This is a genomic window from Prescottella equi (assembly GCF_002094305.1).
Taxonomy (GTDB): Bacteria; Actinomycetota; Actinomycetes; order Mycobacteriales; family Mycobacteriaceae; genus Prescottella; species Prescottella equi.
The window spans coordinates 569,699-685,041 of record NZ_LWTX01000002.1; the positions used below are offsets into that span (position 1 = coordinate 569,699).

Annotated in this window: 90 protein-coding genes, 1 tRNA gene, 1 pseudogene and 2 riboswitches (2 of these 94 running past the window's edge); of the genes and pseudogenes, 43 read left to right on the plus strand and 49 right to left on the minus strand. The window is 69.7% G+C overall.

The genetic code is table 11. The features are described from left to right. Together purF and A6I89_RS08325 are read right to left on the minus strand one after the other, a co-directional pair. Positions 1-817, minus strand: partial view of an amidophosphoribosyltransferase gene (purF, locus tag A6I89_RS08320; protein ID WP_005515395.1) — the 5' portion only. 764 nt of this gene lie to the left of the window's left edge; 817 of the gene's 1,581 nt are visible here — the first part of the coding sequence; it begins with the start codon at positions 815-817; its stop codon lies off the left edge, out of view. A gap of 108 nt (positions 818-925) precedes the next feature. Further along, positions 926-1,312 (minus strand): sterol carrier family protein, encoded by a 387-nt coding sequence (locus A6I89_RS08325; RefSeq protein WP_022594222.1) that lies wholly within the window; start codon positions 1,310-1,312, stop codon positions 926-928. A gap of 55 nt (positions 1,313-1,367) precedes the next feature. On the opposite strand from A6I89_RS08325, the gene A6I89_RS08330 reads away from it, so the two are divergent. Further along, positions 1,368-1,814, plus strand: a complete 447-nt coding sequence (locus A6I89_RS08330) for a PPOX class F420-dependent oxidoreductase (protein ID WP_044990554.1) — start codon at positions 1,368-1,370, stop codon at positions 1,812-1,814. A 6-nt stretch (positions 1,815-1,820) separates the two neighbouring features. Here the strand turns inward: A6I89_RS08330 and A6I89_RS08335 are convergent, their stop codons facing one another. The 8 genes from A6I89_RS08335 to A6I89_RS08370 all read right to left on the minus strand — a co-directional run bounded on the left by A6I89_RS08335 (position 1,821) and on the right by A6I89_RS08370 (position 11,498). Further along, positions 1,821-2,486 carry a CPBP family intramembrane glutamic endopeptidase gene (locus tag A6I89_RS08335; protein WP_005515399.1) on the minus strand — a complete coding sequence of 222 codons (666 nt, stop codon included), beginning with the start codon at positions 2,484-2,486 and terminating at the stop codon, positions 1,821-1,823. Next, positions 2,483-4,264, minus strand: a complete 1,782-nt coding sequence (locus tag A6I89_RS08340) for an alpha/beta hydrolase (RefSeq protein ID WP_005515400.1) — start codon at positions 4,262-4,264, stop codon at positions 2,483-2,485. The genes A6I89_RS08335 and A6I89_RS08340 overlap by 4 nt, the downstream gene beginning before the upstream one ends. 3 nt (positions 4,265-4,267) lie before the next feature. Continuing rightward, a complete protein-coding gene (gene purL / locus A6I89_RS08345; protein WP_005515401.1) occupies positions 4,268-6,547 on the minus strand; it encodes a phosphoribosylformylglycinamidine synthase subunit PurL in 2,280 nt (759 codons plus the stop codon). Positions 6,548-6,688: 141 nt separating this feature from the next. After that, positions 6,689-7,978, minus strand: a complete 1,290-nt coding sequence (locus A6I89_RS08350) for a M18 family aminopeptidase (protein ID WP_164490697.1) — start codon at positions 7,976-7,978, stop codon at positions 6,689-6,691. A gap of 53 nt (positions 7,979-8,031) precedes the next feature. Continuing rightward, the gene (locus A6I89_RS08355) at positions 8,032-8,382 is read right to left on the minus strand and encodes a VOC family protein (protein WP_005515403.1); all 351 of its coding nucleotides are present in this window, start codon (positions 8,380-8,382) and stop codon (positions 8,032-8,034) included. 32 nt (positions 8,383-8,414) lie between these two features. Beyond that, positions 8,415-8,894 (minus strand): carboxymuconolactone decarboxylase family protein, encoded by a 480-nt coding sequence (locus A6I89_RS08360; RefSeq protein WP_005515404.1) that lies wholly within the window; start codon positions 8,892-8,894, stop codon positions 8,415-8,417. Beyond that, on the minus strand, positions 8,891-10,018 hold the full coding sequence (locus A6I89_RS08365) for an NAD(P)H-dependent amine dehydrogenase family protein (protein ID WP_044990507.1): 1,128 nt from the start codon (positions 10,016-10,018) through the stop codon (positions 8,891-8,893). The genes A6I89_RS08360 and A6I89_RS08365 overlap by 4 nt, the downstream gene beginning before the upstream one ends. 52 nt (positions 10,019-10,070) lie before the next feature. Continuing rightward, positions 10,071-11,498, minus strand: coding sequence for a cation:dicarboxylate symporter family transporter (locus A6I89_RS08370; protein ID WP_022594216.1), 1,428 nt, complete (start codon positions 11,496-11,498; stop codon positions 10,071-10,073). 175 nt (positions 11,499-11,673) lie between these two features. Between A6I89_RS08370 and A6I89_RS08375 the strand changes: the two genes are divergently transcribed. Both A6I89_RS08375 and A6I89_RS08380 read left to right on the plus strand, forming a co-directional pair. Further along, positions 11,674-13,284: a sensor histidine kinase gene (locus A6I89_RS08375; protein WP_060934520.1), complete on the plus strand. Its 1,611-nt coding sequence runs from the start codon at positions 11,674-11,676 to the stop codon at positions 13,282-13,284. Further along, positions 13,281-13,991: a response regulator gene (locus A6I89_RS08380; RefSeq protein WP_005515408.1), complete on the plus strand. Its 711-nt coding sequence runs from the start codon at positions 13,281-13,283 to the stop codon at positions 13,989-13,991. The genes A6I89_RS08375 and A6I89_RS08380 overlap by 4 nt, the downstream gene beginning before the upstream one ends. 118 nt (positions 13,992-14,109) lie before the next feature. On the opposite strand, the gene purQ is transcribed toward A6I89_RS08380, so the two are convergent. After that, the gene (gene purQ / locus A6I89_RS08385; protein WP_005515409.1) at positions 14,110-14,787 is read right to left on the minus strand and encodes a phosphoribosylformylglycinamidine synthase subunit PurQ; all 678 of its coding nucleotides are present in this window, start codon (positions 14,785-14,787) and stop codon (positions 14,110-14,112) included. Then, on the minus strand, positions 14,784-15,020 hold the full coding sequence (purS, locus tag A6I89_RS08390) for a phosphoribosylformylglycinamidine synthase subunit PurS (protein ID WP_013414946.1): 237 nt from the start codon (positions 15,018-15,020) through the stop codon (positions 14,784-14,786). Before purS ends, purQ begins: the two co-directional genes overlap by 4 nt. A 141-nt stretch (positions 15,021-15,161) precedes the next feature. Here purS and A6I89_RS08395 point away from each other — a divergent pair, with 141 nt between their 5' ends. Next, positions 15,162-15,809, plus strand: coding sequence for an MBL fold metallo-hydrolase (locus A6I89_RS08395; protein ID WP_013414945.1), 648 nt, complete (start codon positions 15,162-15,164; stop codon positions 15,807-15,809). Between the two features lie 13 nt (positions 15,810-15,822). Here A6I89_RS08395 and A6I89_RS08400 read toward each other — a convergent pair whose 3' ends face one another. Further along, positions 15,823-16,200, minus strand: a complete 378-nt coding sequence (locus A6I89_RS08400; RefSeq protein WP_022594211.1) for a VOC family protein — start codon at positions 16,198-16,200, stop codon at positions 15,823-15,825. Between the two features lie 84 nt (positions 16,201-16,284). Between A6I89_RS08400 and A6I89_RS08405 the strand changes: the two genes are divergently transcribed. Then, positions 16,285-17,031: a TetR/AcrR family transcriptional regulator gene (locus A6I89_RS08405; protein ID WP_022594209.1), complete on the plus strand. Its 747-nt coding sequence runs from the start codon at positions 16,285-16,287 to the stop codon at positions 17,029-17,031. Between the two features lie 10 nt (positions 17,032-17,041). Here A6I89_RS08405 and A6I89_RS08410 read toward each other — a convergent pair whose 3' ends face one another. Both A6I89_RS08410 and A6I89_RS08415 read right to left on the minus strand, forming a co-directional pair. Continuing rightward, positions 17,042-17,746: a DUF2334 domain-containing protein gene (locus A6I89_RS08410; RefSeq protein ID WP_022594208.1), complete on the minus strand. Its 705-nt coding sequence runs from the start codon at positions 17,744-17,746 to the stop codon at positions 17,042-17,044. Positions 17,747-17,846: 100 nt separating this feature from the next. Further along, positions 17,847-18,341, minus strand: coding sequence for a glutathione peroxidase (locus A6I89_RS08415; RefSeq protein WP_005515420.1), 495 nt, complete (start codon positions 18,339-18,341; stop codon positions 17,847-17,849). Positions 18,342-18,531: 190 nt separating this feature from the next. Here A6I89_RS08415 and A6I89_RS08420 point away from each other — a divergent pair, with 190 nt between their 5' ends. Further along, a complete protein-coding gene (locus A6I89_RS08420; RefSeq protein WP_022594205.1) occupies positions 18,532-19,884 on the plus strand; it encodes an MFS transporter in 1,353 nt (450 codons plus the stop codon). 50 nt (positions 19,885-19,934) lie between these two features. Here the strand turns inward: A6I89_RS08420 and A6I89_RS08425 are convergent, their stop codons facing one another. The 6 genes from A6I89_RS08425 to A6I89_RS08450 form a co-directional block, all read right to left on the minus strand. Beyond that, on the minus strand, positions 19,935-21,758 hold the full coding sequence (locus A6I89_RS08425) for a siderophore-interacting protein (RefSeq protein WP_022594203.1): 1,824 nt from the start codon (positions 21,756-21,758) through the stop codon (positions 19,935-19,937). A gap of 15 nt (positions 21,759-21,773) precedes the next feature. Continuing rightward, positions 21,774-23,048 (minus strand): enterobactin transporter EntS, encoded by a 1,275-nt coding sequence (gene entS / locus A6I89_RS08430; protein WP_005515423.1) that lies wholly within the window; start codon positions 23,046-23,048, stop codon positions 21,774-21,776. Between the two features lie 7 nt (positions 23,049-23,055). Then, positions 23,056-23,280, minus strand: coding sequence for a phosphopantetheine-binding protein (locus tag A6I89_RS08435; RefSeq protein ID WP_013414939.1), 225 nt, complete (start codon positions 23,278-23,280; stop codon positions 23,056-23,058). 36 nt (positions 23,281-23,316) lie between these two features. Then, positions 23,317-32,484 (minus strand): non-ribosomal peptide synthetase, encoded by a 9,168-nt coding sequence (locus tag A6I89_RS08440; protein ID WP_022594201.1) that lies wholly within the window; start codon positions 32,482-32,484, stop codon positions 23,317-23,319. Between the two features lie 91 nt (positions 32,485-32,575). Next, positions 32,576-33,595, minus strand: coding sequence for an ABC transporter substrate-binding protein (locus tag A6I89_RS08445; protein ID WP_060934519.1), 1,020 nt, complete (start codon positions 33,593-33,595; stop codon positions 32,576-32,578). Between the two features lie 109 nt (positions 33,596-33,704). After that, the gene (locus tag A6I89_RS08450) at positions 33,705-41,447 is read right to left on the minus strand and encodes a non-ribosomal peptide synthetase (protein WP_022594200.1); all 7,743 of its coding nucleotides are present in this window, start codon (positions 41,445-41,447) and stop codon (positions 33,705-33,707) included. Between the two features lie 177 nt (positions 41,448-41,624). Between A6I89_RS08450 and A6I89_RS08455 the strand changes: the two genes are divergently transcribed. From A6I89_RS08455 to A6I89_RS08470, 4 genes are read left to right on the plus strand one after another with little or no spacing between them, the layout of a single operon-like run. Continuing rightward, complete coding sequence (locus A6I89_RS08455; protein ID WP_005515429.1) at positions 41,625-42,770, plus strand: isochorismate synthase; 1,146 nt, start codon at positions 41,625-41,627, stop codon at positions 42,768-42,770. Continuing rightward, on the plus strand, positions 42,767-43,540 hold the full coding sequence (locus tag A6I89_RS08460) for a 2,3-dihydro-2,3-dihydroxybenzoate dehydrogenase (protein ID WP_022594197.1): 774 nt from the start codon (positions 42,767-42,769) through the stop codon (positions 43,538-43,540). The genes A6I89_RS08455 and A6I89_RS08460 overlap by 4 nt, the downstream gene beginning before the upstream one ends. Before the next feature lie 50 nt (positions 43,541-43,590). After that, a complete protein-coding gene (locus A6I89_RS08465) occupies positions 43,591-45,273 on the plus strand; it encodes a (2,3-dihydroxybenzoyl)adenylate synthase (RefSeq protein WP_022594195.1) in 1,683 nt (560 codons plus the stop codon). Between the two features lie 7 nt (positions 45,274-45,280). Then, positions 45,281-45,931: an isochorismatase family protein gene (locus tag A6I89_RS08470; protein WP_022594193.1), complete on the plus strand. Its 651-nt coding sequence runs from the start codon at positions 45,281-45,283 to the stop codon at positions 45,929-45,931. A 68-nt stretch (positions 45,932-45,999) separates the two neighbouring features. Here A6I89_RS08470 and A6I89_RS08475 read toward each other — a convergent pair whose 3' ends face one another. Together A6I89_RS08475 and A6I89_RS08480 are read right to left on the minus strand one after the other, a co-directional pair. Next, positions 46,000-48,129, minus strand: a complete 2,130-nt coding sequence (locus tag A6I89_RS08475) for a S9 family peptidase (protein WP_022594191.1) — start codon at positions 48,127-48,129, stop codon at positions 46,000-46,002. A gap of 1 nt (position 48,130) precedes the next feature. Further along, positions 48,131-49,015 carry a phosphoribosylaminoimidazolesuccinocarboxamide synthase gene (locus A6I89_RS08480; protein WP_013414932.1) on the minus strand — a complete coding sequence of 295 codons (885 nt, stop codon included), beginning with the start codon at positions 49,013-49,015 and terminating at the stop codon, positions 48,131-48,133. Between the two features lie 293 nt (positions 49,016-49,308). Between A6I89_RS08480 and A6I89_RS08485 the strand changes: the two genes are divergently transcribed. The 7 genes from A6I89_RS08485 to A6I89_RS08515 all read left to right on the plus strand — a co-directional run bounded on the left by A6I89_RS08485 (position 49,309) and on the right by A6I89_RS08515 (position 56,108). Further along, positions 49,309-50,727, plus strand: coding sequence for an MDR family MFS transporter (locus A6I89_RS08485; protein WP_005515436.1), 1,419 nt, complete (start codon positions 49,309-49,311; stop codon positions 50,725-50,727). Between the two features lie 123 nt (positions 50,728-50,850). Next, on the plus strand, positions 50,851-51,909 hold the full coding sequence (locus A6I89_RS08490; protein ID WP_022594189.1) for an ABC transporter substrate-binding protein: 1,059 nt from the start codon (positions 50,851-50,853) through the stop codon (positions 51,907-51,909). A gap of 96 nt (positions 51,910-52,005) precedes the next feature. After that, a riboswitch (cobalamin riboswitch) is annotated at positions 52,006-52,190 on the plus strand. Between the two features lie 73 nt (positions 52,191-52,263). Continuing rightward, complete coding sequence (locus A6I89_RS08495; RefSeq protein ID WP_005515438.1) at positions 52,264-53,208, plus strand: ABC transporter substrate-binding protein; 945 nt, start codon at positions 52,264-52,266, stop codon at positions 53,206-53,208. Beyond that, a complete protein-coding gene (locus tag A6I89_RS08500; protein WP_005515439.1) occupies positions 53,205-54,263 on the plus strand; it encodes a FecCD family ABC transporter permease in 1,059 nt (352 codons plus the stop codon). Before A6I89_RS08495 ends, A6I89_RS08500 begins: the two co-directional genes overlap by 4 nt. Further along, positions 54,260-55,072 (plus strand): ABC transporter ATP-binding protein, encoded by an 813-nt coding sequence (locus A6I89_RS08505; protein ID WP_005515440.1) that lies wholly within the window; start codon positions 54,260-54,262, stop codon positions 55,070-55,072. Before A6I89_RS08500 ends, A6I89_RS08505 begins: the two co-directional genes overlap by 4 nt. Continuing rightward, on the plus strand, positions 55,069-55,821 hold the full coding sequence (locus tag A6I89_RS08510; RefSeq protein ID WP_022594187.1) for a (2Fe-2S) ferredoxin domain-containing protein: 753 nt from the start codon (positions 55,069-55,071) through the stop codon (positions 55,819-55,821). Before A6I89_RS08505 ends, A6I89_RS08510 begins: the two co-directional genes overlap by 4 nt. Continuing rightward, positions 55,818-56,108 carry an Rdx family protein gene (locus A6I89_RS08515; RefSeq protein ID WP_013414925.1) on the plus strand — a complete coding sequence of 97 codons (291 nt, stop codon included), beginning with the start codon at positions 55,818-55,820 and terminating at the stop codon, positions 56,106-56,108. Before A6I89_RS08510 ends, A6I89_RS08515 begins: the two co-directional genes overlap by 4 nt. A 39-nt stretch (positions 56,109-56,147) precedes the next feature. On the opposite strand, the gene A6I89_RS08520 is transcribed toward A6I89_RS08515, so the two are convergent. The 3 genes from A6I89_RS08520 to A6I89_RS08530 form a co-directional block, all read right to left on the minus strand. Continuing rightward, entirely contained in the window at positions 56,148-56,939 is a 792-nt protein-coding gene (locus A6I89_RS08520; protein WP_005515443.1) for a phosphatidylethanolamine N-methyltransferase family domain-containing protein, read from the minus strand. Positions 56,940-57,108: 169 nt separating this feature from the next. Continuing rightward, positions 57,109-57,438 (minus strand): DMT family transporter, encoded by a 330-nt coding sequence (locus tag A6I89_RS08525; protein WP_005515444.1) that lies wholly within the window; start codon positions 57,436-57,438, stop codon positions 57,109-57,111. After that, positions 57,435-57,800, minus strand: a complete 366-nt coding sequence (locus A6I89_RS08530) for a DMT family transporter (protein ID WP_013414924.1) — start codon at positions 57,798-57,800, stop codon at positions 57,435-57,437. The genes A6I89_RS08525 and A6I89_RS08530 overlap by 4 nt, the downstream gene beginning before the upstream one ends. Before the next feature lie 196 nt (positions 57,801-57,996). On the opposite strand from A6I89_RS08530, the gene A6I89_RS08535 reads away from it, so the two are divergent. From A6I89_RS08535 to A6I89_RS08580, 10 genes are all read left to right on the plus strand, one after another. Continuing rightward, on the plus strand, positions 57,997-59,106 hold the full coding sequence (locus tag A6I89_RS08535) for an aromatic ring-hydroxylating oxygenase subunit alpha (RefSeq protein WP_022594185.1): 1,110 nt from the start codon (positions 57,997-57,999) through the stop codon (positions 59,104-59,106). A gap of 22 nt (positions 59,107-59,128) precedes the next feature. After that, positions 59,129-59,323 (plus strand): ferredoxin, encoded by a 195-nt coding sequence (locus tag A6I89_RS08540; protein WP_022594183.1) that lies wholly within the window; start codon positions 59,129-59,131, stop codon positions 59,321-59,323. A 5-nt stretch (positions 59,324-59,328) separates the two neighbouring features. Next, positions 59,329-60,513, plus strand: coding sequence for an NAD(P)/FAD-dependent oxidoreductase (locus A6I89_RS08545; RefSeq protein WP_022594181.1), 1,185 nt, complete (start codon positions 59,329-59,331; stop codon positions 60,511-60,513). A 146-nt stretch (positions 60,514-60,659) separates the two neighbouring features. Then, entirely contained in the window at positions 60,660-62,147 is a 1,488-nt protein-coding gene (locus A6I89_RS08550) for an APC family permease (protein ID WP_005515449.1), read from the plus strand. Position 62,148: 1 nt separating this feature from the next. Then, entirely contained in the window at positions 62,149-63,198 is a 1,050-nt protein-coding gene (locus tag A6I89_RS08555) for an NAD(P)-dependent alcohol dehydrogenase (RefSeq protein WP_022594179.1), read from the plus strand. A 74-nt stretch (positions 63,199-63,272) separates the two neighbouring features. Further along, positions 63,273-63,773, plus strand: coding sequence for an Lrp/AsnC family transcriptional regulator (locus A6I89_RS08560; protein ID WP_005515453.1), 501 nt, complete (start codon positions 63,273-63,275; stop codon positions 63,771-63,773). A gap of 151 nt (positions 63,774-63,924) precedes the next feature. Next, positions 63,925-64,251 carry a putative quinol monooxygenase gene (locus A6I89_RS08565; protein WP_005515454.1) on the plus strand — a complete coding sequence of 109 codons (327 nt, stop codon included), beginning with the start codon at positions 63,925-63,927 and terminating at the stop codon, positions 64,249-64,251. A gap of 29 nt (positions 64,252-64,280) precedes the next feature. Further along, positions 64,281-65,123, plus strand: a complete 843-nt coding sequence (locus tag A6I89_RS08570; protein ID WP_022594177.1) for a mycofactocin-coupled SDR family oxidoreductase — start codon at positions 64,281-64,283, stop codon at positions 65,121-65,123. 101 nt (positions 65,124-65,224) lie between these two features. Then, positions 65,225-65,554, plus strand: coding sequence for a WhiB family transcriptional regulator (locus A6I89_RS08575; protein ID WP_044990500.1), 330 nt, complete (start codon positions 65,225-65,227; stop codon positions 65,552-65,554). Between the two features lie 18 nt (positions 65,555-65,572). Beyond that, positions 65,573-65,764, plus strand: coding sequence for a hypothetical protein (locus A6I89_RS08580; RefSeq protein WP_022594175.1), 192 nt, complete (start codon positions 65,573-65,575; stop codon positions 65,762-65,764). A gap of 5 nt (positions 65,765-65,769) precedes the next feature. On the opposite strand, the gene A6I89_RS08585 is transcribed toward A6I89_RS08580, so the two are convergent. From A6I89_RS08585 to A6I89_RS08595, 3 genes are read right to left on the minus strand one after another with little or no spacing between them, the layout of a single operon-like run. Continuing rightward, complete coding sequence (locus A6I89_RS08585) at positions 65,770-66,786, minus strand: 1-aminocyclopropane-1-carboxylate deaminase/D-cysteine desulfhydrase (RefSeq protein WP_013414923.1); 1,017 nt, start codon at positions 66,784-66,786, stop codon at positions 65,770-65,772. Beyond that, entirely contained in the window at positions 66,779-67,207 is a 429-nt protein-coding gene (locus A6I89_RS08590; RefSeq protein ID WP_005515459.1) for an HIT family protein, read from the minus strand. The genes A6I89_RS08585 and A6I89_RS08590 overlap by 8 nt, the downstream gene beginning before the upstream one ends. Before the next feature lie 11 nt (positions 67,208-67,218). Then, positions 67,219-67,770, minus strand: a complete 552-nt coding sequence (locus tag A6I89_RS08595) for a TetR/AcrR family transcriptional regulator (protein WP_022594172.1) — start codon at positions 67,768-67,770, stop codon at positions 67,219-67,221. 256 nt (positions 67,771-68,026) lie between these two features. On the opposite strand from A6I89_RS08595, the gene A6I89_RS08600 reads away from it, so the two are divergent. Beyond that, entirely contained in the window at positions 68,027-69,238 is a 1,212-nt protein-coding gene (locus tag A6I89_RS08600) for a cytochrome P450 (protein ID WP_022594170.1), read from the plus strand. 124 nt (positions 69,239-69,362) lie between these two features. After that, positions 69,363-70,775: pseudogene (locus tag A6I89_RS08605) on the plus strand (FAD-dependent oxidoreductase); the annotation flags it as partial. Here the strand turns inward: A6I89_RS08605 and A6I89_RS08610 are convergent. Further along, on the minus strand, positions 70,692-72,641 hold the full coding sequence (locus A6I89_RS08610; protein ID WP_315851595.1) for an ABC transporter ATP-binding protein: 1,950 nt from the start codon (positions 72,639-72,641) through the stop codon (positions 70,692-70,694). The pseudogene A6I89_RS08605 and the gene A6I89_RS08610 overlap by 84 nt on opposite strands. An 88-nt stretch (positions 72,642-72,729) precedes the next feature. Here A6I89_RS08610 and A6I89_RS08615 point away from each other — a divergent pair, with 88 nt between their 5' ends. Then, complete coding sequence (locus A6I89_RS08615; RefSeq protein WP_005515463.1) at positions 72,730-73,164, plus strand: MarR family winged helix-turn-helix transcriptional regulator; 435 nt, start codon at positions 72,730-72,732, stop codon at positions 73,162-73,164. 76 nt (positions 73,165-73,240) lie between these two features. Here A6I89_RS08615 and A6I89_RS08620 read toward each other — a convergent pair whose 3' ends face one another. From A6I89_RS08620 to A6I89_RS08665, 10 genes are all read right to left on the minus strand, one after another. After that, positions 73,241-73,945: a dienelactone hydrolase family protein gene (locus A6I89_RS08620; RefSeq protein ID WP_022594166.1), complete on the minus strand. Its 705-nt coding sequence runs from the start codon at positions 73,943-73,945 to the stop codon at positions 73,241-73,243. Next, the gene (gene purB, locus A6I89_RS08625) at positions 73,942-75,363 is read right to left on the minus strand and encodes an adenylosuccinate lyase (RefSeq protein ID WP_013414916.1); all 1,422 of its coding nucleotides are present in this window, start codon (positions 75,361-75,363) and stop codon (positions 73,942-73,944) included. The genes A6I89_RS08620 and purB overlap by 4 nt, the downstream gene beginning before the upstream one ends. Positions 75,364-75,399: 36 nt before the next feature. Next, positions 75,400-76,011, minus strand: coding sequence for a TetR/AcrR family transcriptional regulator (locus A6I89_RS08630; protein WP_005515466.1), 612 nt, complete (start codon positions 76,009-76,011; stop codon positions 75,400-75,402). A 59-nt stretch (positions 76,012-76,070) separates the two neighbouring features. Next, positions 76,071-77,249 carry a pyridoxal phosphate-dependent aminotransferase gene (locus A6I89_RS08635; protein ID WP_005515467.1) on the minus strand — a complete coding sequence of 393 codons (1,179 nt, stop codon included), beginning with the start codon at positions 77,247-77,249 and terminating at the stop codon, positions 76,071-76,073. Between the two features lie 123 nt (positions 77,250-77,372). After that, complete coding sequence (gene purD / locus A6I89_RS08640; RefSeq protein ID WP_022594163.1) at positions 77,373-78,626, minus strand: phosphoribosylamine--glycine ligase; 1,254 nt, start codon at positions 78,624-78,626, stop codon at positions 77,373-77,375. A gap of 50 nt (positions 78,627-78,676) precedes the next feature. Further along, positions 78,677-79,543 carry an ectoine hydroxylase gene (thpD, locus tag A6I89_RS08645; protein WP_005515469.1) on the minus strand — a complete coding sequence of 289 codons (867 nt, stop codon included), beginning with the start codon at positions 79,541-79,543 and terminating at the stop codon, positions 78,677-78,679. Between the two features lie 115 nt (positions 79,544-79,658). Further along, the gene (locus A6I89_RS08650; RefSeq protein WP_005515470.1) at positions 79,659-79,901 is read right to left on the minus strand and encodes a DUF2630 family protein; all 243 of its coding nucleotides are present in this window, start codon (positions 79,899-79,901) and stop codon (positions 79,659-79,661) included. A gap of 47 nt (positions 79,902-79,948) precedes the next feature. Continuing rightward, positions 79,949-81,892, minus strand: coding sequence for a glycosyltransferase family 39 protein (locus tag A6I89_RS08655; protein WP_022594162.1), 1,944 nt, complete (start codon positions 81,890-81,892; stop codon positions 79,949-79,951). Further along, positions 81,889-83,127, minus strand: coding sequence for a bifunctional glycosyltransferase family 2/GtrA family protein (locus tag A6I89_RS08660; protein WP_005515472.1), 1,239 nt, complete (start codon positions 83,125-83,127; stop codon positions 81,889-81,891). The genes A6I89_RS08655 and A6I89_RS08660 overlap by 4 nt, the downstream gene beginning before the upstream one ends. A gap of 131 nt (positions 83,128-83,258) precedes the next feature. Continuing rightward, positions 83,259-83,921, minus strand: a complete 663-nt coding sequence (locus tag A6I89_RS08665) for a YdcF family protein (protein ID WP_005515473.1) — start codon at positions 83,919-83,921, stop codon at positions 83,259-83,261. A gap of 180 nt (positions 83,922-84,101) precedes the next feature. On the opposite strand from A6I89_RS08665, the gene A6I89_RS08670 reads away from it, so the two are divergent. After that, on the plus strand, positions 84,102-84,527 hold the full coding sequence (locus A6I89_RS08670) for an HIT family protein (protein ID WP_005515474.1): 426 nt from the start codon (positions 84,102-84,104) through the stop codon (positions 84,525-84,527). 4 nt (positions 84,528-84,531) lie between these two features. Here the strand turns inward: A6I89_RS08670 and A6I89_RS08675 are convergent, their stop codons facing one another. After that, positions 84,532-85,926, minus strand: a complete 1,395-nt coding sequence (locus tag A6I89_RS08675; RefSeq protein ID WP_005515476.1) for a sensor histidine kinase — start codon at positions 85,924-85,926, stop codon at positions 84,532-84,534. A gap of 8 nt (positions 85,927-85,934) precedes the next feature. Beyond that, positions 85,935-86,633, minus strand: a complete 699-nt coding sequence (locus A6I89_RS08680) for a response regulator transcription factor (protein ID WP_022594159.1) — start codon at positions 86,631-86,633, stop codon at positions 85,935-85,937. 127 nt (positions 86,634-86,760) lie between these two features. Beyond that, a riboswitch (guanidine-III (ykkC-III) riboswitch) is annotated at positions 86,761-86,822 on the plus strand. A gap of 15 nt (positions 86,823-86,837) precedes the next feature. On the opposite strand from A6I89_RS08680, the gene A6I89_RS08685 reads away from it, so the two are divergent. Both A6I89_RS08685 and A6I89_RS08690 read left to right on the plus strand, forming a co-directional pair. Beyond that, entirely contained in the window at positions 86,838-87,152 is a 315-nt protein-coding gene (locus tag A6I89_RS08685) for a DMT family transporter (RefSeq protein ID WP_005515478.1), read from the plus strand. A 103-nt stretch (positions 87,153-87,255) separates the two neighbouring features. Then, positions 87,256-88,101 carry a hypothetical protein gene (locus A6I89_RS08690; RefSeq protein ID WP_005515479.1) on the plus strand — a complete coding sequence of 282 codons (846 nt, stop codon included), beginning with the start codon at positions 87,256-87,258 and terminating at the stop codon, positions 88,099-88,101. Here A6I89_RS08690 and A6I89_RS08695 read toward each other — a convergent pair. Further along, complete coding sequence (locus tag A6I89_RS08695; protein WP_022594157.1) at positions 88,072-88,788, minus strand: dienelactone hydrolase family protein; 717 nt, start codon at positions 88,786-88,788, stop codon at positions 88,072-88,074. The two genes, A6I89_RS08690 and A6I89_RS08695, sit on opposite strands and share 30 nt — an antisense overlap. 236 nt (positions 88,789-89,024) lie before the next feature. Here A6I89_RS08695 and A6I89_RS24940 point away from each other — a divergent pair, with 236 nt between their 5' ends. Next, on the plus strand, positions 89,025-89,156 hold the full coding sequence (locus tag A6I89_RS24940) for a hypothetical protein (RefSeq protein ID WP_005515482.1): 132 nt from the start codon (positions 89,025-89,027) through the stop codon (positions 89,154-89,156). Between the two features lie 14 nt (positions 89,157-89,170). Here A6I89_RS24940 and A6I89_RS08700 read toward each other — a convergent pair whose 3' ends face one another. After that, positions 89,171-89,761: a helix-turn-helix domain-containing protein gene (locus A6I89_RS08700; protein ID WP_005515483.1), complete on the minus strand. Its 591-nt coding sequence runs from the start codon at positions 89,759-89,761 to the stop codon at positions 89,171-89,173. Positions 89,762-89,816: 55 nt separating this feature from the next. Here A6I89_RS08700 and A6I89_RS08705 point away from each other — a divergent pair, with 55 nt between their 5' ends. From A6I89_RS08705 to A6I89_RS08720, 4 genes are all read left to right on the plus strand, one after another. Continuing rightward, positions 89,817-90,830: an NAD(P)/FAD-dependent oxidoreductase gene (locus A6I89_RS08705; protein ID WP_044990499.1), complete on the plus strand. Its 1,014-nt coding sequence runs from the start codon at positions 89,817-89,819 to the stop codon at positions 90,828-90,830. Continuing rightward, positions 90,827-91,465 (plus strand): class I SAM-dependent methyltransferase, encoded by a 639-nt coding sequence (locus tag A6I89_RS08710; RefSeq protein WP_022594153.1) that lies wholly within the window; start codon positions 90,827-90,829, stop codon positions 91,463-91,465. The genes A6I89_RS08705 and A6I89_RS08710 overlap by 4 nt, the downstream gene beginning before the upstream one ends. Positions 91,466-91,590: 125 nt before the next feature. Beyond that, positions 91,591-91,776, plus strand: coding sequence for a hypothetical protein (locus A6I89_RS08715; protein WP_005515486.1), 186 nt, complete (start codon positions 91,591-91,593; stop codon positions 91,774-91,776). A gap of 232 nt (positions 91,777-92,008) precedes the next feature. Beyond that, positions 92,009-92,194: a hypothetical protein gene (locus A6I89_RS08720; RefSeq protein ID WP_013414902.1), complete on the plus strand. Its 186-nt coding sequence runs from the start codon at positions 92,009-92,011 to the stop codon at positions 92,192-92,194. A gap of 68 nt (positions 92,195-92,262) precedes the next feature. Here A6I89_RS08720 and A6I89_RS08725 read toward each other — a convergent pair. Continuing rightward, positions 92,263-92,334: transfer RNA gene (locus tag A6I89_RS08725), tRNA-Thr, on the minus strand. An 83-nt stretch (positions 92,335-92,417) separates the two neighbouring features. Here A6I89_RS08725 and A6I89_RS08730 point away from each other — a divergent pair. Further along, positions 92,418-92,798 carry a hypothetical protein gene (locus tag A6I89_RS08730; RefSeq protein ID WP_005515489.1) on the plus strand — a complete coding sequence of 127 codons (381 nt, stop codon included), beginning with the start codon at positions 92,418-92,420 and terminating at the stop codon, positions 92,796-92,798. A 1-nt stretch (position 92,799) separates the two neighbouring features. Further along, positions 92,800-94,254, plus strand: a complete 1,455-nt coding sequence (locus A6I89_RS08735) for a threonine/serine exporter family protein (RefSeq protein WP_022594150.1) — start codon at positions 92,800-92,802, stop codon at positions 94,252-94,254. Between the two features lie 14 nt (positions 94,255-94,268). On the opposite strand, the gene A6I89_RS08740 is transcribed toward A6I89_RS08735, so the two are convergent. The 4 genes from A6I89_RS08740 to A6I89_RS08755 form a co-directional block, all read right to left on the minus strand. Then, the gene (locus A6I89_RS08740) at positions 94,269-94,502 is read right to left on the minus strand and encodes an MbtH family protein (RefSeq protein ID WP_005515491.1); all 234 of its coding nucleotides are present in this window, start codon (positions 94,500-94,502) and stop codon (positions 94,269-94,271) included. Beyond that, a complete protein-coding gene (locus A6I89_RS08745) occupies positions 94,499-95,848 on the minus strand; it encodes a lysine N(6)-hydroxylase/L-ornithine N(5)-oxygenase family protein (RefSeq protein WP_060934518.1) in 1,350 nt (449 codons plus the stop codon). Before A6I89_RS08745 ends, A6I89_RS08740 begins: the two co-directional genes overlap by 4 nt. Before the next feature lie 120 nt (positions 95,849-95,968). After that, a complete protein-coding gene (locus A6I89_RS08750; protein WP_044990496.1) occupies positions 95,969-112,702 on the minus strand; it encodes a non-ribosomal peptide synthetase in 16,734 nt (5,577 codons plus the stop codon). A 99-nt stretch (positions 112,703-112,801) separates the two neighbouring features. Then, a complete protein-coding gene (locus tag A6I89_RS08755; protein WP_005515495.1) occupies positions 112,802-113,602 on the minus strand; it encodes an alpha/beta fold hydrolase in 801 nt (266 codons plus the stop codon). 112 nt (positions 113,603-113,714) lie between these two features. Here A6I89_RS08755 and A6I89_RS08760 point away from each other — a divergent pair, with 112 nt between their 5' ends. The 3 genes from A6I89_RS08760 to A6I89_RS08770 form a co-directional block, all read left to right on the plus strand. Continuing rightward, positions 113,715-114,653 (plus strand): methionyl-tRNA formyltransferase, encoded by a 939-nt coding sequence (locus A6I89_RS08760; RefSeq protein ID WP_022594146.1) that lies wholly within the window; start codon positions 113,715-113,717, stop codon positions 114,651-114,653. A gap of 56 nt (positions 114,654-114,709) precedes the next feature. Then, on the plus strand, positions 114,710-115,192 hold the full coding sequence (locus tag A6I89_RS08765) for a DinB family protein (RefSeq protein ID WP_044990494.1): 483 nt from the start codon (positions 114,710-114,712) through the stop codon (positions 115,190-115,192). A 136-nt stretch (positions 115,193-115,328) separates the two neighbouring features. Continuing rightward, positions 115,329-115,343, plus strand: partial view of a hypothetical protein gene (locus A6I89_RS08770; RefSeq protein WP_022594142.1) — the 5' portion only. Its footprint extends 426 nt past the window's final position; only the first 15 of its 441 coding nucleotides appear in the window; it begins with the start codon at positions 115,329-115,331; its stop codon lies off the right edge, out of view.

The following is a 115,343-nucleotide window of genomic DNA, read 5'->3' on the forward strand; positions in this document are numbered from 1 at the left end:
ACACGCAGCCCTTGGGCTCGGGGTTCGCGAAACGCGAGGACCGGACGCCGTCGGCGTCGATCGCGAGCAGCTCACCGGGCTCGATCTCGCGCACGAACGACGCGCCGACGATGTCGAGTGCGGCGGTCTCGCTCGCGACCACCCAGCCGCGGTCGAGGCGCCCGAGGCACAGCGGACGGATGCCGTGCGGATCGCGCGCCGCGTACAGCGTGTGCTCGTCCATGAACGTCAGGCAGAACGCACCGCGAAGCGTCGGCAGCAGCTTCATCGCGGCCTGCTCGATCGTGCTGTCGGCCGCGGCGTGCGCGAGCAGCGCACCCACGATGTCCGAGTCCGACGTCGCGGCACCCGGACGCTTCTCGTCGACCAGACCGGCCTCCCGCGCGCGCTGCGCGAGTTCGGCCGTGTTGACGAGGTTGCCGTTGTGGCCGAGCGCGACACCGGTGCCGGCGGCGGTGGTGCGGAAGATCGGCTGCGCGTTCTCCCACGTGGTCGAGCCGGTCGTCGAGTAACGGCAGTGGCCGACGGCGACGTGCCCCGGCATGGCGCCCAGGGTCTGCTCGTCGAACACTTGGCTGACCAGACCGAGGTCCTTGAACACCAGCACCTGCGAGCCGTCGGCGACGGCGATACCGGCGGCCTCCTGGCCGCGGTGCTGGAGGGCGTAGAGCCCGTAGTACGTCAGCTTGGCAACGTCCTCGCCCGGCGCCCAGACACCGAAGACGCCGCACTCTTCGCGAGGTTCGTTCTCGTCCTCGTCTGGTGCGGTCGTAGCGAGAAGATTCCGACTGTTGACCGACAGTTCGGCACGAGTCACGGCAAGCGCTCCCTAAGGGGATTCGGTGCGGGGGGCGTGCCCCATTCTAACTACCGCTCGGCGCGAGATCGACGATCGGTGCACAGGATCACGCCGATGAGACTCGAGTCACAGACGGAGCAGTGGCAACCAGTGCGCGATCTCCCCTGCCCGCCCGCCGGACGCACCGAGTGATCCGTTCGCGACCGCATCGTCGAATCCGAGCAGTCCGGTGGCGAGCGACAGCCAGGTCCGCGGGTCCGTCTCGACGACGTTCGGCGGTGTGCCGCGGGTGTGCCGCGGCCCCTCGACGCACTGCACCGCGACGAACGGCGGCACCCGCACCTCGACGCTCGATCCGGGTGCGATCTGTTCGAGGGTCCGGGCGCTGAGGCGGACCGCGGCGGCGAGCTCGGCGCGGGCGGGCTTGTCCGGGGACTCACCGCGCAGCCACGGGCCGACGGCGAGCAACGCGCTGCGGAGTTCGGCGGGATCGACGGCACGACGGGCTGGCATGGGCACCGAATCTACCGGCCGGAACAACCCCGCCGACACCGCGGTTGCACGAGCCATGAGCACCGACGTCGACACGCAACGCCCGCTTCTCGATCTCGTTGCGTCACAGAACAAGGCCGTCCTCGCGACCGTCAAGCACGACGGCCGTCCGCAGCTGTCCAACGTCCTGTACGCGTGGGATCCGGACACCCGCATCGCCCGGGTCTCGGTCACCGCCGATCGCGCGAAGACTCGCAACGCGGCGCGCGATCCCCGGGTGTCACTGCACGTGAGTGCACCCGACTTCTGGAGTTACGCCGTCGTCGAGGGCGATGCGGACCTGTCCACGGTGGCCGCCGATCCGCACGACGCCGCGACCGACGAACTCGTCGACGTCTACCGGACGGCCACGGGGCGCGAGCACGAGGACTGGGAGGAGTTCCGGCGCGCCATGGTCGACGAGCGCCGGCAGGTGCTGCGTGTCCGCACCGACCGCGTGTACGGCATGGCGCAGTTGCCCTGACACCCGTCACACCGGCGGCAGCGGCACCTCGCGGGCCCCGGTGGTCACCTGGATGCGGCGCAGCAGCAGCGCGCCGCCGGCATTGACTGCCAGGTGCAGCAGCGCGGGCGCGAGCAGGCTGCCGCTGCGGGCGCGCAGCCAGTCGAACACGAGGGACGCCGCCGCGGTGAACGCGACGGTGCCCGGCACCGAGTCGTCCGCGACGTGCGCAGGATGTACGTGCCACAGCCCGAACGCGACCGCGCGGATCGCGGTCGCCCCCGCCGGCGGGAACGCCCGTTCGGTGACCGCCGTGAGCAGTCCGCGGAACAGCAACTCCTCCGTCGCGACGGTGCCGAACGGGATGTGCGCCGACACCCATTCGGCGAAGTCGTCCCGCACGTCGTCGGGAACGGCGAAACGGTCGTGCAGCGACGGCACCGCCAGCGCGACCGCGTAGCCCACCACGGGGAGGGCGGCAGCCGCACTCCCCCAGCGCAATCCGGCCCGGATGTTGCCCAACCCCAGTTCGTCCCGGCGCAGACCGCAGGCGGACCCGGCCGCTGTCGCGCCCGCGGCCACCACCGTGCCCGCGATCGCCCGGTGCCGCGACGACAGCCGCAGCGCAGGCAACACACCGTTGTTCCAGGCGACGAGCGCCGTGCCGAACCCGAGCGCCGCCGCGCGTCTCACTTCTCGGGCCCGTCGTGGCCACGCAACGACTCGAGCACGCCACGCACCCGTTCGGTGTCGGCCGGCGTCCAGCCGTCCGGGGACGTGACAGCGACCCAGCCGTCGAGGATGACGGTGCCGTAGTTGTGCCCGTGCCCGTCCGGGACGCCGGCCGCGTTCGCGAGGTCCGCACTCACCTGCCAGAACGTGACGAACGGGAACCACTTCATCGACGGCAACCGGTCGAAACCGGGTGGCTCCGAAAGCCAGTCGGGTCGCGAGAAGGCCAGGTCCGGCGACCACCACACCACCGGATCCGACGGGTGCTGGATGTAGAGCACTCGCGGCTCGAGCCACGGTCCGGGGCTGCCGGGGATCGCGTCGGCGTCGTCGGCGAACCGTACGACGAGCCCGTCGGCGTACACCGGCTGCACCTCGGGTGTGCCGGGGTCGCGGCGCTCGGTGAGCGCGCTCCACAGCGGGTTCGCGTTGGGCGGGCCCACCCACAGCACACCGTCGACGGTCTCCCGGATGTCGGCGAGGCCGTCGAACGCGCCCTCGCCGGCCTGGGTGCCGAGGCTCTCGCCGTACACGTACAACTTGGGGCGGGTGGCCTCCGGTTTGGTGAGCCACCGGTCGTGCACCGCCCGGATCAGCGCGTTGCCGGCGACGGCGGCCCGGCCGCGGTCGGCGACGAACGAGATCCAGCTCGGCATGTACGAGTACTGGGCCGCGACGAGAGCGCTGTCGCCGTTCTCGACGAGTTCGATCGCCTGCGCGGCGGTGGGATTGACCCAGCCGGTTCCGGTGGTCGGGATGATGACGAGCGTCTTGCGTTCGAAGGCCTTGGTCCGCTCGAGCTCGTCCAGCACGACGTCCATGCGGGCGGCCGTGTCGTCGGCGGTCTCGAGACCCGCGTACACCCGGATCGGCTCCTTGGCGGGTGCGCCGTTGGCGGCGGTGAGTGCGTCGGCGTGGATACCGCCGGAGACGAAGTTGCGGCCCTCGAACCCGAGGGTGTCCCACGGCGCGGCCGACGCCGGACTTCCCGACTTCTCGGGCAGGATCGGCTGCACCGCGCCGGGCCGCGTCTCGTTGTTCTGCAGACTGAAGATCGAGTTGACGACGCCGTATCCGACCCGCAGCAGGATGCCGTCGACCAACATGAACACGAGCACCAGGACGACGGCGAACCCGGCCGCCGATGCGGCGGGCCGCGGGATCTTCAGCCACTTGTTGAGCTGGCGGGCGACCCAGCGGACGAGGTCGCGCAGCACGCGCCACAGTGAGATGAGTGCCGCCGCCACCAGCAGACTCAGTCCCCCGGTACGGATGTAGCCGGTGGTGGTGGTGCCCTCGGCGTTCATCAGCGCCGACAGTTCCCGTTGCCAGCCGGCCGAATAGATGAGCATCGTGATCGCGGCGAGCGCCGACACCACGGGTACCAGCACCTTGATGGCGCGCATGTACCGGTCCGGCAGCGGCCACCACGGCCGGCGCGCGAGCCCGAACTCGTACACGAGCCAGCCGATCGCGGTGCCGACCGCGTAGCCGAAGGCGGCATTGATGCCGCCGATCAGCCCCTGATAGAGCCAGTCGCGCGGCAGCAGCGACGGCGTCAACGACCAGCAGAAGAAGAGCGACGCGAAGGCGATGCCGGTGAAATCGAGCTTCAGCAGGCCCCACGCCCAGAGGACGAACGGGTGGCGCTGGTCGAACCCGGGGACGGCAGGGGTCGAGGGCTGCGGGTCCTCCCGCAGCTCAGCGACCGCCTCCCGTTCGATCCCCGAGTCCGTCACGCATCACCCGAACAGTGCCGGAAGCGTCGCCTCGTGTGCCTCGCGCAGCTCGGCCATGGTCACCGAGAACTGACCCTGGACCTCGACGGAATCGGAACCCTCGTCGACCACACCGATACGCACCCACGGGAGGTTACGGGCCGTGCACATACCGGTAAAGCGAGTTTCCTCGGTGCGCGGCACCGCGACCAGCACGCGACCGGCCGACTCGGAGAACAGCGTCACGAACGGGTCCTCGCCCTCGGGCAGCAGGATCCGGCAGCCGGTCTCGCCGGCCAGCGCGGCCTCGACGACGGCCTGTGCGAGACCACCCTCGGACAGGTCGTGTGCGGCCGAGATCAGGCCGTCCCGCGAACCCGCGAGCAGGATGTCCGCCAGCAGGCGCTCACGCTCGAGGTCGACCTTCGGCGGGACACCGCCGAGGTGACCGTGCTCGACCTGCGCCCAGATGGAGCCGTCGAACTCGTCACGGGTCTCCCCCAACAGGATCAACGTCTCACCGGGCTCGAGGCCCAGGCCGGTCGGGATACGACGGTGCACGTCGTCGATCACACCGAGGACGGCGACGACCGGCGTCGGCAGGATCGCGGTCGAACCCGTCTGGTTGTAGAAACTGACGTTGCCGCCCGTGACCGGGATACCGAGCTGCGCGCAACCGTCCGCCAGGCCGCGCACGGCCTGCTGGAACTGCCACATGACACCCGGATCCTCCGGCGAACCGAAGTTGAGGCAGTTGGAGACGGCCTTCGGGGTCGCGCCGGTGACGGCGACGTTGCGGTACGCCTCGGCCAGCGCGAGCTGCGCACCGGCGTAGGGGTCGAGCATCGTGTAGCGGCCCGACGCGTCGGTGGCGAGCGCGATGCCGCGTCCGGTCTCCTCGTCGATGCGGACGACGCCGCCGTCGGCGTTCTCCGCGAGCACGGTGTTGCCGCGCACGTAACGGTCGTACTGCTCGGTGATCCACTTGCGGCTGCACAGCGCCGGCGAGGAGATCATCTTCAGCAGCGTGGCCTTCAGCTCGTCCGCCGTCTCGGGGCGCTTCAGGTTCGCAGTGGTGTCGGCGATCAGCGCGTCCTGCGTGTCGGGGCGCGCGACCGGGCGCTCGTACACCGGGCCCTCGTGGGCGATGGTGTTGGCCGGGGCGTCGACGACGGTCTCGCCGTGCCAGTCGATGACGAGATGCTCGCCGTCGGTGACCTCACCGATCACGGTGGCCAGGACGTCCCACTTCTTGCAGACCTCCATGAACGCGTCGACGTTCTCGGGGGCGACGACCGCGCACATGCGCTCCTGCGACTCGCTGGAGAGCACCTCGGCGGGGGTCATGCCGGTGGCACGCGTCGGGACCAGGTCGAGGTCGATGTGCATGCCGCCGTCGCCGGCCGCCGCCAGCTCGGACGTCGCGCAGGACAGGCCGGCGCCACCGAGATCCTGGATGCCGACGACCAGCTTCTCGCGGTACAGGTCGAGGCAGCACTCGATGAGCACCTTCTCGGTGAACGGGTCGCCGACCTGGACGGCGGGCAGCTTCTTGGGGCGGCCGCCGGCGCTGTCGTCGAACGTCTCGGACGCGAGGACGGAGACGCCGCCGATGCCGTCGAGGCCGGTGCGTGCACCGAACAGGATGATCTTGTTACCGGCGCCGGACGCGAATGCCAGGTGCAGGTCCTCGACGCGCATCGCGCCCGCGCACAGCGCGTTCACGAGCGGGTTGCCCTGGTACGAGGAGTCGAACACGGTCTCGCCGCCGACGTTGGGCAGGCCGAGGGAGTTGCCGTAGCCGCCGATGCCGCGCACGACGCCGTCGACGACGCGGCGGGTGTCGGCGTGGTCCGCGGCACCGAAGCGCAGCTGGTCCATGACCGCGATCGGACGCGCGCCCATCGCCATGATGTCGCGGACGATGCCTCCGACGCCGGTCGCCGCGCCCTGGTAGGGCTCGATGTACGACGGGTGGTTGTGCGACTCGACCTTGAACGTGACCGCCCAGCCGTCCCCGATGTCGACGACGCCGGCGTTCTCGCCGATCCCCGCGAGCATCGAGGCGCGCATCTCGTCGGTCGTGGTCTCACCGAAGTACTTGAGATGGACCTTCGAGGACTTGTACGAGCAGTGCTCGCTCCACATCACCGAGTACATCGCGAGCTCGGCGTCGGTGGGACGGCGGCCGAGAATCTCCTTGATGCGGGCGTACTCGTCGTCCTTGAGGCCCAGCTCCTTGAACGGCTGAGCGACGTCGGGAGTCGCGGAAGCGTTGGTGACGGTATCTACCTGCGGAGACACGGGGCGTGTGGTCCCTTCCCTCTGGGATCGAATGGGCAGGCCGGGCGGCGGGCTGCCAGGGCAAAGTCTAGCCGGGGGCGCCGACGCGCTGCGCACCCACCGCGCACCGTCGCGCACGCCGCCCCGACCGGACCGGCAGAGCTACCGCACCGGCGTCAGGAAAGCCGCGAGGGCATCGGCGTACATCCCGACGTCGCGGGCACCCATCAACTCCCGGGCAGAGTGCATCGCAAGCTGCGGCGCCCCGACGTCCACGGTCGACAGACCGGTCCGCGACGCGGTGATGGGACCGATGGTGGACCCGCACGGCAGGTCCGCACGATGCACGTACCGCTGCAGCGGCACCCCGGCACGATCGCAGGCCAGCGCGAATTCGGCTGCGCCGGCCGCATCCGACGCGTAACGCAGGTTCTGGTTGACCTTGAGCACCGGTCCGCCGTTGATCGCGATCCGGTGTGCGGGCTCGTGCCGATCCGGGTAGTTGGGGTGCGTCGCGTGCGCCATGTCGCCCGACGCACACACCGACCCGGACATCGCGCGCAGGAAGTCCTCGCGTCCGCCGCCGCGCAGCAGCACGATGCGCTCGAGCACCGAGTTCAGCAGGTCCGAGAACGCACCCCGGTCGGACATGCTGCCGACCTCCTCGTGGTCGAAGAGCGCGAGGACCGGCGTGGAGTCGCCGGGCTCGGCGACGGCGGCGAGCAATGCCTGCGTCCCGGCGTAGCAGGTGCCCTGATTGTCGAGGCGCGGCGCACTCACCAGCGACGCGTCCTCGCCCACCACCGTCGACGGCGCCAGGTCGTGGGTCATCAGCTCCCAGCCGAGGACCGCGTCGGCGGCCACCCCGGCTTCGTCGGCGAGGAACCCGATGAACGAGCGCGGCTCGCTGCCGGTGCCCCACACCGCGTTGAGGTGACGCTGCGGATCCAGCTGTACACCCTTGCGTTCCTCGGACAGGTGAATCGCCAGCTGCGGCACCCGCAGGATGGGCCGGTCCACACGGACCAGCACCTCCTGCACGGCGTCACCGGCGCGGACACTGAGTCGCCCCGAAATGCCGAGGTCGCGGTCGAGCCACGAGTTGAGCCACGCACCGCCGTACGGCTCGAGGCCGACCAGCTGCCAGCCCGCCGAGACGAGGTCGGGGTGCTGCTTGACCCGCAGGTTCGGGCTGTCGGTGTGCCCGCCGACGATGCGGAACGGCGACGCCGGGCCGGCCGACGCGCCCTCGGTGCTCCACGCGATGAGGGAACCGCCGCGGACCAGGTAGTACCGGCCGGCCGCGGACGGCCACGCGTCCGTCTCCTGCAACTCGGTGAAGCCGTTCGCGGACAGCTCCGACGCCACCGTTGCACACACGTGGAACGGCGACGGCGAAGCGTCGACGAACGAACACAATCCCTGGGCGTCTGCCTGTGTCATCGATGGCATACCGACCATCATGGCAGTACCGCGTTCCGGACTCAGTGAGCTCCCGAGACGACTCAGTGGGCTCCCGAGACGCAGAACTGGTTGCCCTGGGGGTCGGCGAACGTGACCCAGCGGAAGCCGTCCATGTTCTCGCGGTGCACCTCGGTGGCGCCGGCCGCGAGGACCCGCTCGACCTCGGCGTCGAGATCGCCCGAACCGAGGTCCATGTGCTGGCGGTTCTTGCCGGGGGTGGGGTCGTCCACCTTCTGGAAGCCCAGTTTCTGGTTCCAGCCGGGGATTCCGACCATGTAGAACCAGCCGTCGTTCTCCTGCTCGATCGTGCCGCCGGTCAGGTCCGCCCACCACTTCGCGAGCGGTCCGGGATCGGTGGAGTCGATCGTGATCATGCCGAGTGTGAGTGCCATGACCGGACGCTAGCGCGTGGGTCCGACAAGCGTCAGAGTTCCGGCAGCGCGCACACCGTGTCGAGGCCGAGGACGTGGTTGAGGCGCCCGGACGCGATCCACGACCCGATGCACATGCTCAGCTCGACGATCTCGCGCTGGCTGTAGTGCTCGGTCATCCGCGCCCAGAACTCGTCGTCGAGGTTGTGGTGATCGAGCGCGTACCGCTGCGCGTACTCGGCGGCCAGGCGGGTCCGATCGTCGAACGCATCTGTGGTGCGCCAGTTCTCGACGGCCTCGAAGAATCCGTCCTCGACCTTCTCGCCGTCGCGGTCCGTGCGCCAGTCCATGCACACGATGCAGCCGTTGATCTGGGCGATACGCAGCCGCGCGGCCTCGAATTCGCGCAGTCCCAGTGTGGATTTCGCGTAGACCGCCAGCGACAGTTTGGACGCGGGGATGCCGATCTCGGGCACCAGTTCGCCCCACACGTAGCCGACGGGGTCCTTGCCCTCGGGAATGTCGATTCTCATTGCTCGATCCTTCCGGTTGCCCCCAGTGTGCCCGCCGCGGCGGGTCCTGTCGCCGAAAATCCCAGTGCGGGCGTGGGCCGTAGCGGCACGTCGAGGGCGTCGTACAGTCCCGGTTCGGCTTCGACGAGCCAGTCGATCGCGCCCACGAGGCGTCCGACGGCCGTCGCGTTGCCGCCCGCGGCCCGGCTACCGCCCTCGTCGGTGGCCTCCACGGAGACCTCGATCCGCGGCCGGCCCTCGACGATCACCCGGTGCGCTCCGGCGCCACCGTCGGGCGGCATCGGCCAGTCCGTCGCGCACGAGGGGTGGATCCTGGTGACGTGTTCGACGACGATCCGCGGCACTCCTCCGACGACGCCCTGCACCTCGAAGCGCAGCGCGCCCTGGGTGCCGGCCGCGAAATCACCCATCGTCGCGGTGGTGACGTCGGACTCGAGGGGCCGCCGCTGCACGGTCTCGCGGATCTCGTCGAGATCGACACCGAGCGCCCGCGCCATCAGCCGGATCTGCCCACCCCACACCATGGTCGGCACCGACGGCGCGATCATCGGCGGTTCGTAGTCCATCGGCTGGCCCATCCCGACGAGATAGCGCACCGAGTCGGGCTGGTCGTAGGTGGAGTAGTCGAAGATCTCCTGGCAGCGGAGCACGTCCACGACGGACCCCAGACCGCTGAGCAACAGCGGCAGGACGTCGTTGCCCCAGCCCGGATCGACCCCGGAGACGAACAGCGACCCGCCCGCCGCGCCGATCGCGTCGAGCACCGGTTGCCGCACCTCCGGCGGCGCGCTGCGGTGGTCGTACAGCGCGTACACCGACGGCGTCACCACCACCGCGCCCGTGCGCAGGATGCGGACGATGTCGGCGAGCGCGTCGTCGGGGCGGATGTCGCCGGACGCCGCGTACACGACCGCGTCGGGCCGGGACGCGAGGACCGCCTCGACGTCGTCGGTGGCCGACACGCCCGTGTCGACGCCGACGTCCCCGAGGTCGCCGGCGTCGCGGCCCACCTTGGCGGGGTCGTGCACGACGACCGCGGACAACTGCAGGCGGGGATTGGCGTGCACGGCGCGGATCGCCGCGCGTCCGACGTTGCCGGTGCCCCAGACGGCGGTGGTGATCATGCGCGGCACGCTAGCGAAGGTCGGGACTCCGTGTGGCCGGTTCGGGCATACGTCAGGCGCTGGCCAGTTCGCGATCGGCGGCCGCGGTGGGCACGACGGTCGGCCGGGCCGGCGCCTCGTCCGCCGGCGACTGCGGGTCGTGGTCGTCCACCATGGTCGATTCGTCGAACGGGATCTCACCGTCGAGGACGGCCCGGACCCGCTCGGTGTCGACGGACTTGGTCCAGGTGCCGACGAGCAGGGTGGCGACGGCGTTGCCCGAGAAGTTGGTGACGGCACGGGCTTCCGACATGAACCGGTCGATACCGACGATGAGTCCGACGCCGTCGAGCAGTTCGGGTCGATGGCTCTGCAGACCGCCCGCGAGGGTGGCCAGTCCGGCGCCGCTGACGCCTGCCGCACCCTTCGACGCGATGATCATGAACACCAGCAGCGACAGCTGTTCGGGCAGGGCCAGCGGTTGTCCCATGGCGTCGGCGATGAAGATCGACGCCATCGTCAGGTAGATCGCGGTGCCGTCGAGGTTGAACGAGTACCCGGTGGGCACCACGACGCCCACGGTGGTGCGCTCGACGCCGACGTGCTCCATCTTCGCGATGAGCCGGGGCAACGCGGACTCCGACGACGAGGTCGCGAAGATCAGCAGGTACTCGCGGGCGAGGTAGCGCACCAACTTGAAGATCGAGATCCCGGCGAAAGCCCGCAGGATGCTGCCCAGGACGCCGAACACGAAGATCAGGCACGTCAGGTAGAAGCCGAGCATGAGCGCACCGAGCTGGACGACGGCGCCGAGTCCGGTCTGCCCGACGACGTTGGCGATCGCGCCGAAGGCACCGATCGGCGCCAGCCACAGGATCATCGACAGCACCTTGAAGACGAGCTTCTGCACGTAGCCGATGCCGCGGAGCACGGGCTCGCCCTGCTTGCCCATCGCCTGCAGTCCGAAGCCGACGAGCAGCGCGACGAACAGGGTCTGCAGCACGCTGCCCGCGGTGAGCGACGACAGCAGCGACGTCGGGATGATCGACGCGACGAAGTCCATCGTGCCGCCCGCCGCGTGTGCCTTCTCGGCGAGCGCGGCCCCGGTGCTCGCGGTGTCCGGCGTGATGTCGAGCCCGCTGCCCGGGTTGAGCAGGTTGCCGACGACCAGGCCGATGCCGAGCGCGACGGTGGACATACCGATGAAGTACGCGAGGGCGAGGCCACCGACCTTGCCGACGCTCGCGGCCGCGCGCACCGAGCCGATGCCGAGCACGATGGTGCAGAAGATCACCGGGCTGATCATCATCTTGATCAGGTCCACGAACATCGTGCCGAGCACGCCGAGCGACTTGCCCGCGTCCGGCGCGAGCCAGCCGACGAGTACACCGGCGACGACGGCGACCACGACGCCGACGTAGAGCCAGTGCGTACGGTCACGCGTCTTCTTGCTCTCGACGGGTTGCGCCGGCCCCGGCGTCCCTGCTGCACTCGTGCTCATGCGGTGTCCTCTTGGTCGGATGGATTGCGCGACGAGTCGACTCGGTTGATCTTCGAGTGATCGGGGTCACGCCGACTCGCTTGTGAATGCTGGTACCCGACGAGGCCGCGGAGAAGTTTGTGTTCATTAGTTTCACGAGAGGATTCACGTGCCCCTCGGCACCTCCCGCCGACCGATGAGCGTCGCGCGTCAGCTACTCCTCCTGCAGCTGGTGGTGTTGGCGCTGGTCATCGCGGCCGGATCGGCGTTCGCGATCATCGACGAACGGCGGGACTCCGACGATGCCACCCGCCGCGAGGTGACACACGTCGCAGAGACCCTCGCACTGTCCGACGCGACGATCGCCGCGCTGCGTGGCCCCGACCCGACCTCAGCGCTCCAGCCCGAGGTCGAACGCATCCGGGAGGCGACCGGGACGGACTTCATCGTCGTCATGGCACCCGACCGCACGCGTTTCACGCACCCGGACCCGACGCTGATCGGGCAGCGTTTCGAGGGCCACATCGAGCAGGCCCTGGCCGGCGAGACGTTCACCGAGACGTACGCCGGTTCGCTCGGGCCGTCGATCCGCGCGGTCGCTCCGGTGGAGTCGGACGGGCAAGTGGTGGGTCTGGTGTCGGTGGGTGTCACGCGTGAGCGCGTCGGTGAGCAGTTCGCACAGGGGGTGCCCTCGATGTTGGGGATCGCCGCGATCGCGGTGGTGATCGCGGCCGTCGGCGCCGCTCTGGTGAGCCGTCGCCTGCGCCGGCAGACCCTCGGACTCGACCCCGACCAGTTGCGCCGACTGTACGAGCACCACGACGCGGTGCTCCGGTCGATCGGCGAGGGCCTGATCGTGTTCGGTCGCGATCGCGACGGGCGGGTCCGCGTGGACGTCGTGAACGACGAGGCGCGACGCCTGCTGTGGCTGCCCGACGGTCCGATCACGCCGGACCAGCTGCCCGAGACGCTGCGGCGCATCGGCCCCGACGCCGACGGCGAACAGGACGAGGTGCACGTGACCGCCGACCGGCTGCTGGTGGTGGGCCGGGCTCCCGTCCTGTGGGAGGGTCGACGGATCGGGACCGTGGTGACACTGCGCGACCACACCGAGTTGCAAAGTGTCCTGGGCGAACTCGATTCCGCGCGCAGCGTCGCGGAGTCGCTGCGCGCACAGGCGCACGAGTACGCGAACCGCCTGCACACGATCGTCACGATGGTCGAGCTGGGCCGCACCGACGAGGCCGTCGCGTTCACGACCGCCGAACTCACCACCTCACAGCACCTCATCGACCGGCTCACCGCGGCCGTACACGAACCCGCGCTGGCCGCGCTGCTGCTCGGCAAGGTGACCGAGGCGGCGCAGCAGGGTGTCGAACTGACCGTCACCGAGGACACCGCGCTGGGACCGGCGACGGCGCTCGGACCACTCGAACTCGTCACGGTGGTCGGCAATCTGGTGGACAACGCGATCGACGCCGCTCGATCGGAGGGCGAGGTCCGCCCGTGGGTGGAAGTGACGGTGACGGAAGAGGATTCGATGCTGGTGATCCGGGTGGCCGACAGCGGCCCGGGTATGGATCCCGACGCACTCGCCCAGGCGACGACACGGGGGTACTCCACCAAACCGGTGGACGGACGACCGGCCCGACAGCGCGGTCTGGGGCTGGCGCTGGTCGCGCAGATCGTCACGCGACACGGTGGCCGTCTGCACACCGAGCCATCACTCGCGGGCATGCTGGTGGTCGAGGTCCCACTGCCGCGCCGGGCGCGACGTCACGATTCCGGGGAGGTCGAGGATCGATGATCCGGGTGCTCATCGTCGAGGACGAGGTGCTGATCGCCGAGGCGCACCGTTCGTATGTCGAACGGGCCGAGGGCTTCTCGGTGCACGCGGTGGCACACACCGCGAAGGACGCGATGCGGGCCGTGGCCGACGCCGCGGCCGCCGGGGAGCCGGTGGACCTCGTCCTGCTCGACATCGGTCTGCCCGACGCGAGCGGTCTCGATCTGGCGGTCACGCTCGGCGGTGTGCGCCCCAGCCCCGGCATCATCGCCGTCACCTCCGCCCGCGATCTCGACGTCGTGCGGACCGCGGTGGCGCGCGGGGTGGTGCTGTACCTGCTCAAGCCGTTCACGTTCGCGGCGCTCCGCGAGAAGCTCGAGCACTACCGGCAGTTCCGCGCCGCCCTCCCCGAGGGTGGGACGGCGGTGAGTCAGCGCGACATCGATCGCGCCATGGCCGTCCTGCGCACCACCGATGCGCGCGCCGGCGCCCCGAAGGGTGTCGCCCCGCACACCGCGGACCTGATCAGTGCGTGCGTCCGCGACGCCGGTCGGGCGTTGACGGCGGCGGAGGTCGCCGCCGTCGTCGGGGTCTCCCGGGTCACGGCATGGCGCTATCTCGAGCGCTTCGCCGACGACGGCGTGCTCACACGAGAGACCGAGTACGGTCGCGCCGGGCGTCCCCAGGTGCGGTACACCTGGGCGGCGTCTTCCGGTCCGATCCGGTAGGGCGAGCCCCGGAAGAGCCCGGGACGGGCCCCGGAAACGACACGGTCGCCGCAGCCGCTCGGTATCGAGTGGGCTGTCGGCGACCGCAGGTAGGGCTCGGGGCCGGACGTCGTGCCGGTCAGGCCGTCAGGACGCTCTCCAGGACGGAGTAGAACATGCCGAGTCCGTCGTCGCTCGGGCCGGTGAGAGCCTCGGTGGCGTGCTCGGGGTGCGGCATGAGGCCGACGACGCGGCCGTTGGCCGACGCGATGCCGGCGATGCCGCGCTGCGAGCCGTTGGGGTTGTCACCGGCGTAGCGGAACACCACGCGGCCCTCACCCTCGAGCTCGTCGAGCACCTGCTCGGACGCCTGGTAGCGGCCCTCGCCGGACTTGAGCGGGACCAGGATCTCGGCGCCGGCCTCGTAGCGCGACGACCATGCCGTCGAGTTGGACTCGACCTTCAGCCACTGGTCGCGGCACACGAAGTGCAGGCCGGCGTTGCGGGTCAGGGCGCCCGGCAGCAGCCCGGCCTCGCACAGGACCTGGAAGCCGTTGCAGATGCCGAGGACCGGCATGCCACCCGCGGCGGCCTTCACCACCTCGCCCATGACCGGCGCGAAGCGGGCGATGGCCCCGCATCGCAGGTAGTCGCCGTAGGAGAAGCCACCGGGCACGATGACCGCGTCCACACCCTTCAGGTCGGCGTCGCCGTGCCACAGGCTGACGGCCTCGCCGCCGGCGAGACGAACCGCGCGGGACGCGTCGACGTCGTCGAGCGTGCCCGGGAACGTGATGACTCCGATGCGTGCACTCACTGGACTCGGGTGACCTTCCAGTCCTCGATCACCGTGTTCGCCAGCAGCGACTCGGCGATGGTGGCGAGCTCGTCGTCGCTGACGGTGTCGTCGACCTCGAGTTCGAATCGCTTACCCTGGCGAACATCCGACACGCCGGCATGACCGAGTCGGGACAGCGCCCCGACAATGGCCTGCCCCTGCGGGTCGAGAATTTCGGCCTTGGGCATGACATCGACAACGACACGGGCCACGTGCTGCTCCTCGCTATGGCTGGTTTCCGCCCGGGATCGCACCGGGCATCCAGGAGTTTACCGGGCAGCCCGGCCCGCTCCCGCACCGAGTGACGTCGGACGCCACCCCCACCGTCGGGTGTGATCCCGCATACTCGTCTCATGCGACTGACGCACTTCGGCCATTCCTGTGTCCTGGTGGAACTCGACGGCGCAAAGATCCTGTTCGATCCGGGGAACTTCTCCCACGGGTTCGAGGGCATCACGGGTCTCGACGCCATCCTGATCACGCACCAGCATCCCGATCATGCCGATCCCGCGCGCCTGCCCGCGCTGGTCGACGCGAACCCCGGCGCCGGGTTGTACGCGGATCCGCAGACGACGGCGCTGCTCGGCGACGCGTGGACGGCGGTGTACCCGGGCGACGTGTTCAACGTCGGCGAGGTGCAGGTGACCGGCACCGGCGGCACGCACGCGGTGATCCACCCGGAGATCCCGCTGATCGACAACACCGCGTACCTGCTGGGCGACGCCGAGAACCCGGCCAAGCTGATGCATCCGGGCGACTCGTTGTTCGTGCCGGAGCAGAAGGTCGACGTGCTCGCGGTCCCGGCCGCAGCACCGTGGCTGAAGATCTCCGAGTCCGTCGACTACCTTCGTGCCGTGCACCCGCGCGTGGCGGTCCCGATCCACCAGGGGGTGGTGGCGCAGGAGGCTCGCGGCATCTACTACGGCCGGCTCACCGAGATGGGCCCGGGCGGAACGGAGTTCCGTGTGCTGCCGGAGGAGTCGAGCGTCGAGGTGTCCTGACCCGACGTCCGGTTCACACCCACTGCACCAGTTGCCAGACGATCCCGTTGGGGTCGACGAACTGGCAGTAGCGCTCGCCCCACGGCTCGGTCTCCGGTGTGGTGACGACGGTGGCCCCCGCGGCCGCGATGCGCGCGAACTCGCGATCGATGTCCTCGACGACGAACACGATCAGCAGGCCCTGCCCGGCGGGACCGGCGACGGCGGCCGGCTTGAACGTCTCCAGGCCGGTGCGCAGGAAGATCACGTTCATTCCCGCACTCGGATGCTCGAGCGACACGAAGCCGTCGCTCGCCATGGCCTCGGTGAAACCGAAGTGGGTCTCGGCGAAATCAGCCGACGCGGCGGGATCGGCGACGTTCAGGGACAGCGCAGTACCGGTGATCTTCATGCACACCTCCATGATCGAGAGAAACCTTATGCACCGTATAACGTATGGCGGGTGTTCGTTTGTTCCCACCCGCGGAGGTGACCGGTGGCCCGCGACCTGATCGACCTGCTGTGGCGCGATCACCCCGACGCGCCACGCGGCGGGACTCGCGGGCCGCGAGCGAAAGTGAGCACCGGTCAGGCCGTGGAGACCGCTGTCGCGATCGCCGACGCCGAGGGACTCGAGGCCGTCACGGTGCGGCGCCTCGCCGCCGACCTCGGCATCTCCGCGATGGCGCTGTACACGCACGTCGGATCCCGCGACGACCTGCTGGTCCTGATGGTCGACGCGGTACACGGGACCGGCCCGCGCGCGGCGTACACCAGCGACGAGTGGCGGGAGCGCGTCCGGCAGGTCGCCGAGACGGAGATGACGCTGTGCACGCAGCACTGGTGGCTACTGGACGTGACCGACGAACGGACGGCGTTCGGCCCCGGAACGATCGCCAAGTACGACCACGAACTGCACGCGTTCGACGGAACGGGGATCACCGACCTGGAACGGGACGCCGCACTGACGTTCGTCACCGACTTCGTCCGCGCGTCCGCGCGAGCACGGCGCCCCGACCCCCGCGCCGCCGACATGGCGGAACTCTGGGCGACCGCCGGCGAACGATTGGCCGGGTATCTGGGCGACGATTTCCCGCTCGCGCAACGCGTCGGCGAGGCCGCCGGTCAGGCGATGAACTCGGCGTACAGCCCCGAGTTCGCTTGGGAGTTCGGGCTGGAGCGCGTGCTGGACGCCCTCGAATCTCTCGTCCACGCCGCGCGGGACGGGTCGTCGGACGAGTAGCGCCGACGTCTCACGCCGCCCCGCGCACCCCTTCGACCAGTGGCCACCGGTAGACGCCGGGGACGGCACCGTGGTGCAGTGCGAGGTCCACGGCGTCGAGCACGGCCTGCCGCGGCCCTGGCCTGCCGAGTTGTTTCGCGGAGACCGCCAGGCGCACCAGGCGCCCACGTCGGGCGCCGCGGGAGGCGCCGAGCACCATCGCCCGGCACCGCCACGGCTCGGCGCGGAAGCCGTCGCCCACCCCGATGACGTGACTGCGCACCCCGGTGTCGTGCGCGAGGTCGCGGACACTCGTCATGCCGGCCAGCAACCGGAAGCCGACGTTCGGCAGCACCGCGACGGCGCCCGGGGAGGCGACCCAGCGCGGCGGCGCGAACAGTCGGGTGCGCAGACCGACCTCCTCGAGCACCCGGTCGGCGGCGAGCAGGCGCAGGCGCGCCTCGTGCTCGGGTAGCACCGCGAACTCGGCGCGCCGACGCTTGGTCGCGGCCTGGTCGTAGCCGTGCAACACGATGGCGTCACCGCGGTCGCGTCGACCGCGCAGCCAGTCCTGCGTGACGGCGTCCGAGACCAACCGGTACTTGTCCTTCAGGCGCGGCGCCACGAGCAGCGACAGCGGAACCGATCTGCGGTCCATCTCGGCCGCGAAGTCGGCGACCACCTGCACCGTCTCGTCCCTGATCCCCGACACCGACACGATCACCTGTCCGGTCATGTCTTCGAGGGTGGCACCCGTAGGTGAACGGGCGCTTACGCGCCCGTGCGCCTTTCTGGTAGTTCTGGCTACCGAAAAGGCGCACGGGTGGCGCAGCCGCCTATCGGGGCAGCACGGCCTCGATCGCCGCGATCACCTCGGGGGCGTCGGGTTCGGTGCGCGGACGGAACCGGTTGACGACGGTGCCGTCGGGCGCGATGAGGAACTTCTCGAAGTTCCACTGGATGTCGCCGGCCTCGCCGTCGGCGTCCGCGGTCTCGGTCAGCTCGGCATAGATCGGGTGCCGGTTCTCGCCGTTGACGTCTACCTTCTCCATCAGGGGGAAGGTGACGCCGTACGTGGTGGAGCAGAAGGTCTGGATCTCTTCGGGGGTGCCCGGTTCCTGGCCCATGAACTGGTTGCACGGGATGCCGATGACCGTGAGGCCGCGCTCGGCGTACTCCGACGCCAGCTTTTCGAGGGCCGTGTACTGCGGGGTGAGCCCGCACTTGGAGGCCACGTTGACCACGAGCAGTGCGCGCCCGCCGTATTCGCCGAGGCTGGTCGGCACGCCGCCGAGGGTGTTGATTTCGAGGTTCTGCAACGGAGTCGTCATGGCCCCAACCTAGCGAAATCCGGACGCCGGAGAGGGAACCGTACCCGCGCCTGCCGAATGTCGTAAGTGTCCGTTCCGGCAGGTGGCAAACGGTGCCGTGCCGTTGTGCGGAACGTCTCGTTGATGTGACGCACACCGCAATCGACGCTTTCAGCCGTCGACCGACGTGGTCGCCTGCTGAAGGAGCGCAATGCAACCTCGAGACACGACGTATACGGAGCCGGCTCCGAAGGACTCGCGCCGTGCCCTGATCTCCAGCTTCCTGGGATCGACGGTCGAGTACTACGACTTCCTTCTCTACGGAGCAGCGGCCGGCCTGGTGTTTCCGAAGCTGTTCTTCCCGGACACGATGGATCCCGTTCTGGGATCCACGCTCTCGTTCGTCATCCTGCTGGCCGGCTACATCTCACGGCCCGTCGGCGGCGTCCTGTTCGGACACTTCGGCGACAAGTTCGGCCGCAAGAACATTCTCGTCATCACGCTGCTGATGATGGGTCTCGTGTCCGTCGCGATCGGTCTCATGCCGACCTACGCCTCGATCGGCGTGGCCGCGCCGCTGATTCTGGTCGCGCTCCGCGTCGTCCAGGGTCTCGCGGTCGGCGGCGAGTGGGCGGGTGCGACGCTGATGGCGGCCGAGCACGTGGGCGCGGGCAAGCGCGGCTTCGCGGCGTCGATTGCGGTCGCGGGCGGTCCCACCGGTTCCGTCCTCGCGACGCTGGTGCTCGCTCTCTTCTCGGGTCTGCCCGACGACGCTTTCTTCAGTTGGGGCTGGCGTGTGCCGTTCCTGCTGTCGGCGACGCTCGTGATCGTCGGCCTGTTCATGCGTTACCGCGTCACCGAGTCCCCCGACTTCGCGAAGGCCCGTGCCGCGGGTGAGGTCCACACCGGCACGCCGATCCTGCGCGTCCTCAGGAAGTACCCCGCATCCACCGTGTACGGCATCCTCGCGTCGGCCGGACCGCTGTTCATGCAGGCGATGCTGGCGGTGTGGATGGTGCCGCACATCGCCGCGCAGGGCACGATGCCGCGTCAGGACGCGCTGTACATGCTCACCTTCTCGAGCTTCGTGCACATCTTCGCCATTCCGTTCTTCGCGTGGCTGTCCGACCGCCACGGTCGCCGCAAGGTGATGCTGGCGGGTGCGGCCGTCTCGATCGTGCTGGTGTTCCCGATGTTCGCGATGTTCAACTCGGGCAGCTACTGGCTCGTCGCGATCGGCTTCCTGGTGGGTAACCCGATCATCCAGGCGTCGATGTACGGCCCGATCGGCGCGTTCCTCGCCGAGAAGTTCGACACCGCCGACCGCTACACGGGCGTCTCGCTCACCTTCCAGATGGGCTCGGTCCTCGGCGCCGGCACCGCCCCGCTGATGTGCAACTGGCTGTTCGGCCTCGGCAACGACGGTGGCACCAGCAACATCGCGTGGTACTTCGTCGCGCTCACCGCGCTGTCCGCGCTCGCCGTCTACCTGTCGAAGGAGACGCTCGCCAAGAAGCGCGCGGTGGCGGTCGGCACCGACCAGGATCTCGTCGCGAAAGCCTGACCACACAGCGGAGGGGCGGTGCCACCGGATCGGGTGGCACCGCCCCTCCGTCACTGCACGCCGGCGAACTCGACGACGGTCGATCCCCAGCCGATCGCCCCGAATCGCGTTGTCCCACAGCCGGCATCGACTACCAGAGCCCGGATCTCGGCCTCTGTGCGCCGGCCGGACCCGTACAGGCACAACCGCAGCAGATCGCTCTCGGTCTCGTGGTCGTCGTCCGTCGAGGGATCCAGTAGATCCGTCACGAGCACCACGCGGCGGCCCGAGGCGCCCAGCACGCCGATCAGCATCCGCGCGTCCGGATCGGGGTGAGCGTCGACGACGTCCACCGCCACGACCAGGTCGACGACGTCGTCGAGCGGCGTGAACTCGCTCCGGTCGACGCGCCGGATCCGAGCACGCCGGGACTGCGCCACGTCCGCGATGTTCCGGTCGTTCGCCGCGGGCAGTCCGACGAGCGCGATGTCGAGGTCGGGCCGCACGCGGGCGAGGGTGTCGGCGTAGACGCCGGCGCCCTCTCCGTAGATCGCGACCGTGCGTACCCCGTCGAGGTCGACGGCGTCAGGCAGCGCCGGTGCCCGGTAGACCGCGCCCGCCGCCGCCTCCTCGTGGAAGTCCTCGACGAAGCCGGGCTCCCGTGCCTTGTCGGCGAATCCGTGCCCGGGGGCGGGCGCACCGGTCCGCACGGCCTCGAGCAGTCCCAGGAACGCCATGTCGAGCCGGGTGTGAATCTTCCCGAAGTGCAACGCCTGGCTGGCGAAGGTGTCCGGATCGGCGAGGATCTCGCCCATCTCGGTGAGGCCGAACCGGTCACCGTCGACCGTCAGGAGGTTCATCGCCACCAGATGGCGCAGCAGTTTCGCGGTGGCATCCGGGTGGGTCTCGCACACCGCCGCGATACGCGCCGGGGTCGCCGCTCCGCCCTCGATCGCGGCGAACACCCCGACGGTGACCGCCGTTCTGATCACGAACGGCGGCAACAGTTCCGACATCTCGTGAAGCTCGCTGTAGGCGTCCGGCGTCGCCTCGCCTTCACCGGACGTCCCTTCGGTCCGGGGAACCTCACGCTGCCGCCAGTACCCCGTGATCTCGACGAACTGCTTGGGGATCGCCCTGTCCTGCTTCGCCCACCGCCGCAGCGGTTTGATCGTCAGTGCCTCGCCCGCGACCCACAGGTACGGCTGACCCGGACGCCACCGCGCCGCCTGGACGGTCTCGACCAGCCGCGACTTTCCGCCGTTCTCGGAGCGGAACAACCACGTGATCTCGACCGGCGCCTCGGACTTCAGTTCCTGACGGTGCGAAGGCTCGGCCACCTCGATCACCACCGTCGCGGGCATGTCCGCGGGAAGCATCTCGAGGCAGCGGGCGATGGCGGGCAGCGCAGTCTGGTCGCCGGCGACGAGCATCCACTCGGCCTCCCGCGGCAGGCTCGCCGAGTGCTTGGGGCCGGCCATGAGGATCGTCTCACCCGGGCGGACGCGGTACGCCCAGTCCGAGGCCAAACCTCCCTCGTGCTCGGCGAAGTCGATCGCCATCTCCCGGGTGTCGGCGTCGTAGCTGCGCACCGTGTAGGTCCGGCTGTACTGGAACGATCCGGCCGGCCAGTCGACCGCACCGGTGTCGGTGTTCCGGGGGACGTCGAACGGCAGTGCACCGGTCTGCGGATCGACCGGGAGCAGCTTGACGTCGTCGTCGAAACCGTTGGTGCACACCGCGGGCAGTCGGACACCGTCGCGAACGTGACTGTCCATCGCGGAACCGCCCACGATCACCCGGCGCATTCCCGGTGTCACGTCCTCGACGCGAAGTACCTCCACCTCGCGGATGCAGATCGGAAACACCTCGACCTCACGAACGGTCGCTGCCATCGTAGAACTCCTTTCTCATGACGTCGGCTGCTCGACGTGCGCAGCATCCGAAAGGGGCTGGGCGTGTTCGTCGAAGCGGCGCAACCGCTTCAGCGTCACGGCGAGCACTGCCGTCGCGACCAGACCGGTGGCACCGTACACGGCGAGCGCGGCATCGATCGGAACCAGCGCGGCCACCACACCGGCCGCGACCGCGCCCACCGACGCCCCGGCGGTGACCTGCGCCGACCACACGCCCGCGATGCGGGCGCCGTACTCCTCGGCGGTGTGCTTCTGCACGATCGCGTAGCGCAGGATGTCGGCGACCGCCTCGCCGAATCCGTGCGCAGCCAGACCCGCCACCGTCACGACGACAGCTCCGGTCGCCCCGGCCCCGACGAGGCCCGCGGCGGAGAGCAGCATGCCCACGAACACCGCGCGGCCGGACCAGCGCACGGTCCCGGTCCACCCACTGGTGAGTGCGCCGAGCACGGCACCGACGGCCGGTGCGGCGTAGAGCAGACCCGTCACCGAGGCTCCGACTCCCAGGACCTCGGCGGCGTACTCGGGAATCAGGACCGACCACCCGGCGAGCAGCATCGTGACGAACCCGCACACGAGCACACCACCGATGACGCGATGACCCGCCGCATAGCGGAATCCGCTCGCGACGGCCCGTAGCGGGGATTCCCCGGCCGAGCGCGGCGGCGGCAATGCCGGCAGGCGGGTGATGCAGAACGTGGTGACCGCCGTCGTGGCCGCGGCGAGCGCGAACGCCAGCCCGACACCACCGGAAGCGATCACGACACCACCGAGCGCCGGCCCGATCATCGCCCCCAGGTCGCCGGTGAGCGCCATCAGCGCTCCGGCCGCGGCCATCTTGTTGCGAGGCAGCAGGGTCGGGGTGACGGACATCAGCACGGTCGCCGAGATACCACCGCAGATCCCGTCGACGATCGCGGCGAGATACACCACCCAGAGCCTCGGATCCGGTAGGAACGCGTTGATCGCGAGCACCGCGAAGGCGACACCCGCGCAGCCGCGCGCAAGAGCGATGACGCGGCGCCGGTCGTACCGGTCGGCGAGGATGCCGCCCGCGAACGTTGCACCGAACGTCGTGAGCCCCAGCACCGTCGACACCGCCGCGACGTGGGCGGTGGACGCGGTGATCTCGTACACCTGCAGCGGCACGGCGACGATGAGGAAGCCGAGCCCGAACAGCGACACGACTCGCGCGGTGAAGATGTAGCGGAACTCCCGACTGGTGCGCAGCGGGTCGAGGTCGAGAGTCAGCTTCCCGAGGAGTGCCACGGGCGGGTCACCGCGGCTCGAGCAGTGTGAACCACTGCTCGAGATCGGGTTCGGATGCGAGCGAGACGAAGTCGACGTCGGCGCCGCTGTCTCGCCAGCGTTCGACGAGCGCCATCAGCCGCACCGAGTCGAGGCCCTGGTCCACCAGGCTCACCGACGGATCGATCTCGGCGACGTCCACCTCCAGGATCTGCGCCGTGTCGGCGAGGATCGTGTCGCGGTCGAGTGACATGTTCTATCTCCCTTTGTTTGCTGAGGTCTCGTCGGATCAGGGCACGGCGTGCGTCGCGACGCCGAGAAGCGCCGACATCGCCTGCTCCCAGGCGGACGCGATCGCGTCGAGGGTGGCGTCGTCCAGCACCTCGGACGCCGCGAACTCGCAGTCCAGGATCGGTCCGTCCGCGGTGTCCTCGACCACGGCGTCCACCTGCAGGATGTGGTTGAGCGGTGTCGCCGAGTCCACCGAGCCGCCCAACGCGACGCCCTCGGGTGCACCCGACCAGGGTCCGCCGTTCTGCTCCCCCAACGTCATCCGACCGAGGTAGTTGAAGACGATCTGCGGGCGCGTGTAGCCGGTGAACGGATCCTCACCGGTCAGCCTGCGCAGAATGCCGAAACCGATCCCGTTGTCCGGCACCGCGCGCAGCGCAGCACGCACCCGCGCGGAGGCCTCGTCCGCGGGGACGTCGCCCGCGAGTACCTCGTCGACGGCGACGCCGCCGAGGTCGAATGCGACCGGATACATGGACGTGAACCAGCCCACCGTGCGGTCGACGTTCGCACCGGGAACCACCTGTTCCTCACGCCCGTGGCCCTCGAGTTCCACCCGCACGGTGTCACCGCCACGGACCTTCGCCACCGCGAGTGCCAGTGCCGTGAGCAGGGTCTCGTCGACGGCACCACCGCCGAGTGCGCGCGTGGTGACCTCCGTCGGCAGCACTCGCTTGACGGACCGGAGAGTGGAGACCGTGTCGAGCGCCGGATCGAGCGGCCGGACGCCGAGCGCCGGTTCACGGGCGTCGACGACGCGCTGCCAGTAGGTTGCCGTCGCGGCGATCCGCTCGCTGCGAGCCGCGTCGACCAGTCCTCGCGTCCAGGCCCGGAACGACGTGCCGGCGCCCGCCAGCGCGACGGGTTCACCGTTGTGCGCCTGCGCGACAGCGGTCGCGAGGTCCGGGACCAGGATCCGCCACGAGACGCCGTCCACCACCAGGTGATTGACGGCCACGAACACGCGGTCTTGCCGCCCGGGGCCGAAGTCGAACCACACCACCTGCGCCATGATCCCGTCCGCAGGACGCAACGCCGCGTACGTGTACTCGCGTTCGGCGGCGAAGACGTCGCCCCACTCGCGGTCGGAGCAGCCGGAGACGTCGACCCGGCGCACCACCTGCGAGGCGTCCGGCAGCCGCTCGGGCACCGACCACTCCGGCACGCCGTCCACCACGGCGAAGCGTGAACGCAGCATGGGGTGCGTCGTGAGCAGCCCGGCGACTGCAGCTTCGAGCACCTCGACCGTCAGCCCGTCGGGTGCCACCAGCAGCCGCGCCTGCGAGAACCGGCCGAGGTCGGTGCCCCAGTGCACCGCCTCCCACACGATCGGCGTCGGCACCACCTCGCCCGTCGCGGCGATCGCCGCGAGGGCCGCCGCTGCCTCGTTCCTCCCGGGATCCGGCGTCTGCTCGCACGCGGCGGCCAGCGCTGCCACCGTGCGCAATTCGAACACCTGCCGCGCGGTCACGGCCAGCCGGGCCGCCCGGCACCGGGTCACCAACTGGATGGACACGATCGAGTCGCCGCCGAGCGCGAAGAAGTCGTCGTCGATACCGACCCGGTCCAGGCCCAGCACATCGGCAACCACCGCCGCCAGCATCGCCTCGGTGTCGGTGCGCGGCTCACCCGATCCGACCAGCGCACCGAAATCCGGTTCCGGCAGCGACTTGCGGTCGATCTTGCCGTTCGCGGTGACCGGGAACTCCGCGAGCACGAGCACCACGGCGGGAACCATGTAGTCGGGCAGGCGTTCTGCGGCGACGGCGCGTGCCGCCGCGGGATCGACGTGCCCGTCCGGCGTGACGTAGCCGACGAGGCGGACCACACCCCGGGTGTCGGTGTGCGCCACGACGACCGCGTCGCGCACCCCGTTAACCGCTGCGAGGGCCGCCTCCACCTCCCCCAGTTCCACCCGGAACCCGCGGATCTTCACCTGGTCGTCGCCGCGCCCGAGGAACTCGAGGGTCCCGGCGCCCCGCCGCACCGTGTCACCGGTCCGGTACATCCGCTCCCCCGCGGCACCGAACGGATCGGCGACGAACCGCGCCCCGGTGAGATCGGGTCGGCCGAGGTAGCCGCGTGCGACGCCGGAGCCGGCGAGATACAGCTCACCGGTGCCGCCCGCGGGGACGGGCCGCAGCCATCGGTCGAGGACGTACGCGCGGCCGCCGTGCACGGCACGGCCCAGGCACGGCTCGTCTGCGTCGGTGACCTGCCCGACGAGGGCATCAACCGTGCACTCGGTGGGACCGTAGAGATTGAACGCGCGACCGTCGGTCAGTTCCCGAAGCCGCTGCCACGACGCCGGATTGACGCCCTCTCCGCCGAAACCGACCGTAGCGGGCCGGTGCTCGCGCTCGAACAGTCCGGCGGCGAGCATCCGATCGAGGAACGACGGGGTCACCTCGAGGAAGTCGAGCCTGTGGTCGACGACGTAGTCGGTCATCGCCTCCGGGTCCCGCAGGGTGTCCTCGTCGAACACGTGGACGGTGTGGCCGTCGAGCAGCCACAGGGTGGGCTGCCACGACGCGTCGAAGCTGAACGACCAGGCGTGGCCCACACCGACGCACTCGCGTCCGGTGGCCTCGACCGTCGGCCGGTAGAGGTCGGCTCGGTGGCTCTCGAAGAGGTTCAGCAGGTTCGCATGGGTGACGGCCACGCCTTTCGGTCGGCCCGTCGAGCCGGACGTGTAGATGACGTACACGCAGTGGTCTGGCCGCAACGGGGCGAGCCGGTCCGCATCGGAGACCGGGGCGTCCGGCAGGACAGCCAGTGCCGCTTCGACTTCCGGATCGTCGAGTACCGTCACCGCAGTGCCGCGCAGGACCGCGTCCAGTGCGGCACGGACCGTGCCGTCGGTGACCACGACGGTCGGTGTCGCATCGGCCACCATGTGCGCCAGCCGGTCCGCCGGATACGACGGGTCCATGGGGACGTAGGCGCCACCCGCCGCGATCACCGCGAAGATCGCCACCACCATCCGCTCCGAACGGGGCAGCGCGAGTCCGACGACGGTGTCGGGTCCCACACCGGACGCGATCAGCAGGCGGGCGAGTCGAGCCGACGCCGCACCCAGTTCGCCGAACGTCAGACGGCTGTCCCCGAACACGACTGCTGTGGTGCCCGGGGAGGCCGCCACGCGAGCGGCGAGCAACTCCGCGACCGTGCCGCAACCCGTCGCGGGTGCGGACACGGTGGCCGCCCGGTCCCCGACCGACAACTCCCGTTCGACGTCCGACAGTGGATCGACGCGGGCGACGGTGGACGTGTCCGGCGCCGCGAGCTGCTCGAGCACCCGGACCAGCCGTTGCCCGAGCACCTCGACATCGGTGCCGTCGAACAGCGACTGCTGGTACTCGAGGGTGAGAGTCAGTTCCTCGTCGAGCGCAGCGACCAGGACGAGCGGAAAGTTGGTGGCGTCGTGGCCACGGACGTCACTCACCTCGAGGCCGCCGGATCGTTGCGCGCGGGCCAGTGCCTCGGTGTCGATCGGGTAGCTCTCGAACACCAGAAGGGTGTCGAACAGTTCACCGATCCCGACGCGACGCTGGATGTCGGCGAGACCCACGTACTGGTCGTCGAGAGTGCGATTCTGCAGGTCCTGCGCGCGCCGCAAAAATTCGTCGGTGCGCTCGCCGGGTCGCAGGGTCGTCCGCACCGGCACGGTGTTGATGAACAGGCCGATCATCGTCTCGATCCCCGCCACGTGTGGGACACGACCGGACACGACGGCACCGAAGACGACGTCGTCGCGGTCGAGTCGGTGACCGAGGAGCAGTCCCCAGGCAGCCTGAACGACGGTATTGACGGTGACTCCGAGGTCGCGGCTGCGGCGCTGCAGGGCCGCGGCCAGGCCGTCGGGTACCGCGATCGAGTGCTCGCCGGGCAGATCCGCCCGCAGCGACGATCCGGCGGGCGCCACCAGCGTCGGTTCGGTGACGCCGTCGAGCACGTCGTTCCACCGTTGCAGCGCCGCGTCGGTGTCCTGCTCCGACAGCCAGGCCAGGTAGTCGGTGAACGGTTGAACGGGCGGCAGTACCGCGATGTCGGCACCGGCGCCGTACAGCGTGAACAACTCTCGCATCACCAGCGGCGACGACCAGCCGTCGAGCAGCAGGTGATGCGCCGCGAACACGAGGCGGTGCAACCGCGGTGCCAGCCGGATCAGAGTGAACCGCAACAGCGGCGCCGCACCGACGTCGAAGCGGGTGACCCGGTCCCGGGCGACGACGGCGGCACTGCGTTCGCGCGCCTGCACCTCCGGCAGGTCGGTGAGATCGACCTCGGCCCAAACCAATTCGGGGGCCTCGAGCACGACACCGATCGGTTCGCCGGCGGCGGAGGCACGGAATCCGGTGCGCAGTGTCGCGTGCCGGGCGAGCAGGGCGTCGACGCTGCGACGAAGCGCGTCGCGGTCGAGGTCACCACGAAGGTCCAGCACGGTCTGCATGGCGTAGACGTCGCTGTCGGCGTCGAGTTCGGCCAGGAAGAACAGCCCACGCTGCAGCGGAGTCAGCGGCACGACGTCCTCCACGGGGCCGAGTCGGTCTGCCAGGGAACGCAGTTCCGGATACTCCAGTCCGCGGTATGTGAGGTCGGCGGCGGTGCGCGTCGCGGTGGGGAGCGCCGACGTGTGTTCGGAGAGGGCGCGCAGCGCATCGATCCAGCGGGCAGCGATTCGCGAAACGGAGGCGCCGTCGAGGATCCCGTCGGCCGCCGTGAATTCACAGACCAGTTCGGGACCGTCGGCGCCGTCCTCGGTGACGGCGTTGACGTCCAGTACGTGTTCGAGCGGGGTCTCCGGATGCACCGCACCGCCGAGGGCACCGGATTCGGGCGCACCCGTCCAGGCGCCTCCGGACTCCTCCCCCAACGTCAGTCGTCCGAGGTAGTTGAACATGACATCGGGGGCCAGACAGCCGTCCAATCGGCCGGCGGTCTCGCCGAGGCGGCGCAGCATCCCGAAACCGATGCCGCTGTCCGGGATTCGTCGTAGGCCGTCCTTGACCTGCGCCAGCGCGATGCCGGCGTCCTCGGTGCCGGACAGGGCGCCGGCGACATCGACGCCGGTGAGGTCGAGGACCGCCGGGTACAGGGACGTGAACCAACCGACGGTCCGCGAGAGATCGGCGCCCGCGACCACGTGCTCCTCGCGGCCGTGGCCCTCGAGATGCACCCGGACACGGTCGCCCCCGCGTTCCCCGGCGACGGCCAGACCGAGTGCCGTGAGCAGCACGTCGGCGATCCCTGCCCGATAGGCGGCCGGCACGGTGGTCAGCACGCTCCGGGTCAGTGCCGGCGGTACCCGCACCTCGATCGATCGAGCCGACGCGACCGTGTCACGCGAGGGATCGAGGGCCCGCACCCCGAGCGCCGGCTCGCTCGCTGTGGAGATCTCCCGCCACAACGGCAGCGCACCGCGGATCCGGTCCGACTCGACGGCTTCCGTGAGCCCGACCGCCCAGTCCCGGAACGACGTTCCGGCGTCCGCGAGGGCGACGGTCTCCCCGCGTAGAGCCTGCTCGACGCCGGTGGCCAGGTCGGGTACCAGGATCCGCCACGACACCCCGTCCACCACCAGGTGGTGGACGGCGACGAACACCCGCCCGGCACGGCCCGGTCCGAAGTCGAACCACACCACCTGCACCATCACGCCCGCATCGGGACGCAAGGCTCGATACGCCCTCTCGCGTTCGGCAGCGAACACCTCCGGCCACGAACTCCCCGCGACCGCGACCCGCCGCACCAGCGCAGAGGTCTCCGGGATCTGCTCCGGCACTTCCCATTGCGGGTGTCCGTCCACCACGGTGAACACCGAACGCAGCATGTGATGCGTGGTGAGCAGCGCGGCCACCGCCGAGCGCAGAGCGGGCTCGGAGAGCGCGTCGGGTGCGATCAGCAGACGCGACTGGGCGAAGCGGTCGAGTGGCACGCCGTGCGCGACGGTGTCTCGGACGATCGGGGTCGCCGGCACGTCTCCGGTGGCCGCGGCGGTGACGCGCGAGTCGCCGAGGGTGTCGGCCGGGGTGTCATGCGCCGCAGCGAGAGCCGCGACGGTCCGCAGCTCGAAGACCTGGCGCGCGGTGATCCGGACGTCGGCCGCGCGGGCCCGGGTGACGAGTTGGATCGAGACGATCGAGTCGCCGCCGAGCGTGAAGAAGTCGTCGTCGACACCCACCCGGTCGAGACCGAGAACCTCGGCGACCACGGCCGCCAGTATCGCCTCGGTCTCGGTGCGCGGTTCACCCGAGCCGACGAGCGCACCGAAATCGGGTTCCGGCAGAGCCTTCCGGTCCACCTTCCCGTTCGCGGTCAGGGGGAAGGTGCGCAGTGGCACGATCGCCGTGGGAACCATGTAGTCAGGCAGGCGCTCGCTCATCGTCGCACGCACCGCGCCGGGGTCGACTTCTGCGATCACGTAACCGACCAGTCGCGTCACGCCACGGTCGTCGGTGTGCGCCGCGACGACAGCTTCCCCGGCAGCCGACGCAGCGGCCAGCACGGACTCGATCTCGCCGAGTTCGACACGGTACCCGCGGATCTTGACCTGATCGTCGGCGCGGCCCGCGAATTCCAGAACCCCGTCGAGGGTCCACCGGACGACGTCGCCGGTGCGGTACATCCGCTCACCGGCCGCTCCGAACGGATCGGCGACGAAACAGGATCCGGTAAGCGCGGGCCGATCGTGGTAACCGCGGGCGACGCCGCCACCGGCCACGTACAACTCGCCGTCGACGCCGGGCGGCGTGGGACGTAGCCAACGATCGAGGACGTACACGCGCGTGCCCGGGGTGGGCCCACCGATCACGACGGCGTCGCCGGAGATCCGGGATGCGGTGGCGTCGACGGTGCATTCGGTGGGGCCGTAGCAGTTGAACGCCGTGACGCCGCGCTCGGACGCGGACCCGAGCCTGCGCCACAGCGTCTGCGACACGGCCTCACCGCCCACGGTGAGCTGCGCGGGCACGTGCGCGGCCGTGTCGAGCAGTCCGGCGTCGAGCAGCTGGTTCATCAGGGCCGGTACGCAGTCGACGTGGTCGATGCGACGGGTCCGCACGTAGTCGACGATGTAGTCGGCATCGGTACGCCGGTCGTCGGGGAGCAGGTGCAGGGTGTGGCCGTCGAACAGCCACGTGAGGGACGCGACGGCGGAGTCGAACGCGAACGGGTAGGTCAGCAGCACTCGGCGCGGGCGCTCCGCCACGACCGGCATCATCGTCTCGCGCTGCGCGGCATGCAGATCCGAGAGGTTGGAATGTGTGACGATCACGCCCTTGGGCAGGCCCGTCGACCCGGACGTGTAGATGACGTAGGCGGCGTTGGCCGGGCGCAGCGGCGCGATCCGGTCGCTGTCGGTGACGGGTCGGGTGGACTGTCGCGACACCGCGTCACGTACCTGCGGATCGTCGAGGATCACGATCCGGGACTGCGTGAAGACACCACCGAGCGACGCCGCGACGGCCGCCGTCGTCAGCACGACGGCCGGCCGGGAGTCGGCGACCATGTGCGCGAGTCGATCCGCCGGATAGGAAGGGTCGAGCGGCAGGTAGGCGCCCCCGGCGGAGAGGACCGCGGTGACGGCCTCCACCATCGCCGCCGACCGAGGCAGAGCCAGACCCACCCGGACGTCGGGGCCGACACCGGAGCTGATGAGCAGCCGCGCCAGTTGCGCCGAGTTCGAGACCAGTTCGCCGAAGGTGCGCTGCTCGCCGTCGCAGATCACGGCGGGCACTGCGGGATCCCGATGCGAGAGGAGGTCGGTGACGATGCCGGACGGCTCGGCTGCCGGAGTCGTCGACCACGTCCCGAGGGCCCGCGTCTCCGACGGCGACAGCGCCGCGAGCGCCGCGACCCTCGTCTGCGGCCCGCTGGCGAGCGCGCTCAGGATCGTGACCAGGCGCCGCCCCAGAGTCGCGATATCGGCCGCGGCGAAAAGGGAAGGACGGTAGTCGAGTCGGACGATCAGTCGATCGGCGACGCCCGCGGTGAGCACCAGCGGGTAGTTGGTGGCGTCCACCGCGTCGACGCCCGCGATCCCGACCCCGCCGGCACGCTGGGCGCGGTCGAGCGCATCGCGATCGACGGGATACGACTCGAAGATCGTGAGCGTGTCGAACAGTTCACCCAGACCGGTCTCGCGTTGCACCTCGGCCAGTCCCAGGTACTGGTGGTCGAGAGTCCGGGCCTGCTCCGTCTGGACACGTCGGAGCGTTTCGGCGACGGACGCCGCGGGGTCGAGCCGCACCCGGACCGGGACGGTGTTGATGAACAGGCCCACCATCGATTCCACACCCGGAAGGTCCGCCGGGCGACCGGACACCGTCGCGCCGAAGACGATGTCGTGGCGGCCGACCAGACCGGCGAGCAGCAGCGCCCACCCGGTCTGCAGGACGGTGTTGAGGGTGACACCGGTGTCGCGCGCCAGACCCGTCAACAGTTCCGTCAGATCCGCGGGAATCCCGACGTCGATCGCGGCGGTGCCCTGCGCGTCGCGAGTGGAACCCGGCGGGGCGACGAGCGTCGGTCCGTCGAGGCCGTCCAGCGTTTGCCGCCAGAGTTCGCGCGCCGCATCGTGGTCCTGCCTTCCCAGCCAGGTGAGATAGTCGCGGTAGGGCCGGACGGCCGGCAGCGCCGCCGCGCTGCCGCCGGCCGCGTAGATCTCGAGCAGTTCGCGCACCAGGATGGGTGTGGACCAGCCGTCGACGACCGTGTGGTGTGCGGTGAGCAGCAGGCGCACGTCGTCTGCGGCGAGCCGGATCAGGGTCCAGCGGACCAGTGGAGGGTCGGTGAGGTCGAACCAGGTGTGCAGGTCCGTGTCCAGGAGATCGGCGAGGGCCGCCTCCGGGTCGGCCGTCGAGCTCAGATCGACGCTGCGCCAGGGCACCTCGATGTCCTTGACGACCAGACCCGCGACCCGCCCGTCCTTACGCGGACGGAAACACGTACGCAGTGCCGCGTGCCGGTCCAGCAGCGCCTGCGCCGAGGCGTGCAGGCGTCGGGCGTCGACGTCACCGGTGAGGCGCAACACCGACTGCACGGTGTAGGCGTCCGGATCCACCTGCGGCTCGTCGTGTTCGGTCTCGGACGGCGCCGCGACAGTACTGAGGTAGTGCAGCCCCTGCTGCAGCGGTGACAGCGGGACGACGTCTTCGAGCTTGGACATGCAGGGGATCTACTTCCGGTCGAAACGGGTGCGGGTACGAGCACGGCCCCCGATTATGTTGTCGGGGGCCGTGTTCGAGCCGCAGGTGGGACTACTGCTTCGCGGCGGGCAGTGCGCCGAGGCCCTCGTCGATCGAGTCGAGCGCGAGCAGGGCGGTCTGGTGGGTGGCAGCCTGCGCGTGCTTGACGGGAACGAGGTTGCCTGCCTTCACCGCGGGCAGGTTCTGCCAGAGCGGCGACGCCATCAGTTCCTGCATCTCGGGAGTCACGGAACCGTCGAGTTCGACGCCGTAGACAATGACGTCGGCGTCACCGAGCTTGTCGGAGATCCGCTCGAAGGCGACGTACTCGGCGTGGCCGTCCTCCGGGTTGTCCGGCTGGCCGGGGAACTGCAGACCCAGGTCGTCGAACAGGTTCGTCACGTAGGAGGACTTGTACTCGCGGACGAACTCGCCCGGATCGGGGAAGCACACGCTGCACACACCGGCAAACTTCAGCCCACCGAGCTTGTCCTGGTACTTCTTCGAGATCTCCTGGGCCCGTTCGTCGTACTGCTCGATGAAGGCACCGTACGAGTCGGATACGTTCGCGGCGTCCGCGAACTGCTCGCCGAGCGTGCGCCAGTCGGCCGGCGTCGTGGGACCGAGGAACACGACGGGTGCGAGTGCCTGCAGCTTGCCCATGTCGACCTGGGACTGCGCGCGGGAGGGGACACCCAGAATGATCAGATCCGGGTCGGCAGCGGTGACCGCCTCGTAGTTCAGCTCGCTGATCGCGCCGTCGGGGCCGACCTTCGGCAGGGCATCGTAGGCCTTCCTGGTGTCGGCGTCCATGTTGTCGTCCTCACGACCCCACTCACAGATGCCGGAGAGGTTGGCACCCGACTGGATCAGCGGCGGGACGGCGTAACCGCAGGCGACGATGCTCTGCGGATCGCCGGGAATCTCGATTGCACCGTTCTGGGCCTGGAACGTGCGGGTCGTGGCGGCGGCGGTGGTCTCGGCATCCGAGCCCTTGTCGTCGTCGCTGCCGCACGCCACGAGTCCCGCGCTCAGCAGCGCAGCGGCGCCGATCACGGCGGCGCGGCGGGCCCAGCCCATCTTCACCTGCATCTCAGTGTCTCCCCTGGTTCCTTCGTCACATTCCGAGCGGTCGCTCGAGTCGATTGGTTAGGCTAACCGAACTTGATGGCCGTTCCAAGAGCGTGCCCACTGAGCGGCTCTACAGGAACTCCAACTCGAACTCGTCGATCTCGGCCTGGTCGAGGTCTGTAAGCGTCAGGTCGCTCGGCGTCAGCCCACCCGCGTGACCGCTCGCGGCATGCCCGGACAGCGCCCGCAGGGCGTCGACCCAGGCCGTCGCCAGACTCCGGACGGTCGCGGCGTCGACCACGTCCGGGCTGTATCCCCACGTGGCCCGCAGGATGGGCCCGTCAATGGAATCCTCTGTGACCGCGCCGATCTCGATCGCGTGACTGACGGGCATGTCCCCGTCCGCCGCGCCACCGAGGGTGCCGGATCCGGGTGCGCTCGTCCACGCCCCACCTGCGCCCTCACCCAGAGTGAACCTACCGAGGTAGTTGAAGCCGATCTCCGGGGCCGGCCCGGCGGCCAGCGCAGGTCCGGCGACCGGATCGAGGTGGCGGAGCACGCCGTAACCGATCCCGTTGTCCGGGACCCGCCGCATCTGTTCCTTGACGGATTTGAGCGCGTCACCGGCAGCCCCGCCGCCACCGAATGCGTCCACGAGATTCACCCCCGCCACGTCGAGCCGCACCGGATACAGCGTCGTGAACCAGCCGACGGTGCGGGACAGGTCCACGCCCGGCACCGCCTGTTCCTCCCGCCCGTGGCCCTCGAGGTCGATCGACAGCGCACCCGGACCCCGGATTCGGGCGACGGCCAGAGCCAGCGCGGTGAGCAGCACGTCGTCGACCCGCGCGTTGAACCGGTCCGGCACGGCGGTCAGCAGTGCCTCGGTGACCTCCACCGGTGCCGAGACCTCCAGGGTCTCGGTGCCGGACATCCTGTCGCGCAACGGGTCGACGGCGCGGCGTCCGATCGTCTCGCGATCCGACACGGTCGCCGCCTGCCACAGCGCGAGCTCGTCCCGGCGCAGTGCCGCGGTTCCGACGAGGCCACGTGCCCACGTTCGCAGCGGTGTACCGGGCGCCGCCGGCGACTTTCCCGCACACGCGTCCGCGAGGTCCGGGACGAGGATCCGCCACGAGACACCGTCGACGACGAGGTGGTGGATCACCAACAGTACGAGCGACTCCGTCTCGCCGGCATCGAGCAGCACGGCCCGGAACATTGCTCCGGCAGCCGGATCGAGCCGTCCGTACGCGTCGTCGGTCGCGCGCCGCACCGCCTCCCGCCGCGCGTCGGTACCCGCGCCTCGAATGTCGACGCAGGTCAGCACGCCCTCGGCAGGCACGGTTCCGGGCGGCGGGACGTCGAACACCCGTTCCCGGTCGTCGAAGGACGCGCGCAGGGCGTCGTGGGTGTCGAGCAGCGCCTGCACCCCGCGCGTGAGCGTCGCGAGCGTCAGTCCGTCCGGCGCCCGCAACAGGCGGGACTGTGCGAACCGGCGGTACGGGCCGCCCCTGTCCAGCAGGTCGTGGACGATCGGGGTCGCGGGCACGAACCCGAGCGCGGCGGACGGGTCGACCGGCGCCACCTCGGCATCCGTTTCGGCCACCGCCGCCAGGCCCGCCACGGTGCGGTGCTCGAACACGTCACGCGCGGTGAACCGGATCCCGGCCGCACGGGCACGGGAGACGAGCTGGATCGAGACGATGGAATCACCACCGAGCGAGAAGAAGTCGTCACCCGGGCCGACGTCGTCGACCCCCAGCACGTCGGTGACCACTGCACACAGGCGGCGTTCGAGGTCGCTGCCGGCGTCCTGCGCGGAGCCCGACGCCGCGAAGTCCGGCGCGGGCAGCGCCCGGCGGTCCACCTTGCCGTTCGGTGTGACCGGCAGCGCGTCCAACAGGACGACCGCGGCGGGCACCATGTGCGCGGGCAGTCGGGCCGCCAGGTGCTCGCGAAGCGCTTCTTCGTCGGTGGCCGCCCTCACGGCGGCGTATCCGACCAATCGGCGGCGTCCCGGATCGTCCTCGCGCGCGACCACGGTTGCGGCCGCCACCGCCGGGTGCGCGGCCAGTACCGACTCGACCTCGCCGAGTTCGATGCGGAACCCGCGGATCTTCACCTGGTCGTCGGTGCGGCCCAGGTACTCGAGTACCCAGGCTCCCTCGCGTGACGTCCAGCGAACCAGATCGCCCGTGCGGTAGAGCCGTTCACCGGAGCCGCCGTACGGGTCGGCGACGAAGCGTTCCGCGGTGAGGCCGGGACGGTTCAGGTAGCCGCGCGTGACCCCGGGCCCTCCGACATACAACTCGCCGGGGACCCCGCGGGGAACCAGGCGCATCCTCGCGTCGAGCACGTACGCCCTCGCCCCGTCGACCGGGGAACCGATGTGCGCGGCCGATCCCGTGATGTCGCCGATCGTGGCATCGACGGTGCACTCGGTGGGGCCGTACATGTTGGTGGCGTGGATGCCGTCGGCGCCGGCGAGTGCGGACCACAGCTCGGCGGGGACCGCCTCGCCGCCGACCGCGAGCAGGCCGGGGCGATGCGCGGCGGTGGCATCGAGCAGGCCCTCGCGCAGCAACTCCGCCATCAACAGCGGCACGCAGTCGACGGCGTCGATGTGGTGGCGACGCACGTACTCGACGATGCCGGCCGCATCCGCGGCGAGGTCCGCGCCGAGCACGTGCAGCGTGTGCCCGGACAGCATCGACAGCAGCGGGTCGATTGCCGAGTCGAATGCCAGCGCATACGTGAGCAGGACCCGCCGCCGACGGTCGTCCGCCGGTCCGAACGTCCGTCGGCGCTGTGTCGCCAGCAGATTGACGACGCCACGGTGCGGTACGACGACACCCTTCGGGACACCCGTCGATCCGGAGGTGTAGATGACGTACGCGGCGTTGTCCGCGCACGGAGTGCCGGTCCGCTCGCCCACCGCCAGCGGACCGGACGGCAAGGTGGGGTCGACCGCGGCGATCGCGTACTCGTCGAGCACCAGGACCGGGGCGGCGTCCGCGAGCATGTGCGCGATCCGGTCGGCCGGGTAGGCCGGGTCGATCGGCAGGTACGCGCCACCGGCCTGCCACACCGCGAGGGCGGCGATCACGATGTCGGTACCGCGGGGAAGCTGCAGTCCCACCACCGTTTCCGGTCCGACCCCGTGCGCGATCAGGTGCCGCGCGAGACGATTGACCCGCACGCTCAGCTCCGCGAAGGTCAGTTCGGTGCGGGCGTCGACCAGGGCGGGAACGTTCGGTGTGCGTGCCACCTGCCGGTCGAACGCAGCGGCCGCGGTCGGGACGTCGGCGATCACTGCCGGAGTGAGCGCACCGCGGGTCAGGCGGACGCGCTCGTCGGCCGACAGCAGATCCACCGCCGACAGTCGCAACTGCGGGGTGCGGGCCAACGCGGTGAGGGCGCGCACCACCCGGTCCACCAGCGCCTCGGCGGTGGCCGCGTCGAAGAGATCCTGCGCGTACTCGATCCGCACCCGCAGGCCGTCGCCGGGCACTTCGACGACGTCGACGGTGAGATCGAACATCGCGGCGCCGGTGTCGAGCGTGACGACGCTCGGGGCGAACTCCGCGAACTCGTCGACGACGGGCGGCATCCGGTGCTGGACCAGGACTTGGAACAGCGGGTGCCGGGACGCGGAGCGCTCCGGGTTGGCGGCCTCCACCAGCCGGTCGAACGGAAGATCCTGATGGGCATAGGCTTCGAGGTCGTCGGAGCGCACCCGGCCGACCAGTTCGGTCAACGTCGGATCTCCCGAGAGATCCGTGCGCAGCACCACGAGGTTGACGAAGAAGCCGACGAGCTGGTCGAGTTCGGCGGTGGGCCGGCCCGCCGTGGGAGTGCCGACCACGATGTCGTGCCCGGCCCCGCTGCCCGCCAGCGCGACTGCCAGGGCGGTGTGCGAGAGCATGAACATCGACGCTCCCGCCGCCCGCGCGGACGCACGCAGGTCGTCGGTGATCCCGGCGCTCACGGCTCGTTCGACGACTCCCCCGGCGAACGTCGGGACCGCCGGACGGCGGCGGTCCGCGGGCAGCGCGATCTCCTCCGGGGCACCCGCCAGCCGGGCGCGCCAGAACTCCTGCTGAACCGCCGTGAGCGCAGCGGGATCGTCACCTTCGCGGAGCAGATCACGCTGCCACAGTGCGTAGTCCGCGTACTGCACCGGCAGGTCGGGAAGCGAGAGGTTCTCCCCCGCGACCGCAGCGCGGTACGCCGAGCCCAGGTCGCGCATCAGTACGGGCGTCGACAGTTCGTCGCTCGCGATGTGGTGCGTCAGCACCAACAGCACCGACTCCGTGCCGGTCACGAACAAGCGCAGCCGGATCGGGAACTCGTGATCGAGGTCGAACGGGTGACGTGCCGCGGCCGCCAGAACCGCGTCCAGCTCGTGCGGGGCGACGTGTTCCACCTCGAACGGCACCGTGTCCGGCACCGGGCACACCCGCTGCATGCCGATGCCGTCGACGTCCTCGAGCAGGGTGCGCAACACCTCGTGCCGGCAGAGCAACGCGCCGGTTGCCACCGACAGTGCCGCGGGATCGGGCACACCCCGCAGGCGCAGCGCCACGGGAATGTTGTACGTGGAACTCGGTCCCTCGAGCCGGAACTGGAACCACAGCCGCTGCTGGGCGGTGGACAGCGGCGAGACCGGGCCGCGGTCCACCGCGAGCACCGGAGGCCGGCGTCCGGCCCCCGTCGCGGCCTCGCACTGCTCGGCCAGCCCGAGCACGGTCGGATTGTCGAACACGGCGCGGATGGCGAGTTCGACGCCCACGGCGTCGCGCACCCGCGCGATCAGCTTCGCGGCGGCCAACGAGTGACCACCGAGCAGGAAGAAGTCGTCGTCCACGCCGACGGCGTCGAGGCCGAGCACGTCGGCGACGAGTGCGCACAGCACCCGCTGCAGCTCGGTCGACGGCTCACGCGTCGACACCACCGCGCCGAAGTCGGGTTCCGGCAGACGCTTCCGGTCGACCTTGCCGTTCGACGTCAGCGGTAGCGCGTCGAGGAACACGAATGCCGACGGCACCATGTACGCCGGCAACCAGTTCGCGAGCAGCTCACGAGCGCCGATCGGGTCGCCGTCCGCGCCCACGACGTACCCGACCAGGCGCACCGATCCGGTGGCGTCGGGGCGCGTCGTCGCGACGGCCCGGGTGGCGCCGGGCAGGCGCAGCAGCGCGGACTCCACCTCGCCGAGTTCCACCCGGAAACCCCGGATCTTGATCTGGTCGTCCGTGCGTCCGCGGTAGACGATCTGTCCGTCCGGCCGGCGATGCACGATGTCCCCGGTCCGGTACAGACGCGCGTCGTCGCCGGCGGGATCGGCGCAGAACGGATTCGCGACGAAACGTGCCGCCGTCACCGCCGCCGCACCGAGGTAGCCGCGCACGACACCCGGGCCCGCCACGTACAGCTCGCCGGGAACGCCGTCCGGCACCGGCTCGAGCCCCGAATCGAGCACGTAGGCAGCCAGGTTCGCCACCGGCACCCCGATCACCGGTTCGGGGGCGTCGACGATCTCGGCGACCACGACGTCGACCGTGCCCTCGGTGGGGCCGTAGAAGTTGAACGCGGTGCCACCCCGCTCCCGCAGGCGTCGCCACAGGTTCTCGCTCACCGCGTCGCCGCCGAACCCCAGGGTGGGGACGATGTCGGCGGGCAGCAGGTCGGCGTCGACGATGTGTTCGAGCTGCGACGGCGACAGCTCCACGAAGTGCCACCCCTCGGCCCGGGCCTGCGCTGCGAGCCGCTCCGGATCGCGCTGGGTTTCCTCGTCCACCAGCCGCAGTTCGTGCCCCGCGAGCATCCACAGGTGCGGCCCCCACGACGCGTCGAACGCGAACGACCACGCGTGCCCCACCCGCAGGCGATCCCGCCCGGCGACGGCACACGCGCGGGAGAACACCCGATCCCGATGGCTGTGGAAGAGGTTGACCGCGCCGCGATGTGGCACCTCGACGCCCTTGGGTCGTCCGGTCGAGCCCGACGTGTGGATCACGTAGGCGATGTCGAGGTCGTGCATCCGGTGGCCACGCTCGGCGGCGGACACCGGATGGTCCTCGCCGACCGAGAGGTCGAGGGCCGTGATGTCGACGACGCGGCTCGTGCCCGTCACCTCGCGCAGACGCTGCGCCACAGCACCGTTCGTGACGACGCACCCGGGCCCGGTCTCGTCGAGCACATGGCCGATCCGGTCCGCCGGGTGATCGGGATCGACCGGCACGCACGTGCCGCCGGCCTCGAGGACCGCGAACAGCGCGACCAGCGTGTCGACGCCACGCGGGAGCGCCACCGCGACCCGCCGGTGCGGCCCGAGTCCGCCGGCGAGCAGGTTTCGGGCGAGCCGGCGCGCCCGCGACGCGAGCTCACCGAAGGTCAGGGACGTCGTTCCGTCGCTCGCTGCGGGCGCGTCCGGATCACGCTCCACCTGGGCCTGCAGGAGGTCCGGCAGGGTGAGACCGGTGGGGACGGCCAGGGCTTTGCCCGCGGCACGCGCGAGTAGCGTCCGGCGTTCGTCGGAGGTGAGGATCGGCACCCCGGCGAGCGCGGTCGCGCCGGGATCCTCCAGCGCCGCGAGCGAATCCAGCAGGTGGGCCAGACGACCGGTGTGCGTGGCCAGCTCGTCGGCGGTGTAGCGCTCGGCGTCGACGTCGACCCACACCTCGAGCCCACCGACGTGATCGAGGGGGCGGGCGGTCACCATGAGGTCCTGGAGCGGACCACGGGCGATCGAGTGCACCGCCGCGTACAGGTCACCGAAACGCAGCCGGTCACCGAACGGTTTGACGTTCACCGACGGCCCCACGACGCCGCGGGATCCGGACGGCAGGCGCAGGTCGTTCTGGATGTCCTCACCGCGGTAGCGATAGTGATCCCGGCACCGGGCGACGGCGTCGCGCACCTGCCCGACGAGGTCGACGACGGTCGTCGACGGGGCCGGCTCCAGCCGCAGCGGAACGACGTTGACCGCGGACATCGGCACTGCCAACGCCGCACTACCCAGACGGTTCATCACGGGGAACCCGAGGACGATGTCACCACGTCCGCTCGCCCCGCGCAGGTAGATTGCGACCGCCGCGGTGAGGACGTCGCCCCAACTGGCGCGGGCCGCACTGCCGACCGCGGACAGGCCCCGCTGCTGTTCGGCGCTGAGGGTGAGCCGCATTCCGCGTGATGCACGCGCGATTCCGGCTCCGCCCCCGGCGAGCGTGACGGCCTCCGATGCGTCGTCGAGGTAGTCGGTCCAGAACACGCGATCGGCCTCGAACCGGGGCGACTCCCGGTAGGCGGCCTCTTCGGCGACGACGGGTGCGAGCGACGTGAACTTGCAGGCCGGACGCTCTTCCCCCCGCACGTCCGCGGTGTAGATCTCCGCGATCCGCCGCATGAGCAGACCGAAGCCGTACGCGTCGATCACGAGGTGGTGAATACCCAAGTACAGCAGAACTATACGATCGTCCAGTTGAAGAACAGCAGCGCGCACACAGGATTCGGCACGCGGGTCGACGACCGTGCGATGACAGGCCTCCATCAGGTCCCGGGCCGCCGCCTCCGGATCGTCGTGGTCGCGAAGGTCGTGCACCGGCACGGCGTCGAACGAGTGCGCGCCGGGACGCAGATACGCCGAGCCGTCCGACGCGACCTCGACTGCAGCAGTGAGCACTTCGGCCTCACCGACAGCGTCGCGCACCGCACCGACGAGCGCCGGAATGCTCACGTCGCCACGAAGTTCGATACATTCGGCGGTGTTGAAGATCGGATTGTCCGGGTCCAGCTGCTGGGCGAACCACACGCCGGCCTGAGCTCGGGTCAGTGGAAATACCGAGGTCGACGGGCCGATCGAAGACACTGACCATCTCCTGTTCCGTAGGCGAATCCGGTTGCGCCGCAACGCTCCACGCCGCCATTTCGGCGACCGGATCAAGATCGAAGAGTACCAAAGGTTAGGCTAACCGTATATCGTCGTTCCGGTCGGCGCATCTCCGCCGATTCGTCCCACGTCACCGCCATCGAAAGGTGAGCGCTCATGCCTGCACCGGTCGTCGCAGCGATCACCCCACACCGTGCCGGACCCGTCGCCGTGAACCCGTTCGTACTGTCCCGGCCCCAGGGAAGCATCCGTGCCGAGGGTGTCCTTCGTCACTTCGACGATGCCATCGAGGCCGCCGACGCGTTGCGCGCCGGCGACGTCACCGCTCTGACCGGCGCCCTGCCGTTCGATCCCGACACCCCCGCCGCGTTCGTGGAGCCCGGTCTGCTGTGGCGGAGCGACAAGCCGTGGCGCAGCGTCGCCACCGGCGACCTGCCCCATTGCGAGGTGGAGCAACGCCTCCCCGCCGAGGACGAGCACCTCGCCCGCGTCCGGACGGCATTGCACCGGCTGCGGGACGACGCCGATCCGCTCCGAAAGGTCGTCCTCGCCCGGATGTTGCGCCTGCGCACGCACGATCGCCTCGACCCCGAGGCTCTGCTCCGGAACCTGGTCGCGGCCGATCCCGCCGGCAACGGCTACTGCGTCGACCTCTCCGCCGCCGGATCCGCCAGCGCCGGGCAGTGGCTGGTCGGATCCAGTCCCGAGGTGCTGATCCGCAAGGAGGGACGGGCGATCAGCTGCCATCCGCTGGCGGGATCGGCACGACGACTCGACGACCCGCTGGCCGACTGGGAATCGGGGCGGACCCTCGGTGAGTCCGCGAAGAACCTCGACGAGCACCGCTACGTCGTCGACGCCATCCGCGACAGGCTCGCGCCCCTGTGCACCGAACTCGACATCCCGGAGCGCCCGACACTCACCCACACTCCGCAGTTGTGGCATCTCGGGACGCCGATCCGGGGGATGCTCGCCGACACGTCGATGACGGCGCTGGACCTGGCCCTCGCAGTTCATCCCACCCCCGCGATCTGCGGTACCCCCACCCGCGACGCATACGAGACGATCAGCGCACTCGAAGGCGACCGCGGCTTCTACGCCGGCGCGGTCGGGTGGTGCGACGAGCGCGGCGACGGTGAGTGGATGGTCACGATCCGCTGCGCCCGCATCGACGCCGACGGTACGGGGATCACCGCGTACGCCGGCGGAGGCATCGTCGCCGACTCCGTCCCGGAAGACGAGTTGGCCGAGACCGCAACCAAGTTCACCACCATTCTCGACGCCCTCGGAGTGACCGCATGACCGCACCTCTGTGTCTGGTGACCGGCGCCGGACGGGGCATCGGCCGCACCACCGCCGCCACCCTCGCACAACGCGGATGGCGCGTGGCGGTGCTCGACCGCGACGCCGAGTCCCTCGAGCGGACCGGGGAGCTGGTCGGCGTGGCGTGCGTGGCCGCCCACGCCGTCGACATCCGCGACGGCGACGCGGTGGCCGGCGCCGTCGCCACGATCGAATCCCTCCACGGACCACTGACCGGGCTCGCGCACGTCGCCGGAGTACTCGAGACCGGCTCGGTGCTCGACAGCGAACCCGACTCGTGGCAGCGCGTGTTCGACGTCAACGTCACCGGCCTCCTCAACGTGGTCCGGTCCGTCGGCAGAGCGATGCGGGCACGCGGGGCCGGGGCGATCGTCGTGGTGGGATCGAACGCGGCGGGAGTACCGCGAACCGGAATGGGCGCGTACGGCGCGTCGAAGGCCGCCGCGACCATGATCGCGCGGGTCACCGGACTCGAGTTGGCGCACCACGGCATCCGGGTCAACGTCGTCGCGCCCGGCTCCACCGACACCGACATGCAGCGCTCCCTCTGGCCCGACCCTGCCGACGACACCGGTGCCCGCGGTGCGATCGAGGGCAGTCTCGCGGATTTCAAGGTGGGAATCCCGCTGGGGCGCATCGCCGCCGCCGAAGATATCGCCGACTCGGTCGAGTTCCTCCTGTCCGAGCGCGCCCGGCACATCACGATGCAGGCACTCTACGTCGACGGCGGCGCGACGCTGCGGGCCTGACACCCGTTGCCGCCCTGCCACGCTCGCCCATCACCCGAAAGGAGCACGCCGTGAGTACCGCCCTACGGCGCAGTCCACTGGTCCCCGCCACGCCGTATCCCGCCGAGTTCGCGCAGCGCTACCGGGACGCCGGATACTGGACCGACGAGACCTTCGCCCGCTTCCTGCCCGCCCGTGCCGAGCAGTTCGGGGACCGCGTCGCCGTCACCGGCGCGGGTGAGGGCGACGCCGTGCGCACCCTCACGTACCGTCAGCTGAGCGACAACGCCGACGTCCTCGCCGCGGGCCTGCTCCGCGTGGGCGTGCGGCCCGGCGACCGGGTCGTGCTGCAGCTGCCGAACATGCCCGAGTACGTCGAGATGCTGTTCGCGGTCTTCGCGATCGGGGCCCTGCCGGTGTTCGCGCTGCCCGCGCATCGCCGCGCCGAGGTGGGCTACTTCTGCGAGTTCACCGACGCAGCCGCGTACGTGATCGCGGACCGGCACGCCGGGTTCGACTACCGGACGCTGGCGCGGGAGATCGTCGCCGGATCCGAGCGTCCGCCGCTGGTGATCGTCGTCGGCGAGGCAGGAGACGATCCCGGCTTCGTCCCGCTCTCCGAGCTGCGGACCGCCACACCGGACCCGGGTGACCGCGCCGAACCCGCACCGGACGACGTCGCGTTCCTGCAACTGTCGGGCGGAACCACCGGGCGTTCCAAGCTCATCCCCCGCACACACACCGACTACCTGTACTCGGTGCGCGCGTCCGCCGAGATCTGCGGCCTCGACCCCGACACCCGGATGCTCGTGAGCCTGCCTGCCGCACACAACTTCCCGATGAGCTCGCCCGGCATCCTCGGGGTGCTCCACGCGGGCGGGCGCGTGGTGATGGCCCCGGACCCGACGCCGTCGACGTCGTTCGAACTGATCGAGCGCGAGCGGATCACGATCGCGTCGCTCGTCCCGCCCCTCGCGTTGACCTGGATGTCGTCGCCGGCCCGCGCGAAGCACGACCTGTCGAGTCTCGAACTGCTGCAGGTGGGCGGCGCCAAGTTCGGCGCCGAAGCGGCTCGCCGCGTCCGCGACGAACTCGGGTGCCGACTGCAGCAGGTGTTCGGGATGGCCGAAGGCCTGGTGAACTACACGCGCCATGACGATCCCGACGACGTCGTGGTCACCACGCAGGGCCGGCCGATCAGCCCGGACGACGAGGTGCTCGTGGTGGACGACCACGACAGGCCGGTCGCGGTCGGGGTGGTCGGGAACCTCCTCACCCGCGGCCCGTACACGATCCGCGGCTACTACGCTGCGCCGGAGCACAATCGGGCGTCGTTCACGGAGGACGGGTTCTACCGCACCGGTGACCGGGTGCGCCTCACCGAGACCGGGCACATCGTCGTCGAGGGCCGTGCGAAGGACCAGATCAACCGGGGCGGTGAGAAGGTGGCGGCCGAGGAGGTGGAGAACCACCTGCTCGCGCACCCCGCCGTGCGCGATGTCGCCGTCGTCTCCAAGCCCGACGCCTACCTGGGCGAGCGCACGTTCGCCTTCGTGGTCGGCGAGGGCACCCCGCCGCGCGCCGTCGAACTGCGCGTGTTCCTCCGCGAACGCGGACTGGCCGCCTACAAGATCCCCGACGGCTTCCGGTTCGTCGACGAGTTCCCCGTCACCGGCGTCGGGAAGGTCAGCCGCACCGAGCTGCGACGCGCCCTCGAATCCACGTTCGTCACCGAAACCGCTACCGACAGTTAGGCATCAGATGTCCCTTCCCCGCTCCGTCTCCTACCCGATGCCCACCCAGCTGCCCGACAATCGCGCATCGTGGCGCATCGACCCGGCCCGCGCGGTGCTACTGGTCCACGACGCGCAGGAGTACTTCATCCGCGCATTCGACCGCACCGCCGACCCCATCCGCACCATGATCGCGAACGTCGACGCGATCCGCGCCGCCTGCCGGGTCGCGGGTGTCCCGATCATGTACACCGCGCAGCCCGGTGACCAGGATCCCGAGCACCGGGCGTTGCTCACCGACTTCTGGGGTCCGGGCCTGTCCTCCGACCCCGCCGAGACCGCGATCATCGCCGACCTCGCGCCGGAGCCGGACGACGTCCTGCTCACCAAGTGGCGCTACAGCGCGTTCGCCAGAACCGATCTGCGGCAGCGCCTGTCGGACCTCGGCCGGGACCAACTGATCGTGACCGGCGTGTACGCCCACATCGGCTGCCTCACCACCGCGCTCGACGGCTTCATGCAGGACGTCGAGATGTTCCTCGTCGCGGACGGACTGGCCGACTTCTCGGAGGCCGAGCATCGACAGGCTCTCGACTACGCCGCGGCGCGCTGCGCCGTGGTGACCCCGACCGCGCACGTGCTGTCCGGGATGGCGACGGCGGGGGTTCTCGCAGGCTGATCGCCCATACCGCAAGGGCACCGATCGCGAAGGCCGCCGACGAGCCGGTGGGCGAGCAGCCGACCGGCTCAGACGGCGCCGGCCGTGTCGAGCACCCACGCGTACTCGAACGCGACTTCCTTCCACTTCTCGTACCGGCCGCTGACACCGCCGTGCCCGGCGCTCATCTCGGTCTTGAGCAGCAGCGGTGAGTCGCCCGTCTTCGTCGCGCGCAGCGCCGCAACCCACTTCGCGGGTTCGACGTAGAGCACGCGGGTGTCGTTGATGCTGGTGATCGCGAGGATGGCCGGGTAGTCCTTGGCCTCGACGTTCTCGTACGGGCTGTAGGAGCGCATGTACTCGTACACCTGCGGGTCCTCGAGCGGGTTGCCCCACTCGTCCCACTCGATCACCGTCAGCGGCAGATCCGGGTCGAGGATCGACGTGAGCGGATCGACGAACGGCACATTCGCGAGGATGCCCGCGAACAGTTCGGGGGCCAGGTTCGCGACCGCACCCATCAGCAGACCGCCCGCACTGCCACCGTCGGCCACCAACTGCCCCGGTGTCGTCCGCCCCTCGGCGATGAGATGCCTTGCGCACGCGACGAAATCGGTGAAGGTGTTCTTCTTGGTGAGTGTCTTGCCGTTCTCGTACCAGTGCCGCCCCATCTCGCCGCCGCCGCGGACGTGGGCGACGACGAAGACCATGCCGCGGTCGAGCAGCGAGAGCCGCGCCACCGAGAACGCCGGGTCCATGCTGGCCTCGTACGAGCCGTACCCGTACAGCAGCGTCGGGGCCGGGTCGCCGCCGATCCCCTTGCGCCGCACGATCGAGAGCGGGATGCGGGTGCCGTCGTCGGCGACCGCCCACTCGCGGTGCTGCTCGTATTCCGCCGGATCGAAGCCGCCGAGCACCGGCTGCGACTTGCGCAGCAGCAGTTCGCCGGTCGCGAGCCGGTAGTCGTACACCCGAGAGGGCGTGATGAACGACGTGTAACCGATCCGCAGCGTCGGCTGCTCCCACTCCGGGTTGGAGCCGAGGCCGACCGAGAACAGTTCCTCGTCGAACTCCATCTCGGTGAGCTCGCCGTACCCCTCGGGGGTGAGCGGCCAGATCGCCAGCCGGGTCAGCACGTCACGCCGGTAGCTGAGCACGAGATGGTCGGAGAACGTGTCGATGTCCTCGAGCCGAACGTCGTGGCGATGCGGGACAAGGATTTCCATCGCAGCCGGATCCGTGACGGGCGCCTGCGCGAGCACGAAGTTCTCGGCCTTCTCGCCGTCGACCACGTCGTTGTGGAGGATCAGGAAGCGGTCCTCGCCGGCGATCACGGCGTGCTCGGCCGAGTACTCGACGCCCTCGCGGCGCGGCAGGATCACCCGGAACTCGCCCTCGGGGTCAGCCGACTCGAGGATCCAGCCCTCGGTGGTGACCTTGGAGCCGAGCCAGATCATCAGGTACTTCTCGCTGCGCGTCGAGCCGACCGCCACCCAGTAGCGGTCGTCCGGCTCGTGGAAGACCTGGACGTCCTCGTCCTGTCCGGTACCGAGCTTGTGCCGCCACACCGTGTCGGGCCGCCACGACTCGTCGACCGTGAGGTAGAAGATGTGCCGATGGTCGATCGCCCACGTCGCACCCGGTGCGGTGTTCGGGATCTCGTCGGGCAGCAACTCGCCGGTCTCGAGGTTCTTGAACCGCAGCGTGTACCGCTCGTCGCCGATCACGTCCACCGAGTACGCGAGCAGCGTGCCGTCGTGACTGAGCGAGAACGCGCCCACCGAGAAGAAGTCGTGTCCCTCGGCCTCGGCGTTGCCGTCGAGGAGCACCTGCTCGCCCTCGATCGCCGTGTCGGTCGACAGCTCCGGCGGTGTCCAGTCGTCCGGCCCGGCGATGGGGCACCGGCAGTTGACGCCGTACTGCTTGCCCTCGATGGTGCGCGCGTAGTACCACCAGTCACCGAGTCGTGTCGGGACCGACATGTCGGTCTCCTGCGTGCGCGACTTGATCTCCTGGAACACCTTCTCCCGCAACGGCTCCAGATGCTCGAGTTGCTGCGCGGTGTACGCGTTCTCGGCCTCGAGGTACGCGATGACCTCCGGATCCTCCTTAGCGCGGAGCCATTCGTAATGATCGACGAAGGTGTCCCCGTGATGCGTCCGTTCGAACGGAACCCGCTTGGCGACCGGGGGCGTAGTCGGCGTCGAGGGCACAGTCATCTCAGCCCACCCAGTCCTCGAACGACAGGCCCGAGATGCGCTCGTACGCCTCGATGTAGCGCGCGCGGGTCGCGTCGACGATGTCCTGCGGCAGCGGCGGGGGCGGCGTGTCGGACGCGCGGTCCCAGCCGGACTCCGGGCCGGTGAGCCAGTTCCGTACGAACTGCTTGTCGAAGCTGGGCTGCACCTTGCCGGGCTCGTAGCCGTCGGCCGGCCAGTAGCGCGACGAGTCGGGCGTCAGCACCTCGTCGGCGAGCACCAGGTTGCCTTCGGCGTCGAGACCGAATTCGAACTTGGTATCGGCGAGGATGATCCCCCGGTCCCGCGCGAAGCTGGCGGCCCGGAAGTAGATGTCGAGGGTGTCGTCGCGCAGCTTGACCGCGAGGTCCTGGCCCACCTTGTCGACGACCGTCGCGAAGTCGATGTTCTCGTCGTGGTCGCCCAGTTCGGCCTTGCTGGCCGGCGTGAAGATCGGCTCGGGAAGCTGACTGGCCTCGACCAGGCCCTCGGGCAGCGCGACGCCGCACACCGCGCCGGTGCTGTTGTAGTCCGCCAGACCCGACCCGGTGAGGTAGCCGCGGGCGACGCACTCGACCGGGAGCATGTTCAGCTTGCGCACGACCAGCGCGCGGCCGAGCACCTCTTCGGGGATGCGCTCGTCGAGCGGGTCTCCGGCGAGGTGGTTGGTGCCGCCGAGCTTCTCGAAGAAGAAGACACTCATCGCGGTGAGCACGCGACCCTTGTCCGGGATGGGCGTGCTCAGCACATGGTCGTAGGCCGAGATCCGGTCACTGGCGACCAGCAGCAGGTGCTCGTCGTCGATCGTGTACAGATCGCGGACCTTGCCGCCGGCCAGGTGGGTGTAGGACTCGAGTGAAGGACGCACGTCCCCAACCCTATCGGTCGCCCGGATCGGCGCATCTCGCCACACGTGTCTGCCCCGATCTGTCCGCAGAACCCCGCTTCTCATGATCAACTCCCGTCCCCCCTCCCGCGTTTTGCGCACTTATCGCGCGAATTCGGTCCCCGAATGCGCGATAAGTGCGCAAAACGCGAGGGTGGGGGCGCCGGGTAGGTGGGGCGCCGGGGTAAGCGGGCGGGTGGAAACGGACGGGAATAGGAACCGGCCGGAGATCGTTAGCCTTGTTTCGGACTTGACTATCGATCGGCAGGAGAGTGATGGCGACCGAGACCGCCTCGAGGGCATCGGTGGGACTACGGTCGGAGCGCGGCCCGATCCTGCTGTCGCTGATGCTCGCCACGTCACTGGTCGCGCTCGACAGCACGATCATCGCGACCGCCGTCCTGACGATCGTCGGGGACCTCGGCGGCTTCACCCAGTTCCCGTGGCTCTTCTCCGTCTATCTGCTGGCGCAGGCCGTGTCGGTGCCGATCTACGGCAAGTTGGCCGACGTCTTCGGACGCAAACCGATCATGCTGTTCGGCATCGCGGTGTTCGCGATCGGATCGCTGCTGTGCGGCGTGGCCTGGAGCATGCCCGCGCTGATCGTGTTCCGGGCGGTCCAGGGCCTGGGCGCCGGCGCGGTGCAGCCGATGAGTCTGACGATCGCCGGTGACATCTATTCCGTCGCGGAGCGCGCCAAGGTCCAGGGTTACATCGCGAGCGTGTGGGGCGTGTCGGCGGTACTCGGCCCGACGCTCGGCGGCGTGTTCTCCGAGTACCTGTCGTGGCGGTGGATCTTCTTGGTGAACCTGCCGCTGTGCGCGATCGCGGCGTGGATGCTGATGCGCAACTTCGCGGAGGAGAAGATCACACGCCGCAGTCGCATCGACTACCCCGGCGCCATCCTCCTCACGGGCGGCGCGGCGCTGATGATCCTGGGACTGCTCGAGGGCGGCCAGGCCTGGGCGTGGGTGTCGCCGGCCGGCATAGGCGTGTTCGTGGCCGGCGCGCTGCTGCTCGTCGCGTTCGTCCTCGTCGAACGACGCGTGGCCGATCCGATCCTGCCGCTGCACATGCTCACCCGCCGGGTGCTGGTCGCGAGCAGCCTGGTGTCGCTGTCCGTCGGCGCGATCCTGATGGGCCTGACGTCGTACGTGCCGACGTTCGTGCAGGGAGTCCTCGGCACGGGCGCCCTCGTCGCGGGCTTCGCGCTCGCGGTCCTCACGATCGGCTGGCCCATCGCCGCGTCGCAGGCGGGGCGGCTGTATCTACGCGTCGGGTTCCGGACGACCGCGCTGATCGGCAGCGTCCTCGTGCTCGCCGGGTCGGCGCTGCTCCTGCTGCTCGGCGACGGCTCCCCGGTGTGGCAGGTAGGCGCGACGTGCTTCGTCATCGGCTCCGGCATGGGCCTGATCGCGACGCCGACGCTCATCGCGGCGCAGTCCAGCGTCGACTGGTCCGAGCGCGGCGTCGTCACGTCCACCAACATGTTCGCCCGCTCGATCGGTAGTGCCGTCGGCGTCGCGGTGTTCGGCGCGCTGGTCAACTCCCGTGTCGGAGAAACCGCCGAGCCCGACCCGACGGCCCTCTCGGGCGCGATCCATCTCGTGTTCGTCGGCATCCTCGGCATCGCGGTGCTGCTGACGGTGTCGTCGGCGCTGATGCCGCGGGCCGAGAAGGCCCTCGACGGCTGACCGGGCCACGACGGCGTGGCCGAATCCCGTTATCCGATGGCCTTTTCAGGCGAACCACACGGCACCGGCAGTAGATAGGTTGAGGCCTTCCCTGACCGACCTATCGGACGGAGCGCCGTATCCATGCCCGTGATCGAATCGACGAAGACCGACGCCCGCCTCGGAGACTGGAACGGCGACGTCCGCCGCCCGACGTCCGCGCGCACCACACGAGACATGGACCGTGAATTCGGCACTCTCGTCGATGCCCTGACCCGACGCGGTTTCCTCACCGGCGCGGCCGCACTCGGCGCCCTGGGCGCGCTGTCGGCGTGCTCGACCAGACCGGGGAACAGTGCGACGTCCGACGCGTCGGTCGAGATCGTGGTGGGCGACGAGCGATACCGGCTCCCGCGTGACCCGCAGCGTGTCGTGGTGCTCGAGGCCCGAGCCGCGCTCGACTTCGCCCTGCTCGCCGAGTACCCGATCGTCGCCACCAACTGGGACGACAGGTCGCAACTCATGCAGCGAGTGCCCGCCGGGACGGAGCGTCTCGGCGGCACCAACAACGAACCGAACGCCGAGGCGATTCTCGGCTACGAACCGGATCTGCTGGTCGTGGGTCAGGGTTGGTGGGACTACTACCGGGAGCGGGGGCTCCTGGGGACCGACATCGCGCCGGTTCTCGTCGTCGACCAGGGGACTCCCGGATCGACGTGGAAGCGAGCGATGACCGAGCAGTTGACGGCACTCGATCGACGCGACGTCGCCGACCGTGTGGTTGCTCGCTACAACGCCGAACTGGCGCAGGCGCGTGCCGCGATGGCCGGGCTTCTCGACGGGAAGACCATCGCGATCGCGGGTGCGGACAAGGGACAACTCTGGCTGCAGAACGACACGTTCGCGGTGTCGGTGGCGCGCGACCTCGGATTGGACGTGCTGACCGATCCCGCGCACGCGTCTGCGGACAACAGGGGAATCACCTTCTACGCGCTCGAACAACTCGACATCTTCGAGCAGGCGGATTTCGTCCTGTTGCAGAATCCCGACGCCGCCGAGGCCCAGTCGCCGACGTGGAAAAGGGTGCGCGCGGTCCGAGACGGTCATGTCGGGCAGCTGCGGTACGACCTCAACAGCGGTCTGGCACTGACCGCGATGGCGCTCGCCGCCGACATCGCGGAGCAGGTCCAGGTAATGCGCTGACGACCCCGGAGGGGTCTGCACCGCCTTCCGCGCCCTCGACCGCCGAACAGCACGAAACCGACAAGGCCGACCATTGCCCGGGCACCGGTCGTCTATTCTTCACGATGTCGTCACGGTGTTCGGGAAGTCCGGTAGAAGCCGGCGCGGTACTCGCCACTGTGGGCAGGTACGTCGACTACTAGGGGTTCGACCCCAGCCACTGGATGCTCACGCATCCGGGAAGGCGTAGTCGGCGGTCATCCCTGCCGAGCCAGGAGACCGGCCGTGACGCATACCTGCACGTTTTCCACGAGTCATGGAAGGCGGGTCGCTTTGCGTACCCCTATCTCTCGCCGAGTCATCTCTACGGCAGCGGTGTCGATCGCCGCAGCCCTCACCCTCACCGCCTGCGGCGGGTCGTCCGACGAGGACGCCGGCACCGCGTCGATCTCCCTGCAGAACTGCGGCCGCACCGTCACTCTCGACGGTCCGGCGGAGCGGGCCGTCACCCTCAACCAGGGCGCCACCGAGTCGGCGCTCGCGATCGGCGCGGAGGGACAGATGGCCGGCACCGCGTACCTCGACGACACCATCGCCGCGCAGTGGCAGGCGGCGTACGCGCAGATCCCGGCGCTGGACGAGAAGGACTACCCGAGCAGGGAAGCGCTCCTCGAGACCAAGCCGGACCTGGTGCTGGCGTCGTATTCGAGCGCATTCGAGGACAAGGCCGTCGGTACCCACGAGTCGTTCGACACTCTGGGCATCGCCACCTACGTCTCGCCGTTCGCCTGCAAGGACAAGTCGACGCGTCCGGCGGTGTCCTGGGACTCGATCGCGACCGAGATCACCGACTACGGCACGCTCTTCGGGCGCGAGGCCGACGCCGACGCCGTCGTCGCGCAGATGCGCCAGACGCTGAGCGGGATCGAGACCACCGCAGCGGCGAACGGCCGCAGCGTCTTCTGGTACGACAGCGGCACCGACACCCCGTACATCGGCGGCAATGCCGGCGGGCCGCAGCTCATCATCGACGCGGTCGGCGGCACCAACATCTTCGCCGGCTCCGACGGTGCCTGGCTGGACGGCAGCTGGGAGACCGTGCTGGCGGCGAACCCGGACGTCATCGTTCTCGCCGACGCGTCGTGGGACACGGCCGAGGCGAAGAAGGACTACCTCCGCAACGATCCGTCGCTGAAGGATCTGAAGGCCGTCCGCGACGACGCGTTCGTCGTGGTGCCGTTCTCGGCGAGCACTCCCGGCCCGCGTCTGATCGAGGGCGCAACTCTCGTCGCCGAGCAGCTGGGCGGCGGCCGGGCATGAGCGTGAGCGCCCGGGTTCCCGCCCGGGTACGAACGACGACGGCCACCAGTTGGACGGCGGCACTGGCCGCGCTGCTCGTGGTGAGCTGCGCGGCCGGCGTCGCGATCGGCGCCGCCGACCTCTCGATCGGGACCGTGGTGGAGGCGATCGCCGGACGTCTCGGCGTCGGGGCGGGCACCGACCTGCTGACCACGCACATCGTCGTGGACCTGCGGCTGCCGCGCGTGCTCGCCGCCGCGCTGGTCGGTGCGGGGCTGGCGCTGTGCGGCGCGGTGTTGCAGTCGCTCACCGGTAACGCGCTCGCCGACCCCTACCTCCTCGGCATGTCCGGTGGAGCCTCACTCGGCGCGGTACTCGCGCTGACGGCCGGGGTCGGCACGGTCGGTGTGCTCGGCATGAGCGCGGTGTCGGTCGCGGCCTTCGTCGCGGCCCTGGCGAGCCTGCTGGTGGTCTTCCTCATCTCCACCTCCCCCTCCGGCGCGCTCCTACCCGGGCGTCTCGTGCTGGCCGGCATCGCGGTGGGCCAGTTCGCGGCGGCACTGACCTCCGCGCTGGTGTTCTTCGGGGATCGCGACGCCGCACACCGCGTGTTGCAGTGGACCCTCGGCTCGTTCGCCGGGGCCCGCTGGTCGGGCCTCGTCACCATCACCGCGGTCGTCGCCGTCACCACCGGCGTGCTGCTCGCGCACGCGCGGGTGCTCGACTCGTTCGCCTTCGGTGCGCGCGCCGCCGCGAGCCTGGGCACCGACGTCGAACGCTCCCGCTGGGTGCTCTACGGGATCGCGTCGCTGTGCACCGCCGCGCTGGTCGCGCAGTCCGGCGTGATCGGGTTCGTCGGGCTGGTCGTCCCGCACGCCGCCCGAATGCTCGTCGGCCCGTTGCACGCTCGGCTGTTGCCCGTCGTCGCACTGGCAGGGGCCGTCCTGCTGGTCTGGGCGGACATCGCCGCGCGGACGGTGATGCCCGGTCGTGAACTACCGATCAGCATCGTCACTGCGGTCGTCGGTGTGCCGGTGTTCGTCCTGTTGCTGCGACGCCGAGGGGCCCGCGCATGAGCCACCACTCCCCCGAGATCCGGGCCGAGGCCGTGACGTGGTCGGTGGACGGCACCACGATCCTCGACGGCGTCAGCTGCCGCGCGCCCTCCCGACGGGTCACCGGGCTCATCGGGCCGAACGGCTCCGGCAAGACGTCGCTGCTGTCCGCGATGGCCCGCCTCACCCGCCCGGACTCCGGGCGGGTGATGGTCGGCGACGAACCCGCAGCCGAGATCAACCGCCGCGAGTTCGCCCGCACGGTGGCCCTCGTGGAGCAGCATTCGGCGACCGAACTGGAGTTGACCGTCGAACAGATCGTCGAACTCGGCATGACTCCGCACCGCGGTGGGTGGGCCCGGCCGGCCGCCGCCGGGACGGCCGACATCGTCACCGAGAGCCTGGCGATGGCCGGGATCACCGCCCTGCGGCACCGCCTGTGGCAGAGCCTGTCCGGCGGCGAGAAACAGAAGACCCAACTGGCACGGGCGTTTGCGCAACGTCCCTGTGTGGTGCTGCTCGACGAGCCCACCAACCACCTCGACGTCTCCGCGTCGCTCGAACTGCTCGACCTGATTCGCGCGCGCGGCCTCACCACCGTCGCCGCGATGCACGACCTGAACCTCGCCGCCATGTACTGCGATCACCTCGTGGTCCTGGACCGCGGCCGCGTCGTCACCGAGGGCACCCCCGAAAGTGTCCTCACCGAACAGTTGCTCGCCGACGTCTACGGCATCGACGCGATCGTCCAGCCGCATCCACGCACCGGACGCCCCATGGTGGTGTTGTGCGGCACGACCGGCGCCGAAATCGAAAGGCTTTCCTCATGAACGACATTCGTCCGCGTCGTTGGGTGGTCGTCACCGCGCCCACCGATCGCGGCGACGACCCGCGCGACCAGGTCCGCGCCGCACTGCACGCGCTCGGGGAGCGCCATCCCGACACCGTCTTCCGCACCGCGGTGCTCGGCGGGTCGGGGACGTCGGTCACCGGCGCCCTCGACGAGGCCGCCGCGTCCGGGGCCGCCGAGATCGTGGTGGTGAGTGCGCAGACCGTGCTGGACCGCAAGATCGACGCGTGGTTCAGACGGGTCGTCGGACACTGGCTCCGCGAACGTGGGGCAGGGGCACCCGACGTCCGTCTGGCTCCGCCGCTGTCCGACACCGCGAACTACACGGATCTGCTCGACGCCGCGATCAGCGGAGCGACGACACCGGCCCGCACCACCACCGCGCCCCTCACGTCACCGGCATGGGACGAGGTGCCCGGCTTCACCCGACATGTGCTGGTGTGCCGCGGACCGCGGTGCTCGGCGCGCGGCGGCCCGGAAACCGCGGAGGCGCTGGACCACGCGCTCGAAGCGCGCGGGCTTGGTGACGACGACGTCCTCGTCACCCAGACCGGCTGCATGTTCCCGTGTTCGCAGGCACCGGTGGTCGCGGTGTACCCGGACGACACCTGGTACTGCGGGCTCACCGCCGACCGGATCGATCGTCTCGTCGACGAGCACCTCGTCGCGGGTCGTCCGGTCACCGAGTGGCACGGTGTCCGGCGCCGATCTGCGATCCTGGAGGGATGACCTCCCCCGCCCGCGTCACCATCACGTACTGCACCCAGTGCAACTGGCTACTCCGCGCCGGGTGGATGGCCCAGGAGTTGCTGAACACCTTCGGCACGGAACTCGGCGAGGTGGCGATGATCCCCGGTACCGGCGGGATCTTCCAGGTCACCGCCGGCGACACGTTGGTGTGGGATCGCAAGCGCGACGGAGGATTTCCCGACATCGTGACGCTGAAGAAACTGGTACGCGACGCCGTCGTCCCGGACCGGAATCTCGGGCACGCGGACCGCGCACGGAGCGACTGAGCGGTGGTCCCGCTCCCCTGGCGGGAGCGGGAAGCCGAGTCAGACCAGTCCGGGAATCAACGCCTTGCGGTCGCCGGGGTATTCGACGAACTTGTCCCGGTACCACTTGTGGGTGGCGAGTGCGCGGGGGATCAGGTTGCCGGCGGTGATGAGGAAGATGACCACACCCGCGAGCGACCACGTCAGCAGTGCGAAACCCGCCCACGCGATCAACTCACCGAGATACGCGGGGCTGGAGACGAATCGGAAGCCGCCGCCCATCGGGATGCGGTACTCGGTGGCGCCGGGGTTGTCCTTGTCGCGCAGGTTGCGGACGATCGACTCGGAGTTCACCAGTAGTGCGAAGCCGGCGAGGTAGACCACCAGTCCGATCAGGAAGCGGGGATCGGTGAGCCACGCGGTGTCGTACTGGTGCATGTAGTCGTGACTGAAGAACGCGCCGTTGAGGTAGCCGTGCATCGACGTCACGATCACGCCCATCGCGATCACCGAGACGTTGAACGTGCTGCGCTTGCCCGGGACCTGGCGGATCGACAGCGGGAAGAACCAGCCGCGATTCGCGTAGTGCAGCAGCCACACCGCGGCGAGCACCAGCGACGTGGGCTCGAACCGATTGGGGCCGCTCAGATAGAACACCGCGAAGACGACGGTCGCGGGGATCTCCATGAGCCACCACCCCAGCTTCGGGTTCAGGTTGAAACCGAGGTTGGTGGACGAGAAGCGGCCGTACGAACTCTGAGCGAAGAAACCGCCGACGATCACAAACGCCGCGAAGGCGAATGCGCAGGTCAGGACGGTGTCGTAGACGGTGTTGCCGGTGTACCAGTGCATGGGATTCCTTCGGCGAGCGCGGCCGGTACAGCGCCCTCAATCGGCCACACCCGCCACGAACCAGTAGCAAACTGGAACATGTTCTACCACGCCGGACTCGCGGTGGTCGACACCTTTCTGGACAAGAGTCCATTTGCATGGAACTTGACCGAGACAGAAGTTCCGGCAACTACGCGGCCGACGCCGCGCCGAGTTCGATCACGAGCACGCCGGCGATGATGAGCGCGATGCCCAGTCCCATTCGGGGCGTGAGCGGGTCACGGAAGATCACGCGACCCAGGATCGCAGTCAACGCGACCCCGCATGCGACCCAGATGCCGTACACGACCCCGACCGCCATGCCGCGATCGAGAACGACGGCGATCAGCCCGAACGCGGCGACGTAGGCGGCGGCCGTCGGCAACAACCACCACCGGCGTCGACCACCGTCGGAAGCCTTGAGGCACAACGTTCCTGCGACCTCGACGACGATCGCCGCAACGAGCAGGATCCAGGTCACTGCGCCGACTCCCGACGCTCCGCGCCGCCCGCGGCGCGCTCGTCTTCGGCTGCCTGCGCACCCAGCTCGACCACCAGAACCCCCGCGATGACGAGGACGATCCCGAACCCCATGAGCACGGTCAGCGCATCCCCGAAGATGACCGCCGCAGCCACCGCAGTGATCGTGATTCCGCAGGCGCCCCAGATCCCGTACGCGACCCCGACGGCCATGCGCCGCAGAACGGCGGACAGGAACCCGAACGAGGCGACGTAACCCATCACCACCAGCGCGTACCACGAGGGATGGTCGGTGGCCGCGCGTAACGACAACGTCGCAACGACCTCGCAGACGATCGCACCCACCAGCAGCCACCACTTCATGGCGACAAAGTACATCGAGTTCCGCACACAGAGGAACGCATCCCGCACAACAGTCACGCAAGGACAACGCAATGCGTAGCCAATAGAGCACTATCTGTTGACTTTGCGTATCCAAGACCGCATGCTGTTACGCAACGGGTTGTGAGCTGCATTACATGGCCCGGCTGAGCAACAGCGAAAGGACTTGTGACCAGTGATGGTTCAGATGGAAGACGTTCGGATGAAGTACGGGCTGCCGTCGACCGACGAGATGCTCGCCCGACTCGACGCGGGAGAGACCCTTCCGGCGCCCTTCTACTACGCACCCGAGATTCATCGACTCGAACAGGAGAAGATCTTCGCGAAGTCGTGGCAGTACGCGTGCCACGAATCCGCGGTCGCGAAGCCCGGCGATTACGCGGTCACCCGCGCCGGGTCGGTGCCGATCATCGTCACGCACGGCAAGGACGGGCAGCTGCGGGGATTCGTCAACGTGTGCCGGCACCGCCTGCACGCGATCGCGGAGGAGAACGGCAACAAGCCGCTCCTGCAGTGCCCGTACCACGGATGGACCTACGGCCTCGACGGCCAGCTCAAGACGGCACCCCGCTCGCAGCGTGAGCCGAACTTCGACTGCTCGACCATCTCGCTCGAGCCAGTCTCGGTCGAGCGCTGGGACCAGTGGGTGTTCGTCAACCCCGACCCCGCCGCAGCCCCACTGTCCACGGTGACTGCCGGGATCCGGGAACGGGCCGCCGAGATCAACACCGATCTGCGCGAGTACGAATTCCAGGTGCGCTACGAGTACGACATGGAGTGCAACTGGAAGCTCTGGGCGGAGAACGCCGTCGAGTGCTACCACTGCCCCACGCTGCACAACACCAGCTTCGGCAAGACGTACCACACCAACCCCGACGACTACGCGATCGATTCGGACGCGAACACGATCTGGCACCAGGGCCCCATCAAGTGGCTCCCGTCGGGCGTCGACCCCGCCGGACTGAAGGGCTTCCGGTTCGCGTTCACCTTCCCCTCGTCGTTCTTCGCCCTGGACGACTACGTGGGCTTCGTGGGCAGCGTCCAGCCGGTCTCGCCCGAGAAGTGCTGGGCCTTCGTGGACATGTACGCCAAGCCCGGCGCCGACCCGGTGGTCGTGAAGGAATGGCTCGACATGTGGGATCGCACGCTCATCGAGGACAAGCGCGCCACCGACATCCAGCAGATCGGCTACAACTCGGGCCGCGTGCCCGCCGGCCGCCTCCTGCTCGACAGCGAGAGCCCGCTGCAGAGCTTCATGCGCACCGCGGTGACCGCGCTGTCGTCCTGACCAGACATTCGAAGGACTCGAGATGGCCACTATCAAGGTTGACCTGAGCAAGTGCCAGGGCTACGCGAACTGCGTGGTGACGTCCCCCGACGCGTTCGACCTCGGAGACAACGGGAAGGTCGTGCTCCTGACCCGGGAGGTCACGCCCGACCAGCTCGCCGAGGTCGAAGAGGGCGTGCGGTCGTGTCCGGCCGCGGCGCTGAGCTTGGAGATGTGAGTCGAATGACGAGCATCGTGATCGCCGGCGCATCCCTCGCCGGCGTCCGCACAGCAGAAGGATTGCGCAACAAGGGATTCGATGGCGTAATCACCCTCGTCGGCGATGAGGCCGACCTCCCCTACGACCGGCCCCCGCTCTCGAAGTCGGCACTGACGAAGGGCGAGTCCGCCGAGACCCTGGCGTTCCACCCCGAGTCCTGGTACCCGGACAACGGGATCGACCTCCGCCTCGGCGAGCGTGCGTTGCACCTCGACCCGCAGCGGAGATTGCTACGGACGACGCTGAGCGAGATCGAGTTCGACGACCTCGTGATCGCCACCGGCGCCCGGCCACGGAATCCGTTCCCGAAGGCCCCCGACGGCGTCTTCACCCTGCGCACGCTCACCGACGCCCACCTCCTGCGGGAGCGGCTGCGCTCGTGCCGCCACCTGGTCGTCATCGGTGGCGGGTTCATCGGACTCGAGGTCGCGGCATCGGCGCGCGCATCGGGTGTCGACGTCACGGTCGTCGAGGTCGCCGAGATCCCCCTCTCCCGGAATCTCGGCGCCTCGGTCGCGCCGATTCTCGGCGATCTTGCTCGGGACCACGGGGTCCGTCTCATCTGCGGACGATCCGTGGCGGACCTCGAAGGAACCGACCGGATCGAACGAGTCGTTCTCGACGACGGCCAGGCGATCGACGCCGATCTCGTCCTGGTCGGTGTCGGCGCGGTGCCGAACGTCGAGTGGCTGGACGGGTCCGGCCTGGACACCTCCGCGGCCGGCGTGCACTGCGATCCGACCGGGCGCGCCGGCCACCGGGTATGGGCCGTCGGCGACGCCGCGTGCTGGGCGGACGCCAACGGCGTCCTGCACCGCCACGAACACTGGACATCCGCGACGGAGCAGGCCAGGATCGTGGCTCACAATCTCATCGAGGACGAGAAGCGGACTCTCGATTCCGTCGGCTACGTGTGGTCGGACCAGTTCGGGCGTCGAATCGACATCATCGGCGACACCACAGGTGACGCCACCGTGCGGTTCCTCTCCCGAACGCCCGGCCATCTCGCGGCCCTCTACTCGCGCGACGGCAGACTCGTCGGCGCCTGCATCGTCGGTCAGCCCCGCCTGATGATCAAGTGCCGCAAATGGATCGCAGACCGAACCGAAATCGGGAGCATTCCCGAATGGCAGGACGCCACCGCCTGAAGCCCCAGGCAGCGACTGCCCCCCCCCCGAAACCGACCGACACGGCACCAGCAACTCTGGAGGGAAATCCAGTGAGTTCAGCTGATTTACCACGGCCACCACAGAGCGGCCACGAACCTGCCCATGCGGCAGCCCACAGCGAGTCCATGGTCCGCACGCTCACCTGGCGTGACGGCATGGTCTTCGCCCTGAACATGCCGATCGGCCTGTTCCTCACTCTCGGATACACCGTCGGCGCCATCGGTGGATGGACCGCCATCGCGATCTGGGGAGTCGCGTGCACCCTGGCGTTCCTCCAGAGCCATCTCTTCGCGGAGATGGCCGCGATGTTCCCCAACAAATCCGGCGGCATCTCCGTCTACGCCTACGAAGGCTGGAAGCGTCACTTCGCACCCCTCGGCGCCATCGCAGCGTTCGGCTACTGGATGGGTTGGTCCCTGTCCCTGTCCGTCGAGGGCGTCGTGCTCGGCACACTCATCGAGCAGGCGTTCTTCCCCGACAACGACATCGCCGTACGACTTCCGATCGGCCACGAACTCGGGCTCCCCTATCTGATCGCGATCGGCGCGATCGTCACCGCCTGGGCCCTCAACTACTTCGGCGTCAAGATCGCCGCCGGCGTCGCGCGGGTCACCGGTGCCCTGCTCGTCATCGGACTGGTGGTCCTCGTCGTCGGGCCGTTCGTGTCCTCCGGAGCCGACTTCGACATGAGTCGAATCACGTGGAGCGGCGCCAGTTCCCCCCTGGACTGGAAGATCATCGTCGTCTGGTTCTACATCACCGCGTGGACGACGTACGGCACGGAGGTGTGCGCCAGCTTCGCGGCCGAGTACAAGGATCCGGTCAAGGACACGTCGCGGGCGCTTCGCGCTTCGGCGGCGATGATCCTCGGCATCTACCTCGTGGTTCCCTACGTCGTGGTCGGCGCGCTCGGCGAGGAGACCATCGGTGCCAACCCGGTGAACTACATCGGCCTGGCCTTCGACAAGATCCTGGGCAGCTACTCGTGGCTCGGCCAGCTACCGATCATGGCCGCGTTCATCATCGCCATGATGACCGCGACCGCCGACGGCGGACGATCGCTCTACGGGATCTCCCGCTCGGGCGGGACGATCAAGCAACTCGGCGTACTCAACCGATACGGGGTGCCCGGACGGGCCCTCACCACTGACATGATGATCAACGTCGTCGTGCTGATCGTGCTCGGCGAGCCGATCGCGATCCTGCTGGCGAGCAACCTCGGTTACCTCACCGCCGTGACCCTCGCGGTCGGCGCGTTCGTACTGCTGCGCCGGGACCGCCCCGACATCCCCCGGCCGATCCGGCTGGCACGGCCGTGGATCCCGATCGCGTGCGTCCTGTTCGCGATCAACGCGTTCGCGATCGGCGTCGGCATCCTCAACCCCGGCCTGACCGGCTATGGCGGATTGAGCGAAACCATCACCGGCATAGGCATTCTCATGATCGCCTGCGTGCTCTGGTACTACCGGCAGCGCGTCCAGGACAAGACCTCCATCGAATGGCGCGTCCGAGGCGACGACCATCCCGACCCCACCGATCCGGATCCGGATCCGGCCGACGGCGCAACCGTTCAGACCGATTGCGCCGAACTACCCACCGAGACCAGGAGCTGACATGAAGGCAGTCCGCGTACACGAATACGACCAGCAGCCGACGCTCGACGAGGTGCCCGCGCCGACCCTGCAGGGCCCGCACGACGTCATCGTCCGCGTTGAGGGCGCCGGTGTGTGCCGAACCGATCTGCACATCATCGAAGGCCAGTGGCAGAACAAGAGCGGCGTTCGGCTCCCGTACACGATCGGCCACGAGAACGCCGGCACGGTGACCGAGATCGGCTCCGCCGTCACCAACGTCGCGCTCGGCGACAAGGTCATCCTCCACCCGCTCGCCACCTGCGGCCTGTGCCACGCCTGCCGGAGCGGCGACGACGTGCACTGCACCGCTTCCGACTTCCCCGGCATCGACGCCGAGGGCGGCATGGCGGAATACCTGCGAACGTCCGCGCGCAGTGTGGTCAAGCTCGACCCGTCGCTCGCACCGGCCGACGTCGCGGCGCTCGCCGATGCCGGGCTGACCGCGTACCACGCGGCCCGCAAGGCCGCCGAGATCCTGCGCCCGGGACAGACCGTCGCGGTCATCGGCGCCGGCGGGCTCGGCCACATCGGCATCCAGGTTCTGAAGGCACTCACCGCGGCACGCATCGTCGTCGTCGACCAGTCGCCCGCCGCCCTGCAGCTGGCCGAGGAGATCGGCGCCGACGTCACCGTCGTCGCCGACGGCACCGAGGCCGAGCGGGTGCTCGAACTGACGGGCGGAGCGGGCGCCGAGGCGGTGCTGGACTTCGTCGGCGAGGGCACCGCGATCGCTGCGGGCGTCGCGATGCTGCGCCGCGCGGGCTCGTACTACGTCATCGGCTACGGCGGCAACCTCGACATCCCGACGATCGACGTGATCAGCACCGAGATCAACTTCGTCGGCAACCTGGTCGGCACCTACAACGATCTGGTGGAGCTCATGGCGCTCGCCGCCGAGGGTCGGGTACACCTGCACACCGTCAAGTACCCGTTCTCGGATTTCGCCAAGGCGCTCGACGACCTGCACCACGGAAGGGTGCGCGGACGTGCGGTTCTGGTTCCGGACGCGGACTTCGCGCCGACCGCGTGAGGATTACGGAACATGTCGACGCGAGTCGCCGACCATGACGATTGCGTAGCACATAGACTGATCCGGTGCGCAAGATGACGATCACGGGGAGTGCGGAGTCCATGGGAGGATCCGAGATCTCGGTCGAGGGCCTCGACGACATCGACCGTGGCATCCTGCGCCTGCTGCAGGGCGACGGCCGCATGCCCTACCGCCAGATCGCACGCGAACTCGGTGTCTCCGAAGGCACCGTGCGGATCAGGACAGGCCGGATGCAGGAATCCGGTGTGCTCAACATCGTCGCCATCGCCGACCCGTTCCGACTCGGTTACCGCGTTCTCGCCTTCCTCCTCGTCCGGGTCGAACCCGGCCACCACGATCATGTGGTCGCCGAGTTCACCGCCTGGGAGGAAGCAACCTACGTGTCCACGTGCATCGGGCACGCGGACGTGTACGTACAGCTGGTCTGCCGCGACAACGATCACCTGAACGATCTGCTGCACAAGCGGATCCCGGAGATCGGCGGCGTCCGCGAGTTCGAGACCTTCATGGAACTGAAGATGCACAAGGTCTCGTACGAGTACTCGCCGTCCTGACGACCGGCAGCTCTTCGCACAACACCATCCCACGACGGTAGGTCGGGGCCCATCGACGGACCTCGGCTCCGTTCGCCATACCTCCCACCCCGGTCCGCACCCTCGTGCGCACCGGTATTCGATCGAACCATCAGAACGAGGTAGTACCCCGATGATCTTCATCGTCGTCAAGTTCAAGGTCCTCCCCGAACATCAGGAGAACTGGCTCTCCATCACGAAGGACTTCACCGACGCCACCCGCTCGGAGACCGGAAACCTCTGGTACGAGTGGTCACGCAGCGTCGACGACCCGTCCGAGTACGTGCTCGTGGAGGCCTTCCGCGACGCGGAGGCGGGCGCGGAGCACGTCGCCGCGGACCATTTCCGTCGCGGCCTCGAATCCATGCGTCCCGCGCTGAGCGAGACCCCCCGAATCATCAACACCGAGGTTCCCGGAACCGAGTGGTCACGGATGGGCGAACTGGAGATCGCGCAGTGACCACGACAGCACGAGAATTGGAGCAGGGCATGACAGGTCGGGTCGCCGGCAAGGTTGCATTCATCACGGGCGCCGCTCGCGGGCAGGGCCGCAGTCACGCGGTTCGACTCGCGCAGGAGGGCGCCGACATCATCGCCGTCGACGTCTGCGGCGACGTGGGACGCACGTCGGACTTCTACGCACCGGCCACGGACGAGGATCTCGCCGAGACCGTGCGACTGGTCGAGAAGGAGGGGCGTCGAATCGTGGCCTACAAGGCCGACGTTCGCGACTACGACGCCCTCGAAGCCGGACTGACTGCGGCAGTGGAGGAGTTGGGGCGGCTCGACATCGTCGCAGCGAACGCCGGCATTTTCCAGTTCGGCGACGACGTCCAGGACATCCGCGTCGGCGACTGGGCGGACGTCATCGACGTGAATGTCACCGGCGTGTTCAACACCTGCAAAGCCGCTGTGCCACACCTGATCCGGGGCGGACGCGGCGGAACGGTCGTGATCACGTCGTCGGACGCCGGGACGAAGGGCTTCGCACGGTTCGGCCATTATGTGACGTCGAAGCACGGCGTCATCGGGCTCATGAAGTCGCTGACTATGGAACTGGCGCCGCATTCGATCCGCGTCAACGTCGTCTCCCCGACCAACTGCAACACCGACATGATCCAGAACGACGCGGTGTGGCGCCTGTTCCGGCCGGATCGCGAGAACCCCACCGCGGACGAGTTCGCCGAGGCGTCGTCGACTCTGCTGGCCCTGCCCGCACCGTGGGTGGAACCGGTGGATGTGTCGAACGCAGTCCTCTTCCTCGCGTCCGACGAGGCCCGTTTCATCACCGGAGTGAATCTGCCGGTGGACGGCGGTTCGGCAGCGATCTGACGCGCGGGTGTGGGCGCATCACCGGATAGGTGGTGGTGCGCCCACCCTGGCACGAGTTGTCCCGCGGACCGATTCCCCTCCAGGAAGGATGCATTCCGGCCGTGACCGCACATCGCGACGTCATCCCCGCAGTTCGACGTATATCCGACGCGACCTGGCAGGCCTCGGCTCGATGTCGCGCGTCGGCAACCGACATGTTCTTCCCGCAGCGGACGCGCACCTGGGGAGAACGGATCCGTCTGGAGCAGGCCGCGAAGAAGATCTGCGAACGATGTCCGGTCCTCGTCGAGTGCCGAACATACGCGCTCGAGCACGAGGAACGACACGGAGTGTGGGGCGGGCTCACCGAATCCGAGCGCCGGTCTCGCTTTGCTACCGGCCGTTCTGCAACGCAGAAGCAGAACCACCGATCAACGATTTCCGACGTGTGACGAGCGAGGAGCGAGACCATGGACGCCGACGACGACCACATCATCACGTTCGCAGTGCGGTGGCAGCCGTACGGTGGCCCCCGGCGGGAGGACATCTTCGTGACGTTCGGCATCACGCCCCGAGAGTTCGACGAGCGACTCCGGAAGGTCTGCATGCGCCGGTTCGGGCACCCCTCGATACCGCGTCCGGTCGGCCGGAGCCTTTCGTAGCGACCTCAGTCCGGGCGCGGACCGAAGGTGTCGAGCATGACGATCGGGCCGTCTCCACCGCGCGTGTGCGCATCGATCTCGAGCAGGCCGGCGAACGCCTTGGCGGTGTAGACGGGGTCGAGCGGGATGCCGAATTCGTGCCCGACACGTTGCGCGGCACGCCCTTCCGCGGTGGCGTATCCGTAACCGGGGCCGAGGTATTCGCGCGTCACGGTCAGCGGTGCCGAACGCAGGTCGATGTCGCCGAGGTCGGCACCGCGTTGCCGCAGTAACGATTCGGAGCGTCCCGCCAGATCCCGGATCTCACGCTGCCCCAACGGCAGGGTGTCGTTGACGACCACCGCGACGACGCCGGTTCGCAGACCGGCGAGCCGTAGCCCGAGGAGCAGTCCGGCGACGGTGCCGCCTGAGCCGACGGGCGCGACGATGTGCGCCGGTTCGGGGATCTCGCCGGCGTCGACCTGGGCTGCCAGTTCCAGCGCGGCCTCGACGTAGCCGAGCGCGCCGATCGGCGAGGAGCCGCCCGGAGGCAGGTAGTAGGGCAGCCGGCCGCCTTTCATGTGTCGAACCATGAGCCACGGCGCGACCGCGAAGGTGCGGGCCTTGGTGCGGGTGAAGTGCAGGGTGGCACCGGAACGCTGCAGCCGAGCGAGTTGAGCACGGACGTGGTCGTCGACCGGCTGGTCGATCAGCGCCAGCGCGGTCTCGATCCCGAACTGGCCGGCGTACAACGCGGTCGCGAGACCCCAGTTGGTCCCGAGACCGCCGACGGTGATGATGCGCTTCGACTTCCGCGCCAGGACGTCGGGGATGATCCACTCGAGTTTGCGAACCTTGTTGCCGCCCCACCCACCGGAGCCGAAGCGGCTGTCGTCCTTGAGCCAGATCCGGTCCCCGATGCCGAGTCCCTCGAGTTTGCGCACGGGTGTCGGCGACGTCCCCAGCCGCACGTGCGGAAGGGATTTCGCCAGTTCCGGAAAACGCTGATGCAGGTATGGAGAGGCCGTCGTCACGTCAGGCATCGGCAGCGCCCAGCCGTCCGCGGATCGATCCCGCGAGATAGTCGAGGTCCGGTCGCGGCGGCACGGTCGGGCGACCGCGCAGACCGAATCCGTCACCCGCCGTCCGGGGAACGACGTGAAGATGCACGTGGAACACCTCCTGACCAGCTACCACTCCGTCAGCGAGGAAGAAGTTCACCCCCTCCGCACCCACCGTACTTGCCCGCAGTGCGCCTGCGATCCGTTGCCCCACACGGAACAAGCGTGCCCCGTCCTCGGGATCCAACTCGGCGAGGCCCGCGGCGTGCGTCTTCGGTACCACCAGCAGATGGCCGGGGGTGAAAGGACGAATGTCCATGAACGCGGTCGTGTGCTCGTCCTCGTACACGAGACTCGATTCCGCCTTGCCGGCGACGATGGCGCAGAAGACGCAGTGGCTCATGCTCGTCGATGTTATGTGGCGAACGCCGGCGCGACGAAGTGCCGCACCATATGTCGTTCCGTGTCGCCGTCGGCTCCCGGCCACGCCAACAGCGTGAGGACCACCCGGACGATCCACTCACCCGCCAGGTCGTCGGCCACGGCACCTGTGAGCGTCGTCGCGAACCGAGCCAGATCCGGGGACGACGCGAGGTAGCCGTTCGCCGCCCCGGTCCGGTTGTGCGCGAACCAGTACGAGAGCGCCGGGTCCGCCCGCACCGCCGCCACGGACGTGAGGATCGCCTCGACCACTCGATCGGCACCGTCGAGGTGAGCCACCGCGCACGCCACGTCCTCGGCGACCGACGCTGCGGCCGAGGACACCACGGCTGCGACGATCGCGGGCTTACCGCCCACGTACCGGTACAGCGTCGCCCGTGAACATCCCGCGCGCTCGGCGACGTCCAGGACCCCGACCCGATCGAATCCGCGCTCGAGGAACAGGTCCGTCGCGGCCGCAGTGATCCGTGCGACCGCAACCTCCCGCCGGTTCCCACCGGCCAGCCAGTCGTCCGTTCGCGCCATGCGCCCCTCCGATCACCGATGACTTACGGTCTCATTGTGAGACAGAGAGGCAGTTTCGTCTACATCGTGGAATTGCCGCCACCTGCGGCGACACCGACGACCGGCCACAGCCTCGAGACAGCCCATTCGCGCACGTCAAACGGGTTCTCTCAGTTTCCCGGCACCCCTTGACACCGCGTCGCCGCGGGCTGGACGGTGGCATCACCACACCAGGTTCCGACCGCTTGACGGGAGATCATCCGTGACCAGGACACGTATGGACGGGCTCGGCGTCTTCGACCCCGCACACCTCGACGACCCCTACCCGCTGTACGCGACGCTGCGCGAGCGCGACCCCGTCCACCGCGTCCCCGGCACCGACTTCCACCTCGTGTCGTCGTGGGAACTGGTGACCGAGGCACTGGCCCGTCCCGAGGACTTCTCGTCGAACCTCACCGGGGTGATGGTGCAGCGAGCCGACGGTCCACCCGTCACGTTCGACATGGACGGCGGCGGTCGCGCGGTCCACGTGCTCGCCACCGCCGACGATCCCTCGCACGCGGTGCACCGCAAACTCGTTCTCGCGCAACTCACCAAGCGGATCCGCATCCTCGGACCCACGGTGCGGGCCCTCGTCGATCAACTCTGGGATGCCGGGCTGCGCGCCGACGACACCTTCGAGTGGGCGCGCGAGATGGCCGACGCATTACCCCTCGCCCTCGTCGCGAGCCTGATCGGACTGCCGCAGAGCGACGTCCCGCAACTGCTTTCGTGGTCGTACGACAGCACCGAGATGCTCGGCGGGATCGTCACCGAGGACCGTCTACCGACGCTGGTCGCTTCGGCTGCCGCACTCACCGGCTACCTCCACACCGAATTCACTGCCGCCAAGCGAGATCCGCAGACAGATCTGCTGGGCGTGCTGGCCCACGCCTGCAACGAGGGCGATCTCACCGACGACGTCGCCGTCCTCGTCCTGGTGCAACTGGTCGGCGCTGGCGGCGAGTCGACTGCAGGCCTGATCGCCAACGCCACCCGAATCCTCGCGACGAATCAGGAACTGCAGGACCGGCTCCGGCGCGACCCGCAGCTGATCGACCCGTTCCTCGACGAGGCACTCCGGCTCGAATCACCGTTCCGCGGGCATCACCGACACGTCGTCACGGACACCACCCTCGGCGGCGTCCGGCTGTCCGCCGGGAACCACCTGCTGCTGCTGTGGGGGGCCGCGAATCGCGATCCGGCGAGGTTCGTGGACCCCGACACCGCCCGCCTGGACCGCCCGAACCTGAAAGGCCACCTCGCGTTCGGCAAGGGTATCCACTTCTGCGTCGGATCGGCGCTGGCCCGGATGGAAGCACTGGCCGCGCTGACGACGCTGATCGAGCGCACCACGTCGTTCACCATCGCCGACGGCGGAGCCGAATGGGTGCCGAGCCTGTTGGTGCGCCGTCATCGATCGCTGCCACTGGAACTGAACCGCCGCTGACCCAGAAGGATTGAGTGCGCACCCCCAGCTTCCCGCTCACCGGACAACCACCTTCACGGTCCCGCACTGCGACCCTACTGTGACCGGCACCACAGCCATGCCAGTGTCACGACAGGAGAACCGGATGAGCGCACGCGTACCCGTCACCCCGATCGACGCGGCGGAGATCACCGCCTACGACCACGAGACCGACGTCCTCGTCATCGGCTACGGCTGCGCCGGTGCGTCGGCCGCACTCGAGGCCGACGCCGCGGGCGCCGACGTGGTCCTGCTCGAGCGACAGAGCGGTGGCGGCGGGTCGTCGGCATTGTCCGGGGGCGAAATGTACCTCGGTGGCGGAACCCCGATCCAGGAGGCGTGCGGCTTCACCGACACCGCCGAGGAGATGGAGAAGTTCCTGCTCGCCGCGCTCGGCCCGGACGCCGACCAGGAGAAGGTGGGACTCTACAGCCGCGAGAGTGTCGCCCACTACCAGTGGCTCGTCGACCACGGCGTCCCCTTCAAGCCGTCGCTGTGGGACTCCCCCACCTGGGTGCCGCCCACCGACGACGGCCTGATGTGGATGGGTGAGAACGCCTATCCGTTCTACGAGATCGCCGAACCGGCGCCCCGTGGGCACCGCGTCACCTCGGACGGTTTCGGCGGCAAGGTTCTGATGGCGGTGCTCAGCGAGGCCGTCACGAAGACCGCGATCGCGATCCACACCGACACCACCGCCCTGCGCCTGATCATGAAGGACGGCCGCGTCGTCGGCGTCGTGGCCCGGCACTTCAACGAGACCGTCACCTACCGTGCCCGACGCGGCGTGGTCATCACGACCGGCGGGTTCGCCGACAACAAGGAGATGCTCGCGCAGCACGCGCCACAGCTGGTGGGTCTGGGCGTCAACAGCGACGGCGGCGACGACGGCCGCGGCATCGTGATGGCGCAGGCCGTCGGCGCGGCGGTCAAGCACATGTCTGCCGGTCAGGTGGGTATCTCGCTGGTGCCCGGAATGATGGTGCGCGGCATGATCGTCAACAGTGTCGGCCAGCGGTTCATCAACGAGGACGTCTACCCCGGCCTGGTCGGGCAGGCGGCACTGTTCAAACACAACCTGAAGGTGTGGGTGATCCTCGACGAGCAGGCGTACGAGGAGGTCCCGGTCGACGAACGCTGGGGCGTGCAGCCGCATTTCGTCGCCGAGACGCTCGAAGAGCTCGAGCGCGAGATCGGCATGCCCGAGGGCGCACTACAGAACACGGTCGGCGAGTACAACCGCTTCGCCGAACACGGCGAGGATCCGTACTTCCACAAGTCGGCGCGCTGGCTGCGTCCACTGCAGTCGCCGTTCGCCGCGATCGACGTCCAGCGTGGCATGGCTCCCCCGGAGTACGGCGACGGCGGAACCGGCGGTGGCGGCGCCGAGGTGTTCACCATCGGCGGCCTGCGCACCACTGTCGACGGCCGCGTCCTAGACCTCGACGACGACGCGATCCCCGGCCTCTTCGCTGCCGGGCGCGCGACGTCCGGCCTGCACTCGTGGGGCTACATCAGTGGCACCTCGCTCGGTGACGGCACCTTCTTCGGCCGTAGGGCCGGCGTCGCCGCCTCGCGCGAGTAGCGCGGCGTACCGGCCGCCGAGCGCGCGCAACTCCTCGTGGGTGCCGCGCTCGGCGACCCGGCCATGATTCAGCACCGCGATCTGGTCGGCATCGCGGATCGTCGAGAGCCGGTGCGCGATCGTGATCGTCGTCCGGCCACGACTGACGACGTCGAGCGCGGCCTGCACGGCCCGCTCGGTCTCGTTGTCGAGTGCGCTGGTGGCCTCGTCGAGCACCAGGATCCGCGGGTCCCGCAACAGGGTTCGCGCGATCGCGATGCGCTGCTTCTCGCCACCGGAGAACCGGTGCCCGCGCGCGCCGACCACGGTGTCGTAGCCGTCGGGCAGCGACACGATCAGCTCGTGCACCTGCGCCGCCTGCGCCGCAGCCTCGATCTCGGCGTCCGACGCGTCGGGCCGGGCGTGCCGCAGATTCTCCCGGATCGTCGCGTGCAGCAGATACGTCTCCTGCGACACGACACCGACCAGTTCGGACAGCTCCGCGAGCCGAATGTCGCGCAGGTCCACACCGTCGATCGTGACCCGGCCCGACGTCGGGTCGTGCAGACGCGCAACCAGCGATGCCAGCGTGGTCTTGCCGGAGCCGGTTTCGCCCACCAGCGCGAGCGACGACCCGGCGGGCACCTCGAGGGTGACGTCGGCGAGCGCATCGCGGTCGGCATTCTCGTAACGGAACCCGACGTCTTCGAACCGCACCGCACCGTCGACTCGCTCGCGCGGCATCGGTGTGGGGCGTTCGGGATCGTCGATCTCCACCGGCAGATCCAGGTACTGGAAGATCCGGCTGAACAACGCGAGCGAACTCGTCACGGACACACCGACATCGAGCAGGCCCATCAGCGGACGGAACAGCGTGGTCTGCAGCCCGGTGAACGCCACCAGGGTGCCGATCGTCATGCCGCCCGACGTCGCCGGCAGCCCGGCCGCAAGGTACAGCAGCGCGGGGATGGCCGAGAAGATGATGCTCATCGTCGCCATCCGCCAACGTCCGGACAGCTGGGAGCGGACCTCGAGATCGACGAGCCGCGTGGATGTCTCGGAGAAACGCTCGGACAGCGCCGGCCCGGCACCGAGCGTCTTACCGAGCTGCACCCCGCTGATCGACAGCCCCTCCTCGATCTGGGTCTGCATGTCCGCCAGCGCCTTCTGCCGCTGCGCGGTGATCTCGCGCCGCATGAGCGCGACCTTGCGGGTGAGCCAGATCGCGGGCGGCAGCACGATCAACGACAGCAATGACAGCCGCCAACTGAGTACCGCCATCGCGATCGCGGTGCCGATCACCGTCGTGACGTTGGACGCGATCGACGTCGCCGTGGACGTCACGACGGTCTGCATGCCGCCGATGTCGTTGGTGAGCCGGGACTGGACCTCACCGCCGCGGGTGCGGGTGAAGAAGCCGAGCGACTGGCGCTGCAGGTGTGTGAACACCCGCGTCCGCAGGTCGTGCATGATCCGCTGCCCGACGGTCGTCGAGATCCACGTCTGCACCACGCCGAACACCGCCGTCGCGACGGTGATCGCCAGCATCGCGACCACGGCCCACACGAGCAGCGTGACGTTCTGTTCCGGGATCGCCCGGTCGATCACCTCACGCACGAGGAACGGGTTGGCCAGCGAGATCGCCGACGACGCCACGATCAGCGCGACAACCACCGTGATCTGCCACCGGTACGGCGCGAAGAGCGCACCGATCCGGCGCAGGCTGACCGGGGATTCCTCGAGCTGGGCGCGGTCGGCGGGGTCGACCTTGCGGGTTCGCATCGGACCACCGCCGGGTCCGCCGAATGGAAGGCTTGTCATTGCACCACCCCTCTCAGATGTCGGGGCAAGCCTTTACTGAGGTTGCCTCAACATGAGGTAACTGTCAAGTGAGGTAGGCTCCAGCAGCATGACGGACGTATCGGCCGAGCAACTCCGCGACCTCGTGATCTCCACGTCGCGCGGGCTGCGCCGACGCTGGTTCTCGGCCCTCGAACCGTGGGGGCTGTCCCCGCACGAGTTCCGCGCACTGCGTGTGATCGACGGCGAGGCCGGCGGCCGCCCCCGCCTCGGCGACGTCGCCAAGGCCCTGCGCATCGCGCCCCGCTCGGCCACCGAGGTGGTGGATCGACTGCAGAAGCGCGACCTCGTCGAACGCGTCGCCGACGACGTGGACCGTCGCGCGGTGTGCGTCCGGCTCACCGACAGCGGTCGCCGGCTTCTGGACGAGATGTCCGCCGCCCGCGACGCCCAGGCCGCCGACTTCTTCGCCGGACTCGACGACCACGACCGCGTCGAGCTGAGCCGGATCCTCGACAAGCTCACCGCCGACGACCGCTGCTGACCCAGGAAACGCCGAACGGGAATCCGCGGCACGCGCGGAGTCCGAGACCGTGCCGGGGATTCCCGTTCGAGACCGACTACTGGGCCAGCGTCGCCTTCACGAAGGCCAGCGCCTGCGGCCAGGAGATCTCCCAGGCCGCTTTGTTCACCGGATCGTCGTGGCGCGCCCGGGCACTGAAGCCGTGCGCGGCGCCCGGGTAGGCGTGCACGATGGTCGCGCCGGATTCGCGGGACTGCAGCGCGGCCTGCAGGGCCCGGAAGCTCCCGGTCGACAGGATGGTGTCGGCGCCGGCGTGCAACACCATCACCGGGGCGGCGATCGTCGGGGCCAGCGCGATCGCGTCGAGGTCGTGATTCGCCGCGGCCGGATCCCAGATCGACGGATGGTACGCAACGACATTCGCGAGATCGGTATCGCGGGTGCCGAGCAGCAGCGCGAACCGACCGCCCAGGCACCAGCCGATCACGCCGACCCGGCGTGCGCCGAGTTCGCCGCGCGCGTAGTCGAGCAACGCGGCCATCTCGGCCAGGCACGTCTCGTCGTCGAGCTCGCCCATGAGCTCGAACAGCCGTTCCTTGGCGGTGTCGTCGAGGCTCGGTCCGTGCCACGGATCCCACACCAGGGCGGTGACTCCGGACGCGGCGACGTCGTCGGCGTACTCCCGCACCTGCGCGTCGATGCCGTTGATCATCGGCAGCAGCAGCATGACGGTGTCGCTGCCGCCCTCGGGCCGCGCGAGATACGCGGTCAGGTCGCCGACCGTGATGGAACCTGCTGTCACAGAATCGAACCCGGGGTGTAGCGGGCGGCATCGGGGTTGGCGTCGACGAGCTTCTGCACCTCGGCGACCACCGAGTCGACCTGCGCGCCGGCGGCACCGACGAACGCGGAGCGGTCGGCCAGCGCCTCGTCCAGCGCGGCACGGTCGAGCGGCAGCCGGTCGTCGGCGGCCAGACGATCGAGCAGGTCGGGCTCCTTGCCCTCCTCGCGCATCGCGAGCGCGACGGCGACGGCGTGCTCCTTGATGGCCTCGTGCGCGGTCTCGCGTCCGACACCGGCACGCACCGCGGCCATGAGGACCTTGGTGGTGGCGAGGAACGGCAGGTAGCGGGTGAGCTCGTTCTCGATGACGGCCGGGTAGGCGCCGAACTCGGCGAGCACCGTCAGGAACGTCTCCATCTGGCCGTCGATCGCGAAGAACGCGTCCGGCAGAGCAACGCGGCGGACGACGGAGCAGAACACGTCGCCCTCGTTCCACTGCGCGCCGGCCAGCTCCGACGCCATCGACGCGTAGCCGCGCAGCACCACCTGCAGGCCGTTGACGCGCTCGCACGAGCGGGTGTTCATCTTGTGCGGCATCGCCGACGAGCCCACCTGGCCGGGCTGGAAGCCCTCGGTGACCAGCTCGTGGCCGGCCATCAGGCGGATGGTGTGCGCCATCGACGACGACGCGGCACCCAGCTGGACCAGCGCCGACAGCACGTCGTGGTCGAGCGAGCGCGGGTAGACCTGGCCGACGCTGGTGAACACGTGCGCGAAGCCGAGGTGCTCGGCGACCTTGGCCTCGAGCTGCTCGAGCTTGGCGGCGTCACCGCCCAGGAGGTCGAGCATGTCCTGCGCGGTGCCCATCGGGCCCTTGATGCCGCGCAGCGGGTAGCGATCGATGAGCTCGCGCACACGGGTGAGCCCCACGAGCATCTCGTCGGCGGCGGACGCGAAACGCTTGCCGAGCGTGGTGGCCTGCGCGGCGACGTTGTGGGAGCGGCCGGCCATCACGATGCCGGTGTACTCGGCGGCACGCTCGGCCAGGCGGGCAGCGATCGCGATCCCGTGGTCGTAGACGTGTTCGAGCGAACGGAGCACCTGCAGCTGCTCGACGTTCTCGGTGAGGTCGCGGCTCGTCATGCCCTTGTGGACGTGCTCGTGGCCGGCGAGCGCGTTGAACTCCTCGATGCGCGCCTTCACGTCGTGGCGGGTGACCCGCTCACGCTCGGCGATCGAGTCGAGATCCACCTGGTGAAGCACGCGCTCGTAGTCGGCGACGGCCTCCTGGGGAACGTCGATCCCGAGCTCGGCCTGCGCCTGCAGCACCGCCAGCCACAGCTGGCGCTCGAGCACGATCTTGTGCTCCGGCGACCACAGCTCCTTCAGGGCGGGGCTGGCGTAACGGTTGGCAAGGACATTCGGGATGCGGCTCACGAGACCTCAGTCTAATGGCGCACCCGAACGCCCTCGTCAGCGCGTGCTCGGCGGCGCGAAGTCGTCGATCAGGTCCGACAGCATCGCCCGCGCCATCCCCCGCGGGTCCGGGTCGACCTCGCTGAGCGCACCCACCACGACGCCGTCGACGACGGCCACCAGCCGACGCAGCTGGGTCTCGCGGACCTCGCGCCCCGAGCGGCGCAACACCTCGGTGAGCAGGTCGTCGAGCTGGGCCCGCAGCCGCAACTGGACCTCGCGCAGTCCGGGATGCCGGGCGGAGGCGACGAACCGCTCGTACCGCGCGATCAGCCGCTCGCGGGCGCCGTCGCCCTCGTCGTCCGGCCCCACCAGCAGGTCGACGATCAGGTCCACCGTGGCTTCGACGCCCCGTCGGCGCTGGGTGACGTCGTCGATACGCTCCCGCATCGCGTCGAGCTCGCGGTTGCCGTTGTGTTCGACGGCGAGGGCGATCAACTCGTCGAGCGACCCGAAGTAGTAGGTGGTCGAGGCGAGTGGAAGCCCGGCCCTCGTAGCGACGGCCCGATGCCGGACGGCGTCGAAACCACCCTCGAGGAGGAGGTCCGCGGCCGCGGTCACGAGCGCCTGCCGTCGCCGCTCACCTTTGGGTGTGGCGGCAGAGGTCATCCGCCCATGGTGCCAGCCGGTCACCGCCCACCTGGGCGGAATCGGGGGAAGAACGCCCCCTAACGCGGCGCGGGCAACCACCGTTCGAGTCGAACCAGGGCATCCCGGATCTCCGCGGTGGCGCCCGCGAACGACATCCGCACGGTGTGGTCGCCGTGCGCGGTGTCGAAGTCGATGCCCGGCGCGAGCGCGAGCCCGGTGTCGGCGAGCAGGCGCGCGCACCACGACGTCGAGTCGTCGGTGAGGTGGGCGATGTCGGCGTACACGTAGAACGCGCCGTCGGCGGGCGCGAGCTCGGTGAGACCGAGCTTCGGCAGCCCTGTGAGCAGCAGTTCCCGGTTGGCGGCATACCGCTGGACGTGGCCGTCCAGTTCGGCGCGGGACTCGTCGGTGAACGCCGCGACGGCCGCGTACTGCGAGATCGCGGGCGGACAGACGGTCATGTTCGACGAGAGCCGCTGCAGTGCCCGGCGCAGGTGCTCGGGGACCAGCATCCAACCCAGCCGCCACCCGGTCATCGAGAAGTACTTCGACACCGATCCGATCACCACGGCCTCGCGCGAGGTCTCCCACGCGGACGCGGTCGGCTGGCCCCCGGCGAGTTCGCCCGAGAACTCGATGCCGTGGTAGATCTCGTCCGAGATCAGCAGTGTGTCGTGCTCCTCGCACCAGCGGGCCAGCGCGGCCAGTTCGGCCGGATCGATGACGGTGCCTGTGGGATTCGCGGGGCTCGCGACGATCAGGCCCGCGGGTGGGGTGTCCATCTGCTCGAGCATCGCGACCGTCGGCTGGAAGCGGGTCTCGGGGCCGCAGTCGATCTCGACGACGTTGCAGCCCAACGCCGTCAACGTGTTCCGGTAGGCGGGGTAACCCGGGCGCGCGACGACGACGGTGTCCCCGACGTCGAACGCGGCGAGGAACAGCAGTGTGAACGCGCCCGACGACCCGGTGGTGACGACGACCTCGTCGGGGTGGACGTCGTAGCCGGAACGGCCGCGGTGGTAGTCGGCGATCGCCTGCCGCAGCGGCTCGATGCCGAACGTCTCGGTGTAGCCGAGCAGATGGTTGTCCAGCGATTCCCGTGCCGCGCGCAGCACCGGCTGCGGCGCCGGCGTCGACGGCTGCCCGGCGGCGAGGGACAGCACGTCACCGTGGGTGCGCTGCCGCTCGTTCGCGGCCTTCCACACGTCCATGACGTGGAAGGCGGGGATGGTCGATCGCTGGGAGTCGCTGCGCACGTCTTCGACGTTAGCGCGCAGATCAGTGCCGCCCGAATCCGGTGCCCACCGCCGCCGCACCGCAAGACGGCGACGCCGCGCCCCCGGTCGGAGGCGCGGCGTCACGAAGAGTGGAGCGGCAGGTCAGATGGAGATCCGGCCCTCGACCGCGGCCAGACCGATGTCGCTGCGGAAGTGTCCGCCCGGCAACTTCACCTCGGCCAGACGCGCATACGCGTCCTCGCGGGCCTCGGTCAGGTCGGCGCCGATGCCGACGACGCTCAGCACCCGGCCACCGGCCGAGACGACGGTGCCGTCCTCGCGGGCGGCGGTGCCGGCGTGCAGGACCTGGTCGGCGTCGGATCCGGTGATGACGTCCCCGGTGCGCGGGGTGGCCGGGTAGTTCTCGGCGGCCAGGACGACGGTCACGGCCGCGCCGTCGCGCCACTGCAGCGGCGGGACCGACGCGAGGGTGCCGGTCGCGGCGGCGTTCAGCACCTCGCCGAGCGGCGACTCGAGCAGCGCCAGGACGGCCTGTGTCTCCGGGTCGCCGAAGCGGCAGTTGAACTCGACGACCGCGGGGCCGCTCTTGCCCATCGCCAGACCCGCGTACAGCAGACCGGTGAAGGGGCAGCCACGCTTGGCCATCTCGACCGCGACGGGCTTGACGACCTCGTCGACGATCTGGGTGACGGCGTCGGCCGGCAGCCACGGCAGCGGCGTGTAGGCGCCCATGCCGCCGGTGTTGGGCCCGGTGTCCCCGTCGCCGACGCGCTTGTGGTCCTGCGCGGGCAGCAGCGGGACCACGGTCTCGCCGTCGACCAGGCAGAACAGGGACACCTCGGGGCCGTCGAGGAACGACTCGAGCAGAACCGGGTGGCCGATCTCGAGGCACTCGGCGGCATGGTCGCGGGCGGCGCTGCGATCGGTGGTGACCACGACGCCCTTACCGGCGGCCAGTCCGTCGTCCTTGACGACCCAGTTGGGGCCGAAACGGTCGAGCGCGGCATCGAGGTCGGCCGGGTTGTCGACGACCTCGGCGTGCGCGGTGCGCACGCCGGCGGCGGCCATGACGTCCTTGGCGAACGCCTTGGAGCCCTCGATGCGGGCGGCCTCGGCGGACGGGCCGAAGCACGCGATACCCGCGGCACGGACGGCGTCGGCGACACCCAGGACCAGCGGCACCTCGGGGCCGATGACGACCAGGTCGGCGGCCTGCGACTTCGCGAGATCGACGACGGCGTCGCTGGACGCGACGTCGACCGCATAGGTCTCGGCGATGCGAGCGATGCCGGCGTTGCCGGGGGCACACATCAGCTTGTCGACGCCCGGGTCACGGGCGAGGGCCAACAGGAGGGCATGTTCACGGGCTCCGGAGCCGATCACGAGTACGCGCACGGGTGTCAGCCTACGGGCCGAACCTCGACGCCTCGACCACCCCTACCTCGTCACTCCGGTCGCCTGGCCAGGAACGAGGGACGCGGCGCCGACCCAGAGAAGGGCGCCTGCACCACGTTCTCGACGCTGTTGAACACCACGAACACGTTCGCGCGCGGCATCGGGGAGATGTTGCCGCCCGACGCGTGGAGTGCGTTGCAGTCGAACATCGTCATCGACCCCGCGCCCCCGGTCAGCACCTCGATCCCGTGCCGCTGCCACATGTCGGTGATGACCTCCTCCGACGGCACGCCGACACCGGGCGTCGTGGTGACCAGCGATTCCCGGTAGAAGTCGTCCGGTGTGGCTCCGGCACACTGCACGAAGTACCGCTGCGTGCCGGGCATGATCATCAGCGGCCCGTTGTACGACGTGTTCTCGGTGAGGGCGATCGACGCGCTCACCGCTCGCGGGCGCGGCATGCCGTCCTCCGCGTGCCAGGTCTCGAAGTCCGAGTGCCAGTAGAACGCGCCGCCCTGGAACCCCGGCTTGTAGTTGAGCCGACTCTGATGGATGTAGACGTCCGAGCCGAGGATCTCGCGCGCGATGTCGTAGGCACCGGACGATTCGACGACGCGGCGCACCGCGTCGCTCAGTTCGAGGATCTCGAAGATCGAGCGCACCGCGTCGGAGCCGGCCTCGCGGACGATGCGTTCGTCGTCGCGCAGCGCCGGGTCGCGCTGGATCCGGTCGATCTCCGTCAGACAGGTCGCGACGTCGTCCTCGTCGATCACCGCCTCCCGCTGGAGGAATCCCCGTCGGTCGAAATCCGCGTACTCCGGAGTGTCCGGTCGCCCCCAGAACACCGGGTCCGGGCGGTCGATCACTCGGGGCCGACCCGAAACCCGGGTCGTGTACACGTCTTCCACCAATGTCATATGGCAATCACCACCAACCTGTTCACTTCTCACTCTGTCGCGGTAAGCACCCGCCGCATCGATCACACACCGCGACGGCGCACCGGATTTCCTGGTGCGCAGCCGCTTTCACCGACTACTGGCGGTAGGACTCCACCTCGTCCACGGGACGCGGAGCGGCCTGCTCCACGTCCTCACCGAATTCGGCACGCGCACGACGCTGCCGCAGCAGGTCCCAGCACTGGTCGAGCCGTTGTTCCAGAAAGGTCAAACGGGCGCCGTCGTCTTCCGACAGCCCCTGACCCTCGGCCCGCGAACGCAACTCCCGTTCCTCACGGACCAGTTCGTCGATGTTGTCGATGATGTCGTGTTCGGTCATGTTGCGCCTCCCACCTCAGGGTAAACCGGATGGGCGAACCTGTCCGGTCACTGCGTGAGGTCGTAGAGGACGACCCCGTCGACGGTCGTCGGCGCGAAGTTGGCCTGCACCCATTCGGAGATCGCCGCCGCCGCGCCCTCGCCGCCGCGGCCGCCCATACCCCCGGCGAGGAAGTAGTGGATCCGCCCGTCCGCGACGAACTGCTGGAACTGCTCGAGCGTCGGCGACGGGTCGCTGCCGTTGAACCCACCGATCGGCATCACCGGGCGCTCGGTCGCCAACTGGTAGCCCGCTGCGCTGTTGGAACCGATCGCCGCAGCCACCCAGGTGTAGTCGTCCGCTCGCTCCCGCAGCAGGGCCGTGAGTTCGTCGCCGGGTTGGCCGGCGTCCAGCAGGCCGCCACCCGCGCCGCCGAATCCGCCGGGCACTACCGGCATCTCGAACGCGCCCTCACCGTACCCCCGGCCACCGGGTCTCGGAACGCCTTTCCGCTGCTCCCCCGGACCCGGCATGCCGCCCGGACCGCCGCGACCCATCTCGCCCTCGACGCGCGGCCCGGCCGACGGGATCGATCCGGTATGGGCCGTGCCGATCGTGTTCACCGCGTATGCGGCCGGCCCGGCGAGACCCGTGAAGAGCGTCGCCGCGATCACGACGACGACGCCCCGCGTCCGCAGATCGCGCGGCACCACCATCGAGAAGGCCGCGACGGCGCCGACCACCACGACCGCCCACCGCAGCCACGGGACGAAGTCAGGGCTGCGCGCCAGCAGGATCCACGCCGTCGACGCCGTGACGGCGATCGCCGCGAAGGCGACGATCCGAACCCACCACCGGCGCCGGCCGCGCCACAGCGTCACCGCCCCCGCGCCGACGAGCGCCGCGACCGCCGGTGCCAGCGCGACGGTGTAGTACGCGTGGAAGATGCCGGCCATGAAGCTGAACACCAGGCCGGTGACGACGAGCCAGGATCCCCACACCACGAACGAGCCACGCCGGGGGTCGGTTCGCGGAGCCCGCCCACACAGCCCGATCCCGGCCACGAGCAGGACCAGTGCCGCCGGCAGCAGCCACGCGATCTGACCACCCTGCGCCGGCTCGAACAACCGCGTGATCCCCGTGGTCCCCCACATGCCGCCGCCCCCGACGCTGCCCCGCTCGTTGCCGCTCAGCCGCCCGAAGCCGTTGTAGCCCAATGTCAGTTCCAGGATCGAGTTGTTCTGCGAGCCGCCGATCCACGGTCGCGAATCGGCCGGCCACAGCTCGACGGTGAGCAGCCACCATCCGGCCGAGACGATCAGCCCGCCGAGAGCCGCGAACAACTGCAGGACCCGCTTGCCGAGCCTCGGTGGCCCGGCGATCAGGTATGTCAGCGCCAATGGCGGCACGACGAGCATCACCTGCAACTGCTTGGTGAGGAACCCGAACCCGACGAACACGCCGGTGAGCACCATCCACCGGGTGCGCCCGTCCTCGACGCCGCGCAACGTCGCCCACACCGCCGCGATCATCAGCAGCACCAACAGCGCATCGGGATTGTCGAACCGGAACATCAACACGGCCACCGGAGTCAGGGCCAGCACCAGGCCGGCGAGCAGGCCCGCCGCGGCTCCGAAGTACCGGCGCACAGTCCCCCACAGCAACGCCACCGACGCGACACCGATCAGCACCTGCGGAACCAGGATGCTCCACGAGTTCAGCCCGAACACCCGCACCGACAACTCCATCACCCACAGCGATGCGGGCGGCTTGTCGACGGTGATCGAGTTCGCGGCGTCCGACGAGCCGAAGAAGAACGCCTTCCACGACACCGATCCCGCCTGCACCGCCGCCGAATAGAAGGCGTTGGCCCATCCGGAGGCGCCGAGGTTCCACAGGTAGGCGACGGCGGTGCCGACGAGCAGCGCAGCCAGCGCCCAGTACTCGCGGGGGCGTTTCGGTGCAGCGGCCGGCTCCGGCGCCGCCACCGGCCGATCGATCGTGACGCTCACCGGGTCACTCCTTTCGCTGCGCCGTCCCGGAAGACCCAGCGCAGTCCGACGAAACGGGACAGTGTGGCAACGAGATTCGCCACGACGAGAACGACGAGTTCGAGGTGTGGGGAGGCGCCCGGCGTGAGCCGGTGCAGAGCGGCCAGGGAGCCACTGGTGATCGCGAGTCCGAAGGCGAACACGACCAGACCCTGCAGTTGGTGCCGCGCAGCGCCACGACGCCCCCGGACCCCGAAGGTGAAGGCCCGGTTGGCCGCGGTGTTCGCGACCGCGGTGACGAGCAGTGCGAGGGCGTTGGCCCACTGCGCCCCGACCGCCTCCTGGAACGCGAGATACAGCAGGGCATAGGCCACGGTGCTGGCAACGCCGACGACCGCGAACCGCGCCAGTTGGCCCAGCATCGCCGGCTCCGACCCCGCGGCGAGTTCACGCCGGCCGAGACTGTCCCGTAACGCGGCGAGCGGCAGCGCACCGGTCACCAGCGCGCGCCCCACCCGCACCACGCCGCGCAGGTCCGCGAGGGCGGTCGCCGCGATGTCGACGCGGCTGTCGGGGTCGTCGACCCAATCGACGGGTACCTCGTGAATGCGCAGGCCGGCACGCTCGGCCAGGACGAGTAGTTCGGTGTCGAAGAACCAGTCGCCGTCCTCGACGAGCGGTAGCAGCGCCTGGGCCACGTCGGCACGGACAGCCTTGAATCCACACTGCGCGTCCGAGAACCGGGCATGCAGCGCACCCTTCAGGATCAAGTTGTAACTGCGGGAGATGAACTCGCGCTTCGGCCCGCGCACCACCCGGGACGACCGGGCCAGCCGGGACCCGATCGCGACGTCCGAGTGCCCCGACAACAGCGGCGCGACGAGCGGCATCAGCGCGTCCAGGCCGGTGGACAGGTCCACGTCCATGTAGACCAGAACCCGCGCGTCCGAGCGGCCCCACGCCGTTCGCAGCGCACGCCCGCGCCCCTTCTCGTCGAGATGCAGCACCCGCACGTCGGGGAACTCGGCCGCCAACCCCCGCGCAATGGGGAGAGTGCGATCACTACTGGCGTTGTCCGCGATGGTGATCCGGGCGGTGTACGGCACTTCGGAGGCGAGATAGCCGCGAAGTCGGCGCACACATCCTTCGAGCGCCGCCTGCTCGTTGTACACGGGTACGACGATGTCGAGCGCGGGCACCGTGGTGATCACCGTGGACGGCTGCACACCCGCCGAGGGCCGGGATTCGATCGTCATGTCCCTCAGCGTGCGGAGCGCGCCTGCGGTCCGGCTGCAACGGAGCTGTGAGCTTCCTGGTAACCCTCGGGTCGGGCACTCCGGATGTCGTACTGGCTACCAAAAACCGTACATACGAATCCTTTCGGACATCAGAAGGGTGCGACCACCCCCGCGATCGGGATACGTCCCGCCACCGCGACCCGGAAGTCCACCATCGCCCGCTGTAGATGATCGGGGCTGGTGACGACCACGGCACCACTCGCGGCGCGGCCGGCGAGGATCCGGTTCGTGTTGACGGCGTTCTCGACGGTCGAGCGTGAGGTGTTCTCCTCGGTGATCCGGAACGCCGGGATACCGTTCGCGACGAGCCATTGCCGCATCGCCTGTGCCTCGGTGACCCCGGACTGCGGGACGCCGCCGGTGACGATGATCGGCGACAACGGAAAACGTTGCGCCAGTGCGAGTGCGGCCTGGAGTCGGGACACCAGCAGTGGGCGCATCGTCCCGTCCGCGTACAGACCGGCACCGAGCACCACGATGTTGGTGGTGAGCGGGTTGAAGGCCAGCATCACGGGGACCTGCGTGGTCAGAGTCTCCATCCGGGTGCACGCGACGATGCGGTCCCGATCCGGGCTCTGGCACCCGCCCGCGACGGACAGCGCCCCGTTGACCAGGGTCGTGACCGACAGCGCGTCGACGACGTCGAGCGACGATTCGGCGGCGGCCTGGCCGGGCAGCGCGATCGCGGCAGCCGCCGCGGCGATCAGGGCGGGAACGATGAGGCGACGGGGACGTAACGAATGTGGCGACACAGCACTCCTCGGTATCGGATCCCCCGACCGAATGTGGACGTCGCGTATCAGTGTGACCTGCATCACGAGATCGCGTGTGTCGTTCCGTGATACTGCGGGGTCACGACGCGTGTCGCGGTTCGGCGGGCGCGCCCCGTGGGCGGAGTACCGGTGGTCGTCGCCGCCACCTATCCTCGCGGTATGCCTTCTGTGTTCAGCGCCATCATCGCCGGAGACCTGCCGGGCCGCTTCGTGTGGGAAGACGAGGACGTCGTCGCGTTCCTCACGATTGCCCCCGTTACGCAGGGCCACACCCTGATCGTGCCGCGCAAGGAGGTGGACCAGTGGCAGGACGTCGACGACGAACTGTTCGACAAGTGCACCGCGGTGTCCCGCAAGGTGGCCCGCGCCGTCCGTCAGGCGTTCGACGCGCCGCGCGCGGGTTTCCTGATCGCGGGTCTCGAGGTGCCGCACCTGCACATGCACGTGTTCCCCGCATACAGCATGGGCAACTTCGACATCAGCGGCGCGGACCCCAACCCGTCCCCGGAGTCGATGGACGAGGCGGCCGCCAGGATCAAGTCGGCCCTGCGTGAACTGGGCCACGGCGAGCACGTGCCCGCCTGACCTGTCACCCTCTCGGCAGACGCACCCGGAAGGTCGCCCCGTTCCCGGGTGCGCTGTCGACGTCGACCGTCCCGCCGTGTGCGGCGACGATCGCCGCGACGATCGACAGTCCGAGTCCGCTGCCGCCGCTGGTCCGCGTGCGCGACGCGTCGGCGCGGTAGAACCGCTCGAACACCCGGGCCGCGTCGCCCTCCGCCAGTCCGGGCCCGGTGTCGGCCACCTCGACGACCGCGTCCGCGCCGTCGGTGCCCACCCGCACCGTGACATCGGCCTCCGCCGGGGTGTGATCGAGGGCGTTCCCCACCAAGTTGCCGACCACCTGCCGCAGCCGGGCGTCGTCGCCCAGCACCTCGGCGGGCGCCGAACCGGGCAGCACTTCCAACATGATTCGCCGCTGCGGGGAGCGGGCCCGCGCATCGTGCACCGCGTCCGCCGCGACCGCGAGCAGATCCACAGGGTGCCGTTCGAACGGCCGCTGCGCATCCATCCGCGCCAGCAGCAGCAGGTCCTCGACGAGCAGTCCCATCCGCTGCGCTTGATCCTCGATCCGGCTCATCACCATCTCGGGGTCCGGCGCCGCTCCCTGCCGGTACAGCTCCGCGAATCCGCGGATGGTGGCGAGCGGAGTCCGCAGTTCGTGACTGGCATCGGCGACGAAGCGGCGCATGCGCTCCTCGGATCGCCGCGCCGACTCCTCCGATGCCGCGGTCGCGGCGAACGCGGTCTGGATCTGCGCGAGCATCCCGTTGAGCGCGGACGACAGACGTCCCACCTCGGTGCGCTGATCCCACTCGGGAACCCGGCGATGCAGATCTCCGGCCGCGATGTCGGCGGCGATCTCTTCCACCTCCCGCAGCGGACGCAGGCTGCGCCGCACCACGAAGTACGTGGCGAACCCGAGCGCGACGAGCACCACCGCGCCGATCCCGATCTGCAGAACCACCAGGCGCTCGACGGTCGCGTCGATGTCGGTGAGCTTCACCGCCACGGTCGTCGTACCCGAAGGCGTCGCCACCGTCAGCTCGCGCCACCGGATGTCCTCGCCACCCACCGATCCCACCGTCACCGGACCTGGATCGTCGCTGATTTCCGGTGTGGCATTGGTGCTCTCGTCGTTGACCTCGAGCCGCACGGTGCCGTCGGGTTCGGTGGTCCGGACATAGAACGCACTCGGTGGCCGGCTCGGCCCCGGCGCGGACACCGGCGGCAGAGGCCACGGATCACGCGGCTTCGCCCACCCGTGCGCGGCGTCGAACAGTTGCCGGTCGGTGCGTTCGATCAGCGAGGACTGCATCGCCGACGTCACGGCGACACCGGACGCCAGCAGCCCGGCCGCCGCCAGCAGCAGCAGCGCCACGACCAGGGTGACCCGCAACGGCAATGCGCGCAGACGACTCATCCGTCCGCCTACCGCGGTTCGCGCATCACGTAGCCGACACCGCGCAATGTGTGGATCAGCCGCGGTTCGGTGGTGTCGATCTTGCGGCGCAGGTACGACACGTACGACTCGACGACACCCACCTCTCCGCCGAAGTCGTAGTTCCATACGTGGTCGAGGATGCGCGGCTTGCTCAGCACGGTGCCGGCGTTGACCATGAAGTAGCGGAGCAGCGTGAACTCGGTGGGCGACAACGACACCGGCTCCCCCGCCTTCCACACCTCGCGGGTGTCGTCGTCCAACTCGAGATCGGCGAAGGTGACGCGGGCCGATTGCTTGTCGTCGGAGTGCCCGGCGCGGCGCAGGATCACGCGCAGCCGGGTCACCACCTCCTCGAGGCTGAACGGCTTCGTGACGTAGTCGTCGGCGCCGATCGTCAGCCCGGTCACCTTGTCCTCCACGGCGTCCCTGGCGGTGAGGAACAGGACGGGTGCGTCGACGCCGTCGGCGCGCAGTCGGCGCAGCATCCCGAACCCGTCCATGCCGGGCATCATCACGTCGAGGATCAGCGCGTCGGGCCGGAAGGCGCGCGCCTTGTCGAGGCCCTCGGCGCCGTTCGTCGCGGTCTCCACCTCGAAGCCCTGGAAGCGAAGACTCACGGACAGCAATTCGACGAGTGAAGGCTCGTCGTCGACGATCAGCACCCGGACCTGCGGCGTTTCACTCACTCCACCAGAATCCCCGATCCACCTGGTCACCGGCTGGACGTTCCCTGGGAGATTCCTGTGAATGGCCCCGAGACACGGTGAGACCGGCCACCACCGGCGGCATCGGTCGGCGAATTCGGTACCCTGGTACCAGTCAGGACGACACCCGGACGAGCACACCGTACCCGGCCAGCGACAAGACGGTGTTGGGAGAGTTGAACCGTCATGGCGTGGATCGTGCTCGTGATTTCCGGTGTGCTCGAAGCCGTCTGGGCGACCGCCCTCGGCAAGTCCGCAGGCTTCAGCCGCCTCACCCCTTCGCTCGTGTTCGGCGTCGGTCTGGTGCTCAGCATGGCCGGGCTGGCGTACGCGATGCGCACCCTGCCGACCGGCACGTCCTATGCGATCTGGGTGGGCATCGGCGCCTCCCTCACCGTCGCGTATGCGATGCTCACCGGCGCCGAGAGCACCTCGATCGTGAAGATCCTGCTCATCCTCGGCATCGTCGGCTGCGTGATCGGGCTGAAGGTTCTGCACTAGGCGCTTCGCGCCCGTGCGCCTTTTTGGTAGCCGGGACAGCCGAAAAGGCGCACGGGTGGCGTAGCCGCCTGTTTGACTGTGTGGCGCAGGTTACAGTTATCGAATGAACCTGGTGTCAGCGATCATGTTCCCGGTCCGGGCCGGTCTCGCCGTCACGGACGCGGCACTCGGGGTGGCCGAGACGGCCCTGGCCACGACGCGGCTGGCACTGTCGAGCACCACCGTCACGAGCGTCGGTGCCGCGACTCTGACCAATTCGCGTGGGCCACTGCAACTGGTGCAGCAGGTGGCCGCGCTCGCGTCCGACGACAGACCGTTGGGACAGGCGCTGCAGCCCGGCGGGCCGCTCGATCGACTGCTCGCACCCGGCGGCGTCGTGGACCGCCTCACCTCCGACGGCGGCACCCTCGAGCGGCTGTTCGAGCCCGGCGGGGCGATCGAGCGGGTGCTCGCTCCCGGCGGCCCGTTGGAGCGGGTGTTGGCCGAGGACGGGCCGGTGGATCGGATCCTGTCGCAGGACGGCCCGCTCGAACGTCTGCTCGCGCCGGGCGGGCTGCTCGACCGCCTCACCGCCGAGGACGGCCCGCTCGAGCGTCTCACCGCCGAGGACGGCGCGGTCGAACGGTTGACCAAGAAGGACGGCATCGTCGACAAGGCCCTGGCCGAGAACGGCATCCTCGACACGCTGCTTGCCGAGGACGGCGCCTTCGAGCGTCTGATCGCGGAGGGCGGTCCGCTCGACCAGATCGTCGCGCTGTCCGAGACGCTCACCGCCCTCGCCCCGAACCTACAGCGGATGAGTGCGAGCATCGACTTGTTGCAGGAGACCGTCGGCGTGCTCAGCGCCGCCGTCGGACCGCTCGGTGATCTGGCCGGACGCCTGCCGGGCCGCTGGCTCAAGAGTGGGCGGGGCCCGGACCTACCCCTCGGCCCCGCCGGACAGGTGTGAACCGAAGAACCCGAACACCCGACGCCAGGCGTCCTGCGAGGTCGCGTCGTCGTAGCCCATCCCCGTGACGCGCAGCAGTTGTCCGGTGTAGCGGCCGGTCCCGAGGCGGTTGGCGAAACTGTGCCCGACGCCGGGATAGGTCTGTACGTCGTGTTCGACGCCGAGGCGGGTCAGTGCGGAGTCGAGCTTGCGGCCGGCGCCCCGCAGCATCGGGTCCCGTGCGCCGTAGCTTCCGACGATCGGGCACGACCCGCCGAGCGCCTCCTCGATGTCGCGCGGCAGCGGCCCGTAGAACGGCGCCGCCGCGTCGAATCCCTCCGGGGCCAGCACGAGGGCGAATCCGCCGCCCATGCAGAAGCCGATGACGCCCACCCGGCCGGTGCAGTCGGGGCGGGCCACCAGCAGGTCGCGGGCGGACAGCAGATCGTCGACGGCCCGGCCGCGGCGCCGAATCAGATCTCGGAACGTCCCGACCACGCACCGAGTGCGTCCGCCACGGGTGTACAGGTCCGGCGTCAGCGTCAGATACCCGTGTGCGGCCACCCGAGCGGTGATGTCGCGGATGTCGCGCCCGATACCGAGCGCATCGTGGACCACCACGACGCCGGGCCACGGGCCGGTTCCGTCCGGTGTCTCGAGGACCGCGTCGATCGGGCCCTGGCCGGTCGGAACACTCACCATCGACATGCTCGAAGACTAGGACCTTTCGTCCCTGTCCCACCCGCCATCGGTAACGATTCGACAGCCTTTCGAGCCCGTTCATTCCGGTTGGGTAACCAAGTCGCCGACGACCGCCCGGGCAGGGTTTTCGTGGCTAGCCTGACGTTGGCGCCGATGTTCCGCGACGGATGCGGCGCCGCCGGATATCCAGCGCCGCAGGCGCCGGACGGCCCCAGTACCTGAAAGGGCACGGAAGCAGTCGAATGAACACCATCTCCAACACTCGCCAGACCACCGCGAACGGAATCCGCACCGGATCCATCAGCACCGAAGAGATCAAGTCGCGCATCGCGGCAATGTTCGGAGACGCCCCCGCCGCCCACCAGGAGAAGTGAGGCCGGCCCCCTGTTCAGTCCCGCGCCGGGCGCGCGCGTATATGGGCGCGTTCGCCCTGGCGGCCGAACAACCCCAGGAATTCGACCGGCTCCTCGTCCGCCGACCCGAACCAGTGCGGTACGCGAGTGTCGAACTCCGCCGCCTCACCCGGCAGCATCACGATGTCCCGTTCCCCGAGGACGAGTCGCAGCTTGCCGTTGAGGACGTAGAGCCACTCGTACCCCTCGTGCACCCGTAGGTCCGGTACCTGCGGGCCGCGCGCCCCGGGGATCACGTGCTTGTACGCCTGGATGCCGCCGGGCCGGCGGGTGAGCGGCACGATCGTCTTTCCGCCCCGCGTGATCGGTTTCAGGTGAATTCGCGGGTCGCCGGTCTCCGGCGCCCCCACCAGTTCGTCGAGTGGCACGCCATACGCCCTCGCCAGCGGCAACAGCAGTTCCAGGTTCGGTTTCCGCTGGCCGGCCTCCAGCCGCGACAGCGTGCTCACCGAGATCCCCGTGTCGGCCGCGAGGTCGGACAGCGTCGTGCCCCGCTGCTGGCGCAGCGCCCGCAGCCGCGGACCCACCGCGTCGAGGATCCGGTCCATGTCGTCTGCGTCGTCCATCACCCCAGCTTGCCACTTCGGCAACAAAGGTTGCGGGTTTCGCGACGCCGTCGGCATGGTGGTCACCGAACGAACGACGGGGAGGATCAAGGTGAGCGAACAACTTTCCAACGGGTACGACGTCGTGGTGGTCGGTGGCGGCGCCGCGGGTCTCGAGGGTGCGCTGATGCTCGCGCGCTCGCGACGGTCCGTGCTGGTGATCGACGCCGGCGAGCCGCGCAATGAGCCGGCCGAAGGCGTCCACGGATTCCTGTCCCGGGACGGCATCGCGCCCGCGGACCTGACCCGCCTCGGGGCCGACGAGGTCCGGCGCTACGGCGGCGAGATCGCCGACGGGGCCGTCTCCGACATCCGACGCGTCGACGACGGATTCTCGGTCGTGCTCGCGGACGGCCGTAGCGTCGACGCCCGGCGCGTGCTGGTGACGACCGGCCTCACCGACGAACTGCCGGACGTCCCCGGAGTGCGCGAGCGGTGGGGACGCGACGTCCTGCACTGCCCGTACTGCCACGGCTGGGAGATCAACGACGAACCGGTCGGCGTCCTCGGAACGGGACCGATGAGCGTGCACCAGGCTCTCATGTTCCGGCAGTGGACCGACGACGTGACGCTGTTCCTGCACACCGCCCCGCAGCCGACCGACGACGAGCGCGAGCAACTCGCGGCCCGCGGGATCCGAATCGTCACCGGCCGGGTCGCCGAGCTGGTGATCGACGACGACCGCCTCGCGGGGGTACGCCTCGACGACGGCACGGTCGTGGACCGCCGAGCACTGGTGGTGGCGCCGCGGTTCGTAGCCCGCGTCGACGCACTGACCTCGCTCGGCGTCGAGACCGAACTCGAGCCGATGAGTGGTGGCCGGTTCGTACCGTCCGACTGGTCGGGGCTGACGAAGGTGCCCGGCCTGTGGGTCGCCGGCAACGTCACCGACGTCAAGGCGCAGGTGCTGGCGGCCGCCGCCGGCGCCGCGACGGCCGCCGTCGCCATCAACAACGACCTCATCGCCGAAGACACCGCACGCGCTGTGGCGGAACGCCGCGCGCAGAACGAGAAGGGACCCCAGAGATGACCGACCTGCCCGAGGTGCTGGACCAGGAGTTCTGGAACGAGCGCTACCGCTCGAGCCACCGTCTGTGGAGCGGCAACCCCAACGCGAACCTCGTGAACGAGGCGTCGGAACTGACGCCCGGCACGGCACTCGACGTGGGCTGCGGCGAGGGCGCCGACGCCATCTGGCTGGCCCGCCGTGGCTGGACGGTGCACGGCATCGACCTGTCGAGCGTCGCGATCGAGCGGGCCGCCGAGCACGCTGCCGAAGCCGGCGACGGCATCGCCGACCGGGTGACGTGGGAGGCCGCCGACCTACTCGAATGGGACCCGGGCACCACGCGGTACGACCTGGTGACGTCGCAGTACGTGCACCTGCCGTCGGGCGAGCGGGAGGTCCTCTACTCCCGCCTCGCCGAACTGGTCGCCCCCGGCGGCACGCTGCTGATCGTCGGCCATCACCCGTCGGATCTGGAGTCCGGCGTCCCGCGCCCGCCCCGGCCGGAGCTGTTCTTCACGCCCGACGAGGTCGTGGCATTGCTCGACCCACAAGCGTGGACGGTGGACACGGCCGAGTCGGTTTCACGCACCGTCACCCACGACGACCACGAGATGACCATCCACGACAGCGTGGTCCGCGCCCGCCGCACCGCCTGACCCCGCCACCAGGTAGCCGTCGGGACCAACACAGGTAGTCGAACAGGTAGTTTTCACGTGGCCCGCGTACCCCTCGGAGAGAGAACCTGGAGTAGTCACATCGGCACTACTTCGAGGAGCAGACCATGTTGCGCCGCGGACGCAAGACGCTCGTCTCGCTCGACAGCGGGGACTGGTGCCTCGGCCGCATCGTCGGAAAGCGTCGCTGCGAATCCGGCGTCCGAGTCCAACTCCTCGAGCACGACGCGGACGGGAAGGTGCCGACCTTCACCGTCGCCGCCGCGAACGGCGGCAACGGCTTCGCCCTCTGAGGTCGGGCCGTAACTCGTTGCCTGACAACAGTCTCGGAACACGACGTCGACCCTCTCGCCCGAATTCGGGGCGGGAGGGTCGACACTGTTGCGCCGTCCGGTGCGGTGCAGGCCGGAGCCCCCACGCCGAACACAGGTAGTCGAACGGGTAATTCTGACGTGGTCTGCGTACCCCGTGCGAGAGAACCTGGAGTAGTCACACCGGCACGACATACTTCGGAGGAGAACGACCATGATGCGGCGTGGACGTAAGACCCTGATTTCGCTCGACAGCGGAAACTGGTGCTTCGGCCGCATCGTCGGCAAGCGTCGCTGCGAATCCGGCGTCCGCGTCCAACTGCTGAAGCACGACGCCGACGAGAAGGTCCCGACGTTCACTGTGGCGGCCGCGAACAGTGGTGACGGCTTCGCGCTCTGAACGCGAGTACGGGCATTCGCACCGAAAAATCCCCTCACCGGTGAACGGCGAGGGGATTCGTTTTTCGGAGCCCCCTGTCAGGATTGAACTGACGACCGCTCGCTTACAAGGCGAGTGCTCTACCACTGAGCTAAGGAGGCAGTGGAGCGCGCCCATCATATCCATAGCCCACAGTGGTGCGCGTAACCGTGCCGCCGCCGTCCGCTTTCGTTAGCGTTGTCTCATGCGTATCTCGGAGATCGCCACGATCCTCGCGTGGCACGACGCTCTCAACTCGTCCGACATCGACACGCTGCTGGCGGTCTCGAGCGACGACATCGAACTGGCCGGTTCGGAAGGGGCCGCGCAGGGCCTCACCGCTCTACGCGAGTGGGCCACGACGGCCGCCCCTACACTGGTTCCCGGCCGGATGTTCATGCACGACGGCGTCGTCGTCGTCGAGGAACAGGCCACCTGGTCGTCCGAGCCGGACGTGACCAAATCCGTCGCCACCGCTTTCCGCGTGGTTCACGACCAGGTGACTGCCGTCTTCCGGCACGACACTCTCGAAGAGGCACTGGAGGCCACCGATCTCAGCGAGAAGGATCTCGTCACCGACGTCTGACATGCGCAGGTTCGCAGCATCGCTCGGCAGTCTCGTCAAGGACCGCCGGGCGACGGCCGACACGGTCACCGCCGCGCCGACCCCGCTGCAGCCGATCGATCTCACCGACGACGCGCGGGTCGCCGAAGTTCTCGACCTCGCGGTCCGCGTCGGTGAGGTGCTGCTGGCGTCCGGCACGTCGGCGATCGACACCGCGACGCAGGTGAAGTTCATCGCCGCGACGTACGGACTGGCGCAGTGCGACGTGGACGTCACGTACAACTCGATCGTCGTGTCGGCGCATCGTGGCCCGTTGATTCCGCCGGCGAGCACGATGCGGATCGTGCACTACCGGTCGATGGACTTCACGCGTCTCGCGGCCGCCGACCGGCTCACCCGCCGGATCCGGCTCGAGGCGATCACCCCGGCGCAGGCGCACGCCGCGCTCGACGCGATCGTCTCCGCGCCGCACCCCTACAACCGGTGGATCGCCACCCTCGGCTGGGCAGGCCTGGCGGCTGCGGTCGCGGTGCTGCTCGGCGGTGGGCCGCTGATCATCGCGGTCTCGTTCTTCACCACCGTCGTGATCGACCGCGTCAATCGGGTGCTCAACCGCTTCGGGTTGCCGTACTTCTTCCAGCAGATGATGGGCGGCCTGATCGCGGCCGCGCCGGCGACAGCGCTCTACATGGTCCAGGACCAATTGGGTGTGACGATCCGGCCGTCCCAGATCATCGCGGCCGGTGTCGTCGTGCTGCTGTCCGGGTTGTCGCTGGTGGGCTCCGTGCAGGACGCGATCACCGGCGCCCCCATCACCGCGGCCGCCAGATTCTTCGAGGTGGTGATGATGACCGGCGGCATCATCGCCGGTGTCGCGTTGCCGCTGCGGGTCGCCTCGGCACTGGGCGCGGACCTTCCGGTCATCAGCAACGAGGCGCAACCCGATCTGACGCAGCTGCCCCTGAAGGTGATCGCGGGCGCGCTGGCGTCGATGTTCTACGCGCTCGCGTGCTACGCCGAGCGGCGCGCGCTCACCGCCGCCGGGCTGGGCGGTGCCGCGGGTCTGCTGTTCTTCGTGCTCGCCCAGAGCCTGGGCATCGGACCGGTGATCTCGTCGGCGATCGCCGCGACCGTGATCGGTTTCGCGGGTGGTCTGATGGCGCGCCGCGCGCTGACCCCGCCGCTGGTCGTGGCCGTCGCGGGCATCACGCCGCTGTTGCCGGGCCTGTCCCTGTACCGGGGCCTGTACGCGATGTTGAACAACGACGTGATCATCGGGCTGACGGCACTGTTGGCCGCGTTCGGTATCGGCTGCGCGTTGGCCGCCGGTGTCACCCTGGGCGAATGGGGCGCGCGGACGCTGCGCCGCCCGCCGCGAATGCGCCGAAACACGACGCTGCGCCGCCCGAGATTCGGACGGCGCAGCGTGGTGATGAGCAATTCTGGGGCCGGCTCCGTCACTCCGAAAGTGAGTTAGTCGGCCCGGAAAGCTTATTCTGCGGCGTTCTTCTGATCCTGCTCCATGGCCTCACGCAGACTCTTCGGCCGCATGTCGGTCCAATTCTTCTCGACGTATTCCACGCATGCCTGGCGCGAATCCTCACCGAAAACGATCCTCCAGCCCTGCGGGACCTCGGAGAACGTAGGCCACAGGGAGTGCTGGTCCTCATCGTTGACCAGCACGTAGAAGCGGCCGTCTTCGTCGTCGAACGGATTGGTGCTCATCTAACCTCGCTTGTCGCGTACGGGTTGTCTGCAGTCAGCCTAGCAAGGTGACCGCTGATATCTCGGTGAGCGAGAATCGAATCGAGAATCTCTCCTGCGCGCACCGCGACATTGGACAGCAGGGACGCCGTCAGTCCGTGAGTCTTCTCGGTACCACCCTGCAGGTAGATCCCCCCACGGACGCCCGGACCCGCCTCCAGTCGGTAGTCGCGGCCCACCCCACGATCGTTACCGATGTGGGGCAGCGAGTCGCCGAAGAGCGAGTCGAGCGGAGTCGGGACAAATCCGGTAGCCAGGACCAATGCGTCACACATGAGCGTGTCGGTGAGCCCGTCGAGCGCGCTGTACACCGACACTTCGATGCCGTCGTCGCTCTCGCTGACGCCGCTGATCTCCGACGCCCGCCGCATGAACAGCCGCCGCTCGCCGCGCACCCGCTCCTGGTACTCGGTGGCGTACAGCTCGTTGATCAGTTCGATGTCGACACACGAATAGTTGGTGCTGCGGTGCAGTTCGAGCAGACGTGCGCGTTCCGCGGCGGGTGCGGCGTGCAGTTCGTCCACTGTGCCCGGATCGAAGATGCGGTTGGCGTACGGGCTGTCGTCGGCGGGGCTGAATCCGAACCGCGAGAAGACGCTGTGCACCTCGGCCCGCGGGTACTTGGCGTGCAGGTACTGCACCACCTCGGCCGCGCTCTGGCCGGCGCCGAGCACCGCGAAGCGCTGATGCTCCGGCTCCGGCATCTCGGCGAGGCGGAACAGGAACTGATGGTTGTGGAAGCACCGCGACGACGGAGTCGCCCACTCGGGCAGGCGTTCCCGCAGTCCGGCACCGACCACGACATTCCGGGCACGTACGGTGCGACCGTCCGCGAGCACGACCTCGAAGCTCTCGACGGCACCGCCTTCGTCGACCCCCTCCACCGAGGCGACCGTGGTGCCGTAGTCGACATCGGCGTCGACCTTTGCGGCCGCCCACTGCAGATAGTCCTGGAACTCCACCCGGGTGGGGAAGAAGGTCTGGTGGTTGACGAAATCGACGAGGCGGCCGCGCTCGTGCAGGTAGGAGAAGAAGGTGTAGCCACTACGGGGGTTCCGGAACGTGACCAGGTCCTTGGGGAAGGCGATCTGCATGGTCGCGCCGTCGAGCACCATGCCCTGATGCCAGCCGAACGCCTGCTGCTTCTCGAAGAAGCGGGCACGGACCCGGTCGGCCGGCGCGCAGTCGGCGTTGTGCTCCTCGATCGCGATCGCGAGGTTCGACGGCCCGAACCCGATCCCGATCAGGTCGAGCGTCTCCTCCGACCCGAGCGAGTTCTCGCTCGCCGTCCGCTGACTTTCAGTCATCGCTCATGTCCGTCCTCGTGGCACCGACCCGGAACGGGTCCCGCAGTGTTTCGTTGCCGAAGATAGCAAAGGCTAACCTTCTTCGGGACTCTACCAACCGACGCGGCCACGTGCGCCTCGTCACAGCGCGGACCGCACCAACGCCACCACTTCCCGCGCCCAGCCCGCGACGACGTCCTGGTCGAGGACCCCCGTCGAGAACTCGAAGTACGCGTGTACCGGGCCGTCGCCGACCGGCTCGTAGAAGCTCAGCGTCAGTTCCGCCGTCGACATGCCGACCGGAACCGGCAGGAAGCCGCCGAGCACGCCCTCGAGCGCGTCGAACCGGGCCTGCTCATGATGCACCAGCAGCACCTGCGGCAGCCGGCCCGCACGCAGCCCGATCTCCGCGGCGACATCGGCGAAGCCCACGTCCTGATGTTCGAGCGCCTCGAGGTTCGACTCCCGGATCCGCGCCAGCAACTCGTCGAAGCCCGGATCGCCACTGGTGTCGGTGCGCATCACGACGACGTTGAAGAAGCACCCGATCATCGGCGCGAGCACGTCCTCCGACCGACCTGCGACGAGCGAGCCGATCGGAATGTCCTTGCCCGCACCGCTTCTCGTCAGCACGGACGCGAGCGCCGCCTGCAGCACCATGAACATGCTGGTGCCGGTGCGGGCGGCGATCCGGTCGATGCCCGAGTGCAGGTCCGCGTCGATCTCGATGGGGACCAGTTCACGGCGCGCCTCGCGCACGCCGGCCGACGCCGGAAGGTGCAGACGGGGCGGCATGTCCGCCAGTCGGTTCCGCCAGTAGTCGAGCTGACGGGCGTGCAGGCTCTCCGGATCGGCGGGGTCACCGAGCCGGGCGATCTGCCAGCGCACGTAGTCGGGGTACTCCACCGCGAGCGGCGTCCACTCCGGTTCCGCCCCGCCCGCGCGAGCCACGTACGCGGTGAGCAGGTCACCGAGCAGCGGCACCACCGACCATTCGTCGACGGCCACGTAGTGCATCGTCAGCAACAGCACCTGGGTGCCCGAGTCGTCGGACACCAGGTGCACCCGCAGCGGAGCCTCCTCGGTGAGATCGATCCGCAGCTGCGCGATCTCGAACACCCGGCGATGCAGATCGTCGTCACCGACGTCGATGACATCGACACCCGGACGTGGCCCGTCCGATGTGTACACCTCGGTACCGTCCGGCGCGAACACCGTCCGCAGCGGTACATGCCGGTCCACGACGTCGTCGAGGGCGAGTGCGAGATGTCCGGCGTCGATCGGCTCCTGCAACTGCAGCGCCAGCGCGTGATCGGACTGCGCCCGGGACCGCGACGAGCGGTGCCGCTGCCAGTGCAGCCGCTGCGACGGCGCGAGCGGCACCGGTCCGGTCTCGCCGGTGACCGCGATTCCCGGTTGCGCCGACCGCTCCCCGCTGCGGACGAGCTCGGCCAGCTCGGCCACCGTCGGCGCGTCGAACACGTCGCGGATCGTGATGTCGACCTCGAACATGCTCCGGACTCTGCCGACGAGCTTCATCGCCGCCATCGAGTGACCGCCGAGGTCGAAGAACCCGTCGTGGATGCCGATGGACGGCAGGTGCAGAACCTCCGAGACCACCTCGCACAGTTCGGTTTCCACCTCGTCGCGGGGCACTCCGTCACCGCCGAGTGTCGACCAGTCCGGTGCCGGCAGCGCCTTGCGGTCGAGCTTGCCGTTGGGAGTGAGCGGCAGCGCACCGGGAAGCGCGACGACCAGCGTCGGCACCATGTAGTCCGGCAGCGTCCGTGCCGCGTGCGCGCGGACCTCGGACGGATCCACGACCGCGGCTGTGACCCCGTCGTCCTCGAACTCGGGCGAGACGTAGCCGACGAGTCGGGTGATCTCGCCGTCGCGGTCGGCCACCACCGCGGCCTGGCTCACCGCGGGATGGCTCGCGAGCGCGGCGATGATCTCGCCGAGTTCGATGCGGAAACCGCGGATCTTGACCTGGTCGTCGACGCGGCCGAGGAAATCGAGGTTCCCGTCGGTGCGCCACCGCGCCCGATCGCCGGTGCGGTACATCCGACCGGGCCCGAACGGATTCGCGACGAACCGGCCCGCGGTGAGGTCGGGTCGGCCCAGATAGCCGCGGGCCAGGCCCCGCCCGGCGATGTACAGCTCACCCGCGATGCCGGGCGGCACCGGGCGCAGCCGGTCGTCGAGCACGAAGGCCTGCTCGTTGGGGTCGGGGATGCCGATCGGCACCGCTTGCGTCCAACCGGGCTGCGCCTGCCACAGGGTGTTGTTGACGGTGGCCTCGGTGAGCCCGTACGCCGCCAGCAGGTTGAGCCGCTCGGCCCAGCGGCCGATGAGGTCCGGCGGCACCGTCTCGGTACCGACCAGGACGGTGCAGCCCTCCGGCACGGTGCATCCCGGGGGCAGCGCAGCCATCAGCGACGGCGGCAGGATCGCGTGCGTCACCTTCCGCTCGTGCATGAAGTCGGTGAGTTCCGGACCGGCCACGCGGGCCTGCTCCGGGATGATCACCAGCGTCGAACCTGTGCACAGCGCCATCGACAGCTCGAAAACGGCGACGTCGAAGCCGACGGACGCGAACTGCATGACGACCGACCCGGTGGTCAGCTTCATCCGGTCCTCGGCCGTAGCAACCAGGCTCATGATGCCCTCGTGCGGCAGTACCGCGCCCTTGGGCCAGCCGGTCGAACCGGATGTGTAGATCACGTACGCCGCGTGATCGAGACCCGCAGGCGGGGAGGGCAACTCGTCCGCAGCACGACCGTACAGAGCGGCGATCACTCGCGGGTCGTCGAGCAGAAGGCGATCGAGGCCGTCCGCCACCACACGCTTCGATTCGGCTTCCGTCGACAGCAGGATCCGGGCACCCGAGTCCTCGAGCATGTACGAGATGCGGTCGGCGGGGTGCGTCAGGTCCAGCGGCAGGTACGCCGCCCCGAGACGCAGCACGCCGAGCACCGACGCCACCATGTCGATCGAGCGCGGAACGGCCAGCCCCACCACGCTTTCCGCGCCGACACCCCGGGTCGCGAGCACGGCCGCGATACTCCTCGAACGCTTGTCGAGTTCGGCGAACGTGGCCTCACCGCCGGAGTCCGCGACGGCGATGGCATCCGGAGTCTCCTGCACCCACCGGTCGAACGCCTCCGGCAGCGTCAACTCCTCGACCGGCCGTGCCGTGTCGTTGAATTCCCGAAGGACCGCCTCACGCTCGCCGTCCAGGAAGACGTCGACGTCCGAGACGCGGGTCGCGGGGTCGGCCGCGACGGCGCCGAGCACCGCCACCTGGCGGCGGGCCATGCGGTCGACGGTGTCCCGGTCGAACAGGTCAGCGCTGTATTCGAGCCGCAACTGCACGCGGTCCTCGTCCAGGAACTCGGTCCAGTTGAACACCAGGTCGAACTTGGCGGTGCGCTCCTCGATCGCCACCGGCGCCAACGTCAGGTCGGGCGACGGCACCGGATCGGCGGTGCGGCTGTGGTAGCCCACCATCACCTGGAACAGCGGGTTCCGGGCCAGGGAGCGTGCTGGGTTCAACCGTTCGACGACGGACTCGAACGGCACGTCGGCGTGCGAGAAGGCCGCCAGGTCCAGGGCCTTCACCCGCGCCAGCAGCTCCGCGAACGTCGGATCGCCCGAGACGTCGGTGCGCAGGACGACGGTGTTGACGAAGAAGCCGATCAGGTCGTCGAGACCCTGTTCGGTGCGCCCGGCCACCGGCGCGCCGAGCGGCAGGTCGTCGCCGGCGCCGAGCCGCTGCAGCAGCGCCGCCGACGCGGCGTGCAGAACCATGAACATGCTGGCGCCGTGCGCGCGGGCGAGCGTCCGCAGCGCACGGGTCGTCGCGACGTCGAGGTCGAGTTCGATTGCGCCACCGGCGAAGCTGGGGCGCGCCGGCCTGGTGCGGTCGACCGGGAGCGCCAGTTCCTCCGGGGCGCCCTCGAGGACGCCGTGCCAGTAGTCCAGCTGGCGGGTGATCAGGGAGTCGGCGTCGGACGGCTCGCCGAGCAGCGCTCGCTGCCACAGCGTGAAGTCCGCGTACTGCACCGGCAGCGGCGCCCACTCGGGTGCCGCGCCCTGGACGCGGGCTGCGTACGCCACCATGAGGTCGCGCAGCAGCGGCCGGTCCGACCACTCGTCGGTCGCGATGTGGTGCAGCACCAGCGCCAGCACCTGCTCGCCCTCCCCGACCCGGATCACCGTGGCCCGCACGGGGATCTCGGTGGCGAGGTCGAACGGGCGTCCCACCGCTGCGGCCACGAGCGCGGGCACCTCGTCGGCTGCGGCGTCGACGACGGTGACGTCGGGCCGTGCCGAGCCCAGGATCAGCTGGACCGGTTCGCCGTCGTGTTCGCCGAACACCGTGCGCAGCACCTCGTGGCGGGCGATGACGTCGGCGAGGGCCGCGGTGAACGCCTCCGGGTCGAGGTCGCCGCGCAGCCGCAGGACGATCGGGAAGTTGTAGGCACTCGAGGAACCGGCGGTGTCCCTCTCGATCTGCTGGATCACCCACAGCCGCTGCTGCGCCGGCGACAGGGGCAGCCGTTCGGGCCGCTCCCCCGCCACCAGCACCGGCCGGGTCGACCGGTCGCGCCCGGAGACCCTCTCGGCGAGCTCCGCGACGGTGGGCGCCTCGAACAGGTCTCGCATCGTCAGTTCGGCGGCGAGCACTGCCCGAGCCCGGCTGATGAGTCGGGTCGCGAGCAACGAGTGCCCGCCCAGGTCGAAGAAGTTGTCGTCGATCCCCAGATCGACCTCCAGCTCCAGCACCTCGGCGAAGAGTCGACACAGCGTCCCCTCGAGGGCGTTGCGCGGTTCCCGGGACTCCCCGCTGCCCTGCCCGAGCACCGACTCGGCGGACGGCAGCGCCCGCACGTCGAGCTTGCCGTTGACGGTCATCGGCAGCTCGTCGACCGCGATGACCGCGGCAGGCACCATGTAGTCGGGCAGCACTGCCCGTGCGTACTTTGCGAGGTCCTGGCTACCAACTGCGCTCACGGGCGCGCCGGCGCCCACCACGTACGCGACCAGGCGCTTGATCCCGCCCGGTCCGGCGTCCGCGATCACCGCGGCCTGACGCACCGACTCGTGCGCGGCCAGAACCGATTCCACCTCGCCCAGTTCGACGCGGTGGCCGCGGATCTTCACCTGGTCGTCGGTGCGGCCGAGGAAGTCGATGTTGCCGTCCGGTGCCCGCCGGACGAGGTCACCCGTCCGGTACATCCGCGCGCCGCCGCCCACGATCGGGTCCGCGACGAAGCGCTCGGCGGTGAGACCGAACCGGTCGAGGTAGCCGCGCGCGAGCCCCACACCGGAGATGTACAGCTCACCGGGAACTCCGTCGGCGACCGGACGCAGCCAACCGTCGAGGATGTGCGCGACGGTGTTCCAGATCGGCTGCCCCACAGTGGGCGTGACGCTGTCCGCCGTGCCGCCGCCGAGCGTGTTGATCGTGTACTCGGTGGGCCCGTACAGGTTGTAGCCGCAGGTCCCGTCGGTGTCGCGCAACGCGTCCCACACCTGGTCGGAGACGGCCTCGCCGCCGAGCAGGACCAGCGGGGGCCGGTGCCGGCCGGGTCCGCCGTCGAGCAGTCCTTCGTCCAGCAGGTGCCGCGCATACGTCGGCGTCACGTTCACGACGTCGATCTCGTGGGCGTCGCCGTACGCCACCAGGGCCTGCGCGTCGCGGCGCAGTTCCTCGTCGCAGATGTGCACCTCGTGGCCCTCCACGAGCCACAGCAGTTCCTCCCACGACATGTCGAACGCGAACGAGACGGTGTGCGCGATGCGCAGCGTGCGCCCGCCCGCGGCCCGCACCACCGGCTCGAAGATCGCTTCGCGGTGGTTGAACTGCATGTTCGTCAGGCCGCGGTACGGCGTCACGACGCCCTTGGGGCGCCCGGTGGAACCGGACGTGTAGATCACGTACGCGGGGTGGTCGAGGCGTCCGGGCGTGCCGGGCGCGAATCGTCCGAGCTCGGCCGCGGTGAGCGCGGAGCCGTCACCGTCGAGCGGGACCGCCGGATCGTCGAGGACGATCGTGTCGACGGTTGCCGCCGAAAGTGTTTCGGCGACGGCAGCCGTCGTCAGCATCGTGACCGGGCGGGCATCGTCGAGCATCCCCACCAGACGCTCGACGGGGTGGTCGAGTTCGAGCGGTAGGTACGCGGCCCCGGTGCGCAGCACCGCGAACAGCGCTACGACGGTCTCCACCGACCGCGGCAGCGCGAGCGCGACGATCTGCTCGGGTCCTGCGCCGTGCGCGAGCAGGATTCGGGCCAGACGGTTGATCCTGGCGTCGAGGTCCGCATAGCTGACGGTGTCGTCGCCGAACACCAGCGCGGTGGCCTCCGGGATCCGCTGCGCGGTGTCCGCGAACAGGTCCGCGATCGTCCGCTCGGGAAGCGGATGCGCGGTCTCGGCCAGTCGGGAGGACTGCAGCGCGCGGTCGGCGTCGGTGAGGGTGCTCGTGCGGCCGACGAGCACGTCGACGTCGTCGGCGAACCGCTCGAGCAGTCCGACGAAGGACGCGAGCATCCGCTCGGCGTCCGCCGCCGTGACCTTGTCCGGGTGGAACTCGAACTTCACCTTCGTCTCGGCGCCGGGCGTGACGACGACCGTGAGCGGGTAGTGGGTGTGGTCGATGCTGTCGCCGCCGCTGATGTCGTGCGCGGAGTGCAGCGCCGAGACCTGGTTCTCGTCGACGAAGTTCTGCAGCACGTACAGGACGTCGAACAGTTCGCGGTGCTCGCTCGTCCGCTGGATCGCGGCGAGGCCGAGGTAGTCGTACGGCATCAGTTCGAGCCGCTCGGACTGCGTCCGGCGCAGCAGGTCCGCGACGGACTCGTTGGGCCGCAACGACATCCGTACGGGCACGGTGTTGAGGAACATGCCGACCACCGACTCGATGCCCGGCACCTCCGGCGGCCGTCCGGCGACGGTGGTGCCGAACACGACGTCGCTGCGTCCGGTCGCGCCGGCCAGGACCAGCCCGAGCGCGCCGTTGAGGATCGCGTGGAACGTGACGCCCGTGCGGGCGGCCTGCGCGCGCAGCCGCTCACCGAGGTCCCGGGAGAGCACCGCGTCGCGGCGGTCCGGCCACCCGGCGGGTGCACCGGTGCGCCGGGCCAGCAGCGTCGGCTCGGCGAGACCGGAGAGCGTCCGCTGCCACGCGGTGCGGGCCGCGGCACCGTCGCGGTCGGCCAGCCAGGACAGGTAGTCGTCGAATCCGCCGTCCGGCGAGACGAATCCGGTGTCGTCACCGCCGGTCTCGTACAGCGCGAGCAACTGGCTCACGACCAGGCCGTTCGACCAGCCGTCCCACAGCAGGAACTGACGGTTGATCACCAACCGGTCGCGGCTGTCGCCGAGGCGCAGCACCGTCGCCCGCCACAGCGGCGGGGCGGTGAGGTCGAACGGAGTTAGCCGATCGTCGAGCATCACCTGCGCGGCCCGCTCCTCGCGGGCGACCTCGTCGAGGTCGGTCAGATCGACCTCGGTGATCGGGACGTCGAGCCCGGCGCTGACGAACTGCACCGGCGCGGTCAGTCCGGCGCTGACGAATCCGGCCCGCAGCGTCGGGTTGCGACGCTGCAGTGTGCGCATCGCCGCGGCCAGTCGGTCGAGGTCCAGGTGCCGGTCGAAGTCGAGCGAGAACTGGGCGGTGTAGATGTCGGCACCGTCGGAGATGCCGGCCTGGAAGTACAGGCCCTCCTGCAGCGGCGACAGCGGCCAGACGGTCTCGATCTCGCCCGGCGCGGCCGCGACCACGACGTCGAGTTCCGCCTGAGTCAGAGGTGCCAGCGGGACGTCGGACGGGGTGAGCGCGACGCGTCCGTCGTGCCGTGCGGCGGACGCCACCAGTTCGCGCAGTGCGGCGACCCATCCGTCGCTGATCGCGTGCGCATCGTCTGCGGACAGGTCCGGTTCGGACCAGCCGAACACCGTGCGCAGTACCGGTCCGTCCGGGGTGTCCTCGCACAGCGCGTTGACGAGCAGCCGGTAGGGGCCACCCATATCGGTGTCGGGATCGGTTGCCAGCGAATCGGTTTCCGTTACGCCTGTCCACGGTCCGGACTGGCCCGCCGGCATCCGGCCGAGGTAGTTGAACAGCACCTGCGCGGGCGATCCCGCTGCGAGCAGTCCCGCGGTGCGGGCGTTGGCGTAGCGCAGCATGCCGTAGCCGATGCCGCCGTCCGGAGCCGCGCGCAGCGCCTCCTTGACGGACTTGAGCGCGTCGACGCCGTCGGTACCGCCGGGCAGTCGGACCGGCGTGATGTTGGTGAACCAGCCGACGGTACGGGACAGGTCGACACCCGCCGCGAGTTCCTCGCGGCCGTGCCGCTCGAGATCGATCAGCAGGTCCGATGCTCGGCCCTGCGTCGTGAACCAGCGGGTGACGGCGATCCGGAGTGCGGTCACCAGGACGTCCGTGACGTCGGCGTGTGCGAGGGCCGGCACGGCGGTGAGCACCGCCTCGGTCTCGGCGACGGACAGTCGCACGGTCCGGCTCGCACCCGTCCCGATCGTCGCATCACCATGCGCGTTCGGCACCAGTTCACCGCCGGGAGCGATGGTTTCGACCCAGTGGTCGAGTTCCCGCAGCCGGGCGGGCCGCTGCGCCTCCGCCGTGACCAGGTCGGCGTACTCGCGCAGCGACGTACCGACGGGATCCAGCGCGGCGGTTTCGCCGGCCTGCGCCGCGACCCACGCCATCGGCAGGTCCTCGAGCAGCACCCGCCACGACACCCCGTCGACGACGAGGTGGTGGGCGACCAGCAGCAGCCGCCCGAGGACGTTCTCGCCCGCGTCGAACCAGACGGCCTCGACCATGGCGCCGGACTCGGGGGTCAGGCGGTCCGCAGCGGCGGACGACTCGGTCTCGATGACCGCACGCAGCCGGGCGTCGTCGAGTCCGGCGACGTCGACGCGGCGCAGCGACGGCGCGACGGACCCGCGCTCGGCGATGTGCAGCGACCACACGCCCGGCAGGTGCCGGGTCAGCCGCTGGCGCAGTCCGTCGTGATGGTCGAGGACGGTCTGCAGTGCGGCCGTGAGGGTCTCGGTGGTCATCTCGGCCGGGGTGTGGAGCAGCACGGCCTGGTTGAAGCGATCGGTCCCGCCGCTCCACTCCGACAGGCGGTGCACCACCGGCATCGGCAGCAGGTCGCCGGTCGCGGCGACCACCGGTGCCGCGACCGAGGTGGTCGCGGGCGCGTCGACGTCACCGATCAGCCGCGCGAGCGCACGAGGCGTCCGCTGCTCGAAGATCTGCCGGGGCGTGATCGAGATGCCCTCGCGGCGAGCCAGGTTGACGAGCCGGATCGCGAGGATGCTGTCGCCCCCGAGCGCGAAGAAGTCGTCGTCCTCGCCCACCTGCTCGCGGCCGAGCACCTCGGCTACCAGCGAGGCGACCGCCGGGGCGCGCCCCGCCGCGGGGGTGGTCTCGGTCGGCGCCGTGCCGGCGGGGACGGCCGGCGCCGGCAGCGCACGGCGATCGAGTTTGCCGCTGGGGCTCAGCGGTAGCGCCTCGACGACCACCAGGACGGTCGGAACCATGAACTCCGGCAGGGTCTTCCCCGCGAAGCTGCGCACGGCGTCCACGTCCACGCCGGGGGCTGCGACGAGGTACCCGACGAGTTGCTGGTGGCCGGGCACGTCCTCCCGCACGACAGCGGCCGCCCGGGCCACGTCGGGGTGCTCGGCGAGCCGGGACTCGATCTCGCCCAACTCGATCCGGAATCCACGCAGCTTCACCTGGTCGTCGGCACGGCCCAGGTATTCGACGGCGCCGTCGGTGTTCCGTCGCACGACGTCGCCGGTGCGATACATGCGAGCGCCGGACGTCCCGAACGGGTCGGCGACGAAGCGGTCCGCGCTCGTCCCCGGACGGCCGAGGTAGCCGCGGGCCAACTGCGGGCCCGCGAGATAGAGCTCGCCCGCGGATCCATCGGTGACCGGCTGCAGGTACGGATCGAGCACGTAGAGCGCGGTGTTGGCGACGGCCAGCCCGATCGGCACCGTCGCCGCGTCCGCGGGCAGCGCCTGCACCGCGGCGGCGTAGCTGACCTCGACCGCGGCCTCGGTGGGCCCGTAGAGGTTGTCGAGCACCGCACCGGGCAGCACATCGGCGAAGCGTCGGGCGACCGGCAACGGCAGCGCCTCGCCGCTGGCCGCGACCACCCGCAGGCCCGTGCAGGCGCTCGCCGTCGGCTCGTCGAGGAACAGTTCGAGCATCGACGGCACGAAGTGGGCGCGCGTGATCCCTTCGCCGACGATCAACTCCGCCAGATACTGCGGATCGCGGTGTCCGTCCGGCCGCGCCAGCACCAGCGTGGCACCCGCGAGCAGCGGACCGAAGAACTCCGGTACCGAGACGTCGAAGCTCGACGGCGTCTTCTGCAGCACCCGGTCGGTGGGCAGGATCGGCCGGAACTCCTGCATCCACAGCAGGCGGTTCACGACGCCGGAGTGCGGGACGACGACGCCCTTCGGACGCCCCGTCGACCCGGACGTGTAGATGACGTACAGCGGATGCTGCGGGTGCAGGCCGACGGACACGGGATCGGCCGGGCATCCGTCCAGGTCCAGGTCGTCGACGAGGATGCGTTCGATTCCGTTGTCCGGCAAGACGGCTGCGACATCGGCGGACGTCAGCACGCACACCGGGTCCGAATCCTCGAGCATGTAGGACAGGCGCTCGGCCGGGTAGCCGGTGTCGAGCGGGACGTAGGCACCACCCGCCTTGCCGATCGCGAGCAGCGCGACCATCAGTTCGATCGAACGCGGCAGCGCGACGGCCACCTTCGTCTCGGGTCGGACGCCGCGGTCGACGAGGACGTGCGCCAGCCGGTTCGCGAGGTCGTGCAGCTGCGCGTAGGACAGACTGCGCCCCTCGAAAACCACCGCGGTCGCGTCCGGCGTGCGGGCGGCCTGGTCTTCGAGCAGCGCGGTCACGGTGGTCGCCGGGAAGTCGACCGTGTCGACGACGTCGACGCGCTCGGGGATGTGGGCGAGTTCGATCGCCGCAACCGGCCCGTCCACCGTCGCCGGAAGACCGGCGAGGATCGTGAGCATGCCGTCGGCCATCTGCGCGACGGTCGCGTCGGACACTCTCGCCGCGTCGTACTTCACCTCGAGGCGCAGTTCGTCGCCCGGGACCGCGATCAGCGTCAGCGGGTACGGCGGGTGCTCGTCGAACCGAATACCGGTGAGCGACAAGGTGCCCGACGGATCGGTGATCGCGGTGTCGCCGATCGGGTAGTTCTCCACCACGACGAGGGTCTGGAACAGCTCCTGCAGCCCGGTGACCCGGCGCAACTCGCCGAGCCCCACGTACTGGTGTTCGAGGAGCGCCGACTGCTCCGACTGCCAGCGCACGAGCACGTCCACGGTCGCCTCGTCCGGATCGAGTCGCAGACGCACCGGCACGGTGTTGATGAACAGGCCCACCATCGATTCGATGCCGGGCAGGTCGCCACCGCGACCCGACACCGTGGAGCCGAACAGTACGTCGCGCCGGCCGGTGAGCCGCGCGAGCAGCAGGCCCCAAGCACCGTGCACCAGGGTGCTGGCGGTGAGACCGCGCTCGCGGCCGAGCCGGTTCAGTTCGCTCGTCTCCGTCGCCGGGAGCGCGACGACCTTGCTGCGCACGCCGCGCTCTCCCGCGGCGGGGACGCCGGGCAGGGCGGGCGGCTCGCCCGACCCCGCGAGCGCCCGCTGCCACACGTCGATGGATGCCCCACGGTCGCGGGACGCCAACCAGCTCAGGTAGTTCCGATACGCGGCCGGTGCGGGCAGCGCGAGCGGTTCCCCAGCCGGGCTGTACAGCGCCAGCAGCTCGCGCAGCATCACCGGAACGGACCAGCCGTCGGCGACGACGTGGTGGATGGACTGCAGCAGCAGGAACTTCGCCGGCGCCACGCGGACGAGGGTGTAGCGCACCAGCGGCGGGCGTTCGAAATCGAAGCCGCGCAGCCGGTCCTCGGCCAGCATCCGGTCCACCGTGGACGTCGGGTCCGGATCGGTCGAGAGGTCCAGCACCGTCATCGGGACGTCGGCGCGGGACGCGATCACCTGCACCACCCGGCCGTCGGACAGCGGGCGCAGCGCGGCCCGCAACACGTCGTGCCGGTCGACGACGCCCTGCAGCGCGCGGTGCAGCGCGACGGCGTCGACCTCGCCGCTCAGTTCCACCACCTGCTGCACGACGTACGGGTCCGGCTCGGTGGGCGATGCACCGTCGCGTTCGTAGACGCTGTGGAAGTAGATGCCGTCCTGCAGCGGCGTGGTCGGCAGGACGTCCGACATCGTCGGCGCGGTCGCGGCGAGCCGATCGATGTCGCTCTGCGCCAGCGGCACCAGCGGGAAGTCGGACGGGGTGTGCCCGCCGTCCGGCGCGGCCGCCGCGAGATCGCGCAGTGCGGCATCCCAGTACCGCGCGAACGCGTCGGCCTCGGCGGCGGAGAGCACTCGCCCGGCCCACGTGAGCGTGGTGCGCAGCGTGGGCCCGTCGGAAGTGTCGGCGGCGAGCACGTCGACGGTGAGGGCGTGGTCGAGCGGCATGGCAGGATCACTCGACCCGCCGGTCGCGGTGGGCAGCCAGTCGATGCCGGCGCCAGCGGCGACACGGCCGAGGTAGTTGAACAGCACCGGAGCGGCGCTGCCGGAAGCGAGCTCCGCGCCGGCCGCGCTCAGGTAGCGCAGGGCGCCGTACCCGAATCCGTGGTTCGGGACCCGGCGCAGCTGTTCCTTGACCGACTTGAGCGCCGAGGGCACCGAACCGTCCGGGACGTCCAGGCGCACCGGGTACACGGTGGTGAACCAGCCGACGGTGCGGGAGATGTCGAGCGCGGTGCCGGGGGTGCGGACCAGGTGCTCCTCGCGGCCGTGCCCCTCGAGGTCGACCAGTACCTCCGCGGCACCACCGCGCCAGCGGCGCAGCGCGAGCGTCAGTGCGGCGACCAGGACGTCGGCGACGCCCGCGTGGTAGGCGCCCGGGACGTCGGCGAGCAATGCCGCAGCGACGTCTCCGCCCGTCTCGACGGTCATCGATTCCGCGGTGGCCCACGTGTCGACGGCGGGATCGACCGGGCGCGCGCCGATCTCGAGTGCGCCGGGAGCAGTGGCCGCGCGCCAGTGGCCCAGTTCGTCGTCGAACGCACCGGCGCGAGCGCGTTCGCCCTGCAATTCCGCCCAGCGGCGCAGCGAGGTACCGACCGCCGGCAGATCGACGGGTTCGCCGGCGAGGAGCGCGGTCGCGGCCCGCGCGAAGTCCTCGACGACGATTCGCCAGGACACCGCATCCACGACGAGGTGATGGCCCACCAGCAGCAGGCGCCCCGGCTCGCCCGCACGCCGGAACAGCGCGGCCTGCAACATGATTCCGGCCTCGGGATCGAGCAGGTCGGCGACGGCCTGCCGGTCGGCGGCGACCGCGACGTCGAGGTCGCCGTCGACGTCGGTCACGAGGATCGTCGGCTGCGCCCCTGACTCGGGGACCGTGAGCGTTCCTCCGGAGCGGTCCCAACGGGCGCGCAGCGCGTCGTGACGATCGACGACCGCCTGCAGAGCCGCGGTCGCGGTGACCTCGTCGAGGCCGGTCGGCGTCTGCAGCAGCACCCACTGGTGGAAGGTCCGCACGTCGGTGCCCGCGGGGCAGACACGGGCGACGACGGGAGTCGGTTCGACGACACCCGTCGCCACGTCGCTCGTGTCGACGGCATCGGTGACCCGACCGTCGAGGGCCGCGGCGAGCGCGGCCGCGGTGCGCAGCTGGAAGACGTCGCGCGCGCTGATTGAGAAGCCTTCGCGCCGTGCCTGATTGACGAGGGCGATCGCGACGATGCTGTCGCCGCCGAGCGCGAAGAAGTCGTCGGTGACACCCACCCGTTCGAGACCGAGGACGCCGGCCATCAGGTCCGAGAGGGTCTCCTCGAGTTCGGTGCGCGGCGCGACGTGCTCGCTCGCCGCGGTGAGGTCGGGCTCCGGCAGTGCACGGCGGTCGAGCTTGCCGTTCGCGGTGAGGGGGAAGGCTCCCAGGACGACGAACGTCGACGGCACCATGTACTCGGGGAGCTTGTCCGAGGCCCACGCCCGCAGGCTGTCGGCGTCGAGGCCACCGTCACCGTCCGGAACCACGTACGCCGCAAGATAGTTGGCGCCCGCCGGGGTCTTCCGGACCAGCACCGCGGTGTGCCGCACGGAGGGGTTGACCGCGAGCGCCGCCTCGACGTCCTCGAGCTCGAGGCGCATGCCTCGGATCTTGACCTGGTTGTCGGCGCGGCCGAGGAAGTCGAGGCTGCCGTCCGCGCTCCAGCGCGCCAGGTCGCCGGTGCGGTAGAGGCGGGAACCGTCGTCGCCGAACGGGTTCGCGACGAAGCGTGACGCGGTGAGTCCGGGTGCGCCCGCGTAGCCACGACCCAGCAGGTAGCCACCCGCGTACAGCTCACCACCGATGCCTTCCGGCACCGGACGCAGCTGCGAATCCAGCACGTACAGCTGGGTGTTGGGGTTGGGCGTACCGATCGATGTCGCGATGCGGGCGGCGGCGTCGCGGTAGATCACGTGCGAGACCCCGATCGTCGCCTCGGCGGGGCCGTAACCGTGGTACAGCGTCGTCGACAGCTGACGTCGGAACCGCTCGAACAGGTCCGGGGTGAGCACCTCACCGCCGCACCACACGTGCCGCAGCCCGGACAGTCGATCGGTGCCCCGGGCGAGGTCGAGCAGGACGTCGAGCATCGACGACACCAGGTACACGAACGTGACCCGTTCGCGGGCGATGAGATCGAGCAGATACTGCGGGTCGCGCTCGCCACCGGGCTCGGTGACGATCAGCCGGCCGCCCGAGACCAGCGGCAGCAGGACCTCGTTGACGGAGATGTCGAACGACAGCGGCGCCTTGAACAGCGATGCGTCGTCGGTTCCGAAACCGAGCACCCGCTCGCGCTGCCACAGCAGCCGGGCGCAGATCGCCTCGTGGCGGATCATCGCACCCTTCGGCCGGCCGGTGGAGCCGGACGTGAAGATCACGTAGGCGAGCCTGCGACCGTCGAAGGTGTCCTCCGGCAGGTCGGACGGCTGCTCGCCGTGCGCCCATGCGGCGAGATCGACGTGCACCGCGTCGGTTCCGGCGTCCACACCGCCCGGTCCGGTGAGCACCAGCCGGGCCCCGGCGTCGACGAGGACGGACTCGCGGCGCTCCTGCGGCCACGACGGATCCAGCGGAACGAATGCGCCGCCGGCGCACAACACCGCGAGGAGTCCGACCACCATCTCCGCCGAGCGGGGAAGGCCCACCGCGACAACCTCTTCCGGGGCGAGTCTACGGTCGCGGAGGTGGTGCGCCAGCTGCGCGACCCGCTCCGCCAGCTCCCGGTAGGTCAACCGCAGGTCTCCGGCCACGAGAGCCTCGGCGTCCGGGTCGAGCCGGACGGCGTCGGCGAACAGCTCCGGAACGGTGTGCGACGGCTGCGGCTCGGCGGTGTCGTTCCAGTCGAGCAGCACGCGGCGGCGCTCCTCGTCGGTCATCGGCTCGAGTTCGCCGACGGTGGACATGGGGTTACGCAGGAACTGGGACACGAAGTGCGCCAACCGTTCCTCGTGGCGCAGCAGCTCCCCGCGCTGCCCGGCCGGGGCACGCAGGTCGATCCGGATCGGTTCGCCGTCCTCGCCGCCCTGGATCGAGAAGTCGAGATCGTGCACCGGCCCGGTGACGGAGCCGCGGATGCGGGCGGGGTTGCCGTCGAATTCGAGGACGTGCTCGAACATCATCGAGTTGATGCCCGGCCCGAACACGCGACGGTCGGGGTCGATCGCGCGCACCTCGCGGGCGAGGTCCTCGCCGCGGAAGCGGCCGTGCCGCAGCGCGGCGACCAGTCGTGCGTCGATCGCGCGGGCCAGGTCGCCCACGGTGGCCGCCGGATCCACGTGGAACGTCACCGGCAGGATCGTCGACGCCATGCCCGGTGTGCGGCGCATCGCGCGGCCGACGCGGGCCGCCATGGGGACCGAGACGGTGAGCGCCCGCAGCCCCGAGATGCGGTGCAGGTACGCGAGGATCAGCGCCATCGGCAACCGGGTGCGGCGGATACCCGCCGCGGCCGCGAACCCGTACATCGCGTCGGCGATCTCGCCGTCGATCGTGACCGTCGTGGATTCGGGGGCGGCGGACGAGTCGGCGCCGGCCGCGCAGATCTGCGGCGGCTCGGGGGCGTCGAGGATCTCGGCGAGCCAGTAGTCCCGGTCCGATTCGAAGCGCGCCGAGGCCCGGTAGTCGATGTCGGCGTCGATCAGGTCCTGCAGCGCCCACGCCCCGGCCGTCGACGCGAGGTCCGGGTCGTCGTAGCGGGCGACCATGTCGGCGACGATCAGCGAGATGCCGAAGCCGTCGATGATGCTGTGGTGGTAGCGCTGGTACCAGAGCGTGTGGTCGTCGGCGAGACGGATCAGCGCGTGTCCGAACAGGGCGTCGTCGCCGGTGATGTCGACAACCGTCGCGATATCCCGGTCCATCCAGTCCTGCGCCGCGGCCTCCGGATCGACGGCGTCGCGGACGTCGACCACCTCGAACGGCCAGGCGTCGTTCGATGCCGGCACCTGGCGGATCGTCCGGTCCTCGCCGAGCCGGAACCGCACGTGCAGTGCCTCGGCGTGCTCGACGGTCCGGCGGATCGCCTCCGTGGCCCGCTCGATGTCGATCGGCCCGGTGGCCTCCACGACGAGCGAGAGGTTGTAGACGGTGCTCTGCGGATCGAGCTGCTGCGCGACGAGGATCTCGGACTGCGCGGCGGTGACGGGCAGCCCGGCGACGGCGTCGTCGAGCATGGGGGCAGCCGGCAGGTGATCCGCAGACATACAAATCCGATCGTCCGTCGTGGCGCGACCGCGCGAGTCGGACGCATCGTGCGTCCCTTAGGATAGGCTAACTCGCCCGTCCGCCGTCACCCGGTCACCTCAGTCGGCGAGGAAGTCGAGGACCACCTTGTTCACGGCCTCGGGGCGCTCGAGGTAGCCGTAGTGCCCGGTGTCGGGAATCTCCTGGTAGACGGCGCCGGGGATCGCGTCGGCGACCTCTTTCGACAGGTAGGCCGGGATCATCCGGTCGTCGGCGAACCCGACGGACAGGCACGGACGGGCGATCGCGCGGTAGGCCTGCGCCCGATCGAACTCGCGATCCATCGCGAGCTGCGCCCGAACGCCCGCCGACGTCTTGCCGCCGGAGAACTCGAACACGTCGAGCCAGTCGCGGGCGGCGTGCTGGTCGGCCAGCGTCGCCGGGGAGAGGTTCATGACCGCGGTGACCGCGGCGCGGTACTTGGCCGGCAACTCGATGCCCGCGGCCTCGAGTTCGCGCTCCCCCTCGTTGAGGGTGCGCTGGAACTGGTCCATCCGGGCATGTCCGGCGAGGAATACGGCCTTGCGGACCAGGTCGGGTCGCGCGAGCGCGAGTTCCTGTGCGACGCGCGCCCCGAGCGACGTACCGACGACGTGCGCCGGGCCGCCGAGCAGTTCGATCAGCCCCGCGGTGTCGGCCACCATCGCTTCGATGGTGATCCCGTCGACGCTCTCCCCCGACGGCGCGATGCCGCGGTTGTCGAACGTGCACACCCGGTAGCCGGCCGCCACCAGCGCGGGCACCTGATGCAGGTCCCACACCCGACCGGGACTTCCCGTACCCATGATCAGGACGACCAGATCGCCGTCACCCTTGACCTGGTAGTTCAGGGGGATCCCGTTGATGGTGGCGGTGGGCATGTCAGCCTTCCTCACGGCGGTGGAACTGCAGCAAATAGGGTTGGGTAACCTAAAACTCCTGGGTCGTCGCGACCGGCGGCTGAACCTGACCAACTCGTCCCGGAGGATCGCGTTGAGAGTCGCCACGCTGGGCTACCAAACCTGGGGCCACCGTACCCTGCAGGCCGTTCTCGACTCGGATCACGAGGTGGTCCTCGCGATCACCCACCCCAAGAGCGATCACGCCTACGAGAAGATGTGGGCCGACTCCGTCGCCGACCTCGCCACCGAGCACGGCGTGCCGGTGCACATCGCGAACAAGCCCGACGAGGACTTCAAGGCCGCTCTGAAGGCCGCCCGGCCCGACATCATCGTCGCCAACAACTGGCGCACGTGGCTGCCACGCGACGTGTTCGACGCCCCGCGCTACGGCACCCTCAACATCCACGACTCGCTGCTGCCCAAGTACACCGGCTTCTCGCCGCTGATCTGGGCGCTCATCAACGGCGAGGAGGAGGTGGGTCTCACCGCGCACCTCACGGACGAAGAGTTGGACGCCGGCGACATCGTCCTGCAGCGTTCGACGCCGGTCGGACCGAAGGACACCGTCACCGACCTGTTCCACCGCACCGTCGACATGATCGGCCCGATCACCCTCGACGCCCTTGCCCTCATCGAGTCCGGCCGCACCGACTGGACGCCCCAGGACCGCACGCAGGCCACGTTCTTCCACAAGCGCTCCGACGAGGACAGCCGCATCGACTGGACGTGGCCGGCCGACGCCATCGAACGCCTCGTGCGCGCGCAGTCCGACCCGTACCCCAACGCGTTCACCACGTTCAAGGGTCAGCGGATCCGGGTACTGAAGTCGTCGGTGTCCCAGGGCAATTACGGGGGCACCCCGGGCCGCGTCTTCATCCACGAGGGCGACGGCATGGTGATCGTCGCCGGACCCGACGCCCGCACCGGGACGAACAAGGGCCTGGTGATCGAGCGCGTCCGCCTCGACGACGGCACCGAGATGTCGGGCCAGGAATTCTTCCCGCACGGCGGCGGGTACCTGGGGCGCTGAGCCCGGCGGAACGCCTCCGCGCGAAATCCGTCGTCGGCTCCCCTACCCTGCCCTCCATGACACGCCATCACGACTCCGATACGTATCAAGCCGTGGTGTCCGTCGCGGACGAGTCCCTGGCAGCTATACAGGCGATCCTCTCGGACATGACCGCCGAGCAGGCCAACCGCGTCCCGGACCTGCCCGGCGCCAACAGCCCGTACGCGATCGGCGCCCACTGCGTCGGCATGGCCGACTACTGGGGCGGCTCGCTGATTGCCGGACTACGCATCCCCCGTGGCCGCGACAGTGAGTTCCGCGCGCACGGCGATCCGCAGCAACTGTGCGCCGAACTCACGCGCATCCGCAACGAGCTGCCCCAGCACGTGGCGATCGCCTTGACCGAAGGCGTCCGCGACCGGACGCCCGCCGGCACCACCCGCGGCGACACCGCCCGAACAGCCAGCGCCACATGGATGCTGTTGCATATCGTGCGCGAGTTGTCACAGCACCTCGGGCAACTCGAGATCACTCGCGACGTCCTGTCCACCGATCGCTGAGAAGGGCGGTTGTCGGGCATTCTCGATCTCGCGTTCAGGTCCCCACGTACGTGCGGACCGTTCACCGCGGCGCAGCAAGTACGGACGGCGTCGCGAAACTCACCAAACCGCTGCGACGGCGCACAAGGAGGACAAAGTGCTCTCGGCCCTG

What these genes read in the sequence shown, in the direction of transcription:
- A6I89_RS08325 (WP_022594222.1), bottom strand. Translation starts at nt 1,312, where the DNA reads ATGCCAGCCCGTCGTGCCGTCGATCCCGCCGAACTCCGCAGCGCGTTG.
- A6I89_RS08330 (WP_044990554.1), top strand. Translation starts at nt 1,368, where the DNA reads ATGAGCACCGACGTCGACACGCAACGCCCGCTTCTCGATCTCGTTGCG.
- A6I89_RS08350 (WP_164490697.1), bottom strand. Translation starts at nt 7,978, where the DNA reads ATGCCATCGATGACACAGGCAGACGCCCAGGGATTGTGTTCGTTCGTC.
- A6I89_RS08355 (WP_005515403.1), bottom strand. Translation starts at nt 8,382, where the DNA reads ATGGCACTCACACTCGGCATGATCACGATCGACTCCACCGATCCCGGA.
- A6I89_RS08360 (WP_005515404.1), bottom strand. Translation starts at nt 8,894, where the DNA reads ATGAGAATCGACATTCCCGAGGGCAAGGACCCCGTCGGCTACGTGTGG.
- A6I89_RS08365 (WP_044990507.1), bottom strand. Translation starts at nt 10,018, where the DNA reads ATGATCACCACCGCCGTCTGGGGCACCGGCAACGTCGGACGCGCGGCG.
- A6I89_RS08370 (WP_022594216.1), bottom strand. Translation starts at nt 11,498, where the DNA reads ATGAGCACGAGTGCAGCAGGGACGCCGGGGCCGGCGCAACCCGTCGAG.
- A6I89_RS08375 (WP_060934520.1), top strand. Translation starts at nt 11,674, where the DNA reads ATGAGCGTCGCGCGTCAGCTACTCCTCCTGCAGCTGGTGGTGTTGGCG.
- A6I89_RS08380 (WP_005515408.1), top strand. Translation starts at nt 13,281, where the DNA reads ATGATCCGGGTGCTCATCGTCGAGGACGAGGTGCTGATCGCCGAGGCG.
- A6I89_RS08395 (WP_013414945.1), top strand. Translation starts at nt 15,162, where the DNA reads ATGCGACTGACGCACTTCGGCCATTCCTGTGTCCTGGTGGAACTCGAC.
- A6I89_RS08400 (WP_022594211.1), bottom strand. Translation starts at nt 16,200, where the DNA reads ATGAAGATCACCGGTACTGCGCTGTCCCTGAACGTCGCCGATCCCGCC.
- A6I89_RS08410 (WP_022594208.1), bottom strand. Translation starts at nt 17,746, where the DNA reads ATGACCGGACAGGTGATCGTGTCGGTGTCGGGGATCAGGGACGAGACG.
- A6I89_RS08415 (WP_005515420.1), bottom strand. Translation starts at nt 18,341, where the DNA reads ATGACGACTCCGTTGCAGAACCTCGAAATCAACACCCTCGGCGGCGTG.
- A6I89_RS08420 (WP_022594205.1), top strand. Translation starts at nt 18,532, where the DNA reads ATGCAACCTCGAGACACGACGTATACGGAGCCGGCTCCGAAGGACTCG.
- A6I89_RS08425 (WP_022594203.1), bottom strand. Translation starts at nt 21,758, where the DNA reads ATGGCAGCGACCGTTCGTGAGGTCGAGGTGTTTCCGATCTGCATCCGC.
- A6I89_RS08435 (WP_013414939.1), bottom strand. Translation starts at nt 23,280, where the DNA reads ATGTCACTCGACCGCGACACGATCCTCGCCGACACGGCGCAGATCCTG.
- A6I89_RS08440 (WP_022594201.1), bottom strand. Translation starts at nt 32,484, where the DNA reads ATGTCCAAGCTCGAAGACGTCGTCCCGCTGTCACCGCTGCAGCAGGGG.
- A6I89_RS08445 (WP_060934519.1), bottom strand. Translation starts at nt 33,595, where the DNA reads ATGCAGGTGAAGATGGGCTGGGCCCGCCGCGCCGCCGTGATCGGCGCC.
- A6I89_RS08455 (WP_005515429.1), top strand. Translation starts at nt 41,625, where the DNA reads ATGCCTGCACCGGTCGTCGCAGCGATCACCCCACACCGTGCCGGACCC.
- A6I89_RS08460 (WP_022594197.1), top strand. Translation starts at nt 42,767, where the DNA reads ATGACCGCACCTCTGTGTCTGGTGACCGGCGCCGGACGGGGCATCGGC.
- A6I89_RS08470 (WP_022594193.1), top strand. Translation starts at nt 45,281, where the DNA reads ATGTCCCTTCCCCGCTCCGTCTCCTACCCGATGCCCACCCAGCTGCCC.
- A6I89_RS08475 (WP_022594191.1), bottom strand. Translation starts at nt 48,129, where the DNA reads ATGACTGTGCCCTCGACGCCGACTACGCCCCCGGTCGCCAAGCGGGTT.
- A6I89_RS08485 (WP_005515436.1), top strand. Translation starts at nt 49,309, where the DNA reads ATGGCGACCGAGACCGCCTCGAGGGCATCGGTGGGACTACGGTCGGAG.
- A6I89_RS08490 (WP_022594189.1), top strand. Translation starts at nt 50,851, where the DNA reads ATGCCCGTGATCGAATCGACGAAGACCGACGCCCGCCTCGGAGACTGG.
- A6I89_RS08500 (WP_005515439.1), top strand. Translation starts at nt 53,205, where the DNA reads ATGAGCGTGAGCGCCCGGGTTCCCGCCCGGGTACGAACGACGACGGCC.
- A6I89_RS08505 (WP_005515440.1), top strand. Translation starts at nt 54,260, where the DNA reads ATGAGCCACCACTCCCCCGAGATCCGGGCCGAGGCCGTGACGTGGTCG.
- A6I89_RS08510 (WP_022594187.1), top strand. Translation starts at nt 55,069, where the DNA reads ATGAACGACATTCGTCCGCGTCGTTGGGTGGTCGTCACCGCGCCCACC.
- A6I89_RS08515 (WP_013414925.1), top strand. Translation starts at nt 55,818, where the DNA reads ATGACCTCCCCCGCCCGCGTCACCATCACGTACTGCACCCAGTGCAAC.
- A6I89_RS08520 (WP_005515443.1), bottom strand. Translation starts at nt 56,939, where the DNA reads ATGCACTGGTACACCGGCAACACCGTCTACGACACCGTCCTGACCTGC.
- A6I89_RS08530 (WP_013414924.1), bottom strand. Translation starts at nt 57,800, where the DNA reads ATGAAGTGGTGGCTGCTGGTGGGTGCGATCGTCTGCGAGGTCGTTGCG.
- A6I89_RS08535 (WP_022594185.1), top strand. Translation starts at nt 57,997, where the DNA reads ATGGTTCAGATGGAAGACGTTCGGATGAAGTACGGGCTGCCGTCGACC.
- A6I89_RS08540 (WP_022594183.1), top strand. Translation starts at nt 59,129, where the DNA reads ATGGCCACTATCAAGGTTGACCTGAGCAAGTGCCAGGGCTACGCGAAC.
- A6I89_RS08545 (WP_022594181.1), top strand. Translation starts at nt 59,329, where the DNA reads ATGACGAGCATCGTGATCGCCGGCGCATCCCTCGCCGGCGTCCGCACA.
- A6I89_RS08550 (WP_005515449.1), top strand. Translation starts at nt 60,660, where the DNA reads ATGGTCCGCACGCTCACCTGGCGTGACGGCATGGTCTTCGCCCTGAAC.
- A6I89_RS08555 (WP_022594179.1), top strand. Translation starts at nt 62,149, where the DNA reads ATGAAGGCAGTCCGCGTACACGAATACGACCAGCAGCCGACGCTCGAC.
- A6I89_RS08560 (WP_005515453.1), top strand. Translation starts at nt 63,273, where the DNA reads ATGACGATCACGGGGAGTGCGGAGTCCATGGGAGGATCCGAGATCTCG.
- A6I89_RS08565 (WP_005515454.1), top strand. Translation starts at nt 63,925, where the DNA reads ATGATCTTCATCGTCGTCAAGTTCAAGGTCCTCCCCGAACATCAGGAG.
- A6I89_RS08570 (WP_022594177.1), top strand. Translation starts at nt 64,281, where the DNA reads ATGACAGGTCGGGTCGCCGGCAAGGTTGCATTCATCACGGGCGCCGCT.
- A6I89_RS08580 (WP_022594175.1), top strand. Translation starts at nt 65,573, where the DNA reads ATGGACGCCGACGACGACCACATCATCACGTTCGCAGTGCGGTGGCAG.
- A6I89_RS08585 (WP_013414923.1), bottom strand. Translation starts at nt 66,786, where the DNA reads ATGCCTGACGTGACGACGGCCTCTCCATACCTGCATCAGCGTTTTCCG.
- A6I89_RS08590 (WP_005515459.1), bottom strand. Translation starts at nt 67,207, where the DNA reads ATGAGCCACTGCGTCTTCTGCGCCATCGTCGCCGGCAAGGCGGAATCG.
- A6I89_RS08595 (WP_022594172.1), bottom strand. Translation starts at nt 67,770, where the DNA reads ATGGCGCGAACGGACGACTGGCTGGCCGGTGGGAACCGGCGGGAGGTT.
- A6I89_RS08600 (WP_022594170.1), top strand. Translation starts at nt 68,027, where the DNA reads ATGGACGGGCTCGGCGTCTTCGACCCCGCACACCTCGACGACCCCTAC.
- A6I89_RS08610 (WP_315851595.1), bottom strand. Translation starts at nt 72,641, where the DNA reads ATGACAAGCCTTCCATTCGGCGGACCCGGCGGTGGTCCGATGCGAACC.
- A6I89_RS08615 (WP_005515463.1), top strand. Translation starts at nt 72,730, where the DNA reads ATGACGGACGTATCGGCCGAGCAACTCCGCGACCTCGTGATCTCCACG.
- A6I89_RS08630 (WP_005515466.1), bottom strand. Translation starts at nt 76,011, where the DNA reads ATGACCTCTGCCGCCACACCCAAAGGTGAGCGGCGACGGCAGGCGCTC.
- thpD (WP_005515469.1), bottom strand. Translation starts at nt 79,543, where the DNA reads ATGACATTGGTGGAAGACGTGTACACGACCCGGGTTTCGGGTCGGCCC.
- A6I89_RS08650 (WP_005515470.1), bottom strand. Translation starts at nt 79,901, where the DNA reads ATGACCGAACACGACATCATCGACAACATCGACGAACTGGTCCGTGAG.
- A6I89_RS08660 (WP_005515472.1), bottom strand. Translation starts at nt 83,127, where the DNA reads ATGACGATCGAATCCCGGCCCTCGGCGGGTGTGCAGCCGTCCACGGTG.
- A6I89_RS08670 (WP_005515474.1), top strand. Translation starts at nt 84,102, where the DNA reads ATGCCTTCTGTGTTCAGCGCCATCATCGCCGGAGACCTGCCGGGCCGC.
- A6I89_RS08675 (WP_005515476.1), bottom strand. Translation starts at nt 85,926, where the DNA reads ATGAGTCGTCTGCGCGCATTGCCGTTGCGGGTCACCCTGGTCGTGGCG.
- A6I89_RS08685 (WP_005515478.1), top strand. Translation starts at nt 86,838, where the DNA reads ATGGCGTGGATCGTGCTCGTGATTTCCGGTGTGCTCGAAGCCGTCTGG.
- A6I89_RS08690 (WP_005515479.1), top strand. Translation starts at nt 87,256, where the DNA reads ATGAACCTGGTGTCAGCGATCATGTTCCCGGTCCGGGCCGGTCTCGCC.
- A6I89_RS08695 (WP_022594157.1), bottom strand. Translation starts at nt 88,788, where the DNA reads ATGTCGATGGTGAGTGTTCCGACCGGCCAGGGCCCGATCGACGCGGTC.
- A6I89_RS24940 (WP_005515482.1), top strand. Translation starts at nt 89,025, where the DNA reads ATGAACACCATCTCCAACACTCGCCAGACCACCGCGAACGGAATCCGC.
- A6I89_RS08700 (WP_005515483.1), bottom strand. Translation starts at nt 89,761, where the DNA reads ATGGACGACGCAGACGACATGGACCGGATCCTCGACGCGGTGGGTCCG.
- A6I89_RS08705 (WP_044990499.1), top strand. Translation starts at nt 89,817, where the DNA reads ATGGTGGTCACCGAACGAACGACGGGGAGGATCAAGGTGAGCGAACAA.
- A6I89_RS08710 (WP_022594153.1), top strand. Translation starts at nt 90,827, where the DNA reads ATGACCGACCTGCCCGAGGTGCTGGACCAGGAGTTCTGGAACGAGCGC.
- A6I89_RS08715 (WP_005515486.1), top strand. Translation starts at nt 91,591, where the DNA reads ATGTTGCGCCGCGGACGCAAGACGCTCGTCTCGCTCGACAGCGGGGAC.
- A6I89_RS08720 (WP_013414902.1), top strand. Translation starts at nt 92,009, where the DNA reads ATGATGCGGCGTGGACGTAAGACCCTGATTTCGCTCGACAGCGGAAAC.
- A6I89_RS08730 (WP_005515489.1), top strand. Translation starts at nt 92,418, where the DNA reads ATGCGTATCTCGGAGATCGCCACGATCCTCGCGTGGCACGACGCTCTC.
- A6I89_RS08735 (WP_022594150.1), top strand. Translation starts at nt 92,800, where the DNA reads ATGCGCAGGTTCGCAGCATCGCTCGGCAGTCTCGTCAAGGACCGCCGG.
- A6I89_RS08740 (WP_005515491.1), bottom strand. Translation starts at nt 94,502, where the DNA reads ATGAGCACCAATCCGTTCGACGACGAAGACGGCCGCTTCTACGTGCTG.
- A6I89_RS08745 (WP_060934518.1), bottom strand. Translation starts at nt 95,848, where the DNA reads ATGACTGAAAGTCAGCGGACGGCGAGCGAGAACTCGCTCGGGTCGGAG.
- A6I89_RS08750 (WP_044990496.1), bottom strand. Translation starts at nt 112,702, where the DNA reads ATGTCTGCGGATCACCTGCCGGCTGCCCCCATGCTCGACGACGCCGTC.
- A6I89_RS08755 (WP_005515495.1), bottom strand. Translation starts at nt 113,602, where the DNA reads ATGCCCACCGCCACCATCAACGGGATCCCCCTGAACTACCAGGTCAAG.
- A6I89_RS08765 (WP_044990494.1), top strand. Translation starts at nt 114,710, where the DNA reads ATGACACGCCATCACGACTCCGATACGTATCAAGCCGTGGTGTCCGTC.